Origin of the sequence: Tsuneonella sediminis (assembly GCF_051912845.1) — a bacterium.
Lineage (GTDB): Bacteria > Pseudomonadota > Alphaproteobacteria > Sphingomonadales > Sphingomonadaceae > Tsuneonella > Tsuneonella sediminis.
This window is the reverse complement of record NZ_JBNCBU010000001.1, coordinates 1-110,440: the sequence shown is the minus strand read 5'-3', so window position 1 is coordinate 110,440 and position 110,440 is coordinate 1. Positions and strand designations below refer to the sequence as shown.

Sequence of the window (110,440 nt, the reverse complement as noted above, 5' to 3'; positions counted from 1 at the left end):
AGCCCGAGCAACCCTGCCGCGCCCAGCCTTCGGCTGAAGCCCCGGTCGAACCCCATCCACGAACGTGCGCGCTGTTCAACGCTCATCCCCGCGACTGCCTCGCGTGCAAGCGCGCGGACCATCGGCCGCAGCGCTTCATCTTCGGGCGGAATCGCCGCAGGGACCAGGGATTCGAACACGGTGGTGACGGTGTGCGGCAGCATTCCCCCGTTCGCAATCCCGTGGATTGCCGCGCGCATCCGCCGCGACTAAGCCCGCGCCATGGGAGACTTTCTCAAGACCGAGCGCGAGGGCCCTGTGCTGACCGTGACGATGGACCGGCCGGAGGACCGCAACGCGATAACAGATTCCGCGCAGAGCGCCGAGTTCGTTGCGCTGGCGGATAGACTCGCGCGCGACCGAACGGTCCGTGCGATGGTCCTGACCGGGGCCGGCAAGTCGTTCTGCGCGGGCGGCAACGTCAAGTCGATGAAGGAGAGGACCGGGCTGTTCGCCGGGTCGCCGTTCGAACAGCGCACCCACTACCGAACCACCGTCCAGACCATAGGCAAGGCGATGTGGGACCTCGAGGTGCCGGTGGTGGCGGCGATCAATGGCCACGCGATCGGCCTGGGACTCGACATCGCGCTCATGTGCGACGTTCGAGTGATGGCGGAAGACGCACTGGTGGCGGAAAGCTACGTCAGGCTCGGGATCATTCCGGGAGGCGGCGGGGCCTGGCTGCTCCCACGGGTCGTTGGCCTGTCGAATGCGAGCCGCATGACCCTTACCGGTGAAACGATCGATGCGACGACCGCGCAGCGGTACGGGCTGGCGAGCGAGGTGGTCCCCGCTACCGAGGTGCTCGCGCGCGCCCAGGAGATTGCTCGCACGATCGCCGCGAACCCGGGTCACGCCACGCGCATGGCCAAGCGGCTGATGCGCGAAGGGATGGACCAGAAACTGCCGACCCACCTCGAAATGGCCGCAGCGTACCAGGCCCTGTCGCACCACACCGAAGACCACGCCGAGGCGATCGACGCGTTCCTCGGCAGACGCGAACCGGAGCTGCGCGACAGGTGACCGGAGCGCTCGACGGCATCCGTGTGCTCGATCTGTCGCGCGTGCTCGCCGGGCCGTGGAGCGCGCAGATCCTCGGCGATCTCGGCGCTGACGTGATAAAGGTCGAGCAACCCGGTGCGGGCGACGACACGCGCGCATGGGGACCGCCGTTTCTGCCGGAGTCGCAGGACTCGGCGTATTTCTCGTGCGCCAACCGCAACAAGCGCTCGATCGCTATCGACATCGCGAACCCGGGCGGTGCCGCGCTGGTGCGCCGGCTTGCCGCAGTGTCGGACGTGGTGATCGAGAACTTCCGCGTCGGCGGTCTCGCGAAATACGGCCTCGACTACGACAGGCTGCGGGCGGTGAAGCCCGATCTCGTGTGGTGTTCGATCACCGGGTTCGGCCAGACCGGTCCGGAAAAGGATCGCGGTGGATACGACTTCCTCATCCAGGGAATGAGCGGGCTGATGAGCGTAACGGGGGCGGCGGACGGACCGCCGACCAAGGTCGGCATCCCCGTCAGCGACCTGACTACCGGCCTCTACGCCGCGATTTCGATCCTGGCCGCGCTGCGCCACCGGGACCGCACCGGCGAAGGGCAGCGCATCGACCTCGCCCTTCTCGATGCCCAGGTGGCGCTGATGAGCAACCAGGCGGCGAACTGGCTCAACGGTGGAGCAGAGCCGGGGCGGCTGGGCAACCAGCATCCCAACATCGTGCCCTACCAGGTCTTTGCCTGCGCCGATGGCGACATCCTGATCGCGACCGCGAACGACCGGCAATATGCCAAGCTGTGCCGTGTCCTCGGCCTTCCCGAACTGGCCCACGACCCCCGTTTCGCTGCGATGAGCGCGCGCGGGACCAATCGGGGCGACCTGCTGGCGATCATCGAACCGGCGATCGCAAGCTGGCGGTCGGACGAACTCGTCAATGCGCTCAACGATGCCGGGGTGCCGAGCGGGCGTGTGAACACCGTTCCCGAGGCGCTGGAGCACCCGCAGGTGCAGGCGCGCGAACTTGTTGGAGCGCTACAGCGGCACGACGGTTCCGAAGTCCGCTTCGTGGGTTTTCCCGCAAAGCTCTCTTCCACGCCGCCCAGTTACCGGGCGGCCCCGCCGCGCGCGGGCGAAGATAGCGACGCGGTGCTGCGCGACGTCCTTGAAATCGATCCCGCAGAAATCGCCCGCCTGCGTGAAGCGGGCGCGGTAGCCTAGGAAATCGGTTCCTGATCCGGGATGCGCACCGCCCGGTCCAGCATATCGGGCCGGGTCACTTCCGCGTCATGCCGGTCGCGCTGGGGACTGATGAAGCGGTCCGAGTAACGATACCAGACCATTCCGTCCGGTTGCGGGCTTTCCTCGATCTCGAATTCCATGACTGCGACTCCTCTCCATGGCGAAATGCCGGGAAAGGCGCCGCGTTCCCCAAATTCGCGACGAATTGCAGCAGCTTGCGACGAGTCGATTGCGCCTCAGATGTGCAAGGCGCGCCCATAGGCGGCCAGAACGCTCTCGTGCATCGATTCCGAAATTGTCGGGTGCGGGAAGATCGTGTTCATCAGTTCCGCCTCGGTCGTCTCGAGCGTCTTGCCCACGACATAGCCCTGGATCATCTCGGTAACCTCGGCCCCGACCATGTGTGCGCCCAATAGCTCGCCGGTCTTCGCGTCGAACACCGTCTTCACGAAGCCCTCCGCTTCTCCCAGCGCGATCGCCTTGCCGTTGCCGATGAACGGGAAGGTCCCGGCCTTCACCTCGTAGCCCGCTTCCTTCGCCTTCGCCTCGGTCAGGCCGACGCTGGCGATCTGCGGGTGACAATACGTGCAGCCCGGGATGTTGCCCCGGTCGAGCGGGTGCGGGTGAACATCCTTGTTGCCGAGTTCCTTCGCGATCGCCTCGGCGGCGGTGACGCCCTCGTGGCTCGCCTTGTGCGCCAGCCATGGGCCGGGCGTACAATCGCCGATGGCCCACAGGCCCTTCGACTTCGTGCGGCCGTAGGGATCGATCTGGATGAACCCGCGGTCCATCTCGACGAGCTTTTCGAGGCCCACGTTCTCGGTGTTCGGCACGATGCCGATGGCGACAATGCAGTGGGTGAAGTCCTGTTCGGAAACCTTGCCATCTTTCGCCTTGATCTTCGCCTTCACGCCGCTGGCGGAGACCTTGACGTCCTCGACCCCGGCCCCGGTCATGATCGTCATGCCCTGTTTGGTCAGGCTCTTTTCGAGGAAGGCGGAGACGTCGGCATCCTCGACCGGCACGATCCGGTCGAGCATTTCGACCACCGTCACCTCGGCTCCCAAGTCGTTGTAGAAGCTCGCGAATTCGATCCCGATCGCGCCGCTGCCGATCACGAGCAGCTTCTTCGGCATCTCGGGCGGGGTCATCGCGTGGCGGTAGGTCCACACGCGCTTCCCGTCGGCCTTGGCGAACGGCAGGTCGCGCGCCCGCGCGCCGGTGGCGACGATCACGTGCTTGGCGGAGAGCTTCTCCTCGCCCTTCTCGCCCTTCACGGTCAGCGCAGTGGGGCCAGTCAGCGTGCCTTCGCCCATGTGCACCGCGATCTTGTTCTTCTTCATCAGGTGCGTGACGCCCTGGTTGAGCTGCTTGGCGACGCCGCGGCTGCGCTTCACCACCGCTTCAAGGTCCGCCTCGATACTGCCAGCGATCTTGAGGCCGTAGTCTTTGGCATGCTGCGCATAGTGGAGGATCTCGGCCGAACGCAGCAGCGCCTTGGTCGGGATGCAGCCCCAGTTGAGGCAGATCCCGCCGAGCAATTCGCGCTCGACGATCGCGGTCTTGAGGCCAAGCTGCGCACAGCGGATTGCCGCGACATAGCCCCCGGGGCCGCTGCCGAGCACGATGACGTCGTATTGGGTGTCAGCCATGGGTCTTTCCTAGTCGTTCGCCGTAAGCGCGGCTTCGACCACCGCGCGCGGCTTGTTGTCCTCATCGAGCAGTACGAACTTGAACGTGCCGCTGCACACCTTGGTCGTCGCCTCGCCGTTGCGCTCCCGCGCGATGCCCTCGGCGGTGACGGTGAGCGAGGTGGTGCCGGTGGCGGCGACTTCGCAATAGACGCTGAGTTCGTCCCCCACCGCCATCGCACCGGGAAACGCGAAATCGGTCGCCGAGACGACCACGGCCTTGCCCCGCCCGACCCGGCTCGCCAGCGCGCCTGCGCCAAGCGCCATCTGACTCATCAGCCAACCGCCGAACACCCCACCGTAGGGGTTGGTGTCCGGTGGCATGGCCGTGACGCGGATGAGGGGGTCGCGGTCAGGCATGTGAAGAACCGGGCAATTGATGGCGCTCGGCAATCCACCACCAAAGGAGGGCTGCGATTAATCCCGGGATCACGCCAATGGCCGTTGCCCAGGTTACGACCTCGGTCGTCAGTTTGATCGCGAGAGAACCAAGGATCGCGAAGCTTACCGCACCACCGGCAAATGAGCCGACCAGAAGCCACGCGACCAAATTCGTTACGTGAAAACGGCGCAGCGTCATCGCCGCCGGTAATCCGACGATCACGCCACCTACGGCTACGAACGGCAGCATGAACAGCGAATAACTGATAACAACCTTTGCAATATCGAGCCAGTCTGTCTGACTGATAAATCGGTCCCGCCCCAACATTCCGAACAACACGAATGAGCAAGCCGAAAGCACGGACGCGACTGGAATCGCGATCAAGAAAGCCTTCTTCTCTTGCGTCGAATTCAAGCCACCAGCCCCAGCGGTGCCTCCACCAGTGCCTTGAACGCTTGCATCAGTTCGGCCCCGTCGGCACCATCGATGGCGCGGTGGTCGAAGCTGCCGGTGGCGGACATCACGGTGGCGATGGCGAGCGCGTCGTCGACCACGTAGGGGCGCTTCTCGCCCGCGCCGATCGCCATGATCATGCCCTGCGGCGGGTTGATCACCGCCTCGAACTGCTTGATCGCGTACATGCCCATGTTGGACAGGCTGGCAGTGCCGCCCTGGAATTCCTCCAGCTTGAGCTTGCCCTCCTTGGCGCGGCCGGCGAGGTCCTTCATCTCGGTGCTGATCGCGCTGACCGATTTGGCACCCGCATCCTTGACGATCGGGGTGATGAGGCCGGTGGGCACCGACACCGCGACCGAAATGTCGGCGCGGCTGAAGGTCAACAGCTCGTCGCCCGCGAACTGCACGTTGCACTTGGGCACCTGGATCAGCGACTTGGCCAGCGCCTTGATCATCAGGTCGTTGACCGACAGCTTCACGCCCTGCGGTTCGAGCGCCTTGTTGAGCTCGCCGCGCAGCTTGAGAAGTGCATCGAGGCGGACATCCACCGTCAGGTAGATGTGCGGCACCTGCTGTTTCGATTCGGTCAGGCGGCGCGCGATGGTCTTGCGCATGCCGCTGAGCTTTTCGCTTGTATGCGGGATGCCGAAGTCCTGCGCGGCAGAGGAGACCGGCGCGGGCGCGGCGCTGGAAGCAGGAGCAGCGGCGGGCGGAGCGGGCGTCGCGGCCCCCGGCTGCGCGCCCTCGACGTCGGCCTTCACGATTCGGCCGTTAGGACCGGAACCCTTCAGGCCCGCCAGGTCGATGCCCTTCTGCTCGGCGATGCGCTTCGCCAGCGGGGATGCGACGACGCGGTCGCTCGACGGCTTCGGCGCGCTAGCCGCGGGAGTGGGGGCCGGTGCCGGAGCGGGAGCGGCCTTTGCCTGCTCCTTCGCCGGAGCGGGCGTCGGCGCGGGCGCGGCAGCCGCCTCGCCCGCGTCCTCGCCCTCGCCCGCCAGCATGGCGATCACGGTGCCGACCTTCACGCCCTCGGTGCCCTCGGCCACCTCGATCTTCGCGATCGTGCCCTCGTCGACCGCCTCGAACTCCATCGTCGCCTTGTCGGTCTCGATCTCGGCCATGACGTCGCCGGCTGATACCGTGTCGCCTTCCTTCACCAGCCATCTGGCGAGCGTGCCCTCTTCCATCGTCGGCGAGAGGGCGGGCATCTTGATCGGCGTGGGCATGGCTGTCCTTCACTGGGGAGTGATCGTCGCCCGCTTTGGCAAAGCCGTAGCGTCCGGGCAAGCCGCTTGCCCTGAATACGTTTTCCGCCGATATCGCGCACCTGAGAGGGGGCGGTCCGTCATGCGTGTCTATCTGGTGATCATGGACGAGACCGACGAGGCCCTGCGGGCGCTGCGGTTCGCCAGCCGCCGGGCGATGAAGACCGGCGGATCGGTCCACATCCTCGCCCTCGTCCAGCGCGAGAACTTCAACGCGTTCGGCGCGATCCAGGCGACCATCGAGCAGGAAGCCCGCGACCGGGCCGAAATGGTCGCCAGCAGTGCCGCCGGATCGATCTTCGCCGAAAGCGGCAGGATGCCGGTCATCTCGGTTCGCACGGGCGGGGCGCAGGAGGTGATCAAGCAGTATCTCGAGGAACACGCCGAGGTCGCCGCGCTCGTCCTCGGCGCCGCTTCCGAAGGCGGACCGGGCCCGCTGGTCACGCACTTCAGCGCGGCCGCGGGGCAGCTCCCCTGCCCGCTGTTCGTCGTTCCCGGCAGCCTCACCGACGAGGCCATCGACCGGCTGAGCTAGCCTATTTCTTGCCGCCCCGGCCCTGGTGGCGGATGTTGCCCGGGCGGCCCCGCTTGCCCTGCGAGTGCCTGGGCCCGGCATTTCCGGATGGCTTTCCTTTCGGCTGGGGCCGATTGCCGCGTGGCTCGATCCGGCCCTCCTGTCCCGGCAATTCGAACTTCAGCGCCCCGGTAAGCGGGTTCGCCTCCGCCAGCCGCAACTCGAGCTTGTCCCCAGGCGCATAGGTCGTGCCGCTGTCCTGCCCGACGAGGCGCTGCGAGGCCTCGTCGTAGGTGAAGTATTCGCGGCCCAGCGTGGATACCGGGACAAGTCCGTCGCCGCCGACACCCATAATCGTGGCGAAGAACCCGAATCTCTGCACGCCCGTGATACGGGTGTCGAAGGTGTCGCCAACCCTGCCAGAGAGCCACGCGGCGACGTAGCGGTCGATCGTGTCGCGTTCGGCCTCCATCGCGCGCCGCTCGGCCTGGCTGATCGCTTCGGACACCTTCGACAAGTCCGCTCTGTCGCGGTCGGACAGGCCACTGGCCTCGGGAATGCCGGTCGGCGGCTTGGGCTGTTCGAGCTTATATGCATCGACCAGCGCGCGGTGCACGAGCAGGTCGGCGTAGCGGCGGATCGGCGAGGTGAAATGGGCGTAGGAGCCGAGCGCGAGGCCGAAATGGCCCGCGTTCGCCGGACCGTAGTAGGCCTGCGTCTGGCTGCGCAGCACGGCCTCCATCACTTGTGCCTTCTCGCTCTCGTCGCCGATGTCCTTCAGCACGCGATTGAACAGGCCCGGCGTTATGACCTGCCCGAGCGCGAGGCTGTGGCCGAAGGTCTTCATGTAATCCCGCAGCGCGACCAGCTTTTCGCGCCCCGGTGCCTCGTGGACGCGGTAGACGACCGGCGCGGTTTTCGCCTCCAATGCCTTGGCTGCGGCGACGTTCGCGGCGATCATGAAATCCTCGACGACGCGGTGCGCGTCGAGCCGCTCGCGCACGGCGATCTCGGCTATCTTGCCCTGCTCGTCGAGCTTGACCTGCCGCTCGGGCAGTTCGAGTTCCAGCGGATCGCGTTCGGCCCGCGCGGCAGCGAGGAGCTTCCACGCGCCCCACAGGTGCTGCAGATGCTCGGGCGCGCTGCCGTCGTCGACCTGCGCCTGCGCGTCCTCGTAGGCGATATTGTGCGCGATGCGAACCAGCGCGCGGGTGAAACGCCACTTCGTGACCTTGCCTTGCGGCGAAATGCGCAGGTGGCACGCCATCGCGGCGCGGTCTTCGCCCTCCTTGAGGCTGCACACTTCGGCGCTCAGCACCTCGGGCAGCATGGGGACGACCCGGTCGGGGAAGTAGACCGAGTTGCCGCGCCGCCGCGCCTCGCGGTCGAGCCGGCCGCCCGGCCGCACGTAGAACGACACGTCGGCGATCGCGACCACCGCCCGGTATCCGCCCTCACCGTCGGGCTCGGCCCAGATCGCATCGTCGTGGTCGCGCGCGTCGGCAGGGTCGATCGCTACGATGGGCAGCCTAGTCAGATCCTCGCGATCCTCCTTCGATAGCGGCAGCTTCGCCGCGCGCTGGGCCTCGGCGAGGACCTCGTCCGAAAACACGTGCGGAATGCCGTGCTTGGCGATCGCGATCAGGCTGAACGACTTCGGCTCCAGCGGATCGCCGAGCACCTCGACCACCTTGACGCCCGAACGCGGGCTCTTGCCAGCGGGCTCGGCCAGCACGAGCTGGCCTTCCTCGGCCCCGCCGAGATCGGCGATCGGCGCCGAACTGCGCACCTTTTTGTCGACCGGCGCGAGCCAGCCCTTGCCGCTGCGGTCGATCTCGACGACGCCCATCAGCCCGTCCTCGCGCGCGGGAAGCTTCTTCATGGGATGGGCGCGCCAGCCGCGCCCGGTCTCCTCGGTGCGCGCAAGGATGCGGTCGCCCACCTTGAGCGCGGGAATCTTCGCGTTGCCCCGGCCCTTCTTCCCCTCGATCACGCGCAGCCGCGGAGGCGGCGCGCCGTCGTCGGGCGACCAGGCGTCGGGGATCGCATAGGGCTCGCCGTCGTCGATCTCGAGTACGCGCAGCACGGTCACCTTGGGCACGCCGCCCATGCGGTGATAAGCTGTCTTCCGGCCGTCTATCAGGCCTTCTTCCGCCATGTCCTTGAGCAGCGCCTTGAGGGCGATCTTTTCCTGCCCCTTGAGACCAAATGCCTTGGCGATCTCGCGCTTGCCGGCGATCCGGTCGCTGGACTGGAGAAATTCGAGGACCTGCGCCCGTGTGGGCATCGCTGACTTGGGGCGTTTATGCATCGCCGCCGATATGGGGGCGGTCCTAGGGGTTGTCACCTCCCGCTTTCGCGAGCGGCGCAAAACCCCCGCCGGGGACCGCGCTCGCGACCGGGCTGCACGCACCGCTCGACGAACACGCGCTCACACCGAAGATCCAGTCGTCCCCGCGCAACCTGGCGACGTGCGAAAACGTGCGATCGGCGGCGGCAGCGACCGGCCGGTTGCCCGCGGGTGCCTCAATGTTGATCACGGCAATCGGCTCGCCCCAAGCGGACGCATCGGTACGACGGGCAAACACGCGGTAGAGCGACGCGCCGGCCACCCCCTTCCATTCCACCAGCGTGTCGGTCCGCACCGCGGCATCGGCGGTCGGCGCGGGCGGAACCGGCGCGCGGGCAAGATGGTCGAGCGCGCGCACGTTCAGCGCGGTGACCTTCGCGAGGTAGGGAAAGTCCATCTCCTCGACCGTATCGCCGTACGTCACCCCGCCCTCGGTCCTCAGGTCCTGGTGCTGATGCTCGTAGTCCTCGACCGCGACCGAGAAGCGGATCGCGGGATAGCCCTTCTCGAGGAACGGGAGCTGGTCGCCGCCCCGCCCCATGCGGTCGGCCCGCCAGATCGGGCGGACTTCAAGACCGTCTCCATCGAGAGTATCGATGAAGCGCGAGAGGTTCCGGCTGGGGCTGTCGTTCTCGCCCGCGAATCGTCGCTGGGCAGCGCGAGTCCGATCGTCGAGATCGGCGCGCGGCCCTTCGGAAAACACGCGCACGTGATCGGGATCGCAATGGCCGTCCGAACCGCACGAATTGCCGACGATGTCGTTGTTCAGCACCGCCTTGACGGTCCAGCCCTGCTCGGCGGCGTAGTCGGCGAGCAGCCGGCCACCGAAAAGGCCCTGTTCCTCGCCCGACAGAAGCGCATAGACGATCGTGGTCGGGTACTTGCGCTGCGACAGCACCCGCGCCGCCTCGAGCACTAGCGCCGTGCCGCTGCCGTCGTCGTTCGCGCCCGGCGCATCCGAGGTGTAGTCCATCACGTCCGTCACGCGGCTGTCGATGTGGCCCTGCACGATCACCACCTCGTCGGGGCGCTCGGCTCCCCGCTGGATCGCCACGACGTTGACCAGCCGTGTGGGAACCGGAATGCGGTCTCCGGACACCATCCGCTCGGGCAACACGATTTCGAGACATCCGCCGCAGGCCTTGCTCGTCCGGCGGAATTCCGCTTCGCCCCAGCGACGCGCCGCACCGATGCCGCGGGTCGAGCTCACCTGGTCTGACAATGTGTGCCGGGTGCCGAAGCCTACCAGCCTTTCGACATCCGACTTGAGGCGGTCTTGCGACACCCCCGCAGCCCGATCGTCGTGAGCGGCCAGAGGAACTGCGGCGGAAAGGGCGAGCACCCCTGCGATTGGGGCGGAAAAACGTGTGCGCATGGGCCCTTGTCGGACAGCGCGGCGGGCTTGGCAAGCCCGCCGAAGCGCCCGCCCGAGCTGCTAGTAGGCCTTCGCGACGAGGACCCGCTCGACCGCCGGTTCGCCGGTAAACACGCACAGTCTATCTGCCGGCGCGGCGTCCGCGGGCACGTTGCGCAACGTCAGTTTCAGGGTCTTGAGCTTCTCGGTCACCGTGTCGAGCGCCGCGCCCGTGGGCTTCGCCCATTGGACTTCGACCCAGCCGGGATTCCTGACGTCCTCTGCGAAGAAGGCCTCCAGCCCCCCGAAATCGGTGATCGAGCGGTCGATACGGCGATCGCGTATCGCCACTGCGTCGTCGAACAGGCCCCGTTGCATCGCCTCGAGAATGGCTGGGATCGACGCGGCGGCGTCCCCGATTGCCGGGTAGTCGAAGGCCGGCTTGCCGTTCTCGCCCCAAAGCGCGTCGCGGCGCAGCAGGCTGACCTTGCCACCTTCCATGTCGCGCCCTCCGACCTCCACTATTACCGGCGCGCCCTTGCGCACCCAGTCCCAGCGCTTCGCGGTGGCCTTGCCGGGCCGCGCATCCAGCAGCACCCGCACCCGCTCTCCGAGCGCGCGCGCGTCCGCGAGCTTGCCGCGCAGTCCCTCGCAATAATCGAGCAGCGCCGCGTCGCCGGCGTCCTCGCGCAGCATTGGCACGATCACCACCTGCCAGGGCGCAATGGCCGGCGGAACCCTGAGCCCGTCGTCATCGCCGTGGACCATGATCACCCCGCCGATCATGCGGGTCGAGACGCCCCAGCTCGTCGTGTGCGCAAGCTGCTGGCCGCCGTCGCGGTCCTGGAAGCGGATGCCGCTCGCCTCGGCGAAATTGGTGCCGAGATAGTGGCTGGTTCCGGCCTGAAGCGCCTTGCCGTCCTGCATCATCGCCTCGATCGACCAGGTTTCGACCGCCCCGGGAAAACGTTCGTTCTCGGGCTTCTCTCCGGCAATGACAGGCAGCGCGAGGTCTTCCTCGGCGCAGGCGCGATAGACCTCGAGCATGCGCAGCGTATGTTCCTTCGCCTCGGCGGCGGTCTCGTGCGCGGTATGGCCCTCCTGCCAGAGGAATTCGCTCGTGCGCAGGAACATCCGCGTGCGCATTTCCCAGCGCATGACGTTGGCCCACTGGTTGAGCTTCAGCGGCAGGTCGCGCCACGACTGGACCCAGCGGGCCATCGCGTCACCGATGATCGTTTCCGAGGTCGGCCGGATGACGAGCGGTTCTTCCAGCTTCGCTTCCGGATCGGGCACGAGCCCCCCTTTCCCGTCCGCGATCAGCCGATGATGGGTGACCACCGCCATTTCCTTGGCGAACCCCTCGACGTGCTCGGCCTCGCGCTCGAAATTCTTCAGGGGAATCAGAAGCGGGAAATAGGCGTTGTCGTGCCCCGCCGCCTTGATCCGGTCATCGAGCAGGCGCTGGATCCGCTCCCAGATGCCGTAACCCCAGGGCTTGATGACCATGCAACCGCGCACGCCGGATTCCTCGGCGAGATCGGCAGCGGAGATGACTTCCTGATACCATGCGGCGAAATCGTCGGCGCGCTTGACCGAGAGGGCGTGGCGAATCTGGGACACGGGACGGGACTTTCTGGCAGGTGAGCGGCGCGCCCTAGCGAGGAGCGGTCAGGGCGGCAATCAATGGCCGAGTTCGTCGAGCTTTTTCTGCATCGCCGCCATCTGGGCGCGCAACTCGGCGATCTCGTCGGAGTTCGTCGGCGACTTCGGAGTGGCAGAGGCTGGCTTTTCCCCACGCTTGGGCAGGAGGGCTTCCGACGCAGCGCGCATCATCGCGAGATTGGTCTCGGCGATCCTGGCAAACGGGGTTCCCTGCGCGCGCGCCATGAAGCTTTCGTGCAGCTTCGCCTGGTTGGCTCTGAAATTCTCCATCATCGCGTCCAGATAGGCCGGCATCATCGACTGCATGGAGTTGCCGTACATCGAGATCAGCTGGCGCAGGAAACTGATGGGCAGCATCTGTTCGCCGCCGCTCGATTCCTCCTCCATGATGATCTGGGTCAGGATCGTATGGGTGATGTCCTCGCCGGTCTTGGCGTCCAGCACTTTGAAGTCGATCCCCTCGCGAGTCATTTTCGCCAGGTCGTCGAGCGTGATGTAACTCGACGTGCCCGTGTTGTAGAGCCGCCGGTTGGCGTATTTCTTGATGACGATCGCGCCGTCTTCGTCGGTTGCCCGCTTTGCCATGTGCTCTGGACCCTGATGGTTGATGCATCAACCTTAGCACTCGCAGCATTTGCGGTGCAATAAATGCTGCACCTTTTGTGCGCAGCACCGCTCAGCGGCGCAGGCGGGTGCCGGTCGTGGTAAGAAGTTCGTACTGCGAAAGGCCGGAGCGCGCCGCTTCGCCCGGCAGATCGAACGGGATGTCGACCCAGTCGCCTTCGCGCAAACCGGGCGCGGCCGCGAGGTCAATCACCACCATGTCCATCGATACCTTGCCGACAAGCGGCAGGTCGGTCCCTTCATGCTGAAGCGCATGGCCCGGGCCGCGGCAGCGCAGGAAGCCGTCGGCATACCCGAGAGAGACGACCCCCACCCGCATCGCCCCGCGTGCGCGGAAGGTGGCGTTATACCCCACGCCCTCCCCCGGCGCGACCGCGCGAACCTGCATGATCGCCGCCTTCGGCCGGGCAACCTGCCGGATCACCCCTGCGAACTCGGCGCGGGGCACTCCGCCATACAGCGCAAGACCCGGGCGGGTGACGTCGAACGCATAGTCCGCGCCCAGCGCGATACCCGCACTGTTCGCGAGACTGCGCCTTCGCGCCGGAATTGCCCGGCACGCCTCGGCGAAGCGGGCGAGCTGAAGAGGGTTCTGCGGCACGTCCTCGTCGGCGCTGGCGAGGTGCGACATCAGGGTCACGACCTCGAGCCCGCCAAGCAACGGATCGCCGATCGCGTCCATCGGCAAGCCCAGCCGGTTGATCCCGGTATCCACCATCAGGTCGCACGCGCCGCCACCGGTCGCCTGCCACCGCGCGACCTGTTCAATGCTGTTGAGAACCGGGCGTACCCCGGCAGCCCGGGCAAAGGCGCAGTCGCCCCCGCTGATCGGGCCGTGGAGAACCGATACCCGGTCGGGCGCCACGTGCTCCACCACGCCCGGCACCTCGCTCCAGTGCGCGACGAAGAAATCGCGGGTACCTGCTGCGGCAAGAACCGGCACGACAGCCCCTGCGCCCAGGCCGTAGCCGTCGGCCTTTACCGCCGCGCCCGCGCTCGCGCCGCCCGACATGCGGTGGAGCGCCCGCCAGTTCTCAGCGAGAGCTTCCCGGTCGAGGTCGAGCCGCAGGGCGGGCGGCGGCAGATCGGTCATGGACTTGCGGGCGATACGGGCGGAGCCTTGCCGCTGTCCTCGAACTCCCGGGGCGGGCCGCCGCGAATGCCCCACCAGGCGACCAGCAGACCGAAGGCGACGATGGCCCAGGTGTACCACAGCCCGGCGTAGGCATTACCCGTCGTCGCGACGATGTATCCCGCGATCAGCGGCAGGAACCCGCCGAGGTAGCCGGCCCCGATGTGGTACGGGATCGACATCGAGGAATAGCGAATCTGCGGCGGGAACATCTCGGCAAGCAGCGCCGCGACCGAGCCGTAGGTCAGCGCCGAGAGCGCGCCGCAGCCAAGCAGCAGCAGCACGATTCCGACGAGGTTGGCGAGGGGCGGCTTCTGCGGCGCGAAATCGTACCCGGCGTCTTCGAGCCAGCTCTGGACCGCGGCCTTGCGCGATGCGTCGTCCATGCCGCCATAAGAGTGCCGCCGTTCGCCGATCTGAACCGTGGTTGCCGCACCAGTCGCCGCGCGGGTCTCCGCGATCGCATAGGGGACGCCCAGCCCGGTGAGGTCGCCCAGCATGCGGCCGCACTGGCTGGCCTGCCTCTCGGCAAACGGATCGTACGTGCAGTTCGCGCCCTGGACGACCACCGGCGCCGCCCGCGCGCTCGCCGCCAGGCCGGGGTTGGCGAGCGCGCCGATTCCCCAGAAGATCGGGAACAGCAGCAGCAAGCTCAACACGGCTCCGACGATGATCGGCTTCTTCCGGCCGACCCGGTCGGACCATCTGCCGACCAAAACGTAGAGCCCCATCGACAGCCCGCCCGCGATCAGCATGACCCATTCGACCGTCGCGGGATCGACCCGCATCGGCCCCCGCAGGAAGCTCATTCCGCTGAAGAAAGCGGTGTACCAGATGGTCGTCAGGATACCCGTCACGCCGAACAGCGCGACGAAGATCCGCTTTTTGTTGCCGGGATAGGTGAAGCTTTCGACGAAGGGATTGCCCGCCATCTCGCCGGCCTCCTTCATTGCCCTGAACACCGGACTCTCGGATAGCTTGAGGCGCATCCACAAGCTGATCCCCAGCAGGATCAGGCTGAGCAGGAACGGGATGCGCCATCCCCAGGCGTTGAAGGCATCTTCGGGTATGAACGCCCGGCAGGCGATCACGACGATGATCGAGAGCACGAAGCCCCCGACGACGCTCGCCTGGATGAAGCTGGTGTAGAACCCGCGCTTCTCGGGCGGGGCATGCTCGGCGACGTAGATCGCCGCCCCGCCGTATTCGCCTCCCAGCGCAAGACCCTGGAGGATGCGGAAGAGGATGACGATGGCCGGCGCGAGCAGGCCGATCGTCTCGGCGCTGGGCACCAGGCCCACCCCGGCAGTGGCGACGCCCATCAGCGTCACGGTGACGAGGAAGGTATACTTGCGGCCCAGCTTGTCGCCCAGGTATCCGAACAGGATCGCGCCCAGCGGACGGAACCCGAAGCCGACCGCGAACCCGGCCCACACGAGCAACAGCTGGAGCGTCTCGTTGTCGGCGGGGAAGAACGCCTTGCCGATCAGCGCGGCCAGCGTGCCGTAAATGAAGAAATCGTACCATTCGAAGACCGTGCCTGCGCTTGAGGCGGCGATTACGAGGCGAATCTCCTTCGCGCTCGGCTCGTGGTGCGTCGGCTGAAGTTCCGGCGCGGCGACGGTTTCGCTCATGGCGATGCGGCTCCCCTTCCTGTTCGGCGGCAAGCTCTAGCGAGGCGATTCCTGCTTGGAAAGCGCGGCCAGCGCACCATCCCATGCGAGCAGGATCGCGCCGTGCCTGCCGGGGTGGGCACGCGCAGGATCGAGCGCCGCCAGACCGGGCCAGTCAGGCAGCGAACCGGCACCGGCAAGCCAGCTTGCAATCTCGCTTCGTGCCGCCGCGATGTCCGCCCTGTTCTGCCCCGCCGCCGACCGAGCGAACAGCGCAGCCGCCGCCTGCCCCACCGCGCAGGCACTCGCGCCGAGTCCAACGCGCCTGATGCGTCCGCCTTCGTCGAGGGCGAGCGAGATACGAAGCGAACTTCCGCAAGTGCGCGAGCGCGCTTCGCCCGACAGCGGCATTGCCGGATCGAACGGCATCTCGCCCAGCGATACCGCGAGGGCGAGAAGGTCGCGGGTGTACAGCGCCGCCCCGCCGCGCGCGGGCGCGCTCACTGCCGGAGCGGGATCGCCGCCTGCGCAGCCCGCCGCTCGTTATCGCGCTCCTCGATCAGCTGGACGAGCGCGTCGGCGCTGGCGTTGACCAGCGGATAAGTGCGCGCCTGCTTGATCCAGTCCGGCCTTCCGGCGATGCCCCAGGCCGCGTCGTATCCGAGCACGAGCAGCGCGAAACCGCACACGGCAACGACGGCGCCCTTGATCGCGCCGAACCCGAAACCCAACACCCGGTCGACCGGACCGAGCATCGAGGCGCGGCTGCTGTCGCCCAGCCGGCCGGCGATTAGCTTCATGCCGGCATAGGGAATCAGGAGCAGCATTGCGAAGGCAGAGGTCGCGGCGGCCGGCGGGTTGCCGATCTTGGGGAGGAGGAAATCGTACAACGGCGTATGGAGGTTGTGGATCGCGAGGATCGCCACTCCCCACGCAGCAAGCGACAGGACCTCCTGCACGAATCCGCGCATGAAGCCGCCCACTGCCGCCGTGCCGACGATCAGGAGTACGATTAAGTCAAAACCCGTCATTCGCGATCCCGGCCTGTTATGCCGATGCCATCACCCGGTCAACGAGATTGGCCAGCCGGCTTAGGCCGCGATAGTTAAGTCCCGATGAACCCGCGTCGGCATCGGCCGGGCCGTAACCCGTCCCGAAGCCGAGCTTGGCAGCCTCGCGCAGGCGAAGGCCTGCGTGAGCGACCGGGCGAATTTCCCCTGCCAGCGAGATCTCGCCGAACCAGACCCCGCGGGTGGCGAGCGGCTTGTCGGCGAGTGCCGAAACAAGCGCCGCGGCGACCGCGACGTCGGCCGCCGGGTCAGACAGGCGGTAGCCTCCGGCGACATTCAGATAGACTTCCGCCGACGAAAAATTGAGCCCGCAACGCGATTCGAGCACCGCGAGAAGCATCGCCAGCCGCCCGCTGTCCCATCCCACCACCGCGCGGCGCGGGGTGGCGCCTGACTGCAGCTTGACGATGAGCGCCTGAATCTCGACGAGGACGGGCCGGGTGCCTTCGAGCGCGGGAAATACCGCGCTTCCGGCAAGCGGTTCCTCGCGGCCGGACAGAAACAGCATCGACGGGTTCCCGACTTCCGCCAGCCCGGCCCCCTCCATGGCAAACACGCCGATCTCGTCGACCGCGCCGAACCGGTTCTTGAGCGCGCGCAGGATGCGGTACTGGTGGCTGCGCTCGCCCTCGAAGCTCATCACCACGTCGACCATGTGCTCGAGCACGCGGGGTCCGGCGATCGTGCCGTCCTTGGTTACATGCCCGACGAGCACGAGGGCCACGCCGTTCTCCTTGGCATAGCGGATCAGTTCGAATGCGCATCCGCGCACCTGGCTGACGGTGCCGGGTGCGCCCTCGATCGTGTCGGAATGCATCGTCTGGATCGAATCTACGACAAGCAGTGAGGGCGGCTCCATCGACCCCAGCGTGGTAAGGAGGTCGCGCACGCTGGTTGAGCTGGCAAGCTTGATCGGCGCGCCGGCGAGGCCAAGGCGGCCGGCGCGCATCCGCACCTGCCCGGCCGCTTCCTCTCCGCTCAGATACACGACCGGCAGGCCGCGCTTCGCCACCGCGCCCGCGCTCTGCAACAACAGCGTCGACTTGCCGATGCCGGGGTCCCCGCCCATCAGCACCGCCGAACCCGGCACCAGCCCCCCGCCGAGCGCGCGATCGAACTCGGCGAGGCCGGTCGGAAGGCGGACGAGGGGTTCGCCGGGTGCGTCGAGCGCCTCGAACTCGAGCCGGCGGCCGCCGCTCGACAGATCGTGCTTCATCGAGAAGACGGTGGCCGGCGCGTCTTCGACCAGCGTGTTCCATTCCGCGCAGTCGGCGCATTGGCCCTGCCAGCGGCTGCTGACCGACCCGCAGTTCTGACACACGTAGCGGCGTTTCGTCTTGGCCATCGGGGGCACGCGTAACCGGAACATTCGTGGAACGCAATTGCGCTCCGCCCTTTTGCGCGGCACAAGCGAGAACGATGCGGCAGAAGGAACTTCGGATCGCGCTGGTCTGCTATGGCGGGGTCAGCCTTGCGGTCTACATGCACGGGGTCACCAAGGAGCTTTGGCACCTTGCCCGGGCCAGCCGCGACCATGTGGGCGCAGGCCCCCGGGCAGGCGGGCTTCGCGGCGTCTACCGCGACCTTCTTGTGCGGATTGAAAGCGAACATGGGCTGCGGCTGCGGGTCCTGCCCGACATCGTCACCGGCGCCAGCGCGGGCGGTATCAACGCCATCTTTCTTGCCGAGGCGATCCATTCGGGTGCCAGCCTCGAGCCGTTGACCGAGCTGTGGCTGGAGACCGCCGACGTCGACCGGCTGCTCGACCCCAGGGCACGGCCCTGGTCGCGCGCGGCAAAGTTGTGGGCCATGCCGCTCGTCTGGTGGCTGCTGCGCCGCCCGGGCAACGCGGTAAGCGAAAGCGTGGCGCCCGAGACCCGCGCCGAAGTGCGCCGCAAGGTCTCGCACCTGATCCGCGGGCGGTGGTTCGAACCACCGTTCTCCGGCCTCGGTTTTTCCAAGCTGCTGTACGACGGCCTCATGGCAATGGCATCGGAAACGCCGGAAGAGCCGCTGCTGCCCCCGGGTCATCCGCTCGACCTGCTGGTCACTGCGACCGATTTCCGGGGCCACCTGTCGCTGCTGCGGCTCAACAGCCCTCCGGCGGTGGAAGAGAGCGAGCACCGCATGCCGATCGCCTTCCGCAGCAAGGTGCCCGCGCATGGAGGCGAGCCGCTCGCCGAGCCGCTCGAGCTGACGCTTGCCGCGCGTGCGACGGCCAGCTTCCCGGGTGCCTTTCCCCCGCTTCAATTGGGCGAGATCGATCAGCTGGCGCTTGAAAGGGGCCGCGAATGGGGCACTCGCGCGCAGTTTGTAGAGCGGATCATGCCGGTGCACGCGCGGCAGGGCAACGAGGAGCACGTTTCGCTGATCGACGGCTCGGTCCTGATCAACGCGCCGTTCGCGGCTGCGCGCGCCGCGCTGCCGTCCCGCCCCGCGCAGCGCGAGGTCGACCGGCGGTTCGTCTATGTCGACCCCACGCCTGACCGCTTCGGTGCGCTTGGCGAACGGATCGACCGGCCGGTCGGCTTCTTCGCCGCGATCATCGGCTCGATTTCCGCTATCCCGCGCGAACAGCCGATCCGCGACAACCTCGAGGCGCTCGAACGGCAGACGCGCGAAGCCGTGAAGCTGCAGCGGATCGTCGCCGCCCTGCGCCCCCAGGTCGAAGACTCGGTCGAGCGCCTGTTCGGGCTCACCCTGTTCCTCGACCGTCCGACGCCGAAGCGGCTCGCAGCGTGGCGCAGCAAGGCGCAGAATGCCGCCGCCGAGCGGGCGGGCTATGCGTTTCACCCCTATGCCCAAGCCAAGGTCGCAGGCATCGTCGACACGCTGGCGCGCACCGTGCTCGAAGCCGCGCCAGCGCTGAAGCTTGCCGATGCCGAGCCGATCGTGCTGCGGCTGCGCGAGGAACTCGACGCGCGCGGTCTTGCCACGTTGGTCGAACCGTCGGGAGTGGCGAGCCCGGCGGCGATCGAGTTCCTGCGCGCGCATGACCTGGCCTTCCGCGTCCGGCGGCTGCGCCTGATAGCACGCAGGCTCTCGCGCGAATGGGAAGCCGATCCCGATATTCCGGACGCGGCGCTCGAGGCTGCGCGGGAAGCGATCTACCGCATCCTCGCGCTGTATTTCGCGCGGGAGGGAACGGGCAATCTCGGCGACAATTTCGCCGCCATCGCGCAGGAGGTAATGAGCGACCCGGCCACGGTGCTCGACGCGCTCGCCGAACGCCGGCTTCTGCCCGAGATCGACGCGCAGGCCGAACAGATGCTCGCCGACGCGCTGGAGGCAATGCCGAAGGAACTGCGCCGCCGGGTCCTGCTCGCCTACCTCGGCTTTCCCTATTACGACGTCGCCACGCTGCCGCTTCTGCAAAACGAGGGATTGACCGAGTTCGACGCGGTGAAGGTGGATCGCATCAGTCCCGAGGACGCGCGGTCGATCCGCGCCGGGGGCACCAGCGCGACGCTGCGCGGGACGGAATTCTACAATTTCGGCGCTTTCTTCAGCCGGGCCTACCGCGAGAACGATTATCTATGGGGCCGGCTCCACGGTGCGGAACGGATGATCGACCTCGTCACCTCGACCGTCGCCGATTTTTCGGACAACGAGCGGATGCAGTTCAAGCGGCGCGCGTTCCTGGCGATACTCGATGGGGAGGAGAGCCGCCTCAAGGCCGACCCACGCCTGGTGGCGGGCCTGCGCGCCGAGATCGAAAGCGCCGTAGCGGCCTAATCCGCCAGTTGACGGACAAGCGCGCGTGCAGCCGCCGTTACGTCCGCCCAGGTGTCCTCGAACAGCTCTTCGCCGCCGTAATACGGATCGCGGACGCTCGCGCCTTCGCGACCCGGAACCATATCGAGCAGCAGCGAGACATGGGCGGTTGCATCCTCGGGCATGATCGCCCGCAGATCGGCAAGGTTCTGCGCGTCCATTGCCAGGATGTGCGTGAAGCGCCGAAAGTCGTCGGCGACCACCTGTCGGGCGCGCATGCCCGCGATGTCCACCCCGGCCTCGCGAGCGACCGCCTGCGCGCGCGGATCAGGCGGCTTGCCGACGTGCCAGTCGCCGGTCCCGGCCGAATCGATTTCGATGGGGAGCCCGGCCCGCCGGGCCTCGGCTCGCATGGCCGCTTCAGCGAGCGGCGAACGGCAGATGTTGCCGAGGCAGACGAGCAGGACGGCCGGGCGTGCGGTCGTCACCCGCCGAACGCGGTCTTGAGCCGGTCGAAGAAACCCTTGCTGTCGGGGCACTCATCGCCGGTTTCGGTTTCGCGGAACTGCTCGAGAATCTCGCGTTGCGCGCGGCTGAGTTTCGTCGGCGTCTCGACCACGATCTCGACCACCAGGTCCCCCCTCCCGCGCCCCTGCAATACGGGCATCCCGCCCCCGCGAACGCGCAGTTGCCTGCCGCTCTGAATGCCGGCCGGAATGGAGACCGAGTGATGGTCGCCGCCGAGGTCCGGAATATCGATGCTGTCACCAAGCGCGGCGGTCGTGAAGCTGATCGGCACGCGGGTCAGCAGCGTCGTGCCTTCGCGCTGGAACACCGGGTGCGGCTTGACGTGAACGAAGATGTAAAGGTCGCCGGGCGGGGCGCCGCGGGGTCCTGCCTCTCCCTTGCCGGAGAGGCGGATGCGGGTGCCGGTATCGACGCCGGGCGGGATCGTGACGTCGAGCACCTGAGGTCGGTCGATCCGGCCTTCGCCGCGGCAGTCGCGGCACGGGCTCTCGATCACCTCGCCGCGACCGTGGCAGTTGGGACAGGCCCGCTCGACGACGAAGAATCCCTGCTTGGCGCGCACCTTGCCCATGCCCGAGCACAGGTTGCAGCGGCGCGCCGAAGTGCCGGGCTTCGCGCCCGAACCTTCGCAGGTGCCGCAGGTCTGGCTGACCTCTATCTCGATCTGGCGCTCGTTGCCGTGAAACGCCTCGTCGAGGGTGATTTCCATGTCATAGCGCAAGTCCGCACCACGGCGCGGCTGTTGCCGTCCGCCGCCACCGAAGGCGCTGCCGAAGATGGTCTCGAAGATGTCGCCGATGTCGCCGAAGTCCTGGCCGCCGAAGCCGCCGGGCCCGCCGCCGCCCTGGAAGGCGGCGTGGCCGTAACGGTCGTAGGCCGCGCGTTTCTGCGGGTCCTTGAGGCATTCATAGGCGGCCGAGACCGCCTTGAACTTGTCCTCGTTCTCCTTGCACCCGGCGTTGCGATCCGGGTGATACTGCATCGCGAGCTTGCGATAGGCGCTTTTGATCGTTGCCGCATCCGCATCGCGGGCGACGCCGAGCACTTCGTAGAAATCGAGTTCGGTAGCCGACATTGCTTGCCCCGCCCTAAACCGTTCCGCCACCGATGCGGATGCGCACCCGTGGCGGTCGGCTTTCCATCCGGGCTATCAACCCTTGGCGTCTTCGTCGACTTCGGAGAATTCGGCGTCGACCACCTCTTCCTCCGGCTTGCCGTCGGATCCGGCGCCAGCACCCTCGGCAGGAGCTTCCGCCGATGCCTGCTCCTGGCTGTAGATCGCTTGGCCCATCTTCATCGCCACGTCGGTCAGCGCCTGAGCCTTGGCGTTGATCGCATCGACGTCGTCGCCTTCCAGCGCGGTCTTGGCCTCGGCGATCGCCGTCTCGACCTGGCTCTTGAGGTCGGCATCGATCTTGTCGCCGTGTTCGGACAGTTGCTTCTCGGTCGCGTGAACGAGGCTGTCGGCCTGGTTGCGCGCCTCGGCGGATGCGCGCCGCTTCTTGTCTTCCTCCGCGAACTTCTCGGCATCCTTGACCATCTGGTCGATGTCGGCGTCGGACAGCCCGCCCGAGGCCTGGATGCGAATCTGCTGCTCCTTGCCGGTGCCCTTGTCCTTCGCGCTGACGTTCACAATGCCGTTCGCGTCGATGTCGAAGGTGACCTCGATCTGCGGCACGCCGCGCGGGGCCGGCGGGATCCCGACAAGGTCGAATTGGCCGAGGAGCTTGTTGTCCTGCGCCATCTCGCGCTCGCCCTGGAAGACGCGGATGGTGACCGCGTTCTGGTTATCCTCGGCCGTCGAGTAGGTCTGGCTCTTCTTGGTAGGGATCGTCGTGTTGCGGTCGATCATCTTGGTCATGATGCCGCCCAGCGTCTCGATTCCCAGTGACAGCGGGGTCACGTCGAGCAGCAACACGTCCTTGACGTCGCCCTGCAGCACGCCGGCCTGGATCGCCGCGCCCATGGCGACGACCTCGTCCGGATTGACGCCGGTGTGCGGTTCCTTGCCGAAGAATTCCTTCACGAACTCGCGCACGCGGGGCATGCGGGTCATGCCGCCGACGAGCACGACGTCGTCGATTTCGCTCGCCTTGATACCCGCGTCCTCAAGCGCCTTCTTCATCGGGCCCTTGGTGCGTTCGATCAGGCCGGAGACCATCTTTTCAAGGTCTGAACGGCTGATCGTCTCGACCAGGTGCAGCGGGGTCGTGCTGCCACCTTCCATGCGCGCGGTGATGAACGGCAGGTTGATCTCGGTGGTCTGCGCGCTCGACAGCTCGATCTTGGCCTTCTCGGCGGCTTCCTTGAGCCGCTGAAGCGCGAGCTTGTCGGTGCGAAGGTCCATGTTTTCCTTCGACTTGAAGCGATCGGCGAGCCATTCGACGATCGCGGCATCGAAGTCCTCGCCGCCGAGGAAGGTGTCGCCGTTGGTCGACTTCACCTCGAACACGCCGTCGCCGATCTCGAGGATCGAGACGTCGAACGTGCCGCCGCCAAGGTCATAGACGGCAATGGTCTTGCCCTCGCTCTTCTCGAGGCCATAGGCGAGCGCGGCCGCGGTCGGCTCGTTGATGATGCGCAGAACCTCGAGCCCGGCGATCTGGCCGGCGTCCTTGGTCGCCTGGCGCTGGGCGTCGTTGAAGTACGCGGGAACGGTGATGACCGCCTGAGTCACGGTTTCGCCGAGGTAGCTCTCGGCGGTTTCCTTCATCTTCTGGAGGATGAACGCGCTGACTTCGGACGGCGACAGGTCCTTGCCACCGGCCTGGACCCAGGCATCGCCGTTCTTGCCCTTGACGATGGTATAGGGGACCAGTTCGGTGTCCTTCTTGGTCACCGGGTCGTCGAAACGGCGGCCGATCAGGCGCTTGACCGCGAAGACGGTGTTGTCGGGGTTGGTGACCGCCTGGCGCTTGGCAGGCTGGCCGATCAGCCGCTCGCCGTCCTTGGTGAACGCGACGATCGAAGGCGTGGTGCGCGCGCCTTCCGAATTCTCGATCACCTTCGGCTTGCCGCCATCCATGACGGCTACGCACGAGTTCGTGGTGCCGAGGTCGATACCGATAACTTTGGCCATGGTTTCCCTATTCGTCTGATACGTTGTTGGACACCGCCTTTCGGACCCCCCGCTGGTGCGGCGAGGCCCTCTCGGAGGCTCGGATTGCGCGGGCGATATAGGTGCGGAATTTCTTGGCACAAGGGACGCGGACCGCTACCTGATCGGCCTGTTTCATAGGGGGAAAACGATGATTTCACGGTCGCTCACGGCTCTCGCGCTCGCCTGCGCGCCCTTCACGCTGACCGCTTGCGGCGATGCGCCGGCAGAGGCGCCGGCCGAGGAATCGGGCATTCCGGGAATGACGATCAGCAATCCCCGGATGGTGCTTGCGCCGGTCTCCGGCAACCCGGCGGCGGTCTATTTCGACCTCGACTACCAGGGCGATCGCAACGTGGCGCTGAACCGGGCAGAGGTGAAGGGCGCCAAGAGCGCGACCTTCCACGATTACGGCGAATACGACATGAAGGTGCAGATGATGGACATGCTGCCGGTGCCGCTGAAGAAGGGCGAAAAGATCAGCTTCGAGCCGGGCGGCAAGCACATCATGGCGATGGAGCCGGACGACACGCTCAAGCCCGGCGGCACGGCCGAAGTGACGATCATCGTATCGGGCGGCAAGGGCCATACCTTCGAAGCGCCGATCAGGGCAGCCGGGGACGAACGCTGACGCAGGCGGTCGACAGCCTCGGCCTCGAAAACCACGACGAGGCTGTCGCCCCATCTTGTCCGGCCGGCGGTAAGCGCGCGCTTACACCGGGAGAGATCGCGCTTGCCCGATCGGTGTTCGGCTCCGCGGTCGACTATGGCAAGGTCACCGTCCGCCGCCGCAAGTTCTTCCCGTTCCAGCCCCGGCACATCACGATGGCGCCGCGCGGGCACCTGCACTTCCACCCCGCCGGGACCGCCTATTGCGACGATTTCGCGCGGGCGTCGAAGATCGCCCAGGGCCTCTTCATCCACGAGATGACTCACGTCTGGCAGACCCAGACGCGGGGCGAGTGGTACCTCCTGCTCCACCGCCACCCGTTCTGCCGCTACGACTACAGCCTCAAGCCGGGGTGGAGCCTCGAGCGCTACGGCATCGAGCAGCAGGCGCAGATCGTGAAGCACGCGTTCTGGCTGCGCAACGGCGTCGCGGTCGCAGGCGTGGCGGATGCGGGCGCGTACGACCTGCTCGTCCGGTTCCCTGGGGCCGGATAGGCCGCGCAGGTTTTCCACCCGGCCGGGTTGAGCGGGCCGGCTTCACTTGTTACTTGTTGCTCCATCGATCCGGGCGGCCCAACCCGCGCCCGGCAAGCGGTGCAATCCGATGAATATCACAGACTACGGCATGTCGCGGGAACGCGGCTTCCTTTCGCATTACGAGATCGACGAGATCACCCTGCCCGCGATGTTCGGCGAGGTGCTCGAAGCCGCCGGAAACCTTTCCGGTCTCATGTCCACCGGGCGCGTGCGCCACTGGCTCGGCCAGCTTGCCGATCCCGGCCTCGAGGACTGGGCCCGCGAGGCCGCTGAAGAGGAAGTCCGCACCGCGATGGTGCACTACAGTTTCCTGGTGCAGGCCTACGTCTGGGGCGAAGCGCAGCCGCCCGAGTATCTGCCCGCCAACCTTGCACGGCCGATGGTGGCGATTGCCGACCGGCTCGGCCAGGCGCCGCTGCTGCCCTATTCGGCCTACGTGCTCGACAACTGGGCGCGGCTCGACAAGTCGGGCCCGATCACGCTCGAGAACATCTACATGGTCCAGAACTTCCTCGGCGGTGACGACGAGAACTGGTTCGTGATGATCCACGTCGCGATCGAGGCCGAGGCCGGCGTGCTGCTCGACAACGCGGCGAAGCTGGTAACGGTCGCTCGCAACGGCGATGCCGCCGAGGCGGAGCGCCTGCTGGTCGAGATGGATGCCGCGTGGGAGCGCATCTACGGCCACTTCGCGCGGATGCCCGAGCGGTGCGATCCCTACATCTACTTCCACCGCGTGCGGCCCTACATCCACGGCTGGGCGAACAACCCCGCGCTCAAGGGCGGCGGGCTGGTCTACGAGGGCGTCGACCGGTTCGAGATGAAGCCGATGGCCTATCGCGGTCAGACCGGCAGCCAGTCGTCGATCGTCCCGGCGATGGACGCATTGTTCCAGGTCGGCCATTCCGACGACCCGCTGCGCCAGTTCCTCGACGAGCTCCACCAGTACCGCCCGGTACCGCACCGCCGGTTCATCGAGGATCTCGCCGCGCAGTCGACCTTGCGCGAATTCGTGGGCGGTTCCGCGTCGCAGAGCCTCAAGGACGCGTTCAACGCCTGCCTCGAACAGTCCGCGCGCTTCCGCACCCGCCACCTCGAATATGCCGCGAGCTACATCAACAAGCAGGCCGGCAGCATCGCCGGCAACGATCCCGACGTCGGCACCGGCGGCACGCCGTTCATGAAGTACCTCAAGAAGCACCGCGACGAGAACAGAGCGCAGCTGGTTTGAATTACTTGGAATTCACTCGGCGGCGGTAATGTCCGCCGGGTGAACATCCCCATCAATCATGAGCATCTTGCACGGACGTCCCCAGATGCCTGGGGTCTTGCTCGCCTTGAACTGCTCGACGCCTTTTTCCACTTCGAACTGCAAGTAGGGAAGTGGTGTCAGAAAATCGGCAAGTGCGACGTCAAAACCTCGTTAGGCAGCAAGCTGGACGCGTTGTCAGGTCATCAAAGCCTTGAGAGCGTGGCGACTACTAGACAGGTCGAGTATTTACGTGGGTTGCGCGAGCTCTGCCGAGAGCCGCTGCGCATTCGAAATGCCATCGTGCACTCGAGGGTCAAAGACGGCTTGGTCAGTGAGCAATTTGTACTCTTCGAGACCGTCGCCCTCGCGCTAGAAGGCGACGGAGCAGTTATCCCGCTGAGCCTCAAAGAAGTAAAAGCAGCGGCGGCGGAAATTCGCAATATCTCTGGACGACTAAACCTATTTCTGACTCAAAATAAGGGCTCCTAAAGCCGCGCCAATTCGCCTGGCGCATTCTTGTCCAGCATTTGCGACGCGTCGGCCAGCGGGTATTTGAGACCGGTCGCGCAGTTGAACAGCACCGCTTCGTCACTCGCGTCGATCCAGCCTTCGGCGACCGCCTTGCGCCAAGCGGCGAGCGTCGCGGCGCCTTCCGGGCACAGCAGCAGTCCGTCGCGCTTGCCGCAGTCGGCAAGGGCCGCGAGCGTGTCGGCGTCGTCGACCGCGATGGCCCTGCCGCCGCTTTCGCGCACCGCGCGCAGGATGAGGAAGTCGCCGACGGCCTTGGGCACCCGGATGCCCATCGCGATCGTCTGCGCGTCCTCCCACCGATCGGCGTGTTCTACCCCGTCTTCCCAGGCCTTGACGATCGGCGCGCAGCCGCTCGCCTGCACGGCGAACATCTTCGGCCGCTCGCCGCCGATCCAGCCTAGCGCCTCGAGCTCGTCGAACGCCTTCCACATGCCGATTAGGCCGGTGCCGCCGCCGGTGGGATAGAAGATGGCCTTGGGCAGCCGCCAGCCGAGCTGGGCGGCGAGCTCCAGCCCCATCGTCTTCTTGCCCTCGATCCGGTACGGCTCCTTCAGCGTCGAGAAGTCGAACCAGAGGCCTTCTGCAGCGCCCTGCCCCACGATCGCACCGCATTCGTCGATCAGGCCGTTGACCCGGTACACCCGGGCGCCCTGCGCGGCGATTTCGCGCACGTTGATTTCCGGCGTGTCGTCGGGACACAGGACCACCGTCTCGATCCCCGCGCGCGTTGCGTAGGCAGCCAACGCCGCGCCCGCATTGCCGTTGGTCGGCATCGCGATGCGCCTGACGCCGAGCTCCTTCGCCATCGCCACCGCCATGACCAGCCCGCGCGCCTTGAACGAGCCGGTTGGCAGGCGCCCTTCGTCCTTGACGATCACGCTCGGCCCGGCGGACCCCGGCACCGGAATCAACGGAGTCTCTATCTCGCCAAGGCTCACGATGCTGGCGGTGCGCCGGACAGGCAGCAGTTCGCGCCACCGCCACAAATCGGTCGGCCGCGCTTCGAGGCCGCCGCGCGATAGCGACCTGCCCGCGGCGGCAAGATCGTAGCGCACGAGCAGCGGCCGCCCCACAGCGGACAGTCCGTGGAGTTCGTCGGCCTCGTACCGCTCTCCGGTGAGCGAGCATTCGAGGTGGGTTACAAAGGTCGGGCGCTCGCCGACCAAGTTGTCGGTGAGCGCCACCGGGTCAGGGCTTCTTCGCCACGCCGACCATCGCCGGCCGCAGCAGCCGCTCATTGATCATCCACCCGCTCTGCATTTCCTGCACCACCGTGCCCGGCTCGTGCTCGTCCGAAGGAATTTCGAGCATTGCCTGGTGCTGGTTGGGGTCCAGCGGCAGGCCGGTCGACGCGATGCGGGTGATCCCGTGCGAAGCGAAGACCTTTTCCACCTCGCGCTGGGTCGCCTCGATGCCGGTGACCATCGCCTTCATACGCGGATCGTCGTGAAGGTCGGCGGGGATCGCCTCGATCGCCCGGACCAGGTTGTCGTAGACCGACAGGATGTCGCGCGCAAAGCCGGTGGCAGCGTAGGCCCGCGCATCGGCGATATCCTTTTCCAGCCGGCGGCGCACGTTCTGCGTCTCTGCGCGGGCGTAGAGGATGTCCTGATTGGCCTTGTCGAGGTCGTCCTTGAGTGCCGACAGGGCGTCGGACAGGCTGCCCTCCTCACCCTTGCCGTCGTCGTCGATCATGTCGGCGGGAACGCCGTCGAGTTCTTTCGCTGCAGCCTCGTCGGCTGCCTGCTTTTCATCTTCGATCATTGTTTTTTCGTCGTTATCCGATGAGTTTGCCCAGCGAACGGGCGGTGAAGTCCACCATGGGGACGACCCGCGCGTAATTCAACCGCGTCGGTCCGATCACTCCGAGCACACCGACTACCCTGCCGTCGCGGTCGCGATAGGGAGAGGCGATCACCGACGACCCCGACAGCGCGAACAGCCGGTTCTCGCTGCCGATGAAGATCTGGGTCGCTTCTGCGCTTCGCGCGGACTCGAGCAGTTCGGCAACGGACTGCTTGTCCTCAAGGTCGTCGAGAAGCTGCCGAACCCGCTCGATGTCGCCGAGCGCGCTCTCGTCGAGCAGGTTGGCGGCCCCGCGCACGATCAGGACCGGGCGCTGCGCGGCATCCTCGCTCCATACTGCGAGCCCCCGCTCGACCAGATCGCGGCTGGCGGCATCGAGCTGCGAACGACCCTCGGCGAGCTCGCGCCGCATTACCGACGCCGCTTCCGCCAGCGTGCGCCCGGTGAGGCGCGCGGTGATGTAGTTGCCGGCAGCCTCGAGCGCGGAGGCGCTGGCTGGCCCATCAAGCTCGAGCACCCGGTTCTCGATGGCGCCGTCCTCTCCCACCAGCACCGCGAGCGCACGGCCGGACCCGAGCGGCACGAGGGTAAGCTGAGCGAGGCGCGGCTCGCGGCGCGGAACCATGACCATTCCCGCCGCGCCCGACAGGTCTGACAGCAGGGCACTGGTCGCCTCGAGGGCGGCTTCGATCGGACCTGGCGCGGAAAGCCGCTTCTCGATCGCACGGCGCTCCGCGGCGGATGGCTCGGCGACCTGCATCATCCCGTCGACGAACAGCCGCAGCCCGGTTTCGGTCGGCATGCGTCCCGCGCTGGTATGCGGCGCGGCGAGCAGACCCAGTCCTTCCAGCTCAGCCAGGACCGACCGGATCGAAGCGGGCGAGAGATTTAGACCGCCCTCGCCTGCCAGCGTCTTGGAGCCGACGGGATGGCCGCTGGTCAGGTAGCCTTCGACCACCAGCCGGAATATGTCCCGGGCGCGGGTGCTGAGCTCGGTGACGGGAGGGGTCGGCATGACGTGCCAATCTAGAGCGCGCACTTGCGGCGGCAAGGCCCAAGCGCCTAGGCGCGCATGACGACTCACAAAGGAACTGCCATGCGACCTTCCGGCCGCGCGCCCGACGAGATGCGCGCCATTTCGATCGAGACCGGGTTCACCAAGCACGCCGAGGGTTCGTGCCTCGTCGGTTTCGGCGACACCCGCGTGCTCGTCACCGCCTCGGTAGAAGATCGTATCCCCCCCTGGCTGCGCGGCAAGGGCGAAGGGTGGGTGACTGCCGAATACTCGATGCTTCCGCGCGCCACTCACACCCGCGGCCAGCGCGAAGCGGCCAAGGGCAAGCAGAGCGGCCGGACGCAGGAAATCCAGCGTCTGATCGGTCGATCGCTGCGCTCGGTCGTGGATCTCAAGAAGCTCGGGGAACGTCAGGTCGTGCTCGACTGCGACGTGATCCAGGCCGACGGCGGCACCCGCACGGCTGCGATCAGCGGCGCGTGGGTCGCGCTGCGCCTCGCGGTCGACAAGCTCATGACGGCCGGCCTCGTGACGGAAGACCCGATCCAGGCGAAGGTCGCGGCGATCAGCTGCGGGATCTGCAAGGGGACCCCCGTGCTCGATCTCGACTACAACGAGGATTCCGCTGCCGACGCGGACGCAAACTTCGTGCTGATCGAAGGTGGCCGCATCGCCGAGGTCCAGGCGACGGCGGAAGGCGCGACGTACGACGAGGAAGGCCTTCTTCGGCTGCTGCGGCTCGCCCAGATCGGCTGCGCCGAGGTGTTCCGGGCGCAGGAGGAGGCGACCCGCAAATGACGCGCCGCATCGGCTCCGGAACCCTGGTCATCGCGACGCACAACACCGGAAAGCTGAAGGAAATCGGCGCGCTCCTCGAACCTTACGGCGTCACGTGCATCAGCGCTGGCTCGCTCGGCCTGCCCGAGCCCAGGGAAACCGGCACGACATTCGTCGCCAATGCCCTGATCAAGGCAAGAGCGGCGGCCGAGGCGTCGGGCCTTGCGGCGCTGGCGGATGACAGCGGGCTGTCGGTCGCCGCATTCGACGGACGGCCGGGCGTCTATACGGCAGACTGGGCGGAACGGCAGTGGTTCGAGGGCGAGCCGGGCCGCGACTGGTACCTGGCGATGGGCAAGGTCGAGGGACTGCTCCAGGCGAAGGGGCCGGCCGTTGCGCGCGATGCGTGGTTTTCCTGTGTGCTCGCCATCGCCTGGCCTGACGGCGAGACGGCGGTTTACGAAGGACGGGTCGACGGGGCGCTAACCTGGCCGCCGCGGGGAACGATGGGCTTCGGCTACGACCCGATGTTCGTGCCGAGAGGGCGCGACACGACGTTCGCCGAACTCGACCCGGAGGAAAAGCACCGCATCAGCCACCGTGCCGATGCGTTCGCCAAGCTCGTCGCCGAGCAGTTCGGCTGATGCATCACCCGACCTTCTGGCCGAACGTGTTTCCCGGCGGATTGTATCGGCACACCAGAAAGTCGTTCACCCTGCCCTTGGCGACCGCACAGCCGACTTCGGTCGTCGTCGGCCAGATGACCTGCGTGTAGTGCCCGACGTCGGACCAGTTGCCCGTGCGACTGACCTGCGGGAACGTGCCTGGGCGGAACCGGGTACGCTCGGCAAGGAAGCCCTCGATCATGGTCTCTGCGCTGTAGTAGCCGGCCGACCCCATCCACAGGTTCTCGCCCATGTTGCGGCGTCGTTCGCTGCTCGCGTGCTCGAGCGTGCCCTTTCTCGACAGCACGACAGCCCAGTCCTGCGCATCCTGCGCAAGCCGGCTCGACCACGACAGCCGGGACAGGCCCGCCCGGTCCCGCTCTGCATTGTGCGCGGCCAGCAGACGGTAGGCGAAACTGCCTTCGTCTGCTGTATTGGCAAACGCTCCCGCAGGCAGGACCGCCATCACGATCCCCGCGATTGCAGACGCAAACAGACCCCGCACCATGAGACGACCCAACCCGATACCCCATCCAGAGGCCGAATAGGCTATAGCCGGGGCACTTAACCGAATCTGACGCATACAGGGTAAATGGCGCGCGCACTCTACATCCACTGGCCGTTCTGTCTGAAGAAGTGCCCCTACTGCGATTTCAACTCGCACGTGCGTGACCATGTGGAGGTGGACGAGTGGCAAACTGCACTGATCGCCGACATGCGGCACGAAGCGGCAGCGGCGGGCGGCGAGCGGCTCGAATCGATCTTCTTCGGGGGCGGCACGCCGAGCCTGATGCCGCCCGCGCTTGTGGGCGCGCTGCTTTCGGAAGCCCAATCGCTCTGGGGCTTCGCGAGCGATATCGAGATCACGCTGGAAGCTAATCCCTCGTCGGTCGAAGCGGCGGCTTTTGCAGGCCTTGCGGCGGAAGGGATCAACCGGGTCTCGCTCGGGCTCCAGTCGCTCGACGACGCTGCGCTGTCCTTTCTCGGCCGGCTTCACGATGCGGACGAAGGGTTGCGCGCGCTCGAGACCGCACAGCGCACCTTCGCCCGGGTGAATGCCGACCTGATCTACGCGCGGCCCGGTCAGTCAGCGGCCCACTGGGAAAAGGAATTGGCCCGCGCGCTCGCGCTGGGAACTGACCACCTCTCGCTCTACCAGCTTACGATCGAGCCGGGCACCCGCTTCGCGACCGACGTGAGGCGCGGCGCGTTCGATCCGCTGGACGATGATCCCGCGGCGGACCTGTTCGCGCTCACCCGCGACATGACCGCCAGTGCGGGCCTGCCTGCCTACGAGGTGTCGAACCATGCGCTTCCCGGCCAGGAAAGCCGCCACAACCTCGCCTACTGGCGCTACCACGACTACGCCGGGATCGGCCCCGGTGCACACGGACGGCGGGGTCGCGCCGCGACCATTCGGCACAAGAAGCCGGAAAACTGGCTCGTGGCCGTCTCCGAACGCGGCCACGGCATTGCCGAGGAGCGGGCGCTGGGGCGCCGCGAACAGGCGTCGGAAGCCCTGCTGATGGGCCTGCGGCTGGCCGAAGGGGTCGATCTCTCAGCGCTCGCCGAGCGGTTCGCAATTGCCGAGGCGGATCTCGTCGAGCGGGACCGTCTCGCGCTTTACCAGTCTCTCGGACTGGTAGCGGGCCAAGAAGGCCGCCTTATAGTGACGGAAGCCGGCATGCCGCTTCTCGATGCGCTCCTGGGCGAACTCGTACCCGCCTCGCTGGTCGAGGCGTGAGGGCGGCATGAACCAGGCCGATCTCCTCGCCGCGTGGGGCGACCACCTGCGCGAGGGCCGGCGGCGCTCGCCGCACACCGTCCGGGCCTATCTTGGCGCGGCCGCCCGCCTGCTGGATGCAAGCGGGATCGAGGACTGGCAGGCGCTGGTCGCGATGGACGGCGCTGCCTTGCGGCGGCATCTGGCGCGTCGCCGCGCCGAGGGGCTTGCCAATACCTCCACCGCGCGCGAGCTATCGGCTCTCAAGGGTTTCGTGGCGTTCGCCCGCACCCGGCTCGGGATGGACGCGGCCGCTCCGCGTCTGCGCGGCCCGAGGCTCAAGAAGGGATTGCCCCGTCCCGTCACACCCGACGAGGCAGTCAACCTGGCCGATCTTATCGCCGGCAGCGCGAGCGAGGACTGGATCGGCGCCCGCGACCGCGCAGTGCTTCTCCTGATGTACGGCGCCGGGCTGCGGATCGCCGAAGCGCTTTCGCTCACCGGCGGTGATCTGCCGCTTGGCGAGACGATGTCGGTGACCGGCAAAGGCGGCAAGCAGCGGGTCGTTCCGCTGCTGCCCCTGGTGCGCGCCGCGGTCGCCGATTACGCGGCGAAGAGCCCGTGGCCTGCGCAAAGGGACCAGCCGCTGTTCCGCGGCGCCAAGGGTGGCCCGCTGGGCCAGGGGATGGTCCAGAAGGCAATGGCGCGGGCCCGCGTCGCCCTCGGCCTGCCGGTAACGGCGACACCCCACGCGCTGCGTCACAGCTTTGCCACCCATCTGCTGGGCGCGGGGGCGGACCTCAGGTCGTTGCAGGAACTGCTCGGCCACGCGAGCCTGGGATCGACCCAGATCTACACGAAGGTCGACGCGGCGACGCTGCTCGATACCTACCGCAAAGCGCATCCGCGCTCCTAGGCGGCGTCCTCTGACGGCATGGAACCGCGCGGTTTCCATGTCATGACCCGCCACGCGTAGCCGATTACGGTCAGGATGATCAGGCCGAGGATCGCCCAGCCCATGACCGCCTCGTATTCGCTGAGCCAGCGGGCAAGGACGGTCCCGCCAAAAATCAGCAGCGCATTCCAGATCGCCGAGCCGAGCGTCGTGAAGATCAGGAATCGCGGCAAGCTCATGTGCGCAAGGCCCGCGGGAAGCGAAATCATCGTTCGCATGAAGGGGCTGAAGCGGAGGAAGAACACGACCCACTGGCCATGCCGGCGGAAGAAGCGGGTGGCGCTTTCGATATGCTCCCAGTCGACCGTCAGCCACCGCGACCAACGGTCGATAAACGGCTTCGTCCGCTCATACCCCCATTTATCCCCGACCCAGTACCAGGCGTAGTTGCCCGCGACCGTGCCGAGCGTACCCCACACCAGCAGCGGCCAGAACGCCATGTCGCCGCGCGCGACGAGCACGCCGCCCACCCCCATGATCACTTCGCTGGGGATCGGCGGGAAGATGTTCTCGATCGCCATCAGGAGAAAGATCCCGAGGTATCCTCCCTTGGCGATCAGTTCGATGATAAGGCCGTGCATGCGCTGTCAACGGACGGGGCGGCCAAAGGGTTCTCCCTTTGCCTCTTCGGCAGAGCGCGCTATCGGCCGTCGATGGAATCGGTTGATACAATTCTTGGTGCGTTGACGGAACAGTACGACCGTGCGGTCGCGGCGCTGCGCGCCGACATCGTCGCATTTGCCCGCGAAGGCGCGCTACCTTCGGCCTCGAGGCGGCTCGACGGTAGCTATGCCTACCCCGAACTCGTGATCCGCTATGGCGGAGAGCCTCCGGCAAGTTCGCGCGGTCTCGCCTACGGCCGGCTGAACGAGCCGGGAACCTACGCTACCACCGTAACGCGGCCGCACCTGTTCGCGGCATACCTGGCGGAGCAGCTCGAGCTCATCGCCGAAGACTATGCGGTAGAGGTCGAGGTGCGTCCGTCGCGGCAGGAGATCCCGTTCCCGTACGTGCTCGACGGCGTAGCCGGGGCCGAACTTGCCGGGATCGAGCCGCAGATCCTCGCCCGTCATTTCCCGGCGACCGAGCTGGCGCTGATCGGCGACGAACTGGCCGACGGCATCGAACTCGGCGGGCCGGAGGACGCGATCCCGCTGTCGCTGTTCGACGGGCTCCGGACCGATTTCAGCCTGGCCCGCCTTGCGCATTACACGGGCACCGATCCCGAGCATTTCCAGCGCTTCGTCCTGTTCACCAATTACCACCGCTACGTCGACGAGTTCGTCGACTGGGCGGGCGAGCAGTTGGGGCAGAACGGCTGCACCGCGCTTGCCGGCGCGGGCGGCCTGATGCTGACCGAACGGCGCGCGAATGCGCGGCTGCAGCTGTCCGACACCGCGTGGCGGAGGCACCAGATGCCCGCCTATCACCTGATCGGCGAGGATCGCAGCGGAATCACGCTGGTCAACATCGGGGTGGGGCCGTCGAACGCCAAGACGATCACCGATCACCTGGCGGTCCTGCGGCCCGAGGCGTGGCTGATGATCGGCCACTGCGGAGGCCTTCGCCCGAGCCAGAAGATCGGTGATTACGTGCTCGCCCACGCCTACCTGCGCGACGATCACGTGCTCGACCAGGTCCTGCCACCTGAAATCCCTCTCCCCGCGATCGCCGAGGTCCAGCAGGCGCTCTATGGCGCGGCCGAGGAAGTCTCAGGCGCGCAGGGCGCCGACCTCAAGCAGCGGATGCGCACCGGGACGGTCGTCACGACCGACGATCGCAACTGGGAACTGCAGTACACCAAGTCAGCGCACCGCATGTCACTGTCGCGCGCGGTCGGAGTCGACATGGAAAGCGCGACGATCGCGGGCCAGGGTTACCGCTTCCGCGTGCCGTACGGGACGTTGCTGTGCGTGAGCGACAAGCCGCTTCACGGAGAAATCAAGCTGCCTGGTCAGGCGAACCGCTTCTACGAGGAGGCGATCGCCGCGCATCTCCAGATCGGGATTGCCGCCTGTCGCCGCCTGCGCGAGGAAGGCGACCGGCTGCACAGCCGCAAGCTGCGCGCTTTCAACGAACCTCCGTTCCGGTAGCGCCCGCTTCGGCGCGCTCCTCGGCGAACACGTCGTCGGCAACAGCGGCAAAGTTGCCCTCGAACGCCCTCAACGCGGCAAGGAACGTCGCCGCGGGTACCCCGCTTCCGGTGTAGACGTCGTAATTCACCCAGGGATCACCCTCCTTGTCGAGCCACAGGGCGATGAACCGGTACTTGCGCACGATGTCGTTGAGCAGTTCCGGTGTGGCCGGCGACTTGCGGTCGAGTCCGACCCGGAACTGGATCGAATCGCATCCTGCATGGGTGCCCTCGTCGCAGCCGTAGAAGTAGACCGAGCCGCCGTAGCCGGCGAAGTTCGTGCGTATCAGCGGATCGCCATAACCGTCGGTGTCGAGCTGGGCGACGTATCCTGCTTCTTCCATCACGCGCGCGACCTGCGCCGGATCGGACGCGGACACGGTCTCGTCGGCGGCCGCGAGCGCACCCCCCAAAGCGAGCCAGGTACCCAATCCTGCGATTGCATTCTTCAAGACCGTCATGCTCGTCCCCCGCCACCGGTATCGCCATGCTTTCGGCGCGAACGGCGCGGGGCGCAAGCGCGATCAAGGACTGAGGAAATCGACTATCGCCTCGCCCATCGCGGGTTCCGTCACCGAGCTCATGTGGGTTCCGGGTATCGCGACGTGCCGGGCATCGGGCAGCGCCTCAGCGAGCTTGACGGGGTCTCCGTTGTCGCGGTCGCTTTCGCCGCACAGCACCAGCGTGGGCATCGTGACCCGTTCAAGCTCGGCCGGGTCGGTATCACCGATCGATTCCAGCAGTAATCGTGCCGCGACCAGGTCGACCTTCTGGGTCTTCATGAAGGCGACCGCCATGAACGCGGGATCGCCATGGCGCACCTGGTCGAACCGATCGATCGCATCGATGAAGAACGCCGAGCGGCGGTTCCAGCCGGCCAGCCCTTCGAGTCCCATGCCGGCAAGAACCAACCGCCGCGGCTCGAGCCCCGCGATGACCGAGCGCGCGGCGGTGCGCGAGCCGAGCGAGAAACCGGCGAGATCGTAATCGCCGAGGCCAAGCTGCTCGACCAGCGCAAAGGTGTCGCGCACGAGAACGTCCGGGGGGTAGGCGGCAGGATCGTGCGGTTTCGCGCTCGCCCCGTGCGCACGGAAATCGGGCATGATAGCCTCGAACCCCGCCGACGCGAGCGTGGCCGCATGGCCGAATTTCACCCAGTTGGTCTGAGCTTCCGAGAACAGCCCGTGAAGCAGCAGCACGGGACGACCCGCGCCCAGCCGGTGCACCGCCAGCGGTTGTCCATCGAAGCCCTGAAGCTTCTCGGTACGCTGGTCGCTCACTGCGGCGGCTCCACACCGGCATCTTTCCACTTCTGTACGAGCACGTCGTACTCGTCGGTGCGAATGCGCGGGAGAGCACTGGTGTCCAGCCAGGCCTCGTGCAACGATTCCGCGCCGAAGTGATGCCTGGGCTTGAAGTCCGATGGATCGTCGAAGCTACCCACCGTAAGGTCCATGTTGGTCGAACCTTCGTTGAAACGAAAGCCGAGCGGCGTGCCGCAGTGCGAGCAGAACGGGCGTGCAGCGATGGGCGAACTTGCATACCAGTCCGGCTCGCGCGCCCAGGCCAGGTCGGCCTGCGCGACCTGAACGAACGACGCCGCGAAGCCGCCGGTAGCGCGCTGGCACATGCGGCAGTGGCACAGGTAGGCCCCGGCGGGGTCGACCGTAGCCGTGTAGCGCACGCGGCCACACTGGCAGCCGCCGTGCTTCCGGACTTTGTCGCTCATCGTCGCTCCAATCCTTTCTGCTCCATGCGCCATTTCGCCATGGCTATCCGGTCCTGCCCGAAGAACGGCTCACCGTCGAACACCAGCGTCGGAACGCCCCAGTGGCCGGCATCCTCCAGCGCCTGCTGGTTCGCAGCGATCTCCTCGTCGAGCGCCTCCGCTTGGGTGGCGACTTCGGCGTCGAGATCGGCGAAATCCAGTCCCACGCGCTCCGCTGCCCGGGCGAGGTGGTCGCCCTCGTGCCAGTTTTCCGCTCCACCCCAGATCAGCCGGCCGGTTTCCGCCGCGAAGGCGAGTCCGCCACCGCGCCGCGCAGCGGCCTGACCGAGCCGTGTGACGCGGCGAATATAGGGTTGGTCCTTCGCGATCGTCCGCGTGGCGACGTCCTGAATGATCGGGTCAGGCCTCGGCGGGCCGAACGCAATGCCTTCCATCTGGCTCACCCGGAACATGTCGAGCATCGTGTAGCGCAGCCAGTTGGGATGGTTCCGCTCGAAGAAATCCGGCTGGCGGATAGCGAGAGGGTAAACAGGGCGCAGCGCGATATCGACCGCGTGGTCCTGCGACAGCTGCCGGTACCGCCCGACCGCGAGGTAGCTGTAGGGGCTGCGGAAACTGAAATAGAGGTCGGCGGCCAGCATCGCTCGGCTCCTGTCAGCGGAAGAAGCAGTTCACCCCCGCATAGAGGCTTTCGATCACCGCGTCGCGTCCAGCACCGCTGACGAATCCGCCGATTTCACGTCCATCGGCGGCAAGGTAATCGAACTCGCCAGGGAGCGTGCTGTCTTTCCGGTAGCGCGCGCTCCGCGCCACCTCGAGATCGCGAAACAACGTGCCCGGCCTGATTCCGTCATCGGTTACGACTGCCGGGTCGGCCTCGGCGAGCCACCCGACGAGCCTGCCGTTCTGCCAGTTGAGCGTCAGCCCGCCATAGCGGGTGAACTCCATCGGCCCCGCGCCGCACTCCGCATTCGCCGACCGCTCCGGGTCGCCCAGCCAGGCATCGCTGGCCCCTTCCACGGTCGCACGGGGCGAACCGAACGCGAAATGGTCCGCGGTCCCCGGATTGCGTCCGATGGCCACTCCGCCGGCATCGAGCACCGCGCGGCGGCTCTGCCCGCGCCGCGCCGCCGCGCTGGCCGTCGCGCTGGCCGTCGCCTCGGCAGAAGGTGCAGCCGATGCAGCGGCAGCGGCACCCGGCGCATCGCCCCGGTTCTCCTGCTGGCATCCCGCGAGCGCCAGCATGACAAGGCCGGCCGCGAGGACCCGCACGCAAGTCACCCCTTCTTGAGGCAACGCCGTCCGAGCAGTTCGGCGATCTGCACCGCATTGAGCGCTGCGCCCTTGCGCAGGTTGTCGCTGACGCACCAGATGTTGAGGCCGTTCTCGACAGTGGTGTCCTCGCGCACGCGGCTGATGAAGGTCGCGCCGTCGCCCACGCATTCGACCGGGGTGACGTATCCCCCGTCCTCGCGCTTGTCGACGAGCATGACGCCCGGCGCCTCGCGCAGGATGTCCATCGCCTTCTCGGCCGACAGTTCGCGCTCGAACTCCAGATTGATCGCTTCTGAGTGGCCGACGAAGACCGGTACGCGCACGCATGTCGCCGTGACCTTGATCTTCGGGTCGAGGATCTTCTTCGTCTCGACCACCATCTTCCACTCTTCCTTGGTCGACCCGTCGTCGAGGAAGGTGTCGATGTGCGGGATCACGTTGAACGCGATCTGCTTGGTGAACTTGCTGCTCTCGACCTGGTCTCCGACAAAGATCGCGCGGCTCTGCTGGAACAGTTCGTCCATGCCCTGCTTGCCCGCGCCGGAAACCGACTGGTAGGTGCTCACGACCACGCGCTTGATGCCGGCCGCGTCGTGCAGCGGCTTCAGCGCGACGACCATCTGCGCAGTCGAGCAATTGGGGTTGGCGATGATGTTCTTCTTGGCATAGCCGTCGATCGCGTCCGGGTTCACCTCGGGCACGATCAGCGGCACGTCGGGGTCCATGCGGTAGAAGGACGAATTGTCGATCACCACGCAGCCCGCAGCGGCTGCCTTGGGCGCGTATTCCCGGGCCGGGCCACCGCCGGCGGAAAACAGCGCTATGTCCCAGCCCGCGAAGTCGAAATGCTCGATGTTCCTGCACTTGAGCATCTTGCCGGTGTCGCCGAACTCGACCTCGGTGCCCGTCGAGCGAGCGCTCGCCACGGCGGCAACCTCGTCGCACGGGAATTCGCGCTCGGCGAGGACCGCCAGCATCTCGCGTCCCACGTTGCCGGTCGCTCCGACCACCGCTACCCGGTAACCCACGGCTTTCACTCCTTCGCACCCGCAAGATTCAAGGCCGCCCCCTCTACGCTTCCGGCGCGAAAGCGCAACGCCGTGCCGACGTATTCGCACCATGCCGTGGTTAAGATCGGGTTGACCGGGTTTCTTTCGTCTTACCTAACAGGTGCCGCCCCAGCCTGACCTCCCGCCCCTGCGCGGGGACGAGGAGATACCAGACGGCGGTGGCGCCGCGACGCGGTCTCCTGTCAGTCAATATCCGACGACTGGCGGGGCGGCTCCCACGGCCCCCCGGCGCTGCCCCGCCGCTTCTTGCGGGTCGCCATCGAAAAAGGGCGCCCCGGATTGTCCGGAGCGCCCTTTTTGTGCAGCCTTCGCGGCGAAACGCGCTCAGGCGTTTTCGCGGCGCTCGGCGATGCGGGCCCGCTTGCCGGTGCGGCCGCGCAGGTAATAGAGCTTCGCCCGGCGCACGACGCCGCGACGCACCACGGTGATGCTTTCGATATTGGGCGAATAGAGCGGGAAGACGCGCTCGACGCCCTCGCCGAAGCTGATCTTGCGAACGGTGAAGTTCGAACCCATGCCGCGGTTCGAACGCGCGATGCACACGCCTTCGAAATTCTGGGTACGGGTGCGGGTGCCTTCGACGACGCGCACGCCGACGCGCACGGTATCGCCCGCGCGGAATTCGGGGATGTCCTTGCCCTGGGTCAGGGCTTCGGCCGCTTCGGCCTCGAGCTGCTGGATCAGGTTCACTGGTCCGGTTCCTTCGTTTCGCGCTGCGCACCAGAGGCAGGTCGGCCCCGAACGCCACTGTAGCGTTCCCAAAGGTCCGGCCTGCGTAGCCGTGTATCGTCTTCGCTCATGGCCTTGCGCCATGCCGCGATCTTCGCATGATCCCCCGATCGCAGCACTTCGGGGATCGTGCGCCCTTCCCATTCAAAAGGTCGGGTGTACTGCGGATATTCGAGCAGGCCGTCCTCGAACGACTCCTCGGCTCCGCTGAGCGGGGCGCCCATTACGCCGGGAAGCAGGCGAATGCAAGCGTCGAGCAGGGCGATCGCGGCCGGCTCTCCGCCCGACAGCACGATGTCCCCCAGGCTGACCTGCTCGACCTGCGGACGCGCCTCGAAGATGCGTTCGTCGAACCCTTCGAACCGGCCGCACAGTATGGTGACGCCCGGCCCCGCCGCGAGGGCGCGTACCCGCGCCTGGTCGATCGGTTCCCCGCGCGGCGTCATGGCAAGGACCGGCCGCCCCGGCTCCACGCTGTCGAGTGCCGCGCCAAGGACGTCGGCCTTCAGCACCATCCCCGCCCCGCCGCCCGCCGGCGTGTCGTCAACGGTCCGATGCCGGTCCGTGGCGAAGTCGCGCAACTGCACCGCTTCGAGCGTCCAGTCCCCGCGCTCGAGCGCGCGTCCGGCGAGCGACACTCCGAGCGGGCCGGGAAACATCTCGGGATAGAGCGTTATGACGGTAGCGGCGAAGGTCATCCCTCGCCCATGCGCAACGCGGAAGGGCAAGGCAAGGAATGAGCGACGACGACAGGCCGACGCCCGACGACTGCATCATCATCGGCGCAGGCCCCGCAGGACTGACCGCGGCCATCTATCTTGCCCGCTATCACCTTTCGATCCGCCTGTTCGACAGCGGCGAAAGCCGCGCAGCGTGGATACCCTGCACCCACAACCACGCCGGCTTTCCCGATGGCATATCGGGCAAGGACCTGCTCGCCCGGATGCTTGAACAGGCGCGCAAATACGGCGCGGTGCGGGAGGAGAAACGCGTCGAGCACCTCGCGAGGACCGGCGATTGCTTTACCGTCGGCACCGATTCCGGAACCTACACCGCCCGCAGCGTCCTGATCGCCACCGGCGTCGTCAACCGGCGCCCCGATTCGCTTCCCGATGACCTGCACGACGCTGCGCTCGCCCGCGGCATGCTGCGCTACTGCCCCGTCTGCGACGGCTACGAGGTGACCGACAGGCGCGTCGCGGTAATTGGTACCGGAGACCATGGCACGGCCGAGGCTTTGTTCCTGCGCGGTTTCACGGCCGATCTCACGCTCGTCAGCCCGCACGGCGAGCATGATCTCGACGAAGAATGCTCCGCCAAGCTCGAGGAGGCCGGCATCGCGCGGGTCGCCGGCCCCTGCGGAGGATGGGCGATCGAAGGCGACCGGCTCGCTTTCGATACGGCAGACACACGGATGGTCTTCGACAGCGTGTATCCTGCACTCGGCAGCCACATTCGTTCGGAGCTTGCGGATCTCGCCGGTGCAAGGACGGCCGACGACGGCAGCATCGTGACCGACGACCATCTCGAAACGACGCTTCCCGGCCTTTTCGCCGCGGGCGACGTAGTGCTCGGGCTCGACCAGATCAGCCACGCTATGGGCCAGGCAGGGGTCGCAGCAACGACGATCCGCAATCACCTCGCCGCCGACCGGCCGCTCAGACGCGAGCCCGACTCGCGGAACTGAATTGTCGCGAAGCCGGGGCCGGAGAAGACACCCGGGCAAGGGATCAGAACGGCCTAATCGGCAAACCCGTCGGCTATTACCGCCCGTGCGCCATCCCATTCGGGCACGGCATCGGCCGTCATCGGGACCATGAACCGCTTGCCATCGCACTTCTCGATCTCGAGGATGTCGCCGGCTCCGAAATTCTCGACCGCCACCACCGTGCCGATCGGTTCGCCGGTGCCGGATACGGCCACCAATCCAACAAGATCGGCATGATAGTACTCGCCCTCTTCCAGCGGCGGCATCGCCGAGCGAGGCACGGTAAGCGCGGTGCCGCGCAGCTTCTCGGCCCCGGTCCGGTCGGACACTTCGGCAAAACGGGCGATGGCGCCGCCCTTTCCGTCGTCCCGCAGCTTCTTCAGCGTCAATGAGCCGTCATTGAAGCAGGTGTAGGACGAAAGCGCCTCGACGCCCTCGCCGAACAGCTTGAGGCGAACTTCGCCCGTCACCCCGTGCGCGCCGGCGACGGCGGCGAGGGTGACGGGCTTGTCCATCGGGCTCAGCCCTCGGCCTTCTCTTCGCCGGCGGTGTCGTCGGCCTGCTCGTTGGCCGGACCGCCTTCGCTGGTCTCCTCTGCCATCGCGGTCGCGTCTTCCGCGGTCGCGTCGGCAGGAACGGTGTCCTCGACTGCCTCGGCCACGGCTTCGGCCGTGTCTTCCGACTTGACCGAGCCGGTCGCGTCGTTCTCGCCCTCGGCCGGAGTTTCTTCGACTTCGGGCTCGGGAGCGGCTGCGGCCTCGGCGGCAGCGGCCTTGGCGGCCTCTTCCTTCTCGGCCTTCTCCTCGGCGCGAGCCTTGGCGTTCTCGCCCGGCTCACCCTTCTTGGGGTTGTTGCGCGCCGCACGCTCGCGGACGCCGGCGGCGTCGAGGAAGCGGGCCACGCGGTCCGACGGCTGCGCGCCGACCGAAAGCCAGTGCCTGGCGCGATCGGCGTCGATCTTCACGCGGTTCTCGTCGTCCTTGGCGAGCAGCGGGTTGTAGGTCCCGATCTGCTCGAGGTACTTGCCGTCGCGCGCCGAGCGGCTGTCGGACACGACAATGCGGTAATACGGACGCTTCTTCGCGCCACCGCGCGACAGACGAATTGCAACTGCCATTTCACTTCACCTTTCTAAAATACAAAACTGAAATCACTTCTTTTTCATCAAATCGCCGAGGTTCGGAGGCAGCCCGCCCCCGCCCAGACCGGGGAGCGAAGGCGGCGCGCCAGCGCCTCCGCCCATGCCGCCCATTCCCATTCCGCCCAGCGCCCCGCCGAGCCCTCCCTTGCCGAACGCGGCGGCGAGGCCCTTGAAACCGCCCATCTTGCGGATCTGCTTCATCGCGCGGGCCATTTCCTGGTGCATCTTGAGCAGCTTGTTCACGTCCTGAACCTCGAGCCCCGCCCCCGCCGCGACGCGCTTCTTGCGCTTGGCGTTCATAAGTTCGGGCCGCGCCCGTTCCTTCGGGGTCATCGATCCGATGATCGCGTCCATGTGGACGAGCACCTTGTCGTCCACGCCCGACTGCGCCATCGCGGCCTTGGCCTTCTTCATGCCCGGCATCATGCCGGCCAGCATTCCCAGGCCGCCCATGCTCTGCATCTGCTTCAACTGCATCCGCAGATCATTGAGGTCGAACTGGCCCTTCGCCATGCGTTTGGCGAGCGCTTCGGCCTCTTCCTCCTTGATCGTCGCCGCTGCCTTCTCGACCAGGCTGACGACGTCGCCCATCCCGAGAATACGGTCAGCCACACGGCCCGGATGGAACGCTTCGAGCGCATCGAGCTTCTCGCCGGTGCCGGCGAACTTGATCGGCTTGCCGGTGACGTGCCGCATCGACAACGCCGCGCCGCCGCGCGCATCGCCGTCCATCCGGGTGAGCACGACGCCGGTGAGCGGCACTTCGCCCGAAAACGACTGCGCGACGTTCACCGCGTCCTGGCCGGTCAGCGAATCGACGACGAGGAGGACCTCGGTCGGCGCCGATACACCTGCAACCGCCTTCATCTCGTCCATCAGCGCCTGATCGACGTGAAGCCGGCCCGCGGTGTCGAGAAGGAGCACGTCGACGTTCTGGAGCCTGGCCGATTCGAGCGCGCGGCGCGCGATGTCGACCGGCTGCTGGCCCTGGACGATCGGCAGCGTGGCAACGTCCACCTGCGTGCCGAGCACCGCGAGCTGCTCCTGCGCCGCGGGCCGCGCGATGTCGAGAGAGGCCATCAACGCCTTCTTGCCGTGCTTCTCGCGGATCCACCTGGCAAGCTTGGCGGTGGTGGTCGTCTTGCCCGAGCCCTGGAGGCCGACCATCATCACCACGACCGGCGGCCGGGCGGCGAGGTTCAGCGGCTCGGCCTGCGCACCGCCTTCGCCGCCGAGCATCTCGACCAGTTCGTCGTGGACGATCTTGACGACCTGCTGGCCCGGCGTGACCGAGCGCAGGACATCCTGCCCGATGGCCTTTTCGGTGACCGCATCGATGAAACGGCGCGCGACGGGCAGCGCGACGTCGGCCTCGAGCAGCGCCACGCGCACCTCGCGCATCGCGTCGCGCACGTCCTGCTCGCTCAGCGCGCCACGGCCGCGCAGGCGGTCGAACACGGTGCCGAGACGATCGGACAGGTTATCGAACATGCGCTACCTCACCTGCGACGGGCCGGTGAAGGCCCGTCAAATGCCAAAAACGCCGGCGGACGAAACCTCGTCGGCCAGCGTGCGGATTCCATCAGGAAGCCGACTTTTTCCAGATCGATGGTGGAGCCTAGCGGGATCGAACCGCTGACCTCCTGCATGCCATGCAGGCGCTCTCCCAGCTGAGCTAAGGCCCCTTCGCATCGATGTGTGCCGAACCGAGGTCCGGCGGGCCGCCCCTTTATGGAGGGCGGCCCCTTATAGCAAGAGCTAATCTCGCCGTCAGCTGTCGTCGTCGTCGTCGTCGCCGCCGGTCTTCACTCCGAGATCGTCGTCGCCGCCGAGATCGACGTCGTTGTCGGGCGAATCCTCGTCGTCGTCGACATCGAGGTCCTCCAGATCGTCGTCGTCGGACAGGTCGCTGTCGGCTTCCTTGTCCTTCTTCTTCTCTTCCTCGAAGGGGATCGGTTGCTTCGACTTGAGCACCGGCTCGGGGAACCATTTTTCCCCGCATTCGATGCACTCGACCGGCTCGTCGTTGCCGAGGTCGTAGAAGCGTTCACCGCACTTGGGGCACTGGCGCTTCGTGCCCCACTCTGGCTTGACCATTGTATATCCTCAGGTGCTGCCTGCCCGGCTGGGGGCGAGGCGGAAAATTCGCGAAACTTGATGGTGACCGGCGCACCGGAATCAAGAGCGGGCGCGCCTTGCCAGAACCCACCCCCGCTGTCAAAAGCCGCGCGCTTTGATCGAGACCGGCCACCCTTCGCCCCGTACCTTCGCTGCTGCGGGACCGCTTCGCGGGCGGATGCGCGTGCCCGGCGACAAGTCGATCAGCCACCGGTCGGTCATGCTCGGTGCGCTGGCCATAGGCGAAACCCGGGTGACGGGCCTGCTCGAGGGCGAGGACGTGATGGCGACCGCCGGAGCCATGCGGGCGATGGGTGCAAGCGTCGAGAAAACCGGCGATGAATGGCGCATCCACGGCGTCGGCGTGGGCGGACTGCTCCAGCCGGCCGCCGCGCTCGAAATGGGCAACTCGGGTACCTCGACGCGGCTCCTGATGGGCCTGCTCGCCAGCCACCATGTCACGGCAGCCTTCACCGGCGACGCCAGCCTGTCGAAACGCCCGATGGGTCGTGTGATCGAGCCGCTGGGCCGCATGGGCGCGCAGTTCACGCCCTCGCCCGGCGGCACCCTGCCCCTCATGATGACCGGCGCGCGGGTTGCCGTGCCGATCGAGTACCGCCTGCCCGTCGCTTCCGCCCAGGTGAAGAGTGCAGTCCTGCTCGCCGGGCTCAACACGGCGGGAATTACCACGGTGATCGAGCCGGTGCCGACCCGCGATCATTCGGAACGGATGCTGCACGGCTTCGGTGCCGAACTCGCGGTCGAGGAATTGGCCGGAGAGCGGATCATCACGATCCGGGGCGAGGCCGACCTCAAGCCGCAGTCTATCGTGGTCCCGGGAGACCCTTCGTCGGCAGCGTTCTTCATGGTGGCGGCGACTGTCGTGCCCGACAGCGACCTCGTGATCGAGAACGTCGGGCTGAATCCGACCCGTGCCGGGCTGGTCGAGGTGCTGCGCCTGATGGGTGCGAGCATTGACGAGCTCGACCGGCGCGAGGTCGGCGGCGAGCCGGTCGCGGACCTGCGCGTGCGCCACGCCCCGCTCAGCGGTATCGATGTCGACCCTGCCGTGGCGCCGAGCATGATCGACGAGTTCCCCATCCTGTTCGTCGCCGCCGCACTGGCCGAGGGGCGGACCGTGACGCGCGGACTCGACGAACTGCGCGTCAAGGAATCCGATCGCATTGCGGTCATGGCGACCGCCCTCTCCGCGGCCGGAGCGCGGGTCGAGGAAACCGGAGATGGACTTGTCATCGAAGGCACGGGGGGCGAACCGCTCAGGGGTACGGCGGGAGAGCCGGTGCAGACGCGGCTCGATCACCGAATCGCGATGGCGATGGGAATCGCGGGAATGGCCTCGAGGAACGGCGTGGAAATCGACGACACCCGGCCCATCGCCACGAGTTTTCCCGATTTCGAGGCATCGCTCGAACGGGTCTGTGCGTGACCGATATCTACACCCTCATCGGCTTTGCGGGGATGGCGTGCATCATCGCCGCCTATGCCTACCTGACCTGGAGCGATGAACCCAATCCGTTCGTGCTCCACGGCACCAATCTGGCCGGCGCGGCGCTGCTGACCGTGTCGCTGCTCGTCCACACCAACCTGCCCAGCCTCGTGCTCGAGGGGTTCTGGGCCGCAATCGCCGTTTACGGACTCGCGAAGGCGTTCATCGCGCGCAGAAGGCCGACATGATCATCGCGGTCGACGGCCCGACGGCGTCGGGCAAGGGCACCATCGCCAGGGGACTGGCCGCACATTTCGGGCTGCCGCATCTCGATACCGGTCTGCTCTACCGCGCGGTCGGCCGGCAGGTATGGCTCGACGGAGGAAATCCGGACGATCCCGGTGACGCGCTTGCCGCAACGGCCTTTCCCGACAACCTGCTGGCGGACCCGCACCTGCGGAGCGAGGAATCCGGCGGTCTCGCCAGCCGCGTTTCGGTCCATCCCTCTGTCCGCCAGGCGCTCTACCGACGCCAGCGCGCGTTCGCCGAGCAGCCCGGTGGGGCGGTGCTCGACGGGCGCGACATCGCCACCGTGATCGCGCCCGACGCCGACGTGAAGCTGTTCGTCACCGCCAGCATCCAGGCCCGCGGGATGCGTCGCTGGCTGGAGATGCAGGAGCGTGAACTCGACCTCGAGTTGCGCGAGATCGAGGCCGATATCGCCGCGCGCGACAGGCGCGATATCGAGCGCCCGGACGCTCCGCTTCGGGTGGCCCAAGGCGCGATTGTCATCGATACCTCGACGATGGACCGCGAACAGGCTCTCGCCACCGCCATCGCCGCGGTCGAGAAAGCGCGCGCCGGGACAAGCTGAAGCGGTTGCCTTCCCGGTTAATTCGGCCCAGCATGGTGGCGGTCGCGATGCGGGTCGCTCCGGAAGGAAGTCCGGGGAAGCGAAACCTGTCCGACCCGGATTTCCTCCATCAAAGGGGGAATCCCATGAGAAAGACGACCATTGCAGCCGCTGTCGTGCTGACCTTCGCCGCGACGCCCGCACACGCCGAATACTGGGATGTGATCAGCTTCCAGCTCAAGGACGACTGCCCGATCGGGAAGTACATGGCGATCGTCAAGGACTTCAACGAATGGGGCAAGACGCAGGGTTACACTGCCAGCATCCTGACCCCGGTGCAGAACAACGACCAGTCGCTGATGTACTGGATCGGCAAGACGAGGAACGCCGCCACTTTCGGTTCGGCATGGGACGCCTGGCGCGACGCACAGCCCGATTCCGCCAGCACGGCGGCCAGGCTGCAGGCCCGTTTCACGGCGTGCTCGGTCAACAAGTCGCGCAGCGGCTTCGACGCCTGGTAGCCGGCGGGGCATGGCCGGGGGTTGTCGTTTGCAACGCCCGGCCTCGCTCGTCCTTGCTTTTTTTCGCGCCAGAGCCTAGGGGCGCGCTCGTCCCGAACAGCATGGCTCGAACGGACCTTCGCACGGCATCCGGCCGCGCGGAGATCACGGCCCTCTTGCCCCGTTGGCCCCGCAATCCCGCGGGAGACGGGTAAAGACCCCGGTAAAACCGGTGGCCGGTAGCAAACAGTGAACAGGATACCCTGAGACCATGGCAACCACTGCCAACCCCACACGCGCCGATTTCGAGGCGCTTCTCAACGAACAGCTCGGCGGCGCCGGTGACGAGGGCTTTGAAGGCCGCGTCGTCAAGGGCACCGTGACCGCGATCGAGAACGGCATGGCCGTCATCGACGTCGGCCTGAAGAGCGAAGGCCGCGTCGCCCTCAAGGAATTCGAGCGTGGCGAGGAAGACGGCTCGCACGGCCTCACGGTCGGTTCCGAGGTCGAAGTCTTCGTCGACCGGGTCGAGAACGCCGACGGCGAAGCGATGCTGTCGCGCGACCGTGCCCGCCGCGAAGCCGCGTGGGACAAGCTGGAGAGCGAATTCGGTGAAGGCAAGCGCGTCGACGGCCGCATCTTCGGCCGCGTCAAGGGCGGCTTCACCGTCGACCTCGACGGCGCCGTGGCGTTCCTTCCCGGCAGCCAGGTCGACATCCGCCCGGTCCGCGACGTCGGCCCGCTGATGGACATGCCGCAGCCGTTCCAGATCCTGAAGATGGACCGCCGCCGCGGCAACATCGTCGTCTCGCGCCGCGCGGTGCTGGAAGAGACCCGTGCCGAGCAGCGCAGCGAGCTGATCGACAAGCTGGCCGAAGGCCAGGTGATCGACGGCGTGGTCAAGAACATCACCGACTACGGCGCTTTCGTGGACCTGGGCGGCATCGACGGCCTGCTCCACGTCACCGACATGAGCTACAAGCGGGTCAACCACCCGAACGAGGTGATCAACATCGGCGACACCGTTACCGTGCAGATCATCCGCATCAACCCCGAGACCCAGCGCATCAGCCTCGGCATGAAGCAGCTGGAGAGCGATCCGTGGGACGGCGTCGGCGCGAAGTATCCGGTCGGCATGAAGCTGACCGGAACGGTCACCAACATCACCGAATACGGCGCGTTCGTCGAGATCGAGCCGGGCATCGAGGGCCTCGTCCACGTGTCCGAGATGAGCTGGACCAAGAAGAACGTGCACCCGGGCAAGATCGTCTCGACCTCGCAGGAAGTCGAAGTGATGGTGCTCGAGGTCGACAGCGAGAAGCGCCGCATCAGCCTCGGCCTCAAGCAGGCCCAGCGCAATCCGTGGGAAGAGTTCGCGGACGCGCACCCGGTCGGCTCGAAGGTCACCGGCGAGGTCAAGAACGCGACCGAGTTCGGCCTGTTCATCGGCCTGCCCGGCGACGTCGACGGCATGGTTCACATGTCGGACATCGCGTGGGGCATCTCGGGCGAAGACGCGCTGGCGCTGCACCGCAAGGGTGAAGAAGTCGAAGCCGTCGTGCTCGACGTCGATGTCGAGAAGGAACGCATCAGCCTCGGCATGAAGCAGCTCGAAAAGGGTGCGCCGGCTGCCGGTGCGACCGCCGCGGGCGGCAGCCTGAAGCGCAACGACGTGGTCACCGTGACCGTTCTCGAAGTCCGCGATGGCGGCCTCGAAGTTCAGGTCGGCGAGGACGGCGCGACCGGCTTCATCAAGCGGAGCGATCTTGGCCGCGACCGCGACGAGCAGCGTCCCGACCGCTTCCAGGTCGGCCAGAAGCTCGACGCGATGGTCACCGGCTTCGATCGTTCGAAGAAGCCGAACTTCTCGGTCAAGGCGCGTCAGATCGCCGAAGAGAAGGAAGCGGTGGCCCAGTTCGGTTCGTCCGATTCGGGCGCCTCGCTCGGCGACATTCTCGGCGAAGCGCTGAAGAAGCAGGGCGAATAAGCCTCGCAGACACGCGAACAGGAAGGCCCGCCCTCCCCACCGGGATGGCGGGCCTTTTCCTTGGCCGGCACCGGGCGTAGGATCGTGCCATGCCGCTCGAGATCCACCAGTTCCCCTGCCTGTCCGACAACTACGGGTTCCTCGTCCACGACCCGGTGAGCGAGGAGACGACCTGCATCGACACGCCCGACGGCGATGCCTACCTGCGCGAAGCGGCCGCGCGCGGCTGGCAGATCACGCAGATCTGGAACACCCACTGGCACCCCGACCACGCCGGCGGGAACGCGGCGATCAAGGCTGCCACCGGGTGCATTATTGTCGCCCCGGCGGAGGTCGAGCGAATCTCGCCGATCGATCGCGTCGTAAGGCACGGCGATACCGTGACCCTGGGCGACCACGAGGCCGAAATCATCGACGTCGGCGGGCATACCAACGGACACATCGCCTATCACCTCGACGAGGACGAGGTCGCCTTCGTCGGCGACAGCGTGTTTGCCCTGGGATGCGGGCGAATGTTCGAGGGCGACCCCAGGCAGTTCTGGGCCAGCCTCGAGCGGATCAAGGCGCTGCCGCCCGAAACGATGCTTTATTGCGCCCACGAATACACCCAGGCGAACGCCCGTTTCGCGCTTCACGCCGATCCCGACAATCTCGACCTGCAGCTCTATGCAAAGGAAATCGACGACCGCCGGGCGCGCAGGCAACCCACGGTGCCGACGAAGCTCGAACGCGAACTCCTCACCAACCCGTTCCTGCGGGCCGATTGCGAGGACCTGCGCAACCGCTGGGGCGGTGGGGCGCCGCACGAGACGTTCGCGAAACTGCGCGCGGCCAAGGACGACTTTTGACGATGGCAATCCGCGGCTTTCATGCGCACATCTATTTCGATGCACATGAGATCGGCGCAGCCCGCGAACTGGCGGACGCCGCCCGGTCGGAAACCGGCTGTTCGGTGGGCCACTTCCACGAAGTCCCCGTGGGCCCCCATCCGCGCGGGTCGGTCCAGCTCTCGCTTCACCCGGACCAGTTCGGGCGCTTCGCGGCCTGGGCGCCCGAGGCGCGCGGCGACCTCACCATCTTCGCTCACGCGCTCAGCGGCGACGATTTGGCCGACCATACGCGTTATGTCGTGTGGTTCGGGCCGTCCGAACCGCTCGACATGACCGTTTTCGACTGAGGTGAAGGCGCTCGTCGTTGACCGGCTGACCGACGATCTGTCCGGGGCTGCCCTGGCAGAGGTGCCTGTTCCGGACAGGGGCCCAGGTGAAGTGCTGGTGCGCGTGCACGCGGCATCGCTCAACTATCCCGATCTCCTCATGACCCGGGGCGCCTACCAGTTTCGTCCCGACCTGCCTTTCGTCAGCGGGCTCGAAATGGCCGGAGAAGTGATCGAGGCGGACCCCTGTAGCAGCCTGGTGCCGGGAACCCGCGTGATGGGCGGGGCGAAGACTGGCGCCTTCGCGCAAGTCGCATGCGTGCCAGCCAAGGCTCTGAGGCCCATCCCCGCCGGCCTCGATTTCACAGCCGCCGCCGCGCTAGGGGCGGCTTATACGACCGCGTACACCGCCCTTGTCGAGATCGGCGGGCTGCGCGCCGGGCAGCGGGTCCTCGTCCATGGAGCCAGCGGCGGCGTGGGTCTTGCCGCGTGCGACATTGCCCGGTCGCTGGGAGCGCAAGTCATCGCTGCAACACACGACGCGGGAAAGGTCGACCGCATTCGCGCCGCGGCGCGCCCGGATGCCGTGATCGTCAACCGGGGACGTTTCCGCGAGGACGTATCGCGGCTGACCGGAGGGACCCTGTGCGACCTCGTCTACGATCCGGTCGGCGGTGACGTATTCGACGAAAGCACTCGTTGTGTTGCATTCGGCGGCAAGCTGCTCGTGCTCGGGTTCGTTTCCGGGCGTGTACCCCAAGTCGCGGCGAACATTCCCCTCATCAAGGGCTTCTCGATCGTGGGCGTCAGGGCGGGCGAATACGCGCGGCGCTTCCCCGAGCGGGGCGTTGCGATTGCCGAGAAGGTGTCGGCACTTGCCGCGCAAGGAACCATCACCCCTGTCATCGACCGGGTCATCCCGCTGGAAGCCTGGCGCGAGGGGTTCGGCGCGATGGCCGGCGGAGACCTGGTAGGCAAAGTGGTGTTCGAACCCTAGCCGGGGTACGGCCGATCCTTGAGCACGCGAGCGAGATGCGCGGCATTGGCGGCGACCATCCCGGCCGTCTGGGTGACCTTGCGCGGGATATGCTCGAGATCCTTGAAATCGGTCGAACCCATGGCCTCCCCGACCCAGTAGCAGGATGCCACGGCAGGGATCGTCCACCCGGTGTCGTTAAGGCTCTGGAACAACTGCGCGGCAGACCAGTGGGCGCCGTCCTCGTTGCCCACGATGGCGGCGACGGCGACCTTCGAATAGCTGGGCATCCGACCCTCCTCGTCGGTTTCGGACAGGAAGGCGTCCATCCGCTCGAGCACGCGTTTCGCAATTGAACCGATCTGGCCCATCCAGATCGGCCCGCCAAACACCAGGATGTCATGGGCTAGGATCTTCTCGCGCAGCGCAGGCCAGTCGTCACCCTCGCCTTCGTTCGAAGTCACACCCGGAAGGATGGCGTAGTCGGCCACGCGGAGCCGCTCATCGACTACGACCCCGGCGTCCTCGAAGCGCTTGCGAAGCACGTCGAGCATGGCATCGGTCGAACTCTTCTTGCCGCCGCTTTTCTTGAGCGAACAGTTGATCTCGATAGCGGTAACGGTCACGCAATACCTCCGGATGTTACCGGGGAAGCGCGTGGCCCACCGCTATCGTTCCGAAACCGTCAGATTCCCGCGATGATCTCGTCGGCGAGCTTGCGGTCGGCGTCCTCGCCGTGCTTCTCGGCGATGAGCTGGTGTGCAGCCGCGGCGGCGGCAGCGGCGGCCCTGTTACGCAGGTCGGTAACCGCATTGCGCTCGGCTGCCGCAATCTTCTCGGCCGCAAGCGCCTTGTGCCGTTCGATCAGCGCGGTGGCATCTTCCTGGGCCTTGGCCACGATCGCCTCGGCATCGCGCTCAGCGCGAACCCGCAGGTCCTCGATGTCCTTGTCGATCGCAGCGGCCTTGGCCGCATACTCGTTGCGCAGCGCCTCCGCCTCGGCACGCAGCGAGGCCGCTTCGTCGAGCTGCTTGCGGATACCCTCGATCCGGCTGTCGAGGATGCCCGCGATGATCCGGGGCACGCCGGCCCACAGCATGATCGCGAAAACCAGCAGCATGGCGATGGCTGTCCACCCGTGCGGGGCGATCCCGAACGCGGTGGGGTAGACGTGTTCGCCGGTCTCGTGCGCGGCAGCGGCAAGCAAATCAAGCACGGTTCAGGGCTCCGGCAACGGCCTTGCGGGCGGCGGCTTCTTCGACCGACTTGCCCGTGAGTTTGGCGACGATGTCGCGGGCGGCGTCGGCGGCCACATTCTCGATCTCGGCGAGGGCACTTGCGCGCGCCGCGTCGAGTTCGGCTGCCGCGTCCTGCGCCTTCTTGTCGAGCCGCTTGTCCGCCGCCGCGACCCGCTTGGCGGCATCCGCCGCAGAGGCTTCACGCGCGGCGTTGGCTCTCGCGTGCGCCTCCTCGTGAGCGGCGTTCATCTTCGCCCGCCATGCATCTTCGGTCGCATCGGCTTCGTTGCGAAGGCGCTCGGCCTCTGCAAGGTCGGCCGCGATCTTCGCATCGCGCTCGTCCACCGTCGCCTCGACCTTGGGGACGATACCCTTGCCGACGAAGAAGTAGATCGCGCCCAGCACCAGCAGAAGCCAGAACCACTGCGAGAGATAGACGAGTTCGAGTTGCGATAGCTGTGGCATCGATCGGTCCGCGTTGAATGCGCCGGCCCGCGTCTGCGGCGGGCCGGCAGATTATCGGCTCAGACGGCCGGCGGAGCGTAGAGGATGATCATCGCCACGGCGAACGCCATCAGGCCGAGCAGCTCGGCGGCGGCGAAGCCGATGTAGAGCGTGCCGGTCTGGCCACCGGCGGCCGCCGGGTTGCGCAGCGCGCCCTGGAGGAACGAGCCGAAAACGTAGCCCACGCCCGCCGCGGCGGCGCCGACGCCGATCGCCGCGATGCCCGCGCCGATGACCTGTGCAGAAGAAAGTTCCATGTTCCGATAACTCCGTTGGAAATTGAGCTTAGTGAAGGTTGACTGCGTCGTTGATGTAGAGCGCGGTGAGCAGCGCGAAAACGAAGGCCTGGATCGCGCCGACGAGCAGTTCGAGCGCGCTGACGAACATCACGAACACGAACGAGAGAAGGCCGATGCTGAAGCCGGCCGCGCTGCCTGCGCTGAAGCCCTGAACGACGAAGTTGCCGAAGACGTCGAGGAGGACGTGGCCAGCGAACATCGCGATGAAAGGCCGCAGGCCGAGGCTGAACGGGCGCACGAGGAAGCTGATGAATTCCACGGGCGCGATGAAGAACTTCATCACCAGCGGGGTGCCATGCGGCACGAACAGCGAGAAGAACTTCAGCCCGTGCTTCCAGAACCCGACGCCCAGCACGATCGCGAAGCTGATGATGCTCATGAAGCCGGTGATCGTGAAATGGCTGGTGACGGTGAACGGGTGCGGGCCAAACACCGCGAAGGGCATGGCGCCCATCCAGTTCGCGACCAGGATGAAGATGAACGCGGTGAACACCCAGGGAAGGTACTTGCGGCCTTCCTTGCCGATGCTTTCACGGGTGATGTTGTCCACGAACCCGGTCAGCATCTCGACCGCGGCCTGCCAGCGGCCCGGAACGAGCTGGCGCTGGCGCCCCCCCCACATGAACACGACGATCGTGGCGAGCACGAACAGCATCCACAGCGCGGAGTTTGTGAACTGGAAGGGACTCGCGGCCAGTTGATCCGCCCCGATGGGCGTGATCTGGAACTGGCTCATGGGATCGATCTTGGCAGCAGCGGCCACTGGTTTTTCTTTCCCTGTCGGTCGCGGCGCCTAGCGCGCCTGGTTCTTGTTCATGCGGATCACGTGGATGCACGCGCCGGCAAAGGCGAGAAACATCAGCGCGATGGTGATCCAGGGCAACGTGTCCAGCCAGTTGTCGAGGAACAGGCCGATCAGGATGCCGCCGAGCGGATAGCCGACCATCGTCGAGATGACCTGCATCCCGGTGGCCTGTCCGCCGCGCATCGGGCCGTGCTCCTTGGCAATGCGATCGTCCTCGGCCTTGCGCGCGGCAGTGATCCGGTTCTCGAGCGAATCGAGCTTGGGATCCTCGCCGATGGGTGCGTTTTCGGGTTCGTCGGCCACGAAGGAACTTCGCCTCGATGCTTGCAAAAAGATGGGCGGCCTGGTGGATACCGGGCCGCGGACGCGCCGCCCTTAGGTGGGGGGCAAGCGCGAGTCAACCGGTCGAACCGCGACCCGTGTCGCTCCGGGGGGTTGCCAAGCGGCGATCCATCGGCAAGGCGACGGGCATGGCTCAGAAACCCATTCCGTTTGCCGAAAGATTGTCTCCCGTCCGGGCGCTGTTCACCTCGGATGCCCGCGAAGGTGTGCTGCTGATCGCGATTGCTGTTCTGGCGATGGTCGTCGCGAATTCCGCGTGGGGCCCTGGCTACCACGCGCTGTTCCATGCCCCGCTTGCCTGGACGCCGATCGCCAAGCTGTGGAACGCGCACCTGTGGATCAACGACGCGCTGATGGTCGTGTTCTTTTTCGTGGTCGGCCTCGAGGTGAAGCGCGAACTCGTGGAAGGTGACCTGTCAAATCCGCAGGCGCGCCGCCTGCCGGTCATCGCCGCAGTGGCCGGGATGATTGTGCCGGCCGCGCTCTTTCTTGCGCTCGTCGGAGATGATCCGGCCCTTTACCGCGGCTGGGCCATCCCGGCCGCGACCGACATCGCCTTTGCGATGGGCGTCATCGGTCTGCTCGGACGACGCGTACCCGGAACGTTGCGGCTCTTCCTCCTGACGGTCGCAATCGTCGATGACATAGGCGCCGTGATCATCATCGCCGCGTTCTATACGCTGGAGGTGAAGGGTATCTGGCTGATCGCGTCGATCGCGGTTGCGATCGGGATGGCGCTGATGAACCTGATGCGGGTGGACCGGATCTGGGCCTATTTCCTCGCCACGGTGGTCCTGTGGTTGTGCGTCCTCAACTCGGGTGTGCACGCGACCATCGCGGGGGTCGTCGCCGCGCTGATGGTCCCGATGTATCGGCGCAACGGGCGGCACCTGCTCGAAAAGGTCGAACACCGGCTGGCCCCGTGGAACGCCTATTTCGTCGTCCCGGTATTCGCGCTCGCGAATGCCGGGGTCGACCTGCGCGAACTCGGCATGGCCGGGATCTTTGCCCCCCTCCCCCTCGCCATCGCGGCGGGCCTTTTCCTTGGCAAGCAGGTCGGCATTCTCGGGGCCGTTTCGGCCGCTCACCGCCTTGGCATCGCCCGCAAACCGGCGGGCGCCACCTGGCTGCAGGTATGGGGGATCGCGATCCTGTGCGGGATCGGCTTCACCATGAGCCTGTTCATCGCCGCACTCGCCTTCGCGAACGACGCGCTTCTTTATGAAGAGGCCAAGATCGGGGTGCTGCTCGGCACCCTCCTGTCGCTGACCATGGGTTACCTGCTCCTGCGCTTCGGCCACAGGCCCGCGTCAGCCGCAGCCGCGGAGAACGAGGGAAGGCAGCCTGTCACGGCCGAATAGCGAAGCGGGCCTGCCCCGTTACCAAGTGCCGGTGTTGGACATGCTCGCCCATGGCTCACGGGGAGGCAGGTGGCCTTCCTGCAGCAGTTCGACCGAGATACCGTCGGGGGATTTCACGAACGCCATGTGTCCATCCCGCGGCGGGCGGTTAATGGTGTGGCCGGCAGCCTGCAGGCGTTCGCAAGTCTCGTAGATATCGTCGACGCGGTAGGCGAGGTGGCCGAAGTTGCGTCCCCCGCCGTACTCCTCGGGCGCACTCCCGTCCGCGGGAGGCCAGTTGTAGGTCAATTCGACTTCGGCGACCCCTTCCTGTCCGGGGGCGGCAAGGAAGATCAGCGTGTAGCGGCCCTGCTCGCTCTCGAAGCGCCGCACTTCCTCGAGCCCGACGAGTTTGAAGAAGCCGACGGTCGCATCCGGGTCGGTGACGCGGATCATCGTGTGCAGGTATTTCGCCATCTTCGGGCCTCCATTCAAAATCGGTTCATCGATAAAAATGCACGGTTCGTCCCACGGGTCGCGCCGCCAGCAGGAAAGCCTTAGCGATGACTGACGCGATCGATCAATCCAGCCGCGCCCCACTTGCCCCCAATGCCGCCGGACCCCGCGACGGCTCGGCTCTGCGATGGCTGGCTCCGTCGGCAGTACTGGCCCTGGGCCTTGTCGCCGGCGGCTACCTGCTGGGCAACGGCCTGTTGCGAGCCAAGGAGGCGGACCGCGCGGTGACCGTGCGCGGACTGGCCGAGCGCGACGTCACTGCCGACCTCGCGACGTGGACCATCTCCTATTCGGCCACCGGAGAGAACCTGCCGGCGGTTCAGGCGAAAGTGCGCTCCGACACGGAAACGATCGCGCGGTTCTTCGCCGATCTGGGCTTTCCGGGCGATGCCCTGCAGCCCATCGGGGCGAACGTGTCGACCTTCTCCGACCGCGGGGTAACCCGTTACACCGTGCGCCAACGGCTCGCTCTGCGAACGAAGGACATCGAGCGGGCGCAGCGCGCGGTCGCGCGGCAGTTCGACCTCGTCAATCGCGGAGTCCTGCTCGAGGAAGGCAGCGGGATGGCCTATACCTTCACCGGGCTCAATGCGATCAAGCCTGAAATGGTGGCGCAGGCGACCCGCGACTCGCGCGCGGCCGCCGAACAGTTCGCCCAGGACAGTGGCACGAGCGTCGGCTCGATCCGCGATGCGACGCAAGGCTATTTCGAGATCGAATCGCGAGACGGCGACAGCGGCGGCGGCTGGGGTGTCTCCGACACGCCCTACAAGAAGGTCCGGGTCGTCACGACGATCAACTTCTCGCTCGGCTGAAAGCGACGGCGGGAGCGGCGCGCCGCCCCCGCCGCTCGAGGATCAGAAGCTGGCGCTGAGCGAGACCACGACCGCGTCGTCGGTGAAGCCGTCGATCGACGGCCCTTCCACGCCGACATACGATACGCCCAGGGAAAGACTGCCGAGGACCGCTGCGCTGGCGCCGATCGACCAGTCGAAACCGGTGTCGTCCCCGGTTCCTGCAAGGAACGGCGGGGCGAGCACGCCATCCGTGTACCCCAGATGTGCCGACAGGCTGAACGGGGTCTGCGGGATCCCGGTGCTGAGCTCGGTATGTATGTAGAGATTGTCGTCGTTGCCGAGGGACGACTGGTCCCACGCGTAATTCACGCCCAGCTTGGCCTCTACCGGGCCAAGCTGCCCGGAGACGGTCGCGTAAGGCTCCCAGTACTGCGCCTTGAAACCCTTGGCGTTCGTGGGATAGGCGTAAAGCAGGATGCCGACGTCAAGGCCGACACCTTCGGCCACGTCGCCGCTCCAGCCTCCGAAGAGGTCGAGTTCCATATCGCCATAGACGTCGGTACCGCCGTCGTCGATCGAGCTCCCCCAGGTGCCGACGTAGAAACCGCTGTCATGGGACACGGTAATACCCCCCTGCACGGCGGGATCGCCTCCCGACAGCGAGACGCCGCGGAAGCGGTAGTCGGAAACCAGGGTGACACTGCCCGACAGGGTGACCGGGCTTGCGGCCTCGTCCTGGGCAAATGCGGGTGCCGCGACGAATGCAGAAGCGGAAATGAACGTTGCGGCTACGATGCCGCGGATGGACGTGAGCATGGCAAACTCCTTTGGGTTTGTGCCTCGTTCCACCTGCGCACACACCGGGGGTCTGTCGTTACCGCAGACCTCCTTCCGGCAGATGCGTAACTTTCTTGCCCGTTCATGCTGCATCGCACAAGATGAAAATGCGGTTCGTCGGGAAGCGATCCCCAGGTGTTGATTTCGTGCACCAGCGCACCAGTTCACGCGCGGCTCATGGATTGCCGCCCATCGGCGGCTCGCCTATGCGGCGCCCGCTACCCTGCAAGAGGACGACCCTGCCCAAGCCGATGTTCGAACCGCTACGCCAGTTTTTCCGTTCCAGGCCGACCCCGGTCCGTGCCGCGGTCCCCGCGGGCGAGCGTTATTATGCAATCGGCGACATTCACGGCCGCCATGACCTCTTCGCGGCGCTCGTCGGCGCGATCGACGCCGACGATAACGAAGGAGCCGCGGCACGCAGCACGGCGATACTCCTGGGCGATCTCGTCGACCGTGGGCCGCACAGCGCCGCCGTGGTCGACCTCGCGATCGACTGGAGCAAGCGCCGGCGGGTCGAACTGCTCGCGGGCAACCATGAAGAGATGTTTCTCGACTCTTTCGAGGACGAGGCGGTGCTGCGCCATTTCCTGCGCCACGGGGGCCGCGAAACCGTGCTGAGTTACGGAGTCGAGCGAGCGGCGTACGACGAGGCCACGCTGCCCGAACTGCAGGCGCTGATGAAGGACGTGGTTCCGCTGGCGCACCGCGAGTTCCTCGCAGAGGGCAAGGATCACCTCGTCGCCGGTGATTACCTTTTCGTCCATGCGGGCATCGCACCGAACGTACCCCTGGCAGAGCAGAAACAACACCATCTGCGCTGGATTCGCGAGCCGTTCCTCGATCACGAGGCACCCCACGAACACTTTGTCGTCCATGGACACACGATAACCGACGGGGTCGACATCCGGTCCAATCGCCTCGGCATCGATACCGGCGCATACCGCACGGGGCGGTTGACGGCCCTTGTGCTCGAGGGCGAGGGTCGGCGGATGATCCAGGCGGTCGAAAGCGATGGTGTCATCACCATTGAAACGGGGGTTTGCGAACGATGAAGATTGCGATGGTCGGCTCGGGCTATGTCGGCCTGGTATCGGGCGCGTGCTTTGCCGATTTCGGGCACGAGGTCGTGTGCATCGACAAGGACCAGCCGAAGATCGACCGACTGCGTAACGGCATCATGCCGATCTACGAGCCGGGCCTCGACGCGCTCGTCGAGAGCAACGTCAAGGCAGGGCGCCTGTCGTTCTCGACCGATCTTGCCCAGGGGATCGAAGGGGCAGCCGCAATCTTCATCGCGGTTGGCACCCCGAGCCGCCGCGGCGACGGGCACGCCGACCTGTCCTACGTTTACGCGGTCGCGAAGGAAGTCGCGGAAAGCCTTGCCGGCGACGCTGTCGTGGTGACGAAATCGACCGTCCCGGTGGGTACCGGAGACGAGGTCGAGCGGATCATTGCGGACAGCGGCTGCGCCCACCGGGTATCGGTTGTTTCGAACCCGGAATTCCTGCGCGAGGGCGCCGCGATCGGCGATTTCAAGCGGCCCGACCGGATCGTCATCGGCGCAGAGGACGATTTCGGACGCGAGGTCATGCGCGAGGTCTATCGGCCGCTGTTCCTCAACGAATCGCCGATCCTGTTCACCGGGCGTCGCACGAGCGAGCTTATCAAATACGCCGCCAACGCCTTCCTCGCGACGAAGATCACCTTCATTAACGAGATGGCCGACCTGTGCGAAAAGGTCGGGGCAAACGTTCAGGACGTTGCGCGCGGCATCGGGATGGACGGGCGCATCGGCGCCAAGTTCCTTCATGCCGGCCCCGGCTATGGCGGCAGCTGCTTTCCCAAGGACACGCTGGCGCTGCTCAAGACCGCCGAGGACGCGGGCAGCCCGACGCGGATCGTCGAGGCAGTGGTCAAGGTCAACGACAGCCGCAAGCGGGCGATGGGCCGCAAGGTGATCGACGCGCTGGGCGGCGCGGACGCCGCGCGCGGGAAGACGGTTGCGCTGCTTGGTCTCACGTTCAAGCCGAACACCGACGACATGCGCGACAGCCCCGCGATCGCGATCGCGCAGGCGCTGGTCGACAACGGCGTGGCGGTGACCGCCTACGACCCGGAAGGGATGGAGCAGGCAAGGCCGCTGATGCCCGAGGTAACGATGTGCGACAGCCCCTATGCCGCGCTCGAAGGCGCGGACGCGGCGGCGATCGTGACCGAATGGGACGCGTTCCGCGCGCTCGACCTTCAAAAGGTGAAAGGCATGATGAACGCTCCGGTCCTCGTTGACCTGAGGAACATCTACCGGCCGGCCGACGTCCGCGCCGCCGGCTTCGCCTACACCAGCATCGGGCGGGACTGACCGTCCCGCCCGCGCCGCCGGATCATTTCTTGCCGGCGAGTTCCCGCACCAGAGCGGGCGCCGGATAGATCTTCTCGAGCGCCTCCTGGATGGCGTCGGTCGATACGACGACCGTACGGTTTACCGTGCCGTCGTAGCCGTAGTTCCCGCCGAGCGAGTGGATGTTCCCGTCGAATGCCGCGCCGATCACCGTGCCTGCGCGGTCGATCACCGGCGAACCCGAATTGCCGCCGATGATGTCGTTGGTGGTCACGAAGTCGAACGTGGCGTTGGGATCGATCTTGCTCTTCGCCGCCACGAATCCCGGTGCGGCATCGTAGGGCGCATTTCCGGTCGCGCGCTCGAACGTGCCGCCCATCGTGGTCTGGAACGGGACCTTGTTGCCCCGTTCGGTCCATCCCGCGACCTTCCCGTAGCTGATCCGCAGGGTGAATGTGGCATCGGGATAGTTCGAATCTGCGTACGCGGCGAAGCGTGCATCCGAGAGCTGCCCCCCGGCAATCGCCAGAGGACCGGAGTATTGCGCATCGGTCAGCTTGCGCAGCTCGCGCTGGCGGTCGGCTAGCCGCAGGGCATAGAGGATCATCGGGTCTTCCGATGCCTTGATCGCCTTCAACCCGCCGTCCCACAGCGCCCTTCGAACTGCCGGGTCGGCAAGCTTCGTCCCCGCTACGAGCGATTCGCTCAGGCCTTCGGGACTTGCCTTACCGAGCAGGAGCTTGGTGTCCGGATCGTCCGCGCCGAGATATTCGCGCGCCTTCGACAGGCTCCACTCGAGCATGAGCTGGTCGAGCCACGGGTGGACGGGCCGCTCGTCGAGCAGCTGCTTCTCGACCAGCGGCAGCCGGCTGTCGGTATAGCCCGGCAGACGCTCGCCGTTCGGCTTCTCGCGCTCCTGCGCGGCGAACACGAGCGTCCGCGCGTAGGCGTAGAGGTCGCTCGAGGGGTCGGTGAACCGCAAGGGCAGGTAGAGCGAGCGGTAGGCCGTCACCGCAGCGTCGACGGTCGACCAGGGATCCCCGATCTTATCGTTGCCGGCGCTCTTCGCCTTGAGGTCGGCCTCCGCCGCGGCAAGCTTGCCGGTGAAGGCAGGATCGTTGAGGGCCTTGGTCCGTCCGATATAGACCTTGAGGCTGTTTTCGACGCCGTTGAGGGTGTCGAGCGCCTCGCGCTCCTTTTCCGGGCTTTCGTCCATTGCGCGGATAAGACGGCCGCGAAGCTCGGACAGGGTCGTCAGAGTGACGGGCAGGCGGACCTCGCGCTCGAAGGCCAGCTGGCTGCCGGTCCACAGGCGGCTCGTGGAGCCCGGATTGCCGACGACGAAGGTTGCCTCACCCTCCCTGGGCGGACGCGGGTTCCACTTGAGATGCTGCGGGGTCGCGACCGGCTTGCCGTTCTCGTAGGCGCGCAGGAAGCTCCCATCGAGCGAATAGCGGGGGAAGTTGAAGTTGTCGGGATCGCCCCCGAACGTCGCCGCGCGGTCCTCGGGCGCCCAGACGAGGCGGACGTCGGAGTACTTGCGGTAGGTGTAGAGCTTGTACTGGCCGCCGCCGAACAGCGTGACCACCTGGCAGCGGGTAGTGGCAAGGTCGCTGCACCCGGCCTTTTCGATTGCCGCGATCTCGGCATCGCGGGCCTTGGTCAGCGCTTCGCCGGTCAGCGTCCCCATCGCCCCCTTCACCCGGTCGGTGACGTCGGCAATGGAGGTGACCACCTCTGCCTGCTGGCCCGGGCACTTGAGTTCGTCGTCGCGGCGCGACGAGACGAAACCGTCATTGAGATAGTCCTTGGCCGCAGTCGAGTTGTCGGCAAGGCACGCGGAGATGCAGTGATGGTTGGTGAGGATCAGGCCCTCGGGCGAAACGAAGCTGGCAGAGCATCCGCCGGTCAGGCGAACCGCGCCGCCGCGAACCTTGTCGAGCCAGGCCTGGTCGGGCGCCCAGCCGTAGTCCGCTTTCATCCGCTCGGCCGGGAAGGCGTCGAGCGTCCACATGCCCTCGTCGGCAGCGGCAGGCGCGGCGACGAAGGCGACGGCGGCAGCGGATGCGAACAAACCGAAACGTAGCATGATTCTCTCCTCGTTTCCCTTGAAACCGCCTATGCCGCCCTTACGCCCAAAGTCCACAATCCGAATGATTTTTGTGCCAGGGGGCCTGTAAGCCGGGTTCTGTCCGGCGGGCGGTATCGTTGCCGACCCACGCCGCCGTGGCAGCCATTCATCTCGGCGACGGATTGCTCCGTGCGCTCAAGCAGCCAACCCGGGTCTCTCGGGACGAAACGCCCCTGCTTTCGCGCGAGACCCCTATTTGGCCTTGCTCCGGGTGGGGTTTGCCGTGCGAGCCCTGTCGCCAGGACCCCGGTGCGCTCTTACCGCACCCTTTCAGCCTTACCTGCGGGCGCAGGCGGTCTACTCTCTGTGGCACTTTCCCTCGGGTTTCCCCGGGCGGGCGTTACCCGCCACCCTCGTTTCGTGGAGCCCGGACTTTCCTCGACGCTCGAAAAGCGACGCGGCTGCCCGGCCCCCTGGCGGCTTGCTATCTAGTCCGGCCCCGGTCGCGATCCAAGAGCAATCGGAACAGTATCGCGCGCACCTGGCCGTCGACCTCGCCGTCGATCTTTTCCGGCCGCCAGCGCCGCTGGAAGGCCTCGACCGCCTTGTGTCCCTCGGTCACGTCATAGCCGAACCGCTCGAGCGCGAGGTAGAACGAGGCGTCGTTGTCGAACGGATCCCCGGCCTCGAGCTTCTCGGGACGTGCGAGGCACAGCTTGTACTCGGCGAGGCGATCCCATGGAAACAGCTCGCCCGGATCGATCTTGCGCGCCGGAGCGACGTCGGAGTGGCCGACGACGTTGGCCCGCGGTATCTCGTAGCGGTCGACGATCCGGGCCAGCAGGGGGACGAGTGCCTCGAACTGCGCGTCGGAAAAATCGCGGTAGCCCAGCGCATGCCCGGGATGGTCGAGCTCGATGCCGATGCTCGCCGAATTGACGTCGCGGTGTCCCCGCCAGAAGCTGACGCCGGCGTGCCACGCGCGCTTGTCCTCGTCGACGAGCCGGATGACCTCGCCCGCCTCGCTGATCAGGTAATGCGCGCTGACCTTCGATTCCGGATCGGTCAATCTCTCGAGCGCCGCATCGGCATCCGGCATTTCGGTGTAATGGAGCACGACCATCGAGATCGGCAGCTTGCGTTCGTCCCAGTTGGGGGAAGGAACCGTGCGGTGGACGAGTTCGTCCATCGCTCAGCCTTCGGGCAGCACCGCGCCGAGCACGAGCGCGTCCTCGGAAAGCATGTACTGCAGCCCCCCTCCCGCCTGCTTTGCAAGGAGTGCCAGCATGTGCGCGGCCGCCGTGCGGCTCGACAGTTCTCCCGCGTCGAGGCGGTTCTCCAGCGCGCGGCCGATCGTCTCGTCGAAAGCGATGCGAGGCCCCGCTGCGCGCACCACGATCTCGCTTGCCCCGCCGCGGCTTTCCGCGCCGACGTCGAGCGTGCCCCCGCGGACCAGCGCGTCGAGGCCGATCTGCGCGAAATTGAGCAACACCTTGACCGCACCCTTCGGCAGGCGATCGGCGCTGAGGCCCCAGTTGAGCTCGACCCGGCGCGCGTCGCCGACCAGCGCCTCGGTCACGCGGCGCGCCTCGTCGACCGGGACGCTCTCCCCGAAGCCGCCGGCCGCACCGAAGGCGAGCCGGAAGAACTTGAGCTTGTCGGCACTGATCTTCGCGCTCTGCTCGAGCAGCTCGAGGCACTTCTGGCGCATCTCCGGGTCGCGCTCGTCGGCAAGAAGTTCGAGCCCGTTGCTCAACGCGCCAACCGGCGAGAGCAGGTCGTGGCACAGGCGCGAGCAGAGCATCGCGGCGAGGTCGAGTTCGGAAGTATCGTTCATCTAGAAAGGGAAGGTCCTGAAGCGTGTCACACGTGTCACACTGTCCTGATGCAAAAGATCGGGCGTCCGCACGGCCGGTAGAAGATGCCGCGCGAAAATGGATTGCTGGACAGCCATGCGCGCCGTCCTAGCCGTGCGAGGCGCGGTAGGAAAGCGGTTCGAACCCGCACGGGGTGTCGCGCCACCAGCCGACCCTGCCCTTTGAACGGTCGAACGCCACGATCGCCCACACCCTGCCGTCACCCGTTGCCTGCTTGCGGTCGGTCGCAGAAGGCCGAGGTGGCCCCGAAGGGTGCGAATGCCAGTATCCGATAACCGGCGGACCTCCGGAGCGGGCGGCGCGGTGGGCGTCGATAAGCGCCTGCGGATCGATCTCGAAATGCGTTTCGGGCTGCGGGTGCACATTGGCGCACCGGGTCGCGCTATCGATAACGTCGCCCTTGCCGAACAGCAGGCCGCAGGCCTCGCGGGGGCGCGCCGTGGCCGCATGCCCGACGATTGTAGCGACGACCCCGCTTGAGACTTCGATCTCCATCGCCCATTTCCCTAGCAATGGGGGACGGCGAAATCATCACCGGAGCGATTGCAGGCTCAGGCCGGCTCGACAGGGCGCTGGCCGATGCCACCGGGCTGTCGCGCGAACGGGTCAAGGCGCTGATCGCGGCCGGCGCGGTCGAGATCGACGACCGCCCCGTCTCGACCGCTTCGGCAAGGGTCGCCGCAGGCGCGGCGTTTTCGGTCGCCCTTCCACCGCCCGCCGCGCTCGACACGCCAGCGCAGGACATCCCGCTCGACATCGTGTTCGAGGACGAGCACCTGGTGGTCGTGAACAAGCCGGCCGGACTGGTGGTGCATCCTGCCGCGGGCAATCTCGACGGCACGCTCGTCAACGCGCTGCTTCATCACTGCGCGGGCCGGCTGTCGGGCATCAACGGGACCCTGCGCCCGGGAATCGTCCACCGCATCGACAAGGACACCTCGGGCCTGCTCGTGGTGGCCAAGAGCGACGCGGCGCACGAGGGACTGGCAGGGCAATTCGCGGATCACTCGATCGAGCGAACCTATCTTGCCGTCACCGGGGGAGAGCCGCGGCCCGCAGCAGGCCGTATCGAGGGACGGATCGGCCGCTCCGATGCAAACCGCAAGAAGATGGCAGTGCTCCCCGAAACCTCGGCGCGCGGCAAGCACGCGGTCACGCACTACCGCACCCTGCGCGCATTGCGCCACGCGGCGCTGGTCGAATGCCGTCTGGAGACCGGCCGGACCCACCAGGTCAGGGTTCACCTTGCGTCAATCGGTAATGCGCTACTGGGAGACCCTGTGTACGGTCGAACGCCCGCACCGCTGCGCCCCGTCCTTGCGGATCTCGGGTTCCGCCGCCAGGCGTTGCATGCCGCCAGCCTCGGCTTCGTACATCCGGTGACTGGCGATCGCCTCGCCTTTGCGACGGAACTACCCGCCGATATGGCGGAACTAATCGACCGAGTTGCTCATTGAAATCGACGAAAAGCACTCAACAGGCGACAGTGCTTCCTCTATATATGCTGAAGCGTGCCCCATCCGACGGATGCCCATCCGGGGTCCCGACAACGAGGGCGACGCGAGAAAGGTCAGGGTAGAAGTGAACAAGTCCAAGTCATTGTCTGTCCCGGCCCTGGGCGGTGAGGCGAGCCTCAACCGCTACCTGGCCGAGATCAAGAAATTCCCCATTCTCACGCCCGAGCAGGAATACATGCTCGCGAAGCGCTACGCCGAGCACGAGGACCCGGAAGCGGCCGCGCAGCTCGTCACCAGCCATCTGCGGCTCGTGGCTAAGATCGCCATGGGCTACCGCGGCTACGGCCTGCCCGTCAGCGACCTCATTTCCGAGGGCAACGTCGGCCTGATGCAGGGCGTCAAGAAGTTTGAACCCGATCGCGGCTTCCGCCTCGCGACCTACGCGATGTGGTGGATCAAGGCGTCGATCCAGGAGTTCATCCTGCGCTCCTGGTCGCTCGTCAAAATGGGCACCACTGCGGCGCAGAAGAAGCTGTTTTTCAACCTGCGGCGGATGAAGAAGGAGCTCGAGGCCTACGAGGACTCGGACCTTCATCCCGACGACGTGGCAAAGATCGCGACCGATCTCGGCGTGCCCGAGCAGGAAGTGATCAACATGAACCGCCGGATGATGATGGGCGGCGACGGTTCGCTCAACGTCTCGATGCGCGGTGCCGAGGAAGGCTCGGGCGAGTGGCAGGACTGGCTGCAGGACGATCGTCCGCTGCAGGACGAGACTGCTGCCGAGGCCGAGGAGGCGCAGGTCCGCCACGAGATGCTCGTCGAGGCGATGGACAGCCTCAACGAGCGCGAGAAGCACATCCTCACCGAGCGGCGGCTGACCGACAACCCGCAAACGCTCGAGGAGTTGAGCCAGGTCTACGACGTCAGCCGCGAGCGCATCCGCCAGATCGAGGTACGCGCGTTCGAGAAGCTGCAGAAGGCCATGCAGCGCATCGCCGGCGAGCGGTTGGCCCCAAGCGGCAGCATCGCGGCGCTCGCCGCCGGGTAACAGCAGGCTGAGGGACAAAGGGCCGCTCCTGCGGGGCGGCCCTTTTTGCTATTCGGCGGTGGTCGGATCGATCACGCTGCGCACCTGCGCGATCGAGTTCGCGGGGAAACCCGCGGTGTCCGCGTGCTTCCGGATCAGGTCCTCGCTCGGCGCGCGGTAGATGCAGTAGATCTTGTCATCGGTGACGTAGCTGTGGACCCACTGGATCTCCGGACCAAGGTCGCGCAGCACGCTGCACGACTGCTGCGATGCGCCCTGCAGGTCGCCGGGTCCGAGCGACCCGGCGCCGGGCATTTCGCGTTCGATCACGAATTGAGGCATGGCATTTCTCCCGTGCAGCCGATCTTGCCGTCTTGCGCCGCTTGATCGGGCAAGTCGATACCCCTAGCACCGGCTCCGATGCTGTGGTTCGCGAAGCTCTTCGCCAAGCTGTTCGCCGGGTTCGTGGTGCTCAGCCTCGCGCTGGTGCTTCTGTTCCGCTTCCTGCCCGTACCGGTCACCGCGACGATGCTGCTCGACGGCAATGGCATCACGAAGGACTGGGAGCCGCTGTCGAACATCGACCGCAACCTCGTGTCCGCCGTGATCGCGGCCGAAGACGGCAAATTCTGCAGCCACGACGGTTTCGACCGCGAGGCGATCGAGCAGGCGATCGAGCGCAATGCGAAAGGCGGCCGGATCAGGGGAGGATCGACGATCAGCCAGCAGACCGCCAAGAACGTCTTCCTGTGGCAGGGGGGCGGCTACATCCGCAAGGGGTTCGAGGCGTGGTTCACCTTCCTCATCGAGAACCTCTGGGGAAAGCGCCGGATCATGGAGGTCTACCTCAACGTCGCAGAAACCGGCATCGGGACCTATGGCGCGGAAGCCGGAGCACAGCGCTATTACGGGCACTCCGCGGCACGTCTTTCGCGCACCGAGGCGGCGCGGATGGCCGCGGCGCTGCCCCTCCCCAAGAAGCGCTCGGTGGTGAACCCGACCGGCTTCACGCGTCGCTACGGCAACACGATCGCGGCGCGCATCGGCATCGTGCGGCGCGACGGCCTCGATTCGTGCATTTACGGGTAGGCGATGGGCGCGGGGCATTCTCACGATCACGCGCATGGCGGGCCGCAGCGCGACTTCGGCGCGGCTTTCGCGCTGGGCGTCGTCCTCAATCTGGCGTTCGTGGTCGTCGAAGCGGTCTATGGTTTCATATCCGGCTCGATGGCGCTCATTGCCGACGCCGGCCACAACCTGAGCGACGTGCTCAGCCTTGCCCTTGCCTGGGCCGCAAGCGTGCTGGCGAGGCGTCCTGCAGGCGGCCGGTTCACCTACGGGTTCAAAAGCTCGACCATTCTCGCCGCGCTCGCGAATGCCGGGCTGCTCCTGGTGGCGATCGGCGGCATCGCGTTCGAAACCTTGCACCGGCTGGGGGAGCCGCCCGCGGTCGAAGGGCGCACGATGATCATCGTCGCCGGGATCGGCATCGTTATCAACGCGGGCACCGCCATGCTCTTCGCGCGGGGGCGCAAGCACGACATCAACATCCGCGGTGCATTCCTGCACATGGCCGCCGACGCTCTCGTCAGCCTTGGGGTGGTCATTGCCGGCGCACTCATCCTGTGGACCGGCCAGCGGTGGATCGACCCCTTCACCAGCCTGTTGATCGTCATCGTGATCGGCTGGGGGACCTGGGGTCTACTCAAGGACAGCGTCAAGCTGGGCCTTAACGCAGTTCCCGACCATATCGACGAGCAGGGGGTGCGCGCGCACATTGCGGGCCTTCCGGGCGTTGCCGCGGTGCACGATCTCCACATCTGGCCGATGAGCACGACCGAGGCCGCCCTGACCGCGCACCTCGTCATGCCCGGAGGGCACCCGGGTGACGCCTTCCTGCGCGACCTGAGCGAATCGCTGGACCACGAATTCCACATCGGTCATGTCACCATTCAGGTCGAAACCGGAGCTTGCGGGATGCGGCACGCGCATGACTAGCGACAGACGCGCTGTGCGCTGCGGGCGGGGACCAGTCGAACGGGCCGCCGGGTGAACGCCGACGAAGCCCGCGCGAGGCTCGCAGCGGCCCTCGTCCGTCTCGGCGCGGGCGACAGAGCGGCGCTCGAACAGGTCTACCGCGCCACATCAGCGAAGCTTTTCGGTATCTGCCTGCGTATCTTGGGAGACCGAAAGGAAGCCGAGGACACCTTGCAGGACGTCTATCTGACCTTGTGGCGCCGCGCCGACCGGTTCGATCCGGCGCGCGCCAGTCCGATCACCTGGATCGCAGTCCTTGCCCGCAACCGGGCGATCGACCGGCTGCGCCGCAGGCGCACAGCCGGACCACCCGTCCCCGTCGAGGAGGCGAGCGCGGTCGCCGATGACACCCCGTCAGCCGAAGACAGCCTGATCGCCAGCGAAGGCAGAGCGCGAATCCACCACTGCCTCGAAAGGCTGGATGCCGCGCAACGATCGGGCATCCGCGCGGCGTTCTTCGGCGGGTCGACCTATGCCGATCTTGCGGACCGGGAAGGTGTTCCCCTGGGCACCATGAAAAGCCGCATCCGGCGCGGCCTGGCGCGCCTCAGGACCTGCCTGGAGGCGGGCGAATGACTCCCGACGATCGCCTTGCCGCCGAATTCGCGATCGGGCTGCTCGACGGGCAGGATCTGCTCGACGCGCGCGGACGCTACGCCAGCGATCCGGCGTTCGCGGAGACGGTCGAGTGGTGGGAGCACCGCCTCGCGCCACTGCTCGACACGATACCTTCGGAAATCCCGCCGGAAGAGCTTTTCGCCCGGATCCTCGCCGCTGCCGGAGGCGCTGCGGACGAAGGCGGCGAGGTCATCGCCCTGCGCCGGCGCGTGCGGTTCTGGCAGCGCGGGGCCGCGGCCGGTGCCATCGCTGCCAGCGCCGCGATGGCGGCGCTCGTGCTCACACCGCAGACACGCACTTCTTCCGCCGGCGATCCCCCCCAGGTGGCCACGGCCGCCCCACCGCTGGTCGCCTCGATCCCCATCGGCGACACCGCGCTGCGTCTCGGCGTAACCTACCTTCCCGACCGGCGCGAACTTCTGGTGTCGGCGAGCGGGCTCACCGCCGACGGCATCCACGACCACGAGTTGTGGCTGGTGCCCGATGACGGAAGCAAACTGCGCTCGCTCGGCGTGGTGCAACCGGGCGCCGAAAGGCGTGTCGCGCTCGATGCCGGGACCGCTGCCCTCATCCACGACGGCAGCGCGATGGTGCTCACGCGCGAACCGCTGGGCGGAAAACCGCCGGAATCCGCCGCCGGGCCGGTCGTTGCCGAGGGCAGTTTCGACACGGTCTGACAGCTAGAAAAAATTTTTCTCCCGTGCTGCATCCGCAGCGGGACACGCTGCGTAACTCCACCCGCAAGCAGGACGGGGCTTGCCGATCAAAGGAGCTTACGCATCATGAATTCCCCGAAGCTGAAAGCCGCCTCGTTCGCCGCAGTGGCTGCAATGGGCGCTTTCGTCCTCGCCGCCGGTGCCCCCGCAGCGGCTCACAATCACGCTGGCCATTCGGGCCATGCCGCCGAGAAGTCCCAGAAGACGATCGTCGGGACCGCAATGGGTACCGGCATGCATTCGACCCTTGTCGCCGCGGTCAAGGCCGCAGATCTCGTCGATACCCTGTCGGGCCCGGGTCCGTATACCGTGTTCGCGCCTGTCGATTCTGCATTCGCCGCGTTGCCCGACGGCACCGTCGACACTCTGCTTCAGCCCTCGCAGAAGGCCGCTCTGACCAGAGTGCTCACCTATCACGTCGTCGCCGGGCGAGTGCCCGCGGCTCAGCTGGTCGAAGCCATCCGCAAGAGCGGCGGCTCGTATTCGATCGAGACCGTTGCCGGCGAGACGCTCGTCGCGCGGCTCGACGGCGGATCGGTCACGATTACCGATGCGGCAGGGCGCACTGCGCGGGTTTCGAAAGCCGACGTGAAGGCCACCAACGGCGTCATCCACGTGACCGACGGGGTCTTCCTCCCCGCCTGACGATGTTCCCTGGCGCTGCCCCTGGCCGGGGCGGCGCCCACTCCCAGCCCCGTCCGGTACCCCTTCCCCCTCGCCGGACGGGGCCTTTTTCTGCGAATTTCCGCGCCGAAGGACGAGGGCGTGGATACGAAAAGACCCCGCACGCACCGTGCGGGGTCCTCCGTCTGTCGCTCGGCCTCCGGACGAAGCCGGCCGCCCTCGCCAGATCAGGCGGTCAGGCCGCCTCTTCCTTGCCCTTCTTGCCGTCCACCACGCGCACCGGGTCCTTGCGGCCCTCGACCACGTCCTTGTCGACGACGATCTCGGTCACCCCGTCCATGTCGGGCAGGTCGAACATCGTGTCGAGCAGGATTCCCTCGACGATCGACCGAAGGCCGCGCGCGCCGGTCTTGCGCTCGATTGCCTTCTCGGCGACCGCCTTCAGCGCATCCTCGGTGAACGTGAGCTCGACATCCTCGAGGTCGAACAGCTTGCAGTACTGCTTTACCAACGCGTTCTTCGGCTCGGTCAGAATCATGACCAGCGCGTCGACGTCGAGGTCGTTGAGGGTCGCGATGACCGGCAGGCGGCCGACGAACTCGGGAATCAGCCCGAACTTGAGCAGGTCCTCCGGCTCGCATTTCTGGAGCAGTTCGCCGACGCGGCGCTTGTCGGGGTCGGCGACGTGCGCGCCGAAGCCGATCGACCGCTTCTGCAGGCGGTCGGCGATGATCTTTTCGAGGCCCGCAAACGCGCCACCGCAGATGAACAGGATGTTGGTCGTATCGACCTGGAGGAATTCCTGCTGCGGGTGCTTGCGTCCGCCCTGCGGCGGGACGGATGCGGTGGTGCCCTCCATCAGCTTGAGCAACGCCTGCTGCACGCCCTCGCCCGACACGTCGCGGGTAATCGACGGATTTTCCGCCTTGCGGGTGATCTTGTCGATCTCGTCGATGTAGACGATGCCGTGCTGCGCCTTCTCGACATTGTAGTCGCTCGCCTGCAGCAGCTTGAGGATGATGTTCTCGACGTCCTCGCCAACGTAGCCGGCCTCGGTCAGCGTGGTCGCGTCGGCCATCGTGAACGGCACGTCGAACGTCCGCGCGAGCGTTTGCGCAAGGAGGGTCTTGCCCGAGCCGGTGGGCCCGACGAGCAGGATGTTGGACTTGGCCAGCTCGACCTCGCCCGACTTGCCCGAATGCTTGAGCCGCTTGTAGTGGTTGTGCACCGCGACCGAGAGGACGCGCTTGGCGCGGTCCTGCCCGATCACGTAATCGTTAAGGGTGGTGAAGATGTCGAGCGGCGTGGGGACGTCGCCTTCCTTCCGGCCCGCGATGCCGGCCTTGGTCTCTTCCCGGATGATGTCGTTGCACAGCTCGACGCATTCATCGCAGATGAACACGGTCGGCCCGGCGATAAGCTTGCGCACCTCGTGCTGCGACTTGCCGCAGAAGCTGCAGTACAGGGTGCTCTTGCTGTCGGTTCCGCTCAACTTGGTCATTTCCTGGCTTTCGAAGCCCCGGGCCGGGTTAGCGGAGCCGGGGGATTCGCCGACCCTAAGGCCGGAATTTCGATAATCAACTCATAGCGCCTTACAGCAACGGCCTTGCGGCAAGCTGAAGCGGCACGGTTGCCGAATTGCTACGCCGGACAACCCGCCGCGGCGGCGCCGGGTCCAGGCCGCCTACTCGGGCGCGCCGCCGGACCCTTCGGCCTCGGCATTGCCCTCGCCCTCCGGGCGCGTCTCGAATACCTTGTCGACGATGCCGAAGGCCATCGCCTCGTCGGCCTCGAGGAAGGTGTCGCGGTCCATCGCCTTCTCGATCTCGGACAGCGCCTTGCCGGTGTACTTGGCGTAGAGATCGTTCATCCGCGTCCGCATCCGCAGGATCTCGCGCGCCTGGATCTCGATGTCGGACGCCATGCCGCGCGCGCCGCCGGACGGCTGGTGCACCATGATCCGTGCGTTGGGAAGCGCGATGCGCATCCCCGGCTCGCCCGCGGCAAGCAGGAAGCTGCCCATCGACGCCGCCTGCCCGATGCAGACGGTCGACACGCGCGGCTTGATGTACTGCATGGTGTCATGGATCGCCATGCCGGCAGTCACCACGCCGCCCGGCGAATTGATGTACATGCTGATCGGCTTGCTCGGGTTCTCGCTTTCGAGGAACAGCAGCTGCGCGACGATCAGCGAGGCCATGTTGTCCTCGATCTGGTCGGTCACGAAGACGATCCGTTCGCGCAGCAGGCGGCTGAAGATGTCGAAACTGCGCTCGCCGCGGCTGGTCTGTTCGACCACCACCGGCACCAGCGCCCCCGTCACGGGATCGCGGGTGAAGCGGCCCTGTGAGCCATAGGTGTCGCCATTGCCGCCGAACACATCTATCATGGGGTACTCGTCCTTCCGTCTCGATTGCGCCGCCTATGTCGCGAGTGGCCGGAAGATGTTCAAGGGCGTTAACCCACGCTCTGACCCGTTCTGTCGACTACAATCGTTTTTGATCGGCCCGCACCTGTCGTTCGTCGAGCCCCGCGCGACATGGCGTTTCACCGGAACAATACACCGGCTCGAAAGCTCTGAACAACAAGGATACCTGCGTGTCGCATCCGCCTGCCGCCGCCCGTTTGCTCGCCTTCCTGCTCGCCGGCGCCGCGACTCCGGCGCTCGCGCAGGAAGCGCCCACCGGCGACGCACCCCCGCCGGTCGCGGATCCGCCCGCCGCGGTCGACGGACGCCAGAGCTACACGCCCGCCGATTTCGCGCGCTTTTCTCCCAAGAGCGCGCTCGACATGCTGAACAACGTCCCGGGCTTCCAGATCAAGGCCTCGCGCGACGGGGGCCGCGGGCTCGGACAGGCAAACGAGAACGTGCTGGTCAATGGCCAGCGGCTGGCGTCCAAGTCCGACAGCCTGTTCGACCAGCTCGCCCGAATTCCCGCAACGAGCGTCGAGCGGATCGACATCGTCGACGGCGCCACGCTGTCCATTCCCGGCCTGTCGGGCCAGGTGGCCGACATCATCACCCGCGCCGATGCGATGACGGGCCAGTTCAACTGGCGGGGCGAGGTCCGGCCCCATTTCGCGCACCCCGGCTATCTCAACGCCGACGTTTCGCTCAAGGGCAGCAAGGGCCAGCTCGAATACACCCTTGCCCTCGCGAACGAGCAGGGCCGCGGCGCATTCGGCGGCGAATACCGCATCCTGGCGGGCGACGGGTCGCTGCGCGAGACCCGCGACGGCCGGCTGTGGTCGGATTTCGATGCGCCCAAGGCCAGCGCCAACCTGACCTGGAACCGCGGCGGGGACATCGCGCACCTCAATGCCTCTTACCGCCGGGTCTACAGCACGTTCGACGAGAGCGAAGACCGCCTTCCGCTGTCGGGCGTGCCGCGCAACCGCGACCTGTACGGCCGGCAACGCGGATACGATTACGAGATCGGGGGCGATTACGCGTTCGACCTCGCGGGCGGGCGGCTCAAGCTCATCGGGCTCGACCGGTTCGATCGCACCCGGTACTCGGAGGACGCGGTCATCGCCTTCGCCGACGGCTCGCCCCCGGTCGGCGGGCGCTACGCCCAGGTCACCGAAAGCGGGGAGGTGATCGGCCGGGCCGAATTCGGCTGGAAGTGGGGCAAGGCCGACTGGCAGATCGCCGCCGAGGCCGCGTTCAACCGGTTCGACAAGGACGCCAGCCTGTTCGACCTCAGCCCGTCGGGGGCCTTCGTCGAAGTCCCCTTCCCGCAAGGCGACGGCGGCGTGCGCGAGGACCGTTACGAGGCCATATTGAGCTATGGCCGGCCGATCACCGACAAGCTGACGATGCAGCTTTCGGCGGGCGCCGAGAACTCGACGATCAGCCAAAGCGGCGCCAACGACCTGTCGCGAACCTTCACCAGGCCCAAGGGGGCCCTCAACCTCGGCTGGGCACCCGAAAAAGGCCTCGACATATCGTTCAACGTCGAACGCTTGGTCGGACAGCTGAACTTCGGCGACTTTCTCGCCCGGGCCTTCCTCGACCAGGGGAATCAGAATTCGAACAATGCCGAACTGGTGCCCACGCAAAGCTGGAACATCACCGCCGCGATCAAGAAGGACCTCGGCAAGTGGGGAAGCACGAACCTGCGCTTCTTCGACCGCCGGTTCGAGGATTTCATCGACATCGTACCGCTGCCGGGCGGCGGCGAGGGACGCGGCAACATCGACCGGGCACGGCGGCGCGGCTTCGAATGGACGAGCACGTTCAACCTCGACCCGATGGGCTTCAAGGGAGCCAAGCTCGACACCAACGTGATCCTGCAGACCTCCGCGATCCGCGATCCGCTGACCGGAGAGAAGCGCCAGATCAGCAACCTGTGGCGGCAACGCGTCGAGATGAACCTGCGCCACGACATCCCGGCGACGGACTGGGCCTGGGGCGCCGGGTTCGAATACAGCAGGAACACGCCGTACTACCGCGTTTTCGAGGTCGGCCGCGACTGGGAGGGACCGGTGTTCGATTCCTACTTCATCGAGCACAAGGACGTGCTGGGGATGACGGTGCGGCTGCAGGCGGTCAATTTCGCAAATGCCCGTCACCGCCTGTACCGGACGGTCTATGCGGGCCCACGCAATTCGTCCCCGGTAGCCTTCATAGAGGACCGCTCGCAGCTCATCGGTCCGATCTTTCGCCTGAGCGTCAAGGGCACCTTCTAGGCGCAGCCGGGCTCCTGCGTCCCGTCATCGCACCTCGTCCGGGAGGCCTCGATCTCGCGCTGCAGGAAGTAGTTCAGGCCGGTGCGGATCGTGGCGATGACGGCCAGCTGGCCGACTTCCGACCAGCTCGGCGCCACGGCGGTGCGCAGGATGTCGGCTCCCAGGAGGAGCTCGAGGGCGAGGGCCAGCCAGCGGCCCAGGCGCAGGCGGATCTCCTCCTTCGCATCGTGCGCCCGGTTCTCCGCGCTACCGCTGTGCCGCGGGATCGAGAGGATGAGGCGCACGAAGGCCTCGACAACCGCGTAGGCCACGATGATCGCGGCCATCCCCTCCACCACCAGCGAGGTGGCGGAGGTGATTTCCCGAATCCAGTATTCGAACATGTACCGTCAACCGGCGCACACGGGCGCCGGTTCCGCCGGTACCGCGCTACTTCTTGGCTGCCGCCTTCTTCGCCGGAGTCTTCTTGGCGGCCGGTTCCTCGGCAGCGGCCTTCTTGGCAGGAGCCTTCTTCGCCGGGGCCTTCTTGGCGGCCGGTTCGGCGTCATCCTTGTCAGCCTTCGTCGCGGACTTCTTGGCCGGCGCCTTTTTCGCTTCGGGCTTGGCGTCGGCGTCTTCCGACTTGGCGGCACCCTTCTTGGCGGGCGCCTTCTTCTTGGCGGGCGCCGGCGCGGTTTCCTCGGCCTCGATCGCGGCCTGGAGTTCCTCGCGGGTTACCTCGCGCTCGGTCACATCGGCCTTGTCGAACAGGAAGTCGACGACCTTGTCCTCGTAGAGCGGCGCGCGCAGCTGGGCGGCCGCCATGTCATTGGTGCGGATGATCTCCATGAACCGGTCGCGGTCTTCCGGGCGGTACTGCTGGGCGGCCTGCTGGATCAGCATCGACATTTCCTGCTGAGTAACCTGCACGCCGTTGGCCTGGCCGATTTCCGACAGCAGGAGGCCAAGGCGCACGCGGCGCTCGGCGATCTTGCGGTAATCGTCCTTTTCGCTCTCGATCTCCTTGAGCGCGGCGGCGGGATCGGCGTCCTGTGCGGCTTCCTGCTGAAGCTGGGCCCAGATCTGTTCGAACTCGGCATCGACCATGCCCTGCGGGACCGGGAAGTCGTGGCCCGACGCGAGGGTGTCGAGCAGCTGCCGCTTCATCGCCGTGCGCGTAAGTCCGCCCAGTTCCTGCTCCAGCTGGCCCCTCAGCAGGCCGCGCAGCTGGTCGAGACTTTCGAGACCGAGGTTCTTCGCGAATTCATCGTCGACCTTGGTCTCGTCCTCGACCTGCACCTTGTGGACATGGATCGCGAACTGGGCATCCTTGCCCGCCAGCTCCTTGGCGGGGTAGTCGCTCGGAAAGGTCACGGTGATCGTCTTGTCGTCGCCCGCCTTCACGCCGGCGAGCTGTTCCTCGAACCCGGGGATGAAACGCCCAGCACCGAGCTGGAGCGGGGTTTCCTCGGCCTTGCCGCCTTCGAATTCGACCCCGTCAATCGAGCCGGTGAAATCGATGATGATCTGGTCGCCGTCGGCCGCCTTCTTCGTCTTGGGCGCGTCCTTCCAGCTTTTCTGCTGTCCGGCGATGTTCTGCACCGCCTCGTCGACTTCCGCGTCTGTCACCGGAACGGTGAGCTTCTCCAGCTTGAGCCCATCGGTCGAGGGGGCCTCGATCTCGGGCAGCACTTCAAGGTCGACTGTCAGCGTCGCGTCCTTGCCCTGCTCGTAACCGTCGCCGAACTCGACACGCGGCTGCATCGCGGGACGCAGCTTCTTGTCCTTCATCAGCGAATCGACCGCGCTGGTGATCTGATCGTTGACGACCTGTCCGTGGATCGCCTCGCCGTGCATCTTCCGGACGAGGTTGGCGGGCACCTTGCCGGGGCGGAAACCGGGCATGCGCACCTGGGGAGCGATCTTCTTCACCTCGGCCGCGACCGCTGCATCTATGTCCTTGGCCGGGATCGTCAGCTTGTAGGCGCGGTGGAGGCCTTCGTTGGCGGTCTCTTCGATCTTCATGGGAGGTCAAAAGCCTTTGTAAAACAAGTATCTCGTGATCGCTCGAGACCGGGGCGGCGGCTGGTGCGGGCGAAGGGACTCGAACCCCCACATCTTGCGATACTGGTACCTAAAACCAGCGCGTCTACCAATTCCGCCACGCCCGCAAACCCGAACGAAGCCGCGCGGGCGGGCAGGCCCGCTCGCGAACAGGGGTGCGCCGTTACAGTGGGCGGGCGCAAAGGGCAAGCCGGGGAACGTGATTGCCCCGCCGGCCGTTTCCCGGCCGAACGAAAGGATCGCAGCAATGGCCACCCAGCCGCCCGAAACTCCCGATACCATCGAACCGGCATCGCCCCCCGAGACTCCGGCCAGCCCCGAGCCTGCCGGCGAGCCGATGCGGCAACCGGACGAAGTTGCCCCGCCCCGACCCGACGTTGCAGACCCGAATCAGCGGCCGGCGGAAATACCCGCCCCCCTCGGCAAATGACCGGTCCCCACATCCCGTCAGGCAAGGAGCCCGACGACGGTCCCCTGATCGACGCCGGGCCGAGCGAGATAGAGATCGAGCGCCGACAGGCCGGGGTCGAGGAAGGCGAGGGCAAGGACGAGGATCCGGGCGCCCCGGTCCTGCCCGAGACCCCCTTGCCGCCCGACTGACCCGCTTGCCGGGTGCACCCGGCACGACTAAGGGCCCCGCCTCATGAGCGACGACAAATCCCAGACCCCGCCCGACCGCCTGTCGGTCAATCCGCGCAGCCCGCATTTCGACCAGGACGCGCTCGAGCGCGGGATCGGCATCCGCTTCAAGGACCGCGTCCGCACCGACGTGGAGGAATACAGCATCTCCGAGGGCTGGATCCGCGTGCAGGCCGGCAAGACGGTCGACCGCAAGGGCCAGCCCCTGACGCTCAAACTCAACGGCCCGGTCGAGGCGTGGTTCGAGGATCTCGGCGACGATCCGCCGGTCGCAAAAAAGGACTGATCAGCTGCCGTAGCGGGCGATCGCGGCGTCGATCGGGTCGCGCGGCCGGCTACCGGCGGTCGCCGCGATGCGCGCACCGTCCGTCCGCGTGGCCGGCCGCGCTGCCTGGCGCGCCGAGGACGGCGTAGCGACGCGCGCCTCGCCAAGCCCGGAGAACGCCATGGCGAACGCTTTCGACGGTTCGGCAGAGGGCGTCGGCGATTGTCGCGCCGCCGCCAGTATCCGCTCCCCGCCGTAGGGGCCTTTCCTCTCCGGCTCGTTGTAGATGAAGCCTGCGACTGGCCACGCAGTGGTGCCCAGGTCGCCCAGCGGCGCATACCAGACGCGGACCTGGCTCCAGTCATTCCCGGGCGAGACGTCGATCGCCCTGACTCCGCGCTCGACCTGCCCTCGCCGGCCGTCGATTGGCGACCAGTTGGCGTGATCGAGCAGGACGGTGCGGCTGTCGATGACTTGCGCCACCGCGGCGACATGACCAAGCGTCATCGAGCCGTGAGGAAGAAACGTCATCACCGCGCCCGTTCTGGGTCGGTTTCCTCGCTGGTAGCGGCCTTCGGCCTGCTCCCACCACGTGCGCGCGTCGCCATATATCTGCACGCCGGTGCGCTCGCGTGCAAACGGGACGCACTGCAGATAGGCGGGAAGCTCGGCACTGCGCGCAGCCCCGTCGCCCGCGGCGATGTCGGCCCGGGCCATGCCCGGCAATGCGAGCGCGAGCGCCCCGACGGCGATTCCCAACGGTCCCCTCATGCCGGCAAGGCATGGAACCTTGTGGTTGGCATCGCCTTGCCTGACATGGTTAACCGATTTCAACTAATCGCCGAGCGCGCTTGCCAAGCGGCGCGACAGCGGCCACCTGCGCGGCTGACATGAAAGCCGCGAAGTGAAACCGACCGTCATCATCATCGGCCGACCCAACGTCGGAAAGTCGACGCTGTTCAACCGGCTCGTCGGCAAGAAGCTCGCGCTGGTCGACGACCAGCCGGGGGTTACCCGCGACCGTCGCTTCGGGGACGCCACGATCGCCGGCCTCGAATTCACCGTTGTCGACACCGCCGGGTGGGAGGACGAGGACGCCGAGACGCTGCCAGGCAGAATGCGTCGTCAGACCGAGGTCAGCGTCGAGGGCGCGGACGCCGCGCTGTTCGTGATCGACGCACGCGCGGGACTCACTCCTCTTGATGAGGAGATCGCCCGCTGGCTGCGCACGCAGGAGATCCCGGTCGTCGCGGTTGCCAACAAGGCAGAAGGGTCGGCGGGCGACGCGGGGCTGTTCGAGGCGTTCTCGCTTGGCTTCGGCGAACCGGTCGCGCTGTCGGCCGAACACGGCGAAGGCGTCGCGGACCTGTTCGATGCGCTCTGGCCGATCATCGGCGCGTCCGAGGACGAACGCGCAGCCGCGGACCGTGCGGGCGAAGCGGCCGATCCGGACGATTTCGAACTCGGCCCGCTCAAGCTCGCCATTGTCGGCCGGCCCAACGCGGGCAAGTCGACGCTGATCAACCGCCTGCTCGGCGAAGACCGGCTGCTCACCGGGCCGGAAGCCGGGATCACCCGCGATTCGATTGCGGTCGACTGGCAGTGGACCGATCCCGGCGGCGAGGTGCGCGACATCCGCCTGATCGACACCGCCGGGATGCGCAAGCGATCGAACGTGGTCGAGAAGCTCGAGAAACTCTCGGTCGCGGACGCCAAGCGCGCGATCGATTTCGCCGAGGTCGTCGTGCTCCTGCTCGACGCGACTCGCGGGCTCGAGCATCAGGACCTCAAGATCGCCTCGATGGTGCTCGAAGAAGGCCGGGCACTGATGATCGCGATAAACAAGTGGGACATGACCGGAACCGAGCAGGTCGGCGATGCCAGCCGCCTCTTCAACGGCATCAAGGGCGCGCTGGACGAGGGGCTTGCGCAGGTCCGCGGGCTGCCGCTGTTCGCGGTGTCGGCGAAAACCGGCAAGGGTCTCGACCAGATGCTGAAGGCCGCCTTCGAGATCCGCGAGGCCTGGTCGAAACGGGTGCCCACTTCGGCGCTCAACCGCTGGTTCGACGATGCGCTCGAGGCCAATCCCCCGCCCGCGCCCAAGGGCAAACGGATCAAGCTGCGCTACATCACCCAGGCCGGTACGCGCCCGCCGCGTTTCGTGGTCTTCGGCACGCGGCTGGACATGCTGCCCAAGAGCTACGAACGCTATCTCGTCAACGGCATCCGCAGGGAGCTGGGATTCGACGCGGTACCGGTGCGGGTGGTCCTAAAGGCACCGAAGAACCCCTACGCCAAGGGCTAGCCTTCGCCCCCTTCGCCAGCGGGCTCGCTCTGCAGCTGGACATAGTTCTGCAGGCCCATCCGCTCGATCATGTCGAACTGGGTCTCGAGGAAATCGACGTGTTCCTCCTCGCTCTCGAGGATGCGCTCGAATATCTCGCGGCTGACGTAATCGCGAGCGCCTTCGCAGTACTCGATAGCGTCCTTGAGAAGCGGAATCGCTTCCATCTCGAGGGCCAGGTCGGACTGTAAGATCTCCTCGACGCTTTCGCCCACCTTGAGCTTGTGGATGGCCTGGAAGTTGGGCAGCCCGTCGAGGAACAGCACCCGCTCGGCGAGAATATCGGCATGTTTCATCTCGTCGATCGATTCGTGCCGCTCGTATTCGGCGAGCTTGCGGACGCCCCAATGATGCAGCACGCGATAATGAAGCCAGTACTGGTTGATCGCAGTGAGCTCGTTGGTGAGCGCCCGGTTGAGGTAGTCGATGACCTTTGGGTCGCCCTTCATGGAAACGGTCTCCTCGAGAAAGCGCGGATTATGCGCTTCGGCGACCCGCCCGGCAACACCTCAACCAGGAAAATTGGCGGAATTCCGCCATTTGCGACTGCTTCGCAGCTTCAGGCCGCGAACGGCACCGCCGCCATCTCGCGCTCTTCGAAAACGATTGCATCAGCGTCCGCAAGGCAAGTCCCGCAGTTGGGGCGCTTGCCCAGCGCAGCGTAGACGGCCTCTGCGTCGCCACCCGCGCGCAGGGCCGCACGGCGCAACTCGCACTCCCTGATGGCATTGCAGACGCAGACGTACATTCTTCTCAGCTCCGATCGAATCGAGAGCTAATGAGAACCACTCGCAATTGCAAGAGTTATCGTCGCAGAGCGAAAACCCGTCGATAAGTCAGACAGCGCCACAACCATTCGAGCGGTCCGAACCGGAACCGGATCAACCATGCGCGCGACCACAGCAGCATGACGATGCACCCGCCGAGCGCGACGAGGTAGAGCTGCTCTCGCGTCAGCACGCCGAACAGGCCGAGCCCCCAGCCCTGGAACACCAGCAACATGACCAGCGACGTGCCAACATAGTTGGTGAAGGCGGCGCGGCCGGCGGCGATGACCCGGCTCGAGAACCAGCCTTGCGGGTGGCTACCCGAAAGGCCCAGCAACGCCGCCAGGCCGAGAATCATCGGCAGGCGCGTCAGGCCCATCGGACCGAACTCGGCAAGCAGCGTCCCGGTATAGGTGAACCCGCCGAGATAGACCCACAGTCCGAGCGGGAGGGTGAGCAGGATCCCCACCATGATTCCTACCCATCCCCAGAGTGTCTGGGCGCGCCGGTCGAGCCGGCCGTCAAACAGGCCCATACGGTAGAGCGCCATGCCCAGAAGCATGAGCGGGAGGGCCTCGGTGGAATAATATATGAGCTGGTCGTACCACTCCCAGCGGTGGATCGTCGCAAAATGGCGGACGTAATCGAACCAGGTGCCGTCGGCAGCTATCGCCGCTTCGCGCACCGCGTCGGCACGCTCGCTGTCGATTACCGCCTGCGTCGCTTCGGCCACCCCTTCGTATTCCGGGAGCCGGCCGCGGACGGTCTCGTTGGCGGCCCAGAGAGGCAGGACCTGGGCCGTGTTCCACAAGACGCCCGCGAGGTAAGCGACCAGCCCGGCGGCGAGTTGCTGCGGCCACGACCAGTTGACGGCCAGCAGCGCGACGGCGCCGCATACTGCATACAGGGTCAGGATGTCCCCGCGCCAGAGCAGGTAGTAATGCAGCAGGCCGAACACGAGGAGCCAGAACAGGCGTACCAGCGAAAGCCCGACCCACCCGCCCTTCGCCCGTGCGCGGTCGGTAAACAGGATGAGCCCCGCGCCGAACAGGAGCGTGAAGAGGCCCCGCATCTTGCCGTCGATGAGGACGAACTGGGCGACCCAAAGCCCGTCGGCCAGCGCGTCGTGCGGGCTCAGGAAGCCGCCCGGCCAGCCGTAGGCAGAATACGGCTGGCCCATCCCCATGATGTTGGCGAACAGGATGCCCATCACCGCGATTCCGCGCGTGAAATCGAGACTGAGCAACCGCTCGCTGCCGATGACGGGAACCGCCCCCCCGGTATCTGCCCTCGCCGCAGTAGCCGTGCGATGATGACCGGGGTGGGGCGCGCCGCTCACGGCTCAGCGGGTCACGATGCAGGCATGGCCGCCTGCCTTGAGTGCCGCACACGCCGCTTGCGCCGCCGACCGGTTGCTCCACCCTGCGGCAAGCAGCCTGGTCAGGCGCCCCGCCCTCTCGACCTGCCTCGTCTTGCCGGCCAGCGCCGCGCTGCCCGACACCTGCGACCACGCCCGGTCTGCGTTCGCAGCGATCGAAAAGGCGCCCAGCTGAACCTTCCACGAGCCTGCTTCCGGTGGAGGGACCGCCCCCGGGCCGGGTCCGGGCGCCGCTGCCACCACAGGGTCGCGGGCGGGCGCATCGGGCGTGACGGCAGTGCTTCGTCCGGACCGCGCGAAGTCGGCCCCGGCGGTCGCGGGGCTTTCCGTCCCGGTCGCCCGCATCGCTTCCGCGACGGCCGCTTCGGCAAGCGGAACCGATGGTGGAACCGCCACGGTGGCGACAGGCTGCGGAACCCGGGCTGAGGGAGAGACGCGCGGCGCGGCCGTCGCGCCGGAGACCGCGGGCCGGCCATTGGCCACCATCGCCGGGCCGCCATCGGCCAGGTCGGAAGAAGCCATCTGCGCCGAACGGCGGACATCGGCATCGGCCCGCATGGCGGCCGCAAGAGCCTGGGCTTGCTGGCGCTGCGCGAGCGGAACATGGCCGTCCATCTGCCGGATGGCCGGAGCCGCCTGCGGCAGCCCCGCACCGTTCGCGAGGGTCAGCAAGGCATAGGCCCGCACCCAGTCGCGCGGAACTGAATCGCCGTTGAAATGGGCGATGCCCAGCAGGTATTGCGCGCGCGGATCGCCGCGCTCGGCTGCCGCGACGACATAGGGCATCGCCTCGTCGCGGCGCCCCTCCTGAAACAGCAGGAGGCCATAGTTGTCCGCTGCCTTCAGGTGGCCGCTCGCCGCCGCGCGGGCGTAGAGCTTTTCCGCCTGTTCGAGGTCCTCGGCTACTCCCCGACCCAACCGGTACGCCTGCGCGAGGTTGAACAGCGCATCGGCATCGCCCCGCGCCGCCGGCGCGCGCCATTCCGACACGGCCTTGGCGTAGTCGCCGGCGCTCCAGGCATCGACGCCGGCCTTGACGTCGGCGTGCGCGGCGCCTGCCAGCGCCAGCAACGCAGCGCCGGCCGCCCCGATAGCGGCTGACAGTGCCGGATTGCTACGGGTCATCGCGTCCTCGATCCAATTCGCGCGCACCCTGTGCGAGTGCCGGGCAAACTGACATAGTGAATGCCCCGTTAGCAAAGGGTTTCTTTTTTCAGGTCTTTCAGGGCCCCGTGTGACGTTCCCGTGCCACCTGATCTTTAACCCAATATTAGGGCAATGCTGCGATCTGGTTTGCCGCGGAGTGCATGGGTGCACTTTTTTCCGCGATGGGATTTAACGGGGGATCAGCCTTGCGCGTATTGGCATTGGCTTCGCAGAAGGGCGGTTCGGGAAAGACCACCCTGTCCGGGCACCTGGCGGTGCAGGCGCAGCGCGCCGGGGCGGGACCGGTCGTCCTGATCGATATCGACCCGCAAGGGTCGCTTGCCGACTGGTGGAATGAACGCGAGGCAGAATACCCGGCCTTCGCCCAGACGACCGTCGCGCGGCTCGCCAGCGACCTTCAGGTCCTGCGCCAGCAGGGTTTCAAGCTTGCGGTCATCGACACGCCGCCCGCGATCACGATGGCGATCCAGTCGGTCATCGGCGTGGCGGAACTGATCGTAGTGCCCACCCGGCCGTCTCCCCACGACCTGCGCGCCGTGGGCGCGACCGTCGATCTCTGCGAACGCGCCGGCAAGCCACTGATCTTCGTGGTGAACGCCGCGACTCCCAAGGCCAAGATCACGTCCGAAGCCGCGGTTGCGCTGAGCCAGCACGGCACGGTCGCGCCGATCACGCTTCACCACCGAACCGATTTCGCCGCCTCGATGATCGACGGCCGCACCGTGATGGAAGTCGATCCCGAGGGCCGTTCGGCTGCCGAGATGGCCGCACTGTGGAACTATATCTCCGACCGGTTGGAGAAGAACTTCCGCCGCACCGTGTTCGCCGCGCCGGGTGCAGTGCACCAACAGGTGCCGGGCGCCGCTTACCGTCCGCAGGGCGGCTTCGGCCGTCGTGTGGCCCAGTAGGCCACAGGACGGAAAGGCCGGTCCCGGATGGCCGAAATCTCCTTCGCCTCGCTGAGCCCCTCGCTCCTCGCCCGCAAGGGAGGCGCCAAGCCCGCCATGCGGCCGCAGCACGCTGCGCTCGCGACGATGCCGCCCTCGGCTGCCCACCCCGATCCGGAAACGCTGGAGGATCTCGGCTGGAACGACATGGGCGAGAACGACGATCAGCCGCAGACGGCCGACGTAGTCGCCCTGAGCCCCCTGGCGCGCAGCCCGGAACCGTTCGTCGGTCGGGCGCCGGCCCCTGAGCCCGCCGTCCTTCGCGATCGCGGCGCCATCGCCGAACGCCTCGCCGATCCCGCCCCGGCTGCCCCGCCCGCGCCCGCCGCAGCGCCTGCGCCGCGCGCATCGAAAGGCGGCAACCGCGCCGCCTTCACCCTGCGGCTGGACACCGAACGCCATCTCAAGTTGCGCCTGGCCTGCACCGTGCGCGACTGCAGCGCCCAGGCGCTGGTGACCGAGGCGCTCGACGCCTTGCTGGGCGACATGCCCGAACTCGAAGCGCTCGCCGCGCAGGTCAAGCGGCGCTGACACAACCGGATCGACAGGGGGAAACGACCATGAGCCGCTCCGCTAGGACCAACCGCATGCTGACGCTGGCCGCAGGCACCGCGCTCGCCTCGGCCATGCTGGGGGGCTGCACCACGCAGTCCGCGCCGCGCGCGGACGTTTCCGCCAGCCGTGCCGATGTGGCGCTGAAGAAGGGCCGTGCGGACGAAGCCGTTGGCCACGCGGAAGCCGCCGTGCTCGCCGATCCGCGCAACGCGGCCTACCGCGCCACCCTTGGCGCGGCGTACATGGAAGCTGGCCGTTTCCTTTCGGCGCAGACGAGCTTCGACGACGCGATGGCGCTCGGCGACGAGAGTCCCCGGACCGCGCTCGGCTACGCGCTAGCAGCGATCGCCACCGGGGATCGCGGCGCGGCAATCGACGTGCTCGAGGACTGGCAGGACGACATCCCCGCCGGCGACCTCGGCCTTGCGTTTGCCCTTGCAGGCGAAACCGCCCGCGGGGTGCAGATCCTGTCGAACGCGGTGCGCGGCGGGGACAACACGCCCAAGACCCGCCAGAACCTCGCCTATGCCCTCGCGCTGGGCGGCAACTGGGCCGGCGCGCGGATCATGGCTGCGCAGGACGTGCCCGCCGACCAGCTCGACGCTCGCATCTCGAAATGGGCGGCAACCGCGCGGCCCGACGATGCGCGCACCCGCGTTGCTGCGCTCCTCGGCACCAGCCCGGTTGCCGACGGTGGCCAGCCTGCACGGCTGGCGCTGGCGAACACGCCGTCTCACGAACAGCTCGTCGCGGAAGCGGTTGCGCTGTCAGCGCCCTCGTCTGCCCTTCCCGAGGCGGGGACCACGGCTCCGGCCGAAGTGTCGGCCCCCATTCCCGTCGCAGCGGCCCCGGCTCCCGCGTTCGATGCGGGCGGGGAACTTTCCGCGCTGCCGACAGCGGATCCCGTTCCGGCGCGGTCGTCCGTTGCACTGGCCGCCGTACAGGAACGGGTCACCCCTGTGCGCGAGTTCGAGGCCGCCTTCGAGGAACCCGTACCCAGCGCAGCGACGCCGGCGCAGATGATGGCCGCCGCAATCGAGTTCGTCTCGAGACCCGTTGTCCAGGCCGCTCCGGCACCCACGCCGGCGCGCGCCGCCACTGCCCGGTCCTCTGCCCGCGAACAGGCGCCGAAGACCGACCATGCGCTCGCCTCCGGCGATCACCTGGTCCAGCTCGGATCGTTCACGTCGGAGGCCGCGGCGGAGCGGGCATGGGCCATCTATGCCAAGCGGTTTCCCCAGCTCTCGCAGCTGGACATGGTCATCACCAGGGCCATCGTGCGCGGCAAGACCTATTACCGCGTGTCGGCAGGCGGGCTTGCCCGCGCCGAGGCCGGCTCGTTCTGCTCGAGCGCGAAGCGCCAGGGCCAGGGCTGTTATGCCTGGACCGCTGGAAGCCCGATGCCGGGCGCGATCGACACGGGCGTGCGCATGGCCCGCCGCTGACCATTTTCACGAGCCATCGAGGAAGGCCTCTCCCGTCCGGGAGAGGCCTTTTTCGTGTCAGCGGTAAAGAATGTCCGGCGCCACCGCGTGCCACCACGGCGAATCCCACAGGAGATTTATCGCCACAGCGGTCGGAACCATGATGGCGGCATAGATCCAGTATGCCCGATGGATCGTGCGCAGGCGATAGAGGTCCCACAGGAACATCGGCGCGATCGCCATCAGCGGCCACAGGTCCACCGTCAGCGGTGAATGCGGAAGGGTATGCGGCATGAAAGGCATCCGGTCGAATGCCGCCGGCGTTGGCGCGATCGTCGCCAAGATCATCATCCGCTTGTGCAGCCCGCTGTCGCGCTTGCGCGCGCGGAGCCCGATATAGACCATCAGCAGGAAGCACACCGCGATCCGCAGCTGCAGCAGCGCGATGTTCGTCATGAAGTGCAGGAACTCCTGCACGCCCTGCTGCACCGCCGGGGGGCCGTCTTCCCCGAACGCGGCCCAGAGCTGGAGGTTGGTAGGCACAAGGACCACTCCGGCAACGACCAGCGCCGGCGCGAGGACCGTTGCGGCGATCCCCAACTGCATGTGCATCGTTCGGCGGCCGGTCGCCATCAGCGTGGTCTGGGTCAGAAGGAGCAGCATCCAGGCCCCCATCAGCACGGCGTGGACGTGCATCGCCACAGGAAAGGGCGGGCGCTGGGCCTGCTCGACCGCAGCGATCTTTTGCAGCGAATCCGGGATGAAACCGGTCAGCACGACGGCGATCAGCAAGCTCGCCATGAAGACGTAGATCCACCGGTCAATCGCATGGACGATTACCCGTGAACCAGCGGATGCGGGCGTTTCTGTAATGGGCGTGGCTGGCGCAACTGTCGCCATGGCAAGGCCCTCCCCCTTGCAAGCGCAACCCGCATCACCCGATTAGCGTCTTTTCGCTGGCGGGGAAAGGCGGGTCAGATCGCTGCACCGGCGATAGAGGTAAGCGCGATCGCCGGCAGCACGCCAACGGCAGTGGCAAGAGCGTACCGGCGCGCGCCTACCGCGGCGATCGCGCAAACGGCGGTTACCGCCAGATGCGGCAGTCCCACGAGGCGAAGTCCGATGATCGGCAGGATGCCGCCTCGCCTGGCCCATCCGTCGAGCCGGTCCAGGTGGTGGCCGTATCGCGATCGCAATGCCCCCCGCGAACTGCGCTCGAGAATCTTGTAGAGCACGAGAGCCCCGAGCACGGCACCGAACCCGACCGCCAGCATGCCGAGCGCTCCGCCCAGCAGCGCGCCCGACGAGAACGAGATTGGCAGGAGGGTGCCCGGCACGCCGGACGCGTAGGCAGACGCGGCGAGCGCGAAAAACCCGAACGCGACCCACACCTCGCCGAACGGCGCGGCGAGCAGCGCCTCAATTGCATCCAGCGGCAGCAAGTCGAGAATGGCGCTGTCCATGCGGGAAAAATCGCCCGACAGACCGCCGGGTTCCCGGGTTGGGTGCAGTTAAAGGGCCAGCCCACCCTTGAAAAGCGCCATAACCCGGCCCTGCGCCGGCTGACGGGCGAATGGCGTGTTGCCCGCGCTCGCCGTCGTTCCCGCCGCATTCACGATCCACGGGCGGTCGGGGTCGATCAGGGCAACGTCGGCCTCGGCGCCTTCGGAAAGGGTACCGGCCGCAACGCCGAGCAGACGCGCGGGATTGCGCGCCAGCAAGTCGAACGCGCGGGAAAGATCGACCAGCCCATCGCGGACGAGCGTCAGCGTCATCGAGAGGAGGGTCTCGGCCCCCACCATGCCCGGCGCGGCATCCGCGAACGGCAGTCGCTTGTCCTCGGGACCCTGCGGATCGTGCCCGCTCGCGACGACGTCGATCGTGCCGTCGGCGATGGCTTCGCGAACCGCCTGGCGGTCGTCCTCTCTTCTGAGCGGCGGCGACAGGCGGGCGAACGTGCGGAAATCCATCGTCGCGAGGTCCGACAGCATGAAGTGCGCCGGAGTGACGCCCGCCGTCACCCTCACCCCGCGCCGCTTTGCCGCGCGAACGAGATCGAGCGCTCCGCGGGTGGTGACCTGCCGCAGGTGCAGCCGCGCGCCGCTCAACTCGGCGAGTGCGATGTCGCGCGCGGCGGCGAGTGTCTCGGCCTCCGCCGGAGCGCTCGGCAGGCCCAGGCGGGTCGCCATCTCGCCGGCGGTGGCAACCGCGCTGCCCGCAAGCCCACCGTCCTCTGCGTGCGTGACGACGACGAGATCGAGCATGGCGGTGTACTGCATCAGGCGCAGCATCACGCCGGAGTCCGCGATCCAGCGGCGCCCCGTGGCGACGCCCCGTGCGCCGGCGTCCTTCATCAGCGCGATCTCGGCGAGGTGCTCGCCTCCCAGGCCCAACGTCGCTGCGGCGAGCGGGTGCACCCAGAGGTCCGGCTTGCCGCTCTTGGCAATGAAGTTGACGCGCGCCGGATAGTCGAGCGGCGGGTTCTGGTCGGGCATCAGCGCCGCGCGGGTTATGCCGCCGAACCGGAACGCGGGTTTGTCGACCGAGAACACGCCGAAATCGACGATGCCCGGGGCAACCAGCTGCCCGCTTGCTTCGACGATCTCGTCGCCGTCCGCCGGGTCAGCAAACCCGGCGACGACACCGTTTTCCAGCCTGAGCGTCCCCTCCCGGATACCGTCCGGGGTAACCACCTTTCCGCCGACGATGGCGAGCGGCGCCGGGTTCATGCGTCCTCTCCCCAGCCCTCGACGCCGCGGCGACGGCGGGTCAGCACGTCGAGGCAGGCCATGCGAATCGCCACCCCCATCTCGACCTGGCGGGTAATGATCGACCGATCGAGCATGTCGGCAACGTCGCTGTCGATCTCGACCCCCCGGTTCATCGGCCCCGGGTGCATGACGATCGCCTGCGGGGCCGCCTTCGCAAGCCGCGTGGCGGTCAGGCCATAGAGATGATGGTATTCACGCGGGCTCGGCACGAACTGTCCGCTCATCCGCTCGGTCTGGAGGCGCAGCATCATCGCCACGTCAGCGCCGTCGAGTGCCGCGTCGAAATCGGAATAGGCAGCAGCGCCCATCGCCTCGACGTGGCTCGGCATGAGCGCCGGGGGCGCGCATACGCGGACGCTTGCGCCGAGCGCCTGGAGGCACAGCACGTTCGAACGCGCGACCCTGCTGTGGAGCACGTCGCCGCAGATCGTGACAGTCAGCCCGGTGAAATCCTCGGCGGCGTCCCCCCGTTCGCGTAGCGCGTGCCGCAGAGCGAGCGCGTCGAGCAGGGCCTGGGTGGGGTGTTCGTGCTGGCCGTCGCCCGCGTTGAGCACCGGGCAATCGACCTTGTCGGCGATCAGCGCGGTCGCTCCGCTTGACCCGTGACGGATGACGATCGCATCGGGCCGCATGGCGTTGAGCGTGATCGCGGTGTCGATCAGCGTCTCGCCCTTCTTCACCGAACTCTGCGCGGCGTGCATGTTGACCACGTCCGCGCCCAGCCGCTTCCCGGCGATCTCGAAGCTCAGCAGCGTGCGCGTGGAGTTTTCGAAGAAGGCATTGATCACCGTCAGGCCGGCGAGCAGGTCGACGTGCTTGGCGGCTCTCCGGTTCATCTCGACCCACTGCTCCGCCTCGTCGAGAAGGAACAGGATCTCGTGCCGCTCGAGCCGCCCGATGGCCAGCAGGTCGCGGTGCGGGAATGCGCGCGCACCCCTGGGGTAGCGCCCGGCCACTGGATGATTTTCCGCCGATGTCATTGAAGCCATGCCCTTGGTCGAACCCCATATGCCGGTCAAGTGCAATCGGGTGGCAATGTGCCCCGCCAGTCCCTAGATCGGCAGCGACGGAATTTTCCAGGGGATCTCCTCGCACATGTCGTTCGCCCGCAAGGTCTGGCACCTGATCGTCGCCGTGAAGGACGCTCTCAGCCTCGTTTTCCTGCTGCTGTTCTTCTTCGCGCTCTATTCGCTCCTCACTGCCCGCCCCAATCCGGCTGCCGTGCGCGAGGGGGCGCTCCTGCTCGAGCTCGACGGAGTGGTCGTGGAGGAGAAGAGCCCGGTCGATCCGCTGTCCATCATCCTTTCGGGAACGGCCCCGACGGGCGAGTTCGACGTGCAGGAACTGGTCCACGCGATCGACGAGGCCGCGACCGACGACCGGATCAAGGCGGTCGTCCTCGACCTCGGCGGGTTCCTCGGCGGCGGGCAGGTCCATCTTCAGGACATCGGCGCGGCGCTCGACCGGGTTCGCGCGGCGAAGAAGCCGGTGCTCACCTGGGCCACGGTCTATACCGACGATTCGCTCCTGCTCGCCAGCCACGCGAGCGAGGTCTGGGTCGATACGCTAGGCGGTGCCGTTGTGCTCGGCCCGGGCGGCAACCGCCTCTATTACGGCAGCCTGCTGGAAAAACTCGATGTCAACGCGCGGGTCTACAAGGTCGGCACCTACAAGAGCGCGGTTGAACCCTACGTCCTCGACGGGATGTCCGAGCCCGCTCGCGAGAACTATTCCCAGCTTTACGGATCGCTGTGGGCCGAATGGCAGGCGAACGTGCAGAAGGCGCGTCCGCAGGTCCGGCTCGCCCGGTCGAGCCAGCAACCCGCCGAATGGCTTGCGGCGGCGGGCGGCGATGCGGCGACTGCGGCCAAGTCGGCCGGACTGGTCGACCGGCTGGGCGACCGGGTCGGGTTCGGCAAGCGGGTGGCAGAGATCGTCGGCAAGGACCGCTGGGACGAAAGGCCGGGCGCGTTCGCGTTCACCGAGCTCGAACCCTGGCTTGCCGACAAGCCGCTGCCTGACGACGGCGCGGCAATCGGCGTGGTGACGATCGCCGGCGAGATCGTCGACGGCGATGCCGGGCCGGGCACGGCAGGGGGCGACAGGATCGCCGAGATTCTCGACAAGGCGCTTGCAGACGACATCAAGGGCCTGGTCGTGCGGGTCGATTCCCCGGGCGGGTCGGTCCTCGCGAGCGAGGAAATCCGCCGCGCGATCCTGCGGCACAAGGAGCGCGGGATACCGGTCGCGGTTTCGATGGCCAACCTGGCCGCCAGCGGCGGCTACTGGGTTTCCACTCCCGCAAACCGGATCTTCGCCGAACCTGAAACGATTACCGGATCGATCGGCATCTTCGCCGTCATTCCCACGTTCGAAAAGGCGGCCGCAAACTGGGGCGTCTATGCCGACGGGGTGAAGACCACTCCTTTGTCGGGCCAGCCCGATGTCATCGGCGGCTTGCCGCCCGAGGCCGACGCCGTGATGCAATCCTATGTGGAAGACGGATACGCGGATTTCATCGAGCGGGTGGCCCGGTCGCGCCGGATGACGCCCGCGCGGGTCGACGAGATTGGCCAGGGGCGCGTGTGGGATGGCGGCACCGCGCGGCAGATCGGCCTAGTCGACCAGTACGGCGGACTCGATGACGCGCTTTCCTGGGTCGCCGCCCAAGCCAAGCTCGGCGACGGCGAGTGGCACGCGGATTTCCTTGGTGACGAGGCCAGCACCGGCGACACCCTGCTTCGCCAGCTGGTGATGGGCGACGAGGCCCGACGCAATTCGGACCGCGATCTGGCTGGCCAGTTCGCGTTCCGCCAGAACGCGATGGTCGCGCAGCTTGCAGGCGACCTCGAACGGCTGCTCGGCGTGAACGGGATGCAGGCCTATTGCCTCGAATGCGCGCCGGTGGTGCGCCAGGCCCCTCCCCGCCGCACCGACGGTTGGCTCGCCAGCCTGCTCAGGATCTTCGCCTGAGACAAGGCAAGCGGCTTGCCAAGCGCCCGGCTCGGTGGCAAAGGCGCGCCCCTGTCCGGCCGATATGGACGACGGACGGGCGCGTAGCTCAGCGGTAGAGCACACCCTTCACACGGGTGGGGTCACAGGTTCAATCCCTGTCGCGCCCACCATTCCGTTCCGGCGAACCGGAGGAATGGCCAGCGAGCCGCCCGTCGCGCGGGATCACTTCGCTCACCAGAGTGTCTTGCCGATCGTTCCGCAAAATCTGTCCTTGCGCGCAGCGGAGTGGAGCGCTGACTGGTCGTGGCCACATGCGAGTCTGCGAGGAGACGGCCCCTGCCGGCGGGGTACGGGAGGGGGGATAAGACGCCCGCCGAATGCAGCGACCGGCTCCCGAAATCGCAACACGTCAGGGGCGTTTCCGGTTCCCCGCCCGCATCGTCGGGTGTACGCCCGGACAAGGGCGATTGTGCTTTCACGCGTCCCCGGCAATAAAGGGCCAAGGGACTTGGGGGGCGCAATCGGTGCTGGCGACGTCGTTTCGGAACCGCATTGCGCGCGTGATCGCGACACTGCGGTTCGTGCTCGCCGCGGTGTTCCTGATCGCGCTGGCGGCCGACCCTAGCCAACCGACGCGTTATGTTCCCATCGGCTATGCGATACTGATCGGATACGTCGTGACGTCGGCGGTCCTGCTTCGCGTGGCCTGGACGAGCTGGTGGCACGATTTCCGCCTGTCGGGTTATGCTTTCGCGCTCGACATCGCGGTATTCTCGCTGTCGGTCTGGTTCACCGAAAACTCCTCGGTGAACTTCACGAGTCCGTTCACCGCATTCTTCTTTTTCCTGATGTACGCCGCGGCACTCCGGTGGAACTGGCGGATCACCGCGCTGTCCGCGATCGTCACGGGCGCCGCCTACATGCTCGCGGGCACTGCTCTCCTGCTGGAGGGGCAAGACATCGACATCCAGGTCTTCCTGCGACGCCTGACCTACATGGGTGTGATCGCCGTCGCGCTTATCCTGTTCGGCATGCAATCCCGCTCCGGACGGCGCGAACCGCCCACGGACGACCTCGTCCAGTACGACCGCCTCGAGGCTGCTGTCCGCTATACATCACTCGTGCTCGGCGCTCGCACCGTTGCAATCGTCTGGGAGCCGAGCGAGGAACCGGCCGCTGCCGTCATCCTGCGGAATGGCAAGCTGGAATCGCATCGGCTTGTCAGTTTCTCCGACGAGGGCCAGCCGCCCGTCCGGCTGTTCGACTTGCCGCGGAGCCGATGCCTGGCCATGCGATCGGCGGAGGGGTCAATCTTCGCATGCGATCCTCCGCCGCGCGAGGGACTGATCGCGCTCGCCGGGGTCGACGAAGGGCTTTGCGCCGCGCTGCGGTCGAGTCAGGGCTCGCGCGGTCAGCTGATCGCCGGCGGCATGGACAGTATCGCGATCGACGATCTGTCGCGCTTTCGCGACATCGCGCGCGAGGTGGTCGCGCTGATCGAGGAACGCGCGCTGGCCGAGTTCGAACGCAATCGCGCCCTCGTCCAGACCCGCGAGGCGCTCGCCCGGGACGTTCACGACAGCGTCGCGCAGGCGCTTGCCGGGGCCACTTTCGGGATCGAGGCGCTGCGCCTCACCATTCCCGAGGATGCGACCGAATCGCGCCGCCTGGCCGCCGAACTCAAGGCAACCTTGCGGAACGAGCAGACCCACATCCGGGGCGTGATCGAGAGGCTGCGCTCGGGCCCTTCGGACCACAGCGACACCGAACTTGCCGGCGAACTCGCGAGTGCGGTCGAGGAATGCCGGGGCCGCTGGGGAATCGCTATCGACCTGGCGATGGAGGGGGACCGAACCGTAAGCGTTCCGCTGGCGTTCGAATGCCGGCAGATCGTCCGCGAGGCAGTGTCGAACGCGGTGCGTCACGGCGGGGCGCGAAAGGTGGACATTGATGCGGGCATCGCCGGCACCCGCCTGTCGCTCGCCATCGCCAATGACGGAGTCCCTTTCGGGGACGGGCCCGAGCGCGCCTATCCCCGGACCATCGGGGAGCGCGTCGAGCGGTTGAATGGCCGTCTCGCCGTCGAAGGCGGGACACCCGCTCGAATTCGAATCGAATTGCCGCTAGGAAAGGCGTGAAATGAAGATCCTGATTGCCGACGACCACCCCCTGATCCGTTCCGGGGTTACCAGCGTTCTCTCTCTCGGCGGCCATTCCGACGTGATCTCTGCGGCGGATGGCGAAGCCGCGCTGGCCGCAATCGACGAACACCAGCCCGAGATCGCCATCCTCGACATCCGAATGCCCAAGGCAAGCGGCATCGACGTCCTGCGCGAACTGCACGACCGCAGAAGTCCCGTGCGCGTGGTGCTCCTGACAGCCGACATAATGGACGATCAGCTGCTCGACGCGCTGCGGTACGGCGTGCGCGGTGTCCTGTTCAAGGACGGCGCGGAGGATCGCCTGCTGGAATGCATCGAACATGTGGGCGCAGGCAGGCGCTACATCGACAGCGAGCTTACCGAACGCGCGCTTTCGGCTTCGCTCGAACCGGCAACGGACACGCTCGCGGGCCTTACTCCGCGCGAACGCGAGCTGGCGGGGCTCGTCGCAAAAGGACTTCGCAACCGCGAGATTGCCGAACGCATGGCGGTGACCGAGGGGACGGTGAAAGTCTATCTCAACACGGTCTACACCAAGCTGGGCATTGGCAATCGCACCGCGCTGGCATTGCTGGTGATGGCCCAGCCCTAGCACCCACCTCACATCACGATGCGCCTCGGATCCGATAGGGCCTGAGGGCAGACCCTGCGTCCGGACGAGGGAACGGTCATGAACCTGCGGCACATCGAGGTTTTCCACGCGGTCTACGTGAGCGGATCGGTCAGCGCCGCCGCGCGAATGCTCAACGTCTCGCAGCCGTCGGTTTCCAAGGTGCTCCGCCATGCGGAATCGCAGATCGGGTTCGTGCTGTTCGACCGCACCGGCGGCCGAATCGTTCCGACCGAGGACGCGCATGCCCTGTTCGCCGAGGTCTCGGACATCCAGGAGCGGGTCTATGCCTTGCGCAAGGCGAGCCGCAATCGCAGACAGGGTGCCGGAGCACTGCTGCGGATTTCGGCCCTTCCCTCGATCGCACTCGACGCGCTGCCGGAAACGGTCGCGCGGTTCCTGCGTGCGCATCCCGGAATCCGGTTCGACCTGCAGACCGTCCACCACGCCGATCTCCTGCGCAATCTCTACGAACGGGAAACCGACATCGTGGTCGCATACGAGGTACCCGCAGGCGCGCCGCTGGGCGGCTTTCGGCTGGGCGCGGGGGAGCTGGTCGTCCTGTACCGCGAGGAAGACATGCCCGGCGCGCCCGCACGGGTCGCGCTCGAGGACCTCGCCGGCAGGCCGCTCGTCAGCCTGGCGGCAAGCGGACCGATCGGCACGATCTTCATGGCCGAGGTCGAGCGTCTGGGCGTGGAACTCAACGAGGTAGTTTCGGCCCGGACTTTTCATATCGCGACCGCGCTCGTTCGCCTGGGCGTGGGCATGACCGTGGTCGACAATCTTACCGCGCGCGCCGCGCTGGCTCCGGGCTTGTCGATGCGGCCTTTGAGGTCGCCGCTGACATTCGACATAAACGCGATGTACCTGCTCGACCGTCCGCCGGCCGCCCTGGCTGTCGAGTTCCTCAACGTCCTCGGAGCGAATATCGGCGAAGCCTCTGGCCGGACATAACCGGCCGTTATGACCCGGCGACAAGGCAGCATGAGGTAATCGGGAGTCCGTAGCGTAGTCCTTGCGCCATGGCCGTTCCGGCGCCTTTTCTGTTGTACCTGGGCCACGCGACCGACCCCGTGGGCATCAAGACGTCGCGCGGGCTGGCTGCGTTTCGAGGAAGCGATTGCGTGGGGGAATTTCGCCACGATGATTGCCCGCTGACCGTTGGCCTGCCGCGCATGGCGATGGCGCAGGCCGTCGCCGCCGGCGCGCGAACGCTTGTGCTCGGCATCGCAAACCCCGGCGGGATCATGGAACCTGCGCTGATCGCGGACGCCCGCTCGGCGCTCGAGGCCGGGCTGAACGTGGCGTCCGGCCTCCACCAGCGCCTGAACGCCGTCCCCGAACTCGTCGCGCTCGCGCGGGAAAAGCACCTTGCCCTGTTCGACGTGCGCGACCCCCCTCCGGGATTGCCGGTCGGCACTGGCCGCCCGCGCCCCGGTCGGCGGGTGCTGACCGTGGGGACCGATTGCTCCGTGGGCAAGATGTATGCCTCGCTCGCGCTGGTCGAGGGCTTGCGCGCACAAGGGCGGCGCGCCGATTTCCGCGCCACCGGCCAGACCGGCATCCTCATCGCAGGGGGCGGCGTGCCCGTTGACGCGGTCGTCGCCGACTTCATCTCGGGCGCGATCGAATACCTCGCCCCGGGCCGCGAGGACGACGGCTGGGACGTCATCGAGGGACAGGGCTCTTTGTTCCATCCATCGTTCGCCGGGGTATCGACCGGTCTTCTCCATGGCGCCCAGCCGCAAGCGCTCGTGCTCTGCCACGATCCATCGCGTACGGCCGTGCGCGGCCTTCCGGAACGACCGCTGCCGGGCCTCGCCGAATGCCTCGCCGCGAACCTCCAGGTTGCGCGGCTTACCAGTCCCAGGGTCCGGGCCGCTGGCGTGTGCCTCAATACCGCCCGCTTTTCGGCGGACGAGGCCCATCGCCTCTGCCGCGATGCGGAGCACCTCCTCGCCCTTCCCTGTACCGACCCCTACCGCTTCGGCGTGGCTCCGATAGTCGACAACCTGCTGTGCCAAGAACGCTCTTCGCCCGCTCCGACCACTTCGCGCTGAAGCGGCCCTTCCGCATTTCGCGCGGGGTGCGGCTCGCGGTCGACGTGGTGACGGTGAGCGTGCAACAAGAGGGCGCGACGGGCCGCGGCGAAGGCGTGCCCTATCCGCGTTACGGCGAAAGCGTCGAGAGCACGCTGGCGGAAATCGAGGCGGCGCGCGAAGCCATCGAAGGGGGCGCGACCCGAGGCGAGTTGATCACGCTGATGCGGCCGGGCGCGGCGCGCAATGCCGTCGATTGCGCACTGTGGGATCTCGAGGCGAAATCGTCGGAGAAAAGCGTGGCGGAACTGATCGGGGTTCCCTCGCCGTTGCCCTTGGCGACTGCGCTCACGCTCGGGATCGATGCCCCGCCGGCAATGGCCGCTGCCGCCGCAGCGATGGCGGACGTTCCGCTGATCAAGGTGAAGGTCGATGCCGGCGACCCGATTGCAGTCATACGGGCCGTCCGGGCCGCGGCGCCGCGGGCATCCCTGATCGTCGACCCCAACGAAAGCTGGGACGAGGCGCTTGTGCGGTCCGCGATGCCCGTGCTGGCCGAATGCCGTGTCGACGTGCTCGAGCAGCCCTGCCCTGCCGAGAACGACGGCTGGCTCGCCGGGTATCGCGGGGCGGTGCCGATCTGCGCCGATGAATCGGTCCACACCGCCGACGACCTCGACCGGGTCGCGGAGCGTTACCAGGCAATCAACGTGAAACTCGACAAGACCGGCGGGCTTACAGCCGCACTCGATCTCGCGGCTGGCGCGCGTGATCGGGGGATGCGGCTGATGAGCGGATGCATGGTCTGCTCGTCGCTCGGCATCGCGCCTGCGCTGTTCATCGCACGAATGGCCGACTGGGCCGATCTCGACGGGCCCTTGTGGCTGGCCGAGGACCGTCTAGGCGGGATCGCGGAAAACCAGGGGTGGCTGCACCCGCCTCAGGAAGGTTTCTGGGGCTGAAGCACGGCCCCGGGTCCTGGTGGCGGTCTCGGCTACCGGTCCGATCGGTCACTGCCGCGTTAACCCTGTTTCGAGACCGTACCCTTACGTGTCCCCCTTATCCGGGGCAGGATGCGAAAGGGCCAGATCCTCCGCTTGCCATCCAGCCGCCGGGTCGTCGCCGGGCTGTCCGCCCTCGCGCTGGGCGCAGTCGCCTCTCAAGCGCAGGCCGCGGTCCCCGCGATCGTGCTGCCGGTGTTCTTCGAAGGCTTGGCGGGATGCCCGGTAGCGGCGCAGCCGCTTTCACCGGCGTCCGCTCCGATCCCCGCGACGAAGGCCGCCGCCCTGCTGGGGGGGGCGCCCAGCGCGCTCGACGCCATTCGCGCACAGCAATCCGCGATGGCTCCGGCGCCCGCGCTCCCGATCGCGACGCTGGCTGATACGACCGTGAACCTGGCCGCGTTGACCCCGGGGATCGATGCCTCGGCCGCGCCGCGGGCAGCCTGTGCCGGACTTGTGGCGAGCCGCGTTTCACCGCTGCCGGGCCTCGCGGTCCCGTCGGCAATCATCCAGGCCGATCCCGAGAACTTCCTCGCCAGCAAGCGCGTGCGCATCGGACACACGAGCTTCGACAAGGAATGGAACCGGGTCCGCTCCGAGACGATTTCGTCCGCGCAGCTCAGGCGCTACTTCGGCACCCTTCCGTCCGCTCGGCTGGACACGCTGGGAGCGGTGAACCGCTGGGTCAACCGCCGCATCGCCTATGCGGAGGATCGCGACCAGTATGGTGTCGCGGATTACTGGGCGGGCGCGCGCAAGACGCTGAAGGCAGGGCGCGGCGACTGCGAGGACATCGCGCTCACCAAGATGCAACTGCTTGCGGCGGCAGGGGTGCCGCGCGACGCCATGATTCTCACCATCGCCCGCGACCTTGCGCGCAACGCCGACCACGCGGTGCTGATCGTGCGGACCGACGCAGGCTACCGCCTTCTCGACAACGCCACCGACGAAGTGCTCGATGCCGCCTCGCAGCACGATTATCGCGCGATCCTCAGCTTCGGTCACCAGGACCGCTGGCTGCACGGGGTCTGACCGCGCGGCCCACGTCCGTCAGCGCTCGGTAAGCGCGGTGTCGAACGCCTTTTCGATCGGTTTCAGCAGGTAAGTCAGGATGCTGCGCTGTCCGGTGATGATCTCGACATCGCAGATCATGCCGGGGACGATGGGCAACCGCTGGCCGCCCCGGGCAATGTACGACCGGTCGGTCTCGATCAGCACGGTGTAATACGCCTGCCGCTCCGCCTCGTCGAAAATGCTGTCGGCCGACACCTGCTGGACCTTGCCGCGCAAGCCGCCGAATATCGAGAAATCGTAGGCCGTTACCTTCACGTTCGCCGTGTCGCCCACCTTGATGAAGGCGATGTCGCTGGGCGCGATGCGCGCCTCGACCAGCAGCTTGTCGCCGACCGGAATGATCTGCATGATCTTCTCGCCGGCGTTGACGAACCCCCCGACGGTGGTGATCTGCACGTCGTTGACGATCCCGTCGCTCGGCGCGCGCAGTTCGTTGCGCTCCTGCCGGGCGGCCGCGCCGCGGATGGTCTGCTCGTTCACCGCGATGCGCGTCTGCAGTTCGCTGCGCTCGTTGAGCGCCTGCTGCCTGAAATCGAGCCGTGCGGCGTTGAGATCGGCCTGCGCCTGGCTGATTCCCGCACTGGCGCGCGCAGCCGCCTGGCGCGCGGCCGATAGCCGCCCCTGCGTATCGACGAGGTCTCTCTGCGCCTGGAGAAGCTCGGTCTGGGGCACGATGCCTTTGGCGGCCAGCGGGGTGAGCATGTTGACCTGTTCGCGCGCCAGCCGGACGCTGTCCTGCAGTGCATTCGCGGTCGCCTGCGCCTCGCTGAGGTCGCGGCGTCGCTGCTCGACGGCGGCGGCAAGCGCGTTCTGGCGTGACCGCTGGGTCGCGATGCGGGCCTGCTGAAGCTGCCGTTCCTCGGCGCAGTCGGCGCTGTTGGCGCCCGCTTCGCAGCCAAGACCGCCGCCGCCCGCTTCCCCCTGCAGGCGATCCGCGCGGATCGCCAGCCGCTCGGTTTCTGCCCTGAGCTGTCCCAGTTCGGATTCGGACTGCGCGTCGTCCAGGCGGACGAGCAGCTGGCCCTTCTTCACCGACTGGCCCCCGCGGACGAGGATCTCCTCGATGACCGCTGGTGCGGCCGGCTGGACGAGCTGCGCCTTGCTCGAGGGAATGACCTTGCCCATCCCGCGCGTAACCTGGTCGACCTCGGCGATGGCCGCCCACGCAAGCAGAAGGAGCAATCCGGCCGCCGAGATGAAGATCAGCCGCCTGCTCGCATCCCAGTTCGCATACCGTTCGCGGAAGGTCACGCAGCGGGGTCCTTGACCGGTGCAGTCTCGGCCATTCCCACCCCGCCAGCGCGCGGTGCATCGGCCTGTTTCGAAATCGTGCTCTTGTACGAATTGCTGAGCTCGGACGGGTCGGGGATCGACATGCGCCACGCGGTGGTCGTGTCGAGCCGGCCTCCGACGTCGAGCGGGGCATGCCGGTCCTTCGCGTCGGGCGTGACGGTGAGACCGGGCACGAACCCCACTTCCGGTTCCGCAGCGAAGGCATCGACCCTCGCCGCGAGCGCAGCACTCAGCCGTCCGTAGTCAAGCGCGGGAATGCGCTCGACCCCGGTCCAATGGTCGCCGAACGCACCCGGGCTGCCGACCCTGCCGGGCAGGCGGTAGAAGATATGCCGCCCGATCTGCTTCAGCTTGCCGAGGGTGAATGCCCAGCGGGGCACCACGTAATCGGCGTGGTAATTGGTGGCGGTTCCAACCGCCGGTTCGACGCTGCCGGACAGCGCTGCCGCAGCCACGCGGCGCGATTCGCCCCACTGGCGGGCCATCGGGGTGCGCAGCAGCGACCCGTCGCACGTAAAGCTGAACTGGCAGACCCGGGCGTTGGCTCCTTCATAGACCACGCCGCATACCGAGTTCGGGTAGGCGGGGTGCCGCAACCGGTTGAGCACGACCTGGGCCACCGCGCGCTTGCCCATTTCCGGCTCGTTCGCCGCCTCGTAGTAGATCGCCTGCGTCATGCACTTGAGCGCGTTTGCATAGGCGGGCGATCCCGACGCAATCTCTGTGAAGGCCGACAGGCGGCCCACCGGCATGTCGCTCGTGGGGATGAGCGCGTTGCGCTCGATCGCGCCTGCCCCGGTGGCGAAGGTCGCCTGCTCGGTCCCGGTAGACATCGTCGCGATCTGCTGGCGAACGCTGTCGCTGACGGGGATTGCGGCGCGCGCCGCCCGCTCGGGCGGCACGAAGGACGACGCGCCCAGCGCGCCGGCCACCGCGAGGAGCGCCGGCGCCGTCCGCAGCCACGACTCGTGCACCGCTTCGCCTTCGTGCGGCGGCAGGGCCGTTTCGGTGGGGATCGCGTTCATGCCGTCTTCCCTGCAACGCCCGAGCGGGCGATCACGTCCTGGATCGGACCGTCGGCAACGACGCGGCCGTTGTCGAGCACGATCAGGCGCTGGCAGACCGCGAAAAGCGCCGGACGGTGGGTCGAGATGACCAGCGTCTGCCCATCCGTCATGGACTGGGACAACCGCTCGACGAAAAGTTGCTCGGTCTGCGCGTCCATGGCGCCCGTCGGCTCGTCGAGGAACAACAGCTCGCACGGCGTCACCAGCGCCCGCGCAAGCGAGAGGAACGACCGCTGACCGCCCGACAGCCTCCGCCCGTTCTCACCCACCGCGCGGTCGAACCCGCCCGCATCGCGCGACAGGAACTGGTCCGCGCCGGTCGAACGCAGGGCCGCGAGCAGCTGTTCATCGTTCACGTCGCGGCGACCGAGCGACAGGTTGTCCTTCACCGAACCAGTGAACAGTGCCGCGTCCTGGCCGACGAAGCGAAAGGCTTCGCGCAGCTGCTGCGGCCGGTACTGGCGACTGTCCACCCCGTCGATCAGCAGCGCCCCGTCGGTTGGAGCGTAGAGCCCGCAAAGCACCCGTCCAAGCGTCGACTTGCCCGAGGCGACGCGGCCGACCACCGCGATCTTCTCACCCGGCTTTATCGAGAGGTCGATTCCGTCGAGGGCAGAACGTTCGCTGTCCGGATAGCGGAAGGACAGGTTCTCGAGCCGGATGGTCGGTCGCTCGATCCGTCCGAGAGTAAGCGTCGCGTTCCGGCGGCGCTCGTCATCGCCGTCGAACATGCGCTCGATACTGTCGAGCGTTTCCTTCGCCTGCCGTCCGCGGGTGAGCAGGAAGGCAATCTGCCCCGCCGGGGCGAGCGAGCGCGACGCGAGCATGACGACCGCGATGATTGCGCCCATCGTGATCTTTCCGGCCGCGAACAGGTAGTAACCGCCGATGACGAGCGACACGGTCGAGACCTGCTGGAACGTTTGTGCAAGACTGATCGCCAGCGTGTTGATGTGCTTGAGACGCTGCTGCGAGTGAACGCCAACCTCGGCCAGCCGTCGCCAGCGCCCGATCATGCCACCTTCGCCGCCAAGGCTCTTAAGCGTCTCGATACCGGTCAGCGATTCGACGAGCAGCGTCTGCTGCAGGCCCGCGTCGGCCTGGGCGTCCTGCGCCGCGTCGACCACGCGTTTCTGAAGCATCCAACCGGCGAACGCCATCGCCACAATGATGGCTAGCGGCACGAGCGCCAGCCAGCCCGCGATGATCGCGATCACGCCTACGAACACGAACAGGAAGAACACGTCGACCACGAGGACGATGGTCGTCGATGCGAAGAAATCGCGAACCGTCGCATACTCGGACACCCGCGCCGCAAGCGCACCGGTATGTCCCTTGCGGCTGTCGAGCGGCACCGCGAGGAGGCGGGAAAAGATCTTCTGCGAAAGCTTGAGGTCGAGCCGTCGCGAGACCTCGTCGATCACCTCGGTCCGCGCGCGGCGCAGCATGAATTCCAGCCCGAACGCGACGATGACCCCCACCGCCAGCACCCACAAGGTGGCCTGCGCACGGTTCGGGATCACACGGTCGTAGACGTTCATCGAGAACAGCGGCAGCGCCACCGCCAGGAGGTTGATCACCGCCGACGCAACGATCACGGGCGTGAACGCGGGCAGTTCCTTGCGCATCTCGCCCCAGAACCAGTGCCCGCGGCCCTTCGCGTGCCAGGGCGCCTCGTCGGCGCGCTGCTTGTCGGGGTCGCCATAGACCGAAATGAACCGCGTGATCGGCGAAGCCTTCAGCGACGCCCGCGTTTCCCACGCTTCTCCCGTGTAGGGACGCCAGAGGAGCACGTCGCCTTCGCGCACGTCGAGCGCGACCGCGAACTCGCCGGGCGCGAACTCCACGAGCGCGGGGTATTCCGACGCCAGCGCGGGGAGCCGGCGCCGCAGATGCGGCTCGAAACCGAGGTCAGCGATTTCAAGCGCGGCATCGGCCTGGTGTCCCGGCAGACGGCCTGCCGCGTCGCGCGGGAGGTAGTCGAGACGCGTGACGTCGAGCGGCGGCCCGAGCCTCCGCGCAAGTTCGAGCACGCATTCCACCAGCGGATCCGCTGTGGCGCCCTCGATCGATTCACCCTCGATCATCATCCCCGTGTCCGTGCGACCGATCCCCGCCCCTAGTTCGGGTAGACCCGGCGTTGCACCTCGGCAGGCGCGGGCGGGCCGTAATCGAACCGGGTGCGCTCGTCCGTACCAGCCCCCGCTCCGGGGGCGATCTGGAGCGCTTCGAGAAGCGAATTGGTCGCTGCAAGCGTCTGGTACTGCGCGAACAGCTGCGAGAACCGCGAAGTCTCGAGACGGACCTGCGTGTTGTAGCGCGTGTTCTGTGCGTCGAGCACGTCGAGCAGCGAGCGGCGGCCGACATTGAACTGGCTGCGATAGGACAGCAGAAGGTCGTCGCTGACCTGGCTTTGCCGCTCGACCTTGTTCACGATGTCCGATTGCGAGTTCATCGTCGTCCATGCGGTGCGCACGTCGGCCTCGGCATCACGCTGCATCTCGTGCAGGCGATAGCGGCTCTGGCTCGCGCGGCGGACCATCTCCTGGACCTTGGCACGGTTGATGCCGCCGTCGAAGATGTTCCAGCGCATCACCGCCCGCGCCTGAAGATCGTTGGTTTCGCCCCGGAAGCCGTCGATGTCATCGCCATAGCGACCCCGCAGCTCGATCCCGACGGTCGGATAGAGATCGCCCTCCGCCGATTTGACCATGGCTGTCGCGGCATCGACGTCAGCCATCGCCTCGCGCACCTTGGGGTGCCGCGTCCGCGCAAGACCCACCGCCTGGTCGAGGCTGGGGGGGAGCGCCGAAGCGAGATTGGGGGGCAACACCACCTGCGTGATGTCAAGGCCGGTCAGCCGCTGCAAGTTGATCATCGCGTCCTGCAGATCCTGCCGAGCCTCGGTCTGGCGGACGAGCGCCGCCTGAAGCCGTTCCTCGGCCTGCTGCCGGTCGGCGATGCTGATCGAACCCTGCTCGACGCCCTTGCCGAGGTCCCCGACAAGCATCTGGTGGAATGTGACGTTGTCGGCTGACGCGGCTGCGACCCGCTGCTGCAACAGCACGTCGAAATACTGCCGCGCGATCTGCAGCGCGACAAATTCGGAACGCTCGACCACCCGCAGCGAAGCTCCGTCGACGCGCGCGGCCTGCCGCAGCAGTTCGCCCCGCCGCCGGCCGAAGTCGATCACCGTCCAGTCGATCACCCCGCCGATCTCGAGCGGGTAGAGCTCCTGGTTGGCAATGCCCAGATTGCGGCGGGTCGCGTTCTCGAGCCGGCGCACGCCGGCCGACGCCTCGAGATCGACCCGAGGCGCGTAGAGTCCCTGCGCCTGCTTGCGCTCGAACTGGATCGCCTCGGTGTTCATCTGGGCCTGGATGATCTCGGGATTGGCCTTCATCGCCACCGCGACGGCCTCCTGGAGCGTGGTCGGACCGGCTTCCTGCGCGAGCGCGGCGGGAGCCGCGGACGCCAGCAGGATCGCGGTTGCGATCGATAATGTCATATTGCGCATAGTAACCCCTCGAACTGTTACCGGACGCCGATTTCAACGCGGCGGTTCTGCGGATTGCGGACCCCATCCTCGGTCGGGACCCGCGGCTCTTCTTCGCCGCGCGATGCGGTCGCGATGGCGGATTGCGGCACGCCCATCGATGCCATCAGCGAGGCGACCGCCGCTGCCCTGCGCTGCGACAGGCCCATGTTGTAGGCGTTGCTGCCGGCGCGGTCGGTGTGACCGACCACCTCGAATGCGGTCCAGCGGCACGCCGCGGCGTTGCGGGAAACGAACTCGATCGTCTGAGTCGCATCGCCTGGCGGGGTCGCGGAATCGAACTCGAAGAACACGATCCCGGGAACCCGCTGGTTGCAGATTTCGGGGGGCGGAGCGGCGACGACGGGCGGCGGCGGCGCCATCGGCGCGGCTGCGCGGTTCATCATCCCGGCAGCAAGCTCGCATTTCCCGATGCTGGTCTCGTCCCTGGTCGACGATTTCAGGAAGCCGAGCGCTATACCGCACTGCGCCTTCGCCTCGTTGGCCCAGAGAAAACGCGTATCGTTGGCCGATACCACCGCCGGATCGGTCGACAGCGCGAGTGCCGCATCATAGCGCTGCTGGATTTCCCCGCGCAGCGAGCCAAGGTCGAGGCCGGACAACGAACTGTCCTGCGCCTGGCCCGGCGCCGCGGTCGCAGCGGCGGCCATTGCCATCGTGGATACTAGCGTCTTTCTCATCGTTTCCCCCGTTCCTCGAAGTTCAGGCCTGCGCCGACGCGAGCATGCTCGCGTCGTCGTGGGCTTCGGGTAGATTGATCAGTGCGGCGAATTCGGCGCCCGCCCCGCCGATGCCCTGCAGGAGCATGAACGAACCGGCTTCGGCGCCGTCGATTGCGCCCAGTTCCACCGGCGCGTGGCGGCCCGCCGCAGCAAAATGCTCGACGATGCTGTCGACCAGGGCCTCGCCCGCAATGTCCGACAGCGCGCCGTCGAGGGCAGCAAGACCAGGATTCGCGATCCCCGCTTCGGCCGCGGCGTGCGGCGCGATCGAAAGCAGTGCTTGCATCGTCCCTTCTGCACCCATGCCCTGCAGCAGCGCGCCAGCCCCCTGCGCGGCTTGCGGGCCGCCCGCTGCGCCCAGCCATGCCGGGACATCACCAAGGTCGCCAAACGCACTGTCGTTGGCGATGAAGCGCGCCTCGCTCGTTTCGCCGCTGATCCGGTGGGCAGCCATCTCCGGCTGGACGGCCTCGTGGTCGGTCGTGTCGGCGAGTGCGGGCCTAAAGGTATCGGCAGCAGACACGGTTTCCACCTGCGCTCCGCTTCTTCCGGCAACGGGCTGTAAGGCGGCAAGGCCATCGGCCTGCGTCCCGTCGGTCTCGGACACTTGCGCCGCGACGGGCAGCGCGTTGACGGCTGCACCTGCGAGAGCAGCGGTGGTGACGATCTCTGCGGTACGCTGCGCGGACCGCGCAGCGGTCGCAAAGGCGGCGTCGGCGAGCGCTCCGGTCGACCCGTCGGCGCGGGTGAAGGTCGACGACCCCGCCACGCTGACGTCGCCCCCGGCCGCGCTGTATGCCACGCCGTCGCTGGTGAGGTTGATCGAAACGATGCCGAGTTCGGCCAGCGTGCGGAACTCGCCCGCGTCGGCCACCCCGTTGGCGTTCGCATCCTGCCACACGCCGAACCTGGCAAAGTCGGCGTCGCCGGCGTCGAGAACGCCGTCATGGTTCTTGTCGTATTTCGCGGCGAGGCCTTCGAGATCGCTCAGCGAACCTTGCGAGAACACGATCTCGGTTCCGTTGTCGACCTTGCCGTTGCCGTTGAGATCGATCGCCAGCAGTCCGTCACCGCCGCCGACCCAAGCTGTCGCCACGCGGCTGCCGTCGTCGCCGTAATCGAATGTCGTTCCCGCCGCGAGCGAGGTGAAGTCAATGCCTCCGCCGTCGAGATCGAGCGCGATGGGCGTAGTCTGGTTGACCACGTTCGCGGTCAGGACCTGTACCGCCGACAGGTCGCCCTCGCTGTCCTTCAACTGGAAGGTGAACTTCAGCGAGGCGTTCTGCAGCGTGGTGGTGCGCGTCAGGAAACCGATGTCCGAGACCTTGAACCCGACGTCGTTGACGTCGCTCGAGAAGTTCTCCGACGGCGCGGCCTCGGTTCCGCCCAAGGTGCCTACCGCCCCGTTCAGGTTATAGGCCGGCCCGGTAATCCCTTCGTCTGTCGAAGTGATCTGCGCTCCGGTTATGATCCAGTTGTCGGTCGGCAGAACGTTGTAATCGTTCGATTCGATGATGACGACGCCGTCGTTGTTGTCGAGCGTTATTCCGGAATAGACGCCAAGGTTTCCGCCCTGCTTCAGTATGTCGGCGTTGGCGACGTAGAAGGCCTTGGTGGTCGTGATCGACGGATCGTTGGCATCCTGCAGCTTGAGGATGATAATCATGTCCTCATTCGCGCCAATGCCGTCGAACTTGAAGAACACGGTCGATACCTGGGCAAAGTCGGTGTTCGTCACGATGCCCTTGGGATCGGTGGCGAAGAAGTTCATGTTGAGCACTTCGCCCTTGCCCATCGTGTCGCCGCCGACCCCGTTGGCCGAGCCCGAGATGGACACAAAGTCCTGGTTGTTCGTGTCCAGCGTGTCTCCCGGCGTGAACACCAGGGGGGTCGCGGTATCCGACGGGCTGTTCGAGCGGAAATTGTTCGCGCCGGTGCCTGAGCCCTGTTCGCTGAAGCCGGTGAACTGGACGAACAGTTTGTTGGAGGTGTTAGGGTCGGTTGGGTCGAGCGGAATCGTCGCCACCGAAACCAGCGGATTGTTGCCGCTGACCGTCGTGGTACCCTGCACGTAGCCGATTATCGAGTTGGCGCCCGAAACCGACGGCGGAGAAACCGATGCCTGGATCGGATCCTGCAGGTCGACAGTATAACTGCCATTGACCTTGTCGAAGACCAGAATACCGTTCTCGGTCACCGTCATGCCGCTGGCCTGATAGTCGAACGAGAAACTGAACCTCGCTTCGGTGGCGGATTCCGAAAGCCAGGTAAGCGGAGTCGAGGCAATGGTCTGCGACCCCACGGTCCCGGTCAGCGTGATCGTCGTGAAATCCGAATTCATCGCGCTGTAGGAAGTGCGCTGGTCGGCGCCGACGGTGAAATCGAAGTTCCCGGTACCCGACACTGCTCCGCTGTTGGCGATGGGGATCGTGGCGTCCTTCGCATAGACGATCGGTGCGTCGTCCTTGACGAGAACGTCGATCGTCGTGGTCGCGGTGACCGCGGTCGTGTCGTTGTCGCTGTCGGTGACGCGCACTGCGAACGAATCGCCTGGGAGCGTTTCGCCCGCCCCGGGCGTCGAGTGCCCGAGCCGGTCCGTCAGCGTGTAGCTGTAGCTGTACTGCCCTGCGCCGTCGGATGTGACCGTCAGGGTCCCGAAGGTCCCGTTAACGATGACCGGGACGGCCATCGTTGCCGCGGTAACGTCGACCCAGGTTCCGTTGGCGGCCTGCACCTCGAGAGCCTCGAGAGAGTCGTTACCGGTATTGATCGTGAACGTGCCGGTCGCGGTCTCGCTGGTGTCGCTGTTCAGGTCTTCGCTCATGCCGAAGTGGTCGGCGTATTCGCCGCTGCCCCTGGCGAGACCCTTTTCATCCACCGTCACGTCGGTGACGCTCAGTGTTGGCACCGAGTCCGGCTGCAGCGTCACGTTCACCGTCTTGGTCACGCTGTCGCCGTCCGCGTCGGTCACCGTGAACGTGAAGCTGTCGCTCGTGTTGCCGTCGCTCCCCGCCCCCGAAGCCGGCATGT

General features: G+C 66.8%; 114 protein-coding genes, 3 tRNA genes and 1 other RNA gene (1 of these 118 cut by a window edge). 48 read left to right on the top strand and 70 right to left on the bottom strand.

Annotation, left to right across the window (positions count from 1 at the left end; genetic code table 11):
• Positions 1–203, bottom strand: partial view of an acyl-CoA dehydrogenase family protein gene (locus ACPV3N_RS00590; RefSeq protein ID WP_440113177.1) — the start only. Its footprint begins 973 nt before the window's first position; only the first 203 of its 1,176 coding nucleotides appear in the window; its start codon is at positions 201–203; the stop codon falls past the left edge of the window.
• A 58-nt stretch (positions 204–261) separates the two neighbouring features.
• Here ACPV3N_RS00590 and ACPV3N_RS00585 point away from each other — a divergent pair, with 58 nt between their 5' ends.
• Both ACPV3N_RS00585 and ACPV3N_RS00580 read left to right on the top strand, forming a co-directional pair.
• The gene (locus ACPV3N_RS00585; protein ID WP_440113175.1) at positions 262–1,062 is read left to right on the top strand and encodes a crotonase/enoyl-CoA hydratase family protein; all 801 of its coding nucleotides are present in this window, start codon (positions 262–264) and stop codon (positions 1,060–1,062) included.
• On the top strand, positions 1,059–2,258 hold the full coding sequence (locus tag ACPV3N_RS00580; protein ID WP_440113168.1) for a CaiB/BaiF CoA transferase family protein: 1,200 nt from the start codon (positions 1,059–1,061) through the stop codon (positions 2,256–2,258). The genes ACPV3N_RS00585 and ACPV3N_RS00580 overlap by 4 nt, the downstream gene beginning before the upstream one ends.
• On the opposite strand, the gene ACPV3N_RS00575 is transcribed toward ACPV3N_RS00580, so the two are convergent.
• The 5 genes from ACPV3N_RS00575 to ACPV3N_RS00555 form a co-directional block, all read right to left on the bottom strand.
• A complete protein-coding gene (locus tag ACPV3N_RS00575) occupies positions 2,255–2,419 on the bottom strand; it encodes a hypothetical protein (RefSeq protein WP_440113165.1) in 165 nt (54 codons plus the stop codon). The genes ACPV3N_RS00580 and ACPV3N_RS00575 overlap by 4 nt on opposite strands.
• 96 nt (positions 2,420–2,515) lie before the next feature.
• On the bottom strand, positions 2,516–3,931 hold the full coding sequence (gene lpdA / locus ACPV3N_RS00570; RefSeq protein ID WP_440113163.1) for a dihydrolipoyl dehydrogenase: 1,416 nt from the start codon (positions 3,929–3,931) through the stop codon (positions 2,516–2,518).
• A 9-nt stretch (positions 3,932–3,940) separates the two neighbouring features.
• On the bottom strand, positions 3,941–4,330 hold the full coding sequence (locus tag ACPV3N_RS00565; protein WP_440113161.1) for an acyl-CoA thioesterase: 390 nt from the start codon (positions 4,328–4,330) through the stop codon (positions 3,941–3,943).
• On the bottom strand, positions 4,323–4,766 hold the full coding sequence (locus ACPV3N_RS00560) for a hypothetical protein (protein WP_440113158.1): 444 nt from the start codon (positions 4,764–4,766) through the stop codon (positions 4,323–4,325). Before ACPV3N_RS00560 ends, ACPV3N_RS00565 begins: the two co-directional genes overlap by 8 nt.
• Positions 4,763–6,034 carry a pyruvate dehydrogenase complex dihydrolipoamide acetyltransferase gene (locus ACPV3N_RS00555; RefSeq protein ID WP_440113157.1) on the bottom strand — a complete coding sequence of 424 codons (1,272 nt, stop codon included), beginning with the start codon at positions 6,032–6,034 and terminating at the stop codon, positions 4,763–4,765. The genes ACPV3N_RS00560 and ACPV3N_RS00555 overlap by 4 nt, the downstream gene beginning before the upstream one ends.
• A 121-nt stretch (positions 6,035–6,155) precedes the next feature.
• Between ACPV3N_RS00555 and ACPV3N_RS00550 the strand changes: the two genes are divergently transcribed.
• Positions 6,156–6,608, top strand: coding sequence for a universal stress protein (locus ACPV3N_RS00550; RefSeq protein ID WP_440113154.1), 453 nt, complete (start codon positions 6,156–6,158; stop codon positions 6,606–6,608).
• A gap of 1 nt (position 6,609) precedes the next feature.
• Here the strand turns inward: ACPV3N_RS00550 and ACPV3N_RS00545 are convergent, their stop codons facing one another.
• From ACPV3N_RS00545 to radA, 9 genes are all read right to left on the bottom strand, one after another.
• Positions 6,610–8,898 carry a ribonuclease R family protein gene (locus ACPV3N_RS00545; RefSeq protein WP_440113151.1) on the bottom strand — a complete coding sequence of 763 codons (2,289 nt, stop codon included), beginning with the start codon at positions 8,896–8,898 and terminating at the stop codon, positions 6,610–6,612.
• Positions 8,899–8,920: 22 nt separating this feature from the next.
• A complete protein-coding gene (locus ACPV3N_RS00540; protein ID WP_440113149.1) occupies positions 8,921–10,312 on the bottom strand; it encodes a M28 family peptidase in 1,392 nt (463 codons plus the stop codon).
• A gap of 60 nt (positions 10,313–10,372) precedes the next feature.
• Positions 10,373–11,914 (bottom strand): aminoacyl--tRNA ligase-related protein, encoded by a 1,542-nt coding sequence (locus tag ACPV3N_RS00535; protein ID WP_440113146.1) that lies wholly within the window; start codon positions 11,912–11,914, stop codon positions 10,373–10,375.
• A gap of 60 nt (positions 11,915–11,974) precedes the next feature.
• Positions 11,975–12,541, bottom strand: a complete 567-nt coding sequence (gene phaR / locus ACPV3N_RS00530) for a polyhydroxyalkanoate synthesis repressor PhaR (protein ID WP_440113143.1) — start codon at positions 12,539–12,541, stop codon at positions 11,975–11,977.
• A gap of 91 nt (positions 12,542–12,632) precedes the next feature.
• Positions 12,633–13,673, bottom strand: a complete 1,041-nt coding sequence (locus tag ACPV3N_RS00525; protein ID WP_440113140.1) for an alanine racemase — start codon at positions 13,671–13,673, stop codon at positions 12,633–12,635.
• Positions 13,670–15,346, bottom strand: a complete 1,677-nt coding sequence (locus ACPV3N_RS00520; protein WP_440113138.1) for an MFS transporter — start codon at positions 15,344–15,346, stop codon at positions 13,670–13,672. Before ACPV3N_RS00520 ends, ACPV3N_RS00525 begins: the two co-directional genes overlap by 4 nt.
• A gap of 36 nt (positions 15,347–15,382) precedes the next feature.
• The gene (locus tag ACPV3N_RS00515; RefSeq protein ID WP_440113136.1) at positions 15,383–15,829 is read right to left on the bottom strand and encodes an iron-sulfur cluster assembly scaffold protein; all 447 of its coding nucleotides are present in this window, start codon (positions 15,827–15,829) and stop codon (positions 15,383–15,385) included.
• Positions 15,826–16,356: a CvpA family protein gene (locus ACPV3N_RS00510; protein ID WP_440113134.1), complete on the bottom strand. Its 531-nt coding sequence runs from the start codon at positions 16,354–16,356 to the stop codon at positions 15,826–15,828. The genes ACPV3N_RS00515 and ACPV3N_RS00510 overlap by 4 nt, the downstream gene beginning before the upstream one ends.
• 16 nt (positions 16,357–16,372) lie before the next feature.
• Entirely contained in the window at positions 16,373–17,740 is a 1,368-nt protein-coding gene (gene radA, locus ACPV3N_RS00505) for a DNA repair protein RadA (RefSeq protein ID WP_440113131.1), read from the bottom strand.
• Between the two features lie 74 nt (positions 17,741–17,814).
• On the opposite strand from radA, the gene ACPV3N_RS00500 reads away from it, so the two are divergent.
• On the top strand, positions 17,815–20,130 hold the full coding sequence (locus tag ACPV3N_RS00500) for a patatin-like protein (RefSeq protein ID WP_440113129.1): 2,316 nt from the start codon (positions 17,815–17,817) through the stop codon (positions 20,128–20,130).
• On the opposite strand, the gene ACPV3N_RS00495 is transcribed toward ACPV3N_RS00500, so the two are convergent.
• The 3 genes from ACPV3N_RS00495 to dnaK form a co-directional block, all read right to left on the bottom strand.
• Positions 20,127–20,597, bottom strand: a complete 471-nt coding sequence (locus ACPV3N_RS00495; protein ID WP_440113126.1) for a low molecular weight protein-tyrosine-phosphatase — start codon at positions 20,595–20,597, stop codon at positions 20,127–20,129. The two genes, ACPV3N_RS00500 and ACPV3N_RS00495, sit on opposite strands and share 4 nt — an antisense overlap.
• Positions 20,594–21,712, bottom strand: a complete 1,119-nt coding sequence (gene dnaJ, locus ACPV3N_RS00490; protein WP_440113123.1) for a molecular chaperone DnaJ — start codon at positions 21,710–21,712, stop codon at positions 20,594–20,596. The genes ACPV3N_RS00495 and dnaJ overlap by 4 nt, the downstream gene beginning before the upstream one ends.
• Positions 21,713–21,787: 75 nt before the next feature.
• Positions 21,788–23,716, bottom strand: coding sequence for a molecular chaperone DnaK (gene dnaK, locus ACPV3N_RS00485; protein WP_440113120.1), 1,929 nt, complete (start codon positions 23,714–23,716; stop codon positions 21,788–21,790).
• Between the two features lie 169 nt (positions 23,717–23,885).
• On the opposite strand from dnaK, the gene ACPV3N_RS00480 reads away from it, so the two are divergent.
• From ACPV3N_RS00480 to ACPV3N_RS00465, 4 genes are all read left to right on the top strand, one after another.
• A complete protein-coding gene (locus tag ACPV3N_RS00480; RefSeq protein WP_440113117.1) occupies positions 23,886–24,365 on the top strand; it encodes a copper chaperone PCu(A)C in 480 nt (159 codons plus the stop codon).
• 113 nt (positions 24,366–24,478) lie between these two features.
• Positions 24,479–24,898: a vgr related protein gene (locus tag ACPV3N_RS00475; RefSeq protein ID WP_440113114.1), complete on the top strand. Its 420-nt coding sequence runs from the start codon at positions 24,479–24,481 to the stop codon at positions 24,896–24,898.
• 109 nt (positions 24,899–25,007) lie between these two features.
• Complete coding sequence (locus ACPV3N_RS00470; protein ID WP_440113111.1) at positions 25,008–26,171, top strand: PrnB family protein; 1,164 nt, start codon at positions 25,008–25,010, stop codon at positions 26,169–26,171.
• A gap of 39 nt (positions 26,172–26,210) precedes the next feature.
• Complete coding sequence (locus ACPV3N_RS00465; protein ID WP_440113108.1) at positions 26,211–26,681, top strand: hypothetical protein; 471 nt, start codon at positions 26,211–26,213, stop codon at positions 26,679–26,681.
• Here the strand turns inward: ACPV3N_RS00465 and ACPV3N_RS00460 are convergent.
• Genes ACPV3N_RS00460 through hrcA form a run of 3 tightly spaced genes read right to left on the bottom strand, consistent with a single transcriptional unit; the run spans position 26,678 to position 29,544 of the window.
• Complete coding sequence (locus tag ACPV3N_RS00460) at positions 26,678–27,907, bottom strand: threonine synthase (RefSeq protein ID WP_440113105.1); 1,230 nt, start codon at positions 27,905–27,907, stop codon at positions 26,678–26,680. The two genes, ACPV3N_RS00465 and ACPV3N_RS00460, sit on opposite strands and share 4 nt — an antisense overlap.
• Positions 27,908–27,911: 4 nt before the next feature.
• On the bottom strand, positions 27,912–28,487 hold the full coding sequence (locus tag ACPV3N_RS00455) for a nucleotide exchange factor GrpE (RefSeq protein WP_440113102.1): 576 nt from the start codon (positions 28,485–28,487) through the stop codon (positions 27,912–27,914).
• A gap of 13 nt (positions 28,488–28,500) precedes the next feature.
• On the bottom strand, positions 28,501–29,544 hold the full coding sequence (gene hrcA, locus ACPV3N_RS00450; protein ID WP_440113099.1) for a heat-inducible transcriptional repressor HrcA: 1,044 nt from the start codon (positions 29,542–29,544) through the stop codon (positions 28,501–28,503).
• 81 nt (positions 29,545–29,625) lie between these two features.
• Here hrcA and rph point away from each other — a divergent pair, with 81 nt between their 5' ends.
• Entirely contained in the window at positions 29,626–30,342 is a 717-nt protein-coding gene (rph, locus tag ACPV3N_RS00445) for a ribonuclease PH (protein WP_440113096.1), read from the top strand.
• The gene (gene rdgB / locus ACPV3N_RS00440) at positions 30,339–30,965 is read left to right on the top strand and encodes an RdgB/HAM1 family non-canonical purine NTP pyrophosphatase (protein ID WP_440113093.1); all 627 of its coding nucleotides are present in this window, start codon (positions 30,339–30,341) and stop codon (positions 30,963–30,965) included. The genes rph and rdgB overlap by 4 nt, the downstream gene beginning before the upstream one ends.
• Positions 30,966–30,969: 4 nt before the next feature.
• On the opposite strand, the gene ACPV3N_RS00435 is transcribed toward rdgB, so the two are convergent.
• Entirely contained in the window at positions 30,970–31,506 is a 537-nt protein-coding gene (locus tag ACPV3N_RS00435; protein ID WP_440113091.1) for a CAP domain-containing protein, read from the bottom strand.
• Positions 31,507–31,578: 72 nt separating this feature from the next.
• Here ACPV3N_RS00435 and hemW point away from each other — a divergent pair, with 72 nt between their 5' ends.
• Together hemW and ACPV3N_RS00425 are read left to right on the top strand one after the other, a co-directional pair.
• Positions 31,579–32,730, top strand: coding sequence for a radical SAM family heme chaperone HemW (gene hemW, locus ACPV3N_RS00430; protein ID WP_440113088.1), 1,152 nt, complete (start codon positions 31,579–31,581; stop codon positions 32,728–32,730).
• A 7-nt stretch (positions 32,731–32,737) separates the two neighbouring features.
• Entirely contained in the window at positions 32,738–33,625 is an 888-nt protein-coding gene (locus tag ACPV3N_RS00425) for a tyrosine recombinase XerC (protein WP_440113086.1), read from the top strand.
• On the opposite strand, the gene ACPV3N_RS00420 is transcribed toward ACPV3N_RS00425, so the two are convergent.
• Positions 33,622–34,245: a DedA family protein gene (locus ACPV3N_RS00420; protein WP_440113084.1), complete on the bottom strand. Its 624-nt coding sequence runs from the start codon at positions 34,243–34,245 to the stop codon at positions 33,622–33,624. The two genes, ACPV3N_RS00425 and ACPV3N_RS00420, sit on opposite strands and share 4 nt — an antisense overlap.
• Positions 34,246–34,317: 72 nt before the next feature.
• Here ACPV3N_RS00420 and ACPV3N_RS00415 point away from each other — a divergent pair, with 72 nt between their 5' ends.
• Positions 34,318–35,757: an AMP nucleosidase gene (locus ACPV3N_RS00415; RefSeq protein ID WP_440113081.1), complete on the top strand. Its 1,440-nt coding sequence runs from the start codon at positions 34,318–34,320 to the stop codon at positions 35,755–35,757.
• On the opposite strand, the gene ACPV3N_RS00410 is transcribed toward ACPV3N_RS00415, so the two are convergent.
• The 8 genes from ACPV3N_RS00410 to trmD form a co-directional block, all read right to left on the bottom strand.
• Positions 35,735–36,259: a YbjN domain-containing protein gene (locus ACPV3N_RS00410; protein ID WP_440113078.1), complete on the bottom strand. Its 525-nt coding sequence runs from the start codon at positions 36,257–36,259 to the stop codon at positions 35,735–35,737. The genes ACPV3N_RS00415 and ACPV3N_RS00410 overlap by 23 nt on opposite strands.
• Before the next feature lie 63 nt (positions 36,260–36,322).
• Positions 36,323–37,078 (bottom strand): alpha/beta fold hydrolase, encoded by a 756-nt coding sequence (locus ACPV3N_RS00405; protein WP_440113075.1) that lies wholly within the window; start codon positions 37,076–37,078, stop codon positions 36,323–36,325.
• On the bottom strand, positions 37,075–37,527 hold the full coding sequence (locus ACPV3N_RS00400) for a GFA family protein (protein ID WP_440113072.1): 453 nt from the start codon (positions 37,525–37,527) through the stop codon (positions 37,075–37,077). Before ACPV3N_RS00400 ends, ACPV3N_RS00405 begins: the two co-directional genes overlap by 4 nt.
• The gene (locus ACPV3N_RS00395; RefSeq protein WP_440113069.1) at positions 37,524–38,168 is read right to left on the bottom strand and encodes a 2-hydroxychromene-2-carboxylate isomerase; all 645 of its coding nucleotides are present in this window, start codon (positions 38,166–38,168) and stop codon (positions 37,524–37,526) included. Before ACPV3N_RS00395 ends, ACPV3N_RS00400 begins: the two co-directional genes overlap by 4 nt.
• 13 nt (positions 38,169–38,181) lie before the next feature.
• Positions 38,182–38,799, bottom strand: a complete 618-nt coding sequence (locus ACPV3N_RS00390; RefSeq protein WP_440113066.1) for an aspartate-semialdehyde dehydrogenase — start codon at positions 38,797–38,799, stop codon at positions 38,182–38,184.
• A gap of 5 nt (positions 38,800–38,804) precedes the next feature.
• The gene (locus ACPV3N_RS00385; RefSeq protein ID WP_440113063.1) at positions 38,805–39,830 is read right to left on the bottom strand and encodes an aspartate-semialdehyde dehydrogenase; all 1,026 of its coding nucleotides are present in this window, start codon (positions 39,828–39,830) and stop codon (positions 38,805–38,807) included.
• A 366-nt stretch (positions 39,831–40,196) separates the two neighbouring features.
• The gene (gene rplS / locus ACPV3N_RS00380; protein ID WP_440113060.1) at positions 40,197–40,562 is read right to left on the bottom strand and encodes a 50S ribosomal protein L19; all 366 of its coding nucleotides are present in this window, start codon (positions 40,560–40,562) and stop codon (positions 40,197–40,199) included.
• Entirely contained in the window at positions 40,559–41,299 is a 741-nt protein-coding gene (trmD, locus tag ACPV3N_RS00375) for a tRNA (guanosine(37)-N1)-methyltransferase TrmD (RefSeq protein WP_440113057.1), read from the bottom strand. Before trmD ends, rplS begins: the two co-directional genes overlap by 4 nt.
• A gap of 38 nt (positions 41,300–41,337) precedes the next feature.
• Here trmD and ACPV3N_RS00370 point away from each other — a divergent pair, with 38 nt between their 5' ends.
• Positions 41,338–42,288 (top strand): NAD(P)/FAD-dependent oxidoreductase, encoded by a 951-nt coding sequence (locus tag ACPV3N_RS00370; RefSeq protein WP_440113054.1) that lies wholly within the window; start codon positions 41,338–41,340, stop codon positions 42,286–42,288.
• Between the two features lie 53 nt (positions 42,289–42,341).
• Here ACPV3N_RS00370 and rimM read toward each other — a convergent pair whose 3' ends face one another.
• The 5 genes from rimM to ACPV3N_RS00345 form a co-directional block, all read right to left on the bottom strand.
• On the bottom strand, positions 42,342–42,824 hold the full coding sequence (gene rimM, locus ACPV3N_RS00365) for a ribosome maturation factor RimM (protein WP_440113051.1): 483 nt from the start codon (positions 42,822–42,824) through the stop codon (positions 42,342–42,344).
• Between the two features lie 5 nt (positions 42,825–42,829).
• Positions 42,830–43,426 carry a 30S ribosomal protein S16 gene (gene rpsP / locus ACPV3N_RS00360; RefSeq protein WP_440113048.1) on the bottom strand — a complete coding sequence of 199 codons (597 nt, stop codon included), beginning with the start codon at positions 43,424–43,426 and terminating at the stop codon, positions 42,830–42,832.
• 33 nt (positions 43,427–43,459) lie between these two features.
• The gene (gene ffh / locus ACPV3N_RS00355; protein WP_440113045.1) at positions 43,460–44,941 is read right to left on the bottom strand and encodes a signal recognition particle protein; all 1,482 of its coding nucleotides are present in this window, start codon (positions 44,939–44,941) and stop codon (positions 43,460–43,462) included.
• Between the two features lie 118 nt (positions 44,942–45,059).
• A tRNA-Ala gene (locus ACPV3N_RS00350) sits at positions 45,060–45,135 on the bottom strand.
• A gap of 85 nt (positions 45,136–45,220) precedes the next feature.
• Entirely contained in the window at positions 45,221–45,547 is a 327-nt protein-coding gene (locus tag ACPV3N_RS00345; protein WP_440113042.1) for a TIGR02300 family protein, read from the bottom strand.
• Positions 45,548–45,683: 136 nt separating this feature from the next.
• Here ACPV3N_RS00345 and aroA point away from each other — a divergent pair, with 136 nt between their 5' ends.
• From aroA to ACPV3N_RS00305, 8 genes are all read left to right on the top strand, one after another.
• The gene (gene aroA / locus ACPV3N_RS00340; RefSeq protein WP_440113039.1) at positions 45,684–47,015 is read left to right on the top strand and encodes a 3-phosphoshikimate 1-carboxyvinyltransferase; all 1,332 of its coding nucleotides are present in this window, start codon (positions 45,684–45,686) and stop codon (positions 47,013–47,015) included.
• A complete protein-coding gene (locus tag ACPV3N_RS00335) occupies positions 47,012–47,263 on the top strand; it encodes a CBU_0592 family membrane protein (RefSeq protein WP_440113036.1) in 252 nt (83 codons plus the stop codon). Before aroA ends, ACPV3N_RS00335 begins: the two co-directional genes overlap by 4 nt.
• Complete coding sequence (locus tag ACPV3N_RS00330) at positions 47,260–47,889, top strand: (d)CMP kinase (RefSeq protein WP_440113033.1); 630 nt, start codon at positions 47,260–47,262, stop codon at positions 47,887–47,889. Before ACPV3N_RS00335 ends, ACPV3N_RS00330 begins: the two co-directional genes overlap by 4 nt.
• Positions 47,890–48,014: 125 nt before the next feature.
• Positions 48,015–48,389: a hypothetical protein gene (locus ACPV3N_RS00325; protein WP_440113030.1), complete on the top strand. Its 375-nt coding sequence runs from the start codon at positions 48,015–48,017 to the stop codon at positions 48,387–48,389.
• 250 nt (positions 48,390–48,639) lie between these two features.
• Positions 48,640–50,355 (top strand): 30S ribosomal protein S1, encoded by a 1,716-nt coding sequence (gene rpsA, locus ACPV3N_RS00320; RefSeq protein WP_440113027.1) that lies wholly within the window; start codon positions 48,640–48,642, stop codon positions 50,353–50,355.
• Positions 50,356–50,444: 89 nt separating this feature from the next.
• Entirely contained in the window at positions 50,445–51,203 is a 759-nt protein-coding gene (gloB, locus tag ACPV3N_RS00315) for a hydroxyacylglutathione hydrolase (protein WP_440113025.1), read from the top strand.
• Positions 51,204–51,205: 2 nt separating this feature from the next.
• The gene (locus ACPV3N_RS00310) at positions 51,206–51,532 is read left to right on the top strand and encodes a DOPA 4,5-dioxygenase family protein (protein WP_440113022.1); all 327 of its coding nucleotides are present in this window, start codon (positions 51,206–51,208) and stop codon (positions 51,530–51,532) included.
• A gap of 1 nt (position 51,533) precedes the next feature.
• Positions 51,534–52,508 (top strand): NADPH:quinone oxidoreductase family protein, encoded by a 975-nt coding sequence (locus tag ACPV3N_RS00305; RefSeq protein ID WP_440113019.1) that lies wholly within the window; start codon positions 51,534–51,536, stop codon positions 52,506–52,508.
• Here the strand turns inward: ACPV3N_RS00305 and ACPV3N_RS00300 are convergent.
• The 6 genes from ACPV3N_RS00300 to ACPV3N_RS00275 are packed head-to-tail and all read right to left on the bottom strand — an operon-like array spanning position 52,505 to position 55,636.
• Entirely contained in the window at positions 52,505–53,113 is a 609-nt protein-coding gene (locus tag ACPV3N_RS00300; RefSeq protein ID WP_440113016.1) for a flavodoxin family protein, read from the bottom strand. The genes ACPV3N_RS00305 and ACPV3N_RS00300 overlap by 4 nt on opposite strands.
• Positions 53,114–53,172: 59 nt before the next feature.
• On the bottom strand, positions 53,173–53,703 hold the full coding sequence (locus ACPV3N_RS00295) for a F0F1 ATP synthase subunit B (RefSeq protein WP_440113013.1): 531 nt from the start codon (positions 53,701–53,703) through the stop codon (positions 53,173–53,175).
• On the bottom strand, positions 53,696–54,190 hold the full coding sequence (locus tag ACPV3N_RS00290) for a F0F1 ATP synthase subunit B family protein (RefSeq protein ID WP_440113010.1): 495 nt from the start codon (positions 54,188–54,190) through the stop codon (positions 53,696–53,698). Before ACPV3N_RS00290 ends, ACPV3N_RS00295 begins: the two co-directional genes overlap by 8 nt.
• 59 nt (positions 54,191–54,249) lie before the next feature.
• Positions 54,250–54,486: an ATP synthase subunit C-like protein gene (locus ACPV3N_RS00285; protein WP_440113007.1), complete on the bottom strand. Its 237-nt coding sequence runs from the start codon at positions 54,484–54,486 to the stop codon at positions 54,250–54,252.
• 28 nt (positions 54,487–54,514) lie between these two features.
• Positions 54,515–55,291, bottom strand: a complete 777-nt coding sequence (locus ACPV3N_RS00280) for a F0F1 ATP synthase subunit A (RefSeq protein ID WP_440113004.1) — start codon at positions 55,289–55,291, stop codon at positions 54,515–54,517.
• 30 nt (positions 55,292–55,321) lie between these two features.
• Entirely contained in the window at positions 55,322–55,636 is a 315-nt protein-coding gene (locus ACPV3N_RS00275; RefSeq protein ID WP_440113001.1) for an AtpZ/AtpI family protein, read from the bottom strand.
• A gap of 167 nt (positions 55,637–55,803) precedes the next feature.
• On the opposite strand from ACPV3N_RS00275, the gene nhaA reads away from it, so the two are divergent.
• Positions 55,804–57,036 carry a Na+/H+ antiporter NhaA gene (gene nhaA, locus ACPV3N_RS00270; protein ID WP_440112998.1) on the top strand — a complete coding sequence of 411 codons (1,233 nt, stop codon included), beginning with the start codon at positions 55,804–55,806 and terminating at the stop codon, positions 57,034–57,036.
• Between the two features lie 18 nt (positions 57,037–57,054).
• Here the strand turns inward: nhaA and ACPV3N_RS00265 are convergent, their stop codons facing one another.
• On the bottom strand, positions 57,055–57,492 hold the full coding sequence (locus ACPV3N_RS00265; protein WP_440112995.1) for a VOC family protein: 438 nt from the start codon (positions 57,490–57,492) through the stop codon (positions 57,055–57,057).
• An 86-nt stretch (positions 57,493–57,578) separates the two neighbouring features.
• Here ACPV3N_RS00265 and ACPV3N_RS00260 point away from each other — a divergent pair, with 86 nt between their 5' ends.
• Positions 57,579–58,346, top strand: coding sequence for an SIMPL domain-containing protein (locus tag ACPV3N_RS00260; RefSeq protein WP_440112992.1), 768 nt, complete (start codon positions 57,579–57,581; stop codon positions 58,344–58,346).
• A 42-nt stretch (positions 58,347–58,388) separates the two neighbouring features.
• Here the strand turns inward: ACPV3N_RS00260 and ACPV3N_RS00255 are convergent, their stop codons facing one another.
• Entirely contained in the window at positions 58,389–59,144 is a 756-nt protein-coding gene (locus tag ACPV3N_RS00255) for a TorF family putative porin (protein WP_440112989.1), read from the bottom strand.
• Between the two features lie 272 nt (positions 59,145–59,416).
• On the opposite strand from ACPV3N_RS00255, the gene ACPV3N_RS00250 reads away from it, so the two are divergent.
• Both ACPV3N_RS00250 and ACPV3N_RS00245 read left to right on the top strand, forming a co-directional pair.
• Entirely contained in the window at positions 59,417–60,220 is an 804-nt protein-coding gene (locus ACPV3N_RS00250; protein WP_440112986.1) for a metallophosphoesterase family protein, read from the top strand.
• Positions 60,217–61,527 carry a UDP-glucose dehydrogenase family protein gene (locus ACPV3N_RS00245; RefSeq protein ID WP_440112983.1) on the top strand — a complete coding sequence of 437 codons (1,311 nt, stop codon included), beginning with the start codon at positions 60,217–60,219 and terminating at the stop codon, positions 61,525–61,527. Before ACPV3N_RS00250 ends, ACPV3N_RS00245 begins: the two co-directional genes overlap by 4 nt.
• Positions 61,528–61,549: 22 nt before the next feature.
• On the opposite strand, the gene ACPV3N_RS00240 is transcribed toward ACPV3N_RS00245, so the two are convergent.
• The 5 genes from ACPV3N_RS00240 to ACPV3N_RS00220 form a co-directional block, all read right to left on the bottom strand.
• Positions 61,550–63,595: a S46 family peptidase gene (locus tag ACPV3N_RS00240; protein ID WP_440112980.1), complete on the bottom strand. Its 2,046-nt coding sequence runs from the start codon at positions 63,593–63,595 to the stop codon at positions 61,550–61,552.
• A gap of 72 nt (positions 63,596–63,667) precedes the next feature.
• An RNA gene (rnpB, locus tag ACPV3N_RS00235) (RNase P RNA component class A) lies at positions 63,668–64,054 on the bottom strand.
• Between the two features lie 7 nt (positions 64,055–64,061).
• On the bottom strand, positions 64,062–64,766 hold the full coding sequence (locus ACPV3N_RS00230; RefSeq protein ID WP_440112977.1) for an N-acetylmuramoyl-L-alanine amidase: 705 nt from the start codon (positions 64,764–64,766) through the stop codon (positions 64,062–64,064).
• A 3-nt stretch (positions 64,767–64,769) separates the two neighbouring features.
• Complete coding sequence (locus ACPV3N_RS00225) at positions 64,770–65,414, bottom strand: histidine phosphotransferase family protein (protein ID WP_440112974.1); 645 nt, start codon at positions 65,412–65,414, stop codon at positions 64,770–64,772.
• A gap of 127 nt (positions 65,415–65,541) precedes the next feature.
• Positions 65,542–65,949: a M67 family metallopeptidase gene (locus ACPV3N_RS00220; RefSeq protein WP_440112971.1), complete on the bottom strand. Its 408-nt coding sequence runs from the start codon at positions 65,947–65,949 to the stop codon at positions 65,542–65,544.
• Between the two features lie 17 nt (positions 65,950–65,966).
• On the opposite strand from ACPV3N_RS00220, the gene ACPV3N_RS00215 reads away from it, so the two are divergent.
• Positions 65,967–66,911, top strand: coding sequence for an RluA family pseudouridine synthase (locus ACPV3N_RS00215; protein ID WP_440112968.1), 945 nt, complete (start codon positions 65,967–65,969; stop codon positions 66,909–66,911).
• Between the two features lie 70 nt (positions 66,912–66,981).
• Complete coding sequence (gene rpoH / locus ACPV3N_RS00210; protein ID WP_440112965.1) at positions 66,982–67,962, top strand: RNA polymerase sigma factor RpoH; 981 nt, start codon at positions 66,982–66,984, stop codon at positions 67,960–67,962.
• A gap of 48 nt (positions 67,963–68,010) precedes the next feature.
• Here the strand turns inward: rpoH and ACPV3N_RS00205 are convergent, their stop codons facing one another.
• Complete coding sequence (locus ACPV3N_RS00205; RefSeq protein WP_440112963.1) at positions 68,011–68,271, bottom strand: DUF4242 domain-containing protein; 261 nt, start codon at positions 68,269–68,271, stop codon at positions 68,011–68,013.
• Between the two features lie 90 nt (positions 68,272–68,361).
• Between ACPV3N_RS00205 and mtgA the strand changes: the two genes are divergently transcribed.
• From mtgA to ACPV3N_RS00180, 5 genes are all read left to right on the top strand, one after another.
• Complete coding sequence (mtgA, locus tag ACPV3N_RS00200; RefSeq protein ID WP_440112961.1) at positions 68,362–69,030, top strand: monofunctional biosynthetic peptidoglycan transglycosylase; 669 nt, start codon at positions 68,362–68,364, stop codon at positions 69,028–69,030.
• A gap of 3 nt (positions 69,031–69,033) precedes the next feature.
• On the top strand, positions 69,034–69,939 hold the full coding sequence (locus tag ACPV3N_RS00195) for a cation diffusion facilitator family transporter (protein ID WP_440112958.1): 906 nt from the start codon (positions 69,034–69,036) through the stop codon (positions 69,937–69,939).
• Between the two features lie 51 nt (positions 69,940–69,990).
• The gene (locus ACPV3N_RS00190) at positions 69,991–70,554 is read left to right on the top strand and encodes a sigma-70 family RNA polymerase sigma factor (RefSeq protein ID WP_440112955.1); all 564 of its coding nucleotides are present in this window, start codon (positions 69,991–69,993) and stop codon (positions 70,552–70,554) included.
• Positions 70,551–71,273, top strand: a complete 723-nt coding sequence (locus ACPV3N_RS00185) for an anti-sigma factor (RefSeq protein ID WP_440112953.1) — start codon at positions 70,551–70,553, stop codon at positions 71,271–71,273. Before ACPV3N_RS00190 ends, ACPV3N_RS00185 begins: the two co-directional genes overlap by 4 nt.
• Before the next feature lie 105 nt (positions 71,274–71,378).
• Complete coding sequence (locus ACPV3N_RS00180; protein ID WP_440112950.1) at positions 71,379–71,957, top strand: fasciclin domain-containing protein; 579 nt, start codon at positions 71,379–71,381, stop codon at positions 71,955–71,957.
• Positions 71,958–72,171: 214 nt separating this feature from the next.
• Here the strand turns inward: ACPV3N_RS00180 and clpX are convergent, their stop codons facing one another.
• Together clpX and ACPV3N_RS00170 are read right to left on the bottom strand one after the other, a co-directional pair.
• The gene (clpX, locus tag ACPV3N_RS00175; RefSeq protein WP_440112947.1) at positions 72,172–73,437 is read right to left on the bottom strand and encodes an ATP-dependent Clp protease ATP-binding subunit ClpX; all 1,266 of its coding nucleotides are present in this window, start codon (positions 73,435–73,437) and stop codon (positions 72,172–72,174) included.
• Between the two features lie 183 nt (positions 73,438–73,620).
• Positions 73,621–74,325: an ATP-dependent Clp protease proteolytic subunit gene (locus tag ACPV3N_RS00170; RefSeq protein ID WP_440112945.1), complete on the bottom strand. Its 705-nt coding sequence runs from the start codon at positions 74,323–74,325 to the stop codon at positions 73,621–73,623.
• A gap of 209 nt (positions 74,326–74,534) precedes the next feature.
• On the opposite strand from ACPV3N_RS00170, the gene ACPV3N_RS00165 reads away from it, so the two are divergent.
• A complete protein-coding gene (locus tag ACPV3N_RS00165; protein ID WP_440112942.1) occupies positions 74,535–76,628 on the top strand; it encodes a TonB-dependent receptor plug domain-containing protein in 2,094 nt (697 codons plus the stop codon).
• Here ACPV3N_RS00165 and ACPV3N_RS00160 read toward each other — a convergent pair.
• The 3 genes from ACPV3N_RS00160 to ACPV3N_RS00150 all read right to left on the bottom strand — a co-directional run bounded on the left by ACPV3N_RS00160 (position 76,625) and on the right by ACPV3N_RS00150 (position 78,778).
• Complete coding sequence (locus ACPV3N_RS00160; RefSeq protein ID WP_440112939.1) at positions 76,625–77,011, bottom strand: DUF1622 domain-containing protein; 387 nt, start codon at positions 77,009–77,011, stop codon at positions 76,625–76,627. The genes ACPV3N_RS00165 and ACPV3N_RS00160 overlap by 4 nt on opposite strands.
• A 46-nt stretch (positions 77,012–77,057) precedes the next feature.
• Positions 77,058–78,632, bottom strand: coding sequence for a trigger factor (gene tig / locus ACPV3N_RS00155; RefSeq protein ID WP_440112937.1), 1,575 nt, complete (start codon positions 78,630–78,632; stop codon positions 77,058–77,060).
• Positions 78,633–78,693: 61 nt separating this feature from the next.
• Positions 78,694–78,778, bottom strand: a tRNA-Leu gene (locus tag ACPV3N_RS00150).
• Between the two features lie 319 nt (positions 78,779–79,097).
• Here ACPV3N_RS00150 and ACPV3N_RS00145 point away from each other — a divergent pair.
• Positions 79,098–79,271: a hypothetical protein gene (locus tag ACPV3N_RS00145; RefSeq protein WP_440112934.1), complete on the top strand. Its 174-nt coding sequence runs from the start codon at positions 79,098–79,100 to the stop codon at positions 79,269–79,271.
• A gap of 43 nt (positions 79,272–79,314) precedes the next feature.
• Complete coding sequence (locus ACPV3N_RS00140) at positions 79,315–79,596, top strand: DUF3297 family protein (protein WP_440112931.1); 282 nt, start codon at positions 79,315–79,317, stop codon at positions 79,594–79,596.
• Here ACPV3N_RS00140 and ACPV3N_RS00135 read toward each other — a convergent pair whose 3' ends face one another.
• Positions 79,597–80,346: a CHAP domain-containing protein gene (locus ACPV3N_RS00135; protein WP_440112929.1), complete on the bottom strand. Its 750-nt coding sequence runs from the start codon at positions 80,344–80,346 to the stop codon at positions 79,597–79,599. It lies immediately after the preceding gene.
• Between the two features lie 133 nt (positions 80,347–80,479).
• On the opposite strand from ACPV3N_RS00135, the gene der reads away from it, so the two are divergent.
• Positions 80,480–81,880: a ribosome biogenesis GTPase Der gene (gene der, locus ACPV3N_RS00130; RefSeq protein ID WP_440112926.1), complete on the top strand. Its 1,401-nt coding sequence runs from the start codon at positions 80,480–80,482 to the stop codon at positions 81,878–81,880.
• On the opposite strand, the gene bfr is transcribed toward der, so the two are convergent.
• The 4 genes from bfr to ACPV3N_RS00110 all read right to left on the bottom strand — a co-directional run bounded on the left by bfr (position 81,877) and on the right by ACPV3N_RS00110 (position 85,189).
• On the bottom strand, positions 81,877–82,368 hold the full coding sequence (gene bfr / locus ACPV3N_RS00125; protein WP_440112923.1) for a bacterioferritin: 492 nt from the start codon (positions 82,366–82,368) through the stop codon (positions 81,877–81,879). The genes der and bfr overlap by 4 nt on opposite strands.
• A 110-nt stretch (positions 82,369–82,478) precedes the next feature.
• Entirely contained in the window at positions 82,479–82,667 is a 189-nt protein-coding gene (locus tag ACPV3N_RS00120) for a (2Fe-2S)-binding protein (protein WP_440112920.1), read from the bottom strand.
• A gap of 56 nt (positions 82,668–82,723) precedes the next feature.
• Entirely contained in the window at positions 82,724–84,025 is a 1,302-nt protein-coding gene (locus tag ACPV3N_RS00115; RefSeq protein WP_440112917.1) for a DUF418 domain-containing protein, read from the bottom strand.
• A 3-nt stretch (positions 84,026–84,028) separates the two neighbouring features.
• The gene (locus tag ACPV3N_RS00110) at positions 84,029–85,189 is read right to left on the bottom strand and encodes a tetratricopeptide repeat protein (RefSeq protein WP_440112914.1); all 1,161 of its coding nucleotides are present in this window, start codon (positions 85,187–85,189) and stop codon (positions 84,029–84,031) included.
• 227 nt (positions 85,190–85,416) lie between these two features.
• Between ACPV3N_RS00110 and ACPV3N_RS00105 the strand changes: the two genes are divergently transcribed.
• The 3 genes from ACPV3N_RS00105 to ACPV3N_RS00095 are packed head-to-tail and all read left to right on the top strand — an operon-like array spanning position 85,417 to position 88,178.
• Positions 85,417–86,139 (top strand): AAA family ATPase, encoded by a 723-nt coding sequence (locus tag ACPV3N_RS00105; RefSeq protein WP_440117377.1) that lies wholly within the window; start codon positions 85,417–85,419, stop codon positions 86,137–86,139.
• A gap of 27 nt (positions 86,140–86,166) precedes the next feature.
• A complete protein-coding gene (locus tag ACPV3N_RS00100) occupies positions 86,167–86,709 on the top strand; it encodes a hypothetical protein (RefSeq protein WP_440112912.1) in 543 nt (180 codons plus the stop codon).
• 29 nt (positions 86,710–86,738) lie between these two features.
• Positions 86,739–88,178: an SPOR domain-containing protein gene (locus ACPV3N_RS00095; protein WP_440112909.1), complete on the top strand. Its 1,440-nt coding sequence runs from the start codon at positions 86,739–86,741 to the stop codon at positions 88,176–88,178.
• A 57-nt stretch (positions 88,179–88,235) separates the two neighbouring features.
• Here ACPV3N_RS00095 and ACPV3N_RS00090 read toward each other — a convergent pair whose 3' ends face one another.
• From ACPV3N_RS00090 to ACPV3N_RS00075, 4 genes are all read right to left on the bottom strand, one after another.
• A complete protein-coding gene (locus ACPV3N_RS00090) occupies positions 88,236–89,057 on the bottom strand; it encodes a hypothetical protein (RefSeq protein ID WP_440112906.1) in 822 nt (273 codons plus the stop codon).
• Positions 89,058–89,131: 74 nt separating this feature from the next.
• Positions 89,132–89,620, bottom strand: a complete 489-nt coding sequence (locus ACPV3N_RS00085; protein WP_440112904.1) for a VTT domain-containing protein — start codon at positions 89,618–89,620, stop codon at positions 89,132–89,134.
• 48 nt (positions 89,621–89,668) lie between these two features.
• Positions 89,669–90,886 carry a dihydroorotase gene (locus tag ACPV3N_RS00080; protein WP_440112901.1) on the bottom strand — a complete coding sequence of 406 codons (1,218 nt, stop codon included), beginning with the start codon at positions 90,884–90,886 and terminating at the stop codon, positions 89,669–89,671.
• Positions 90,883–91,917, bottom strand: a complete 1,035-nt coding sequence (locus ACPV3N_RS00075) for an aspartate carbamoyltransferase catalytic subunit (protein WP_440112898.1) — start codon at positions 91,915–91,917, stop codon at positions 90,883–90,885. The genes ACPV3N_RS00080 and ACPV3N_RS00075 overlap by 4 nt, the downstream gene beginning before the upstream one ends.
• A gap of 106 nt (positions 91,918–92,023) precedes the next feature.
• On the opposite strand from ACPV3N_RS00075, the gene sppA reads away from it, so the two are divergent.
• The 8 genes from sppA (at position 92,024) to ACPV3N_RS00035 (ending at position 100,730) form a co-directional block, all read left to right on the top strand.
• Positions 92,024–93,901 carry a signal peptide peptidase SppA gene (gene sppA / locus ACPV3N_RS00070; protein WP_440112895.1) on the top strand — a complete coding sequence of 626 codons (1,878 nt, stop codon included), beginning with the start codon at positions 92,024–92,026 and terminating at the stop codon, positions 93,899–93,901.
• Positions 93,902–93,978: 77 nt separating this feature from the next.
• Positions 93,979–94,053, top strand: a tRNA-Val gene (locus tag ACPV3N_RS00065).
• Between the two features lie 390 nt (positions 94,054–94,443).
• Entirely contained in the window at positions 94,444–96,021 is a 1,578-nt protein-coding gene (locus ACPV3N_RS00060) for a sensor histidine kinase (protein WP_440112892.1), read from the top strand.
• A 1-nt stretch (position 96,022) separates the two neighbouring features.
• The gene (locus ACPV3N_RS00055) at positions 96,023–96,637 is read left to right on the top strand and encodes a response regulator (protein ID WP_440112890.1); all 615 of its coding nucleotides are present in this window, start codon (positions 96,023–96,025) and stop codon (positions 96,635–96,637) included.
• A gap of 78 nt (positions 96,638–96,715) precedes the next feature.
• A complete protein-coding gene (locus ACPV3N_RS00050) occupies positions 96,716–97,612 on the top strand; it encodes a LysR family transcriptional regulator (RefSeq protein WP_440112887.1) in 897 nt (298 codons plus the stop codon).
• A 68-nt stretch (positions 97,613–97,680) separates the two neighbouring features.
• On the top strand, positions 97,681–98,718 hold the full coding sequence (gene dgcN, locus ACPV3N_RS00045; RefSeq protein WP_440112884.1) for an N-acetyltransferase DgcN: 1,038 nt from the start codon (positions 97,681–97,683) through the stop codon (positions 98,716–98,718).
• The gene (gene dgcA / locus ACPV3N_RS00040) at positions 98,676–99,659 is read left to right on the top strand and encodes an N-acetyl-D-Glu racemase DgcA (protein WP_440112881.1); all 984 of its coding nucleotides are present in this window, start codon (positions 98,676–98,678) and stop codon (positions 99,657–99,659) included. The genes dgcN and dgcA overlap by 43 nt, the downstream gene beginning before the upstream one ends.
• 135 nt (positions 99,660–99,794) lie before the next feature.
• Complete coding sequence (locus ACPV3N_RS00035) at positions 99,795–100,730, top strand: transglutaminase-like cysteine peptidase (protein WP_440112878.1); 936 nt, start codon at positions 99,795–99,797, stop codon at positions 100,728–100,730.
• An 18-nt stretch (positions 100,731–100,748) separates the two neighbouring features.
• Here ACPV3N_RS00035 and ACPV3N_RS00030 read toward each other — a convergent pair whose 3' ends face one another.
• From ACPV3N_RS00030 to ACPV3N_RS00005, 6 genes are all read right to left on the bottom strand, one after another.
• A complete protein-coding gene (locus ACPV3N_RS00030) occupies positions 100,749–102,023 on the bottom strand; it encodes an HlyD family type I secretion periplasmic adaptor subunit (protein ID WP_440112875.1) in 1,275 nt (424 codons plus the stop codon).
• Positions 102,020–103,090 (bottom strand): cell wall hydrolase, encoded by a 1,071-nt coding sequence (locus tag ACPV3N_RS00025; protein ID WP_440112872.1) that lies wholly within the window; start codon positions 103,088–103,090, stop codon positions 102,020–102,022. Before ACPV3N_RS00025 ends, ACPV3N_RS00030 begins: the two co-directional genes overlap by 4 nt.
• Positions 103,087–105,222 (bottom strand): ATP-binding cassette domain-containing protein, encoded by a 2,136-nt coding sequence (locus ACPV3N_RS00020; RefSeq protein ID WP_440112869.1) that lies wholly within the window; start codon positions 105,220–105,222, stop codon positions 103,087–103,089. The genes ACPV3N_RS00025 and ACPV3N_RS00020 overlap by 4 nt, the downstream gene beginning before the upstream one ends.
• Positions 105,223–105,251: 29 nt before the next feature.
• On the bottom strand, positions 105,252–106,640 hold the full coding sequence (locus ACPV3N_RS00015) for a TolC family protein (protein WP_440112866.1): 1,389 nt from the start codon (positions 106,638–106,640) through the stop codon (positions 105,252–105,254).
• A 26-nt stretch (positions 106,641–106,666) separates the two neighbouring features.
• Entirely contained in the window at positions 106,667–107,368 is a 702-nt protein-coding gene (locus tag ACPV3N_RS00010; RefSeq protein WP_440112863.1) for an OmpA family protein, read from the bottom strand.
• A 22-nt stretch (positions 107,369–107,390) separates the two neighbouring features.
• The coding region (locus ACPV3N_RS00005; RefSeq protein WP_440112860.1) for a beta strand repeat-containing protein at positions 107,391–110,440 on the bottom strand (3,050 nt) is incomplete at its 5' end.

Bases quoted from the DNA above. Each gene is read 5' to 3' on its own strand.
- ACPV3N_RS00585 (WP_440113175.1), top strand. From the start codon at position 262: ATGGGAGACTTTCTCAAGACCGAGCGCGAGGGCCCTGTGCTGACCGTG.
- ACPV3N_RS00575 (WP_440113165.1), bottom strand. From the start codon at position 2,419: ATGGAATTCGAGATCGAGGAAAGCCCGCAACCGGACGGAATGGTCTGG.
- lpdA (WP_440113163.1), bottom strand. From the start codon at position 3,931: ATGGCTGACACCCAATACGACGTCATCGTGCTCGGCAGCGGCCCCGGG.
- ACPV3N_RS00565 (WP_440113161.1), bottom strand. From the start codon at position 4,330: ATGCCTGACCGCGACCCCCTCATCCGCGTCACGGCCATGCCACCGGAC.
- ACPV3N_RS00555 (WP_440113157.1), bottom strand. From the start codon at position 6,034: ATGCCCACGCCGATCAAGATGCCCGCCCTCTCGCCGACGATGGAAGAG.
- ACPV3N_RS00550 (WP_440113154.1), top strand. From the start codon at position 6,156: ATGCGTGTCTATCTGGTGATCATGGACGAGACCGACGAGGCCCTGCGG.
- ACPV3N_RS00545 (WP_440113151.1), bottom strand. From the start codon at position 8,898: ATGCATAAACGCCCCAAGTCAGCGATGCCCACACGGGCGCAGGTCCTC.
- ACPV3N_RS00540 (WP_440113149.1), bottom strand. From the start codon at position 10,312: ATGCGCACACGTTTTTCCGCCCCAATCGCAGGGGTGCTCGCCCTTTCC.
- phaR (WP_440113143.1), bottom strand. From the start codon at position 12,541: ATGGCAAAGCGGGCAACCGACGAAGACGGCGCGATCGTCATCAAGAAA.
- ACPV3N_RS00525 (WP_440113140.1), bottom strand. From the start codon at position 13,673: ATGACCGATCTGCCGCCGCCCGCCCTGCGGCTCGACCTCGACCGGGAA.
- ACPV3N_RS00520 (WP_440113138.1), bottom strand. From the start codon at position 15,346: ATGAGCGAAACCGTCGCCGCGCCGGAACTTCAGCCGACGCACCACGAG.
- ACPV3N_RS00510 (WP_440113134.1), bottom strand. From the start codon at position 16,356: ATGACGGGTTTTGACTTAATCGTACTCCTGATCGTCGGCACGGCGGCA.
- radA (WP_440113131.1), bottom strand. From the start codon at position 17,740: ATGGCCAAGACGAAACGCCGCTACGTGTGTCAGAACTGCGGGTCGGTC.
- ACPV3N_RS00500 (WP_440113129.1), top strand. From the start codon at position 17,815: ATGCGGCAGAAGGAACTTCGGATCGCGCTGGTCTGCTATGGCGGGGTC.
- dnaJ (WP_440113123.1), bottom strand. From the start codon at position 21,712: ATGTCGGCTACCGAACTCGATTTCTACGAAGTGCTCGGCGTCGCCCGC.
- dnaK (WP_440113120.1), bottom strand. From the start codon at position 23,716: ATGGCCAAAGTTATCGGTATCGACCTCGGCACCACGAACTCGTGCGTA.
- ACPV3N_RS00480 (WP_440113117.1), top strand. From the start codon at position 23,886: ATGATTTCACGGTCGCTCACGGCTCTCGCGCTCGCCTGCGCGCCCTTC.
- ACPV3N_RS00470 (WP_440113111.1), top strand. From the start codon at position 25,008: ATGAATATCACAGACTACGGCATGTCGCGGGAACGCGGCTTCCTTTCG.
- ACPV3N_RS00455 (WP_440113102.1), bottom strand. From the start codon at position 28,487: ATGATCGAAGATGAAAAGCAGGCAGCCGACGAGGCTGCAGCGAAAGAA.
- hrcA (WP_440113099.1), bottom strand. From the start codon at position 29,544: ATGCCGACCCCTCCCGTCACCGAGCTCAGCACCCGCGCCCGGGACATA.
- rph (WP_440113096.1), top strand. From the start codon at position 29,626: ATGCGACCTTCCGGCCGCGCGCCCGACGAGATGCGCGCCATTTCGATC.
- rdgB (WP_440113093.1), top strand. From the start codon at position 30,339: ATGACGCGCCGCATCGGCTCCGGAACCCTGGTCATCGCGACGCACAAC.
- hemW (WP_440113088.1), top strand. From the start codon at position 31,579: ATGGCGCGCGCACTCTACATCCACTGGCCGTTCTGTCTGAAGAAGTGC.
- ACPV3N_RS00425 (WP_440113086.1), top strand. From the start codon at position 32,738: ATGAACCAGGCCGATCTCCTCGCCGCGTGGGGCGACCACCTGCGCGAG.
- ACPV3N_RS00420 (WP_440113084.1), bottom strand. From the start codon at position 34,245: ATGCACGGCCTTATCATCGAACTGATCGCCAAGGGAGGATACCTCGGG.
- ACPV3N_RS00415 (WP_440113081.1), top strand. From the start codon at position 34,318: ATGGAATCGGTTGATACAATTCTTGGTGCGTTGACGGAACAGTACGAC.
- ACPV3N_RS00410 (WP_440113078.1), bottom strand. From the start codon at position 36,259: ATGACGGTCTTGAAGAATGCAATCGCAGGATTGGGTACCTGGCTCGCT.
- ACPV3N_RS00400 (WP_440113072.1), bottom strand. From the start codon at position 37,527: ATGAGCGACAAAGTCCGGAAGCACGGCGGCTGCCAGTGTGGCCGCGTG.
- ACPV3N_RS00395 (WP_440113069.1), bottom strand. From the start codon at position 38,168: ATGCTGGCCGCCGACCTCTATTTCAGTTTCCGCAGCCCCTACAGCTAC.
- trmD (WP_440113057.1), bottom strand. From the start codon at position 41,299: ATGACCTTCGCCGCTACCGTCATAACGCTCTATCCCGAGATGTTTCCC.
- ACPV3N_RS00370 (WP_440113054.1), top strand. From the start codon at position 41,338: ATGAGCGACGACGACAGGCCGACGCCCGACGACTGCATCATCATCGGC.
- rimM (WP_440113051.1), bottom strand. From the start codon at position 42,824: ATGGACAAGCCCGTCACCCTCGCCGCCGTCGCCGGCGCGCACGGGGTG.
- rpsP (WP_440113048.1), bottom strand. From the start codon at position 43,426: ATGGCAGTTGCAATTCGTCTGTCGCGCGGTGGCGCGAAGAAGCGTCCG.
- ffh (WP_440113045.1), bottom strand. From the start codon at position 44,941: ATGTTCGATAACCTGTCCGATCGTCTCGGCACCGTGTTCGACCGCCTG.
- ACPV3N_RS00345 (WP_440113042.1), bottom strand. From the start codon at position 45,547: ATGGTCAAGCCAGAGTGGGGCACGAAGCGCCAGTGCCCCAAGTGCGGT.
- ACPV3N_RS00330 (WP_440113033.1), top strand. From the start codon at position 47,260: ATGATCATCGCGGTCGACGGCCCGACGGCGTCGGGCAAGGGCACCATC.
- ACPV3N_RS00325 (WP_440113030.1), top strand. From the start codon at position 48,015: ATGAGAAAGACGACCATTGCAGCCGCTGTCGTGCTGACCTTCGCCGCG.
- rpsA (WP_440113027.1), top strand. From the start codon at position 48,640: ATGGCAACCACTGCCAACCCCACACGCGCCGATTTCGAGGCGCTTCTC.
- gloB (WP_440113025.1), top strand. From the start codon at position 50,445: ATGCCGCTCGAGATCCACCAGTTCCCCTGCCTGTCCGACAACTACGGG.
- ACPV3N_RS00310 (WP_440113022.1), top strand. From the start codon at position 51,206: ATGGCAATCCGCGGCTTTCATGCGCACATCTATTTCGATGCACATGAG.
- ACPV3N_RS00290 (WP_440113010.1), bottom strand. From the start codon at position 54,190: ATGCCACAGCTATCGCAACTCGAACTCGTCTATCTCTCGCAGTGGTTC.
- ACPV3N_RS00285 (WP_440113007.1), bottom strand. From the start codon at position 54,486: ATGGAACTTTCTTCTGCACAGGTCATCGGCGCGGGCATCGCGGCGATC.
- nhaA (WP_440112998.1), top strand. From the start codon at position 55,804: ATGGCTCAGAAACCCATTCCGTTTGCCGAAAGATTGTCTCCCGTCCGG.
- ACPV3N_RS00265 (WP_440112995.1), bottom strand. From the start codon at position 57,492: ATGGCGAAATACCTGCACACGATGATCCGCGTCACCGACCCGGATGCG.
- ACPV3N_RS00260 (WP_440112992.1), top strand. From the start codon at position 57,579: ATGACTGACGCGATCGATCAATCCAGCCGCGCCCCACTTGCCCCCAAT.
- ACPV3N_RS00255 (WP_440112989.1), bottom strand. From the start codon at position 59,144: ATGCTCACGTCCATCCGCGGCATCGTAGCCGCAACGTTCATTTCCGCT.
- ACPV3N_RS00250 (WP_440112986.1), top strand. From the start codon at position 59,417: ATGTTCGAACCGCTACGCCAGTTTTTCCGTTCCAGGCCGACCCCGGTC.
- ACPV3N_RS00245 (WP_440112983.1), top strand. From the start codon at position 60,217: ATGAAGATTGCGATGGTCGGCTCGGGCTATGTCGGCCTGGTATCGGGC.
- ACPV3N_RS00240 (WP_440112980.1), bottom strand. From the start codon at position 63,595: ATGCTACGTTTCGGTTTGTTCGCATCCGCTGCCGCCGTCGCCTTCGTC.
- ACPV3N_RS00230 (WP_440112977.1), bottom strand. From the start codon at position 64,766: ATGGACGAACTCGTCCACCGCACGGTTCCTTCCCCCAACTGGGACGAA.
- ACPV3N_RS00225 (WP_440112974.1), bottom strand. From the start codon at position 65,414: ATGAACGATACTTCCGAACTCGACCTCGCCGCGATGCTCTGCTCGCGC.
- ACPV3N_RS00220 (WP_440112971.1), bottom strand. From the start codon at position 65,949: ATGGAGATCGAAGTCTCAAGCGGGGTCGTCGCTACAATCGTCGGGCAT.
- ACPV3N_RS00215 (WP_440112968.1), top strand. From the start codon at position 65,967: ATGGGGGACGGCGAAATCATCACCGGAGCGATTGCAGGCTCAGGCCGG.
- rpoH (WP_440112965.1), top strand. From the start codon at position 66,982: ATGCCCATCCGGGGTCCCGACAACGAGGGCGACGCGAGAAAGGTCAGG.
- mtgA (WP_440112961.1), top strand. From the start codon at position 68,362: ATGCTGTGGTTCGCGAAGCTCTTCGCCAAGCTGTTCGCCGGGTTCGTG.
- ACPV3N_RS00195 (WP_440112958.1), top strand. From the start codon at position 69,034: ATGGGCGCGGGGCATTCTCACGATCACGCGCATGGCGGGCCGCAGCGC.
- ACPV3N_RS00185 (WP_440112953.1), top strand. From the start codon at position 70,551: ATGACTCCCGACGATCGCCTTGCCGCCGAATTCGCGATCGGGCTGCTC.
- ACPV3N_RS00180 (WP_440112950.1), top strand. From the start codon at position 71,379: ATGAATTCCCCGAAGCTGAAAGCCGCCTCGTTCGCCGCAGTGGCTGCA.
- clpX (WP_440112947.1), bottom strand. From the start codon at position 73,437: ATGACCAAGTTGAGCGGAACCGACAGCAAGAGCACCCTGTACTGCAGC.
- ACPV3N_RS00170 (WP_440112945.1), bottom strand. From the start codon at position 74,325: ATGATAGATGTGTTCGGCGGCAATGGCGACACCTATGGCTCACAGGGC.
- ACPV3N_RS00160 (WP_440112939.1), bottom strand. From the start codon at position 77,011: ATGTTCGAATACTGGATTCGGGAAATCACCTCCGCCACCTCGCTGGTG.
- tig (WP_440112937.1), bottom strand. From the start codon at position 78,632: ATGAAGATCGAAGAGACCGCCAACGAAGGCCTCCACCGCGCCTACAAG.
- ACPV3N_RS00145 (WP_440112934.1), top strand. From the start codon at position 79,098: ATGACCGGTCCCCACATCCCGTCAGGCAAGGAGCCCGACGACGGTCCC.
- ACPV3N_RS00140 (WP_440112931.1), top strand. From the start codon at position 79,315: ATGAGCGACGACAAATCCCAGACCCCGCCCGACCGCCTGTCGGTCAAT.
- ACPV3N_RS00135 (WP_440112929.1), bottom strand. From the start codon at position 80,346: ATGAGGGGACCGTTGGGAATCGCCGTCGGGGCGCTCGCGCTCGCATTG.
- bfr (WP_440112923.1), bottom strand. From the start codon at position 82,368: ATGAAGGGCGACCCAAAGGTCATCGACTACCTCAACCGGGCGCTCACC.
- ACPV3N_RS00120 (WP_440112920.1), bottom strand. From the start codon at position 82,667: ATGTACGTCTGCGTCTGCAATGCCATCAGGGAGTGCGAGTTGCGCCGT.
- ACPV3N_RS00110 (WP_440112914.1), bottom strand. From the start codon at position 85,189: ATGACCCGTAGCAATCCGGCACTGTCAGCCGCTATCGGGGCGGCCGGC.
- ACPV3N_RS00100 (WP_440112912.1), top strand. From the start codon at position 86,167: ATGGCCGAAATCTCCTTCGCCTCGCTGAGCCCCTCGCTCCTCGCCCGC.
- ACPV3N_RS00095 (WP_440112909.1), top strand. From the start codon at position 86,739: ATGAGCCGCTCCGCTAGGACCAACCGCATGCTGACGCTGGCCGCAGGC.
- ACPV3N_RS00090 (WP_440112906.1), bottom strand. From the start codon at position 89,057: ATGGCGACAGTTGCGCCAGCCACGCCCATTACAGAAACGCCCGCATCC.
- ACPV3N_RS00085 (WP_440112904.1), bottom strand. From the start codon at position 89,620: ATGGACAGCGCCATTCTCGACTTGCTGCCGCTGGATGCAATTGAGGCG.
- ACPV3N_RS00080 (WP_440112901.1), bottom strand. From the start codon at position 90,886: ATGAACCCGGCGCCGCTCGCCATCGTCGGCGGAAAGGTGGTTACCCCG.
- ACPV3N_RS00075 (WP_440112898.1), bottom strand. From the start codon at position 91,917: ATGGCTTCAATGACATCGGCGGAAAATCATCCAGTGGCCGGGCGCTAC.
- sppA (WP_440112895.1), top strand. From the start codon at position 92,024: ATGTCGTTCGCCCGCAAGGTCTGGCACCTGATCGTCGCCGTGAAGGAC.
- ACPV3N_RS00055 (WP_440112890.1), top strand. From the start codon at position 96,023: ATGAAGATCCTGATTGCCGACGACCACCCCCTGATCCGTTCCGGGGTT.
- ACPV3N_RS00050 (WP_440112887.1), top strand. From the start codon at position 96,716: ATGAACCTGCGGCACATCGAGGTTTTCCACGCGGTCTACGTGAGCGGA.
- dgcN (WP_440112884.1), top strand. From the start codon at position 97,681: ATGGCCGTTCCGGCGCCTTTTCTGTTGTACCTGGGCCACGCGACCGAC.
- ACPV3N_RS00025 (WP_440112872.1), bottom strand. From the start codon at position 103,090: ATGAACGCGATCCCCACCGAAACGGCCCTGCCGCCGCACGAAGGCGAA.
- ACPV3N_RS00020 (WP_440112869.1), bottom strand. From the start codon at position 105,222: ATGATGATCGAGGGTGAATCGATCGAGGGCGCCACAGCGGATCCGCTG.
- ACPV3N_RS00015 (WP_440112866.1), bottom strand. From the start codon at position 106,640: ATGACATTATCGATCGCAACCGCGATCCTGCTGGCGTCCGCGGCTCCC.
- ACPV3N_RS00010 (WP_440112863.1), bottom strand. From the start codon at position 107,368: ATGAGAAAGACGCTAGTATCCACGATGGCAATGGCCGCCGCTGCGACC.